This window comes from Verrucosispora sp. CNZ293 (genome assembly GCF_002754655.1).
This window is the reverse complement of sequence record NZ_PEFR01000001.1, coordinates 5,107,501-5,222,843: the sequence shown is the minus strand read 5'-3', so window position 1 is coordinate 5,222,843 and position 115,343 is coordinate 5,107,501. Positions and strand designations below refer to the sequence as shown.

Sequence of the window (115,343 nt, the reverse complement as noted above, 5' to 3'; positions counted from 1 at the left end):
GTCGCGGTGGCCAGATCCCAGTCCACGAACTGCGCCATGCAACCCACCGTACCCGCGCCGCGACACCCCACCCGGCGGGCCGACGCGGTACCGGCCCGTCGGGTGGGTGGCGACGCCCCGTCGATAGGCCAGCTTGACCGGCGTGGCGGTACCCCCGGAGCGGTGCCGTCGACCCGCTCAGCGACAGCCGCAGCCGGCGAGGGCGGCGGCGATCCGGTCCAGCGCAGCGCGGGCCGGCTCCATCCCGTCGGGCGGCACGTCGTCGGTGAGTACGGCGAAGGTGAGCAGACGCCCGTCTGCGGTGGTCACCACTCCGGCGATGGCGTGCACCCGGGTCAACGTGCCGGTCTTGGCGCGGACCACACCGGCACCGGCCGCCGTGCCGGGTGCCGCGCCGTATCTGTCACGCAGGGTCCCGGACCAGCCGCCCACCGGCAGCCCGCCGAAGATGGCGGCGAGTTCGGGCCGGTCGGGGCTGGCTGCGAGCGCCAGCAGCTCGGTCAGCAGCACCGGGCTGATCAGATTGTTCCGGGACAGTCCGCTGCCGTCGGCGAGGGCGAGTCCGGTCGCCGGTAGGGCCAGCTCGGACACCACGTCAGCCATCGCCGCCGCGGCGCCGACGAAGGAGGCGGGCCGGTCTCGGGCCAGGGCGACCTGGCGGGCCAGCGCCTCGGCGACGATGTTGTCGCTCTCACTGATCATGATGTCGACCAGCCGGATCAGCGGCGGCGAGTGCACCGCGCCCAGTTCGGCGCCGGGTGCCCGGCTACCGGCCGGTTCCGTGGCACCGGCCGCCTCGGTCGGCGCTGGCGGAGCGGTGCCCTTGCGTACGTCGTCGGCCGGCACCCCGAGCAGTTTCGCGAAGGCGCGGCCGGCGACCAGGTCCGGTTCGGCAACCCGTTCGGCCCACCCCTGACCGGCCTTCGGATTCTTGCGTGCTCCGTCGAGCATCAGTGCGGTGATCGCCCCGCCGTAGCCGCCGGTGGGAATGTCGTCGTCCCAGCCGGGTCCGTACACCGGCCCGGAGTAGCGCGAGGAGTCGACGACGATGCTCGTGGGCGCGGCCCCGCCCAGCGCCGTCCGGACCTGGTCGGCGAGGTCGGTGAGGCTGGCCGCCCCCGGGTAGAAGCCCTTGGCGTCGGCGGCCAACGTCGGGTCCCCGCCGCCGACGAGAACCACCTCGCCAGGCCGCGCGCCGGCCACCGCCCGGGTCGGGATCCGGTGGCCGGGGCCCCGGGCGGTCAGCACGGTCACGGCGGTCAGCAGCTTGGTCACCGAGGCCGGTACGGTCCCCTCGTCACCACCGCGATCGAAGAGCATCTCCCCGGTGAGCGCGTCGGCCACCGCCAGGTTGACCCGGCCGCCCAGAGCGGTGTCGGCGACAAGTGGTTCGAGCGCGGCGCGGAGCCCGTCCGCGCTGGGCGAGGGTGCGCCGACGTCGGCGGCGGCCAGCACGGCGACCGGCGCGGACTCCACCGCCCCGGTGGCTGCCGGTGTGGTGGGCGCGTCGCCCAGCCAGCGGCCCACCGGCCCGGGTCGGGTCACGACCAGGCCCACCGCGACCAGCACGAGCACCAGTGCGGCGGCGAGCACCAGCGGCAGCCGCCGGCGCGGCGCCGGCCCGACCGGTGGCGGCGCCGCCGCGACCGGCGGATGTCCCGGCGTGTCGGCCGTCGACCCTCCCGCCACCGGCGCCGGGCTCACCGGCACGGATGCCGACCCGGTCGCCGGCGCGGCCGGACTCGTCGGGACGGCAGCAGCGGACGCGGCAGCCGGACTCGTGGGGACGGCAGCACCAAACCCGGCGGCCGGGCTCGTCGGGGCGGCGGCACCCGGCGCGACGGCCCGGCCGGAGGCGGTCCCCCGGGGCGGTGGCGGCGGTGGCGACGCGGCCGGGGACGGGTTCGCCTCGGACCGGTTCACGGCTGTCGGTGTGCTGGGTGGCGTCGGAGGTTGCGGCCGGAGGACCTGCGCGTCCGGCACCGGCACCCGCCCGGCTGCCGGCTTCACGGGCGGCTTCTCGTCACCGCCTTCGGCGGAACCGCCTGGACGGTAGTGTGAATCTTCCCTCCCCACGACCCCCTCCTCCCCCACCGGGAACCGGCCTGGGTGACACTACTTCGGTCCGAAGACTATGCGGCGGCCGGAGTCGCCGGGTCGGCATTCGTCCACCCGGCTCCGCCGCCGGTTCCGTCAAGCCAGCGTGGGCCAACGAGGGAGCGTGCAGATGGATTTCGACGTCACGGTTGAGATCCCCAAGGGTCACCGCAACAAGTACGAGGTGGACCACGTGACCGGGCGGATCCGGCTGGACCGCACCCTCTTCACCTCCACGCAGTACCCGGCCGACTACGGCTTTATCGAGGGCACCCTGGGCGAGGACGGCGATCCACTGGACGCCCTGGTGCTGGTACCCGAGCCGACCTTCCCGGGCTGTCTGATCCGGTGCCGCACGATCGGCATGTTCCGGATGACCGACGAGAAGGGTGGCGACGACAAGGTCCTCTGCGTCCCCTACGAGGACCCGCGGCAGGAGCACCTGCGCGACATCCACCACCTCGGCGAGTTCGACCGGCTGGAGATCCAGCACTTCTTCGAGGTGTACAAGGATCTTGAGCCGGGCAAGTCGGTCGAGGGTGCGACCTGGGTGGGGCGGATCGAGGCCGAGGCCGAGATCCAGGCTTCGTACCGGCGGGCCAGGGAGGCCGAGGCACGCGGCGAGTCCACGCACTGACGTCCGACCGTCCGGGGGTCGCTCAACCGAGCAGCCCCCGGGCCCGCTCGTAGAGGCCGAGCACCGCGCAGGCGATCGGCACCACGGAGACCACCAGCAGGGTGTCGGTGAGGTCGGCGATCCGTCCGACGTACGGGGAGACCGGGCGTCGGGCGTACGTCGTGCCGCCCGCCACGACCAGTAGCGCGACCAGCAGCCCGCCGGTGACCAGGGTCAGCCGGACCGCCGCGTCGGCGGCCCCGGCCACTGCCCCGCCGAGCACCGCGTACCCGGTCAGGCCGGCGAGCACCGGCGCGACCCGGTGCCGGACGGTCATGAAGAGCCGGGCGCGGAGCAGCAGCACCGTCGAGGTCACCCCGACAAGTAGCCAACCGGCCGGGCCACCGGTGCTGGTGAGGATCACAGTCGCACCGACGGCCAGTACGGCCTGGCCGATGAGCATGCCGGTGAGCATCTCCTCGGTACGGGCCACTGCCGCGTACACGCGGGCACGGTCGGGCAGGTCACGGGCCCGGTCCGCGTCCTCCGGCGGGTCGCTGGGCAGGGCCGTCGGCGGCAGCGGCACCTTGCCCAGCCGGATCGCCAGCAGCGGGACGGCTCCGACGGCGAAGATCAGCACACTGAGCACGACCGCGGCCGCGCCGGCCGGGCCGAGCAGCAGGCCACCGAGGGCGGCCGATCCGCCGCCCGTGCCGACCACCGCGCCGGCCACGAAGATCCGTAGTCGGGTGGCCACCCCGACCAGCCCCAGCACCGAGACCAGCAGCAGCGCCACCGAGCCGGCGAGCAACTCCGGGGCACCCACCCAACGCAGCGCAGCGACCGGCCCGACCGGGTCGCCCGAGCTGACGGCGAGAGCACCGGCGAGCGCCGCGTAGGGCAACGCGTGCCCGCCGAGTACGGCACCGGCCGTCCCGTCGCCCTGCGCCCGGGACAGCACCGTGCCGGCCAGCACGAGCAGACCCGCCACCACCGTCGCGGCCGGCCAGCCGGCGGGATCACCGGGCCCACCGGCGGCCAGGGCGAGCAGGCCGACGGCGAGCGGCACACCGCAGGCGGCAAGCGTCGCCGCCCGCGTCGCCCGGGGCGACCAGGCCCCACCCTGCCGGCGGGCGGCGTCGGCGACGGCCTCCACCACGTCGTCGTACTCGAACTCCGGCCATTCGGTGCGCGCCGGCACCAGGTGCAGCACCTCACCGTCGCGGACCCCTTGGGCGATCAGTGCCTGCCCACCCGCCAGCACGGTGCCGTCGGCCCGTCGGAGCAACCAGCCCCCGTGCTGTTCCCCGTCATCGGCGAGCCCGTCACCGGCGTGGCGGAGCACCTCGGGCAGCAGCTCGGCGAGGGGCACCTGCTCCGGTAGCGCGACGTCGACGCGTCGTCGGGGCGTGCTGACGGTGACCCGGGCGAGCCCGACTGTCATCGACCGACCTCCATCCCGAGCGAACCTGCTGCTGCGCGGACCACCGGACTTTACCTACGATGAGCCAGGCTCGGGTTACCGTGCGCAGTCGGGAGGTCGAGTGTCCACTGTCGTCATCCGGCGGCCGGCGCGACGCCCAGGGCCAGAGATACCCGTGGGCGATCTGCCGGTGCAGGCGCCTCCGGAGATTCCGGCCGGCACCGGCACCCGTTGGCACCAGTTGCTGACGGTGCTGCCGCTGCTCGGCGGCACTGTCGCGATGGCGATGATGTTCGGCCGGGGCGGCGGGGCCTACGCGTACGTGGTCGGCGGCATGTTCGGCCTCTCCTCGCTGGCGATGCTGGCGACCTCCTGGGGCAGCGCCTCGGGCAACCCGACGAAGTCGGAGATGATGGCCGCCCGCCGGGAGTACCTGCGGCACCTGGCCACCCTGCGACGGCAGGTCCGGCAGACCGCGGCGCGGCAACGTACCGGCCTCTGCTACCGGCACCCAGATCCGTCGCTGCTCTGGTCGACGGTGCACAGTCACCGGGTCTGGGAGCGGCGTCCCAGGGACCCGGACTTCGCGGTGGTCCGGGTCGCTGTCGGGCCGCAGACCCTGGCCACGCCGCTGGTGCCGCCGGTCACCCGCCCGCTTGAGGAACTGGAACCGATGACGGCGGGGGCGCTACGTCGCTTCCTGGACGCGTACTCGGTCGTGCCCGACCTGCCGGTGGCCCTGTCACTGCGCAGCTTCGCCCGGGTCTTCGTCCGCGCCGCTCCGGGCGGCCCCACCGGCTCGCCGGCCGCGCAGGCACTGGCCCGGGCCATCCTCACCCAGCTCGCGGTCTTCCACGCCCCGGACGACCTGCTGGTCGCCATCTGCGCCGGGCCGGAACGACGCGATCTCTGGGAGTGGGTCAAGTGGTTGCCGCACGCCCAGCATCCCACCCGCACCGACGCCCTCGGTCCGGTACGACTGGTGGCCAGCTCCGCGGTGGAACTGGAACGCCTGCTCGACCGGTTGCTGGCCAGCCGGTCGAGATTCAGCCCGGCCGGTCCGGCCACGGACGGGCCGCACCTGGTGGTCGTGCTCGACGGCGGTGACCTCACCGGCGCCACCGAACTGGTCGGGGACGGCGGCATCGACGCGGTGACAGTTGTCGACCTGGACACTCCGCCGCCGCGCCTGCTCGACCGGTTCGCGCTGCTGCTCGAGTTACGGGACGGCCGACTCCACTCCCACTCCTCGGACGGGCCGGCCGAGGTGGGTACCCCCGACGCGCTGGAGGTCGCCGAGGCCGAGGCGGTGGCCCGCCGGCTGGCACCGCTGCGGCTCGCCGCAGCCCAGGGTGCCGAGCCGGCACCTGGCGCCGAGCCGGGTCTACCGGACCTGCTCGGCATCGGCGAGCCGGCGGGCTTCACCGCCGAGCAGGGCTGGATTCCGAGGTCGGCGCGGGACCGACTGCGGGTGCCGATCGGCGTCGGTGTGGACGGCGGCTCGGTCGAGGTGGACCTGAAGGAGTCGGCGCAGGGCGGCATGGGTCCGCACGGGTTGCTGATCGGAGCCACCGGTTCCGGCAAGTCCGAGCTGCTTCGTACGCTGGTGCTCGGGCTGGCCGCCACCCACTCCGCCGAGCAGCTCAACTTCGTACTCGTCGACTTCAAGGGTGGAGCCACCTTCGCGCCCTTCGACCGGCTGCCACACACCGCCGCAGTGATCACCAACCTGGCCGACGCGCTGCCGCTTGTCGACCGGATGGTGGACGCGATCAACGGCGAGCTGGTCCGCCGGCAGGAGCTGCTGCGCCGCGCCGGCAACTTCGCCAGCCTGCGCGACTACGAGCGGGCCCGGGCGGCCGGCAGCCCGTTGGCCCCGCTGCCGTCGCTGCTGCTGATCTGCGACGAGTTCTCCGAACTGCTGTCGGCCAAGCCCGATTTCATCGACCTGTTCGTCCAGATCGGCCGGCTGGGCCGTTCCCTCGGGGTGCACCTGTTGCTGGCGAGCCAGCGGCTGGAGGAGGGACGTCTGCGCGGGCTGGACACCCACCTGTCGTACCGGATCGGGCTGCGGACCTTCTCCTCGCTGGAGTCCCGTACGGTCCTCGGGGTGCCCGACGCGCACCTGTTGCCCCCCGCGCCGGGGCACGGCTACCTGCGCTTCGGCACCGAGCCACTGCTGCGTTTCAAGACCGCATACGTCTCCGGGCCGGTGCGTCGTCGCGTCCTGGCGGCCGACGCGGCCGGCGCCGAACGTCCCCGGTTGCTCACCTTCTCCACCCATCTCACCCCCGTGCCGCAGCCACCCGCCCCGCCGACGGTCGAGGACGAGGCGGACGCCACCGACACCCTGCTGCGTCTGCTTGTCGACCGGCTGGCCGGGCAGGGTGCGCCGGCGCGCCAGGTGTGGCTGCCGCCGCTGGACGCGCCGCCGGCACTCGACGAACTTGTCGGTCCGCTCATGCTCGACCGCGCACGGGGCCTGACCTCCGGCAATCCCGAACTGCACGGAGCCCTCCAGGTGCCGGTGGCCCTCGTCGACCGACCGTACGAGCAGCGCCATGACCTGCTGTGGTTGGCGCTGGACGGCGCGGCCGGCCACGTCGCGGTGGTCGGCGGCACGCAGAGCGGCAAGTCCACGGCGCTGCGTACGCTGATCTGCGCGCTGGCTCTCACCCACACGCCGACCGAGGCGCAGGTCTACTGCCTCGACTTCGGTGGCGGTGGGCTGGCGTCGGTGCGCGACCTGCCGCACGTCGGCGGAGTCACCGGTCGCGCCGACCCCACAGGCGTACGGCGCACCGTGGGTGAGATGTCCACACTGCTCGCCGAGCGGGAACGCCGCTTCGGCGACCTGGGCGTGGAGTCGGTGGCGGCCTGGCGACGACGACGCGCCGACGGCACCGACGCCTGCGCCTCCGACCTGTTCGGCGACGTGTTCCTCGTCGTCGACGGCTGGACGACCCTGCGAGCCGAGTACGACGACCTGGAGCCACTGATCACCGACCTGGCCACCCGGGGGCTTTCCTACGGCGTGCACGTGGTGGCCACCGCGGTGCGGTGGCTGGATTTCCGGCCGGCCATCCGTGACCTCTTCGGCTCCCGGCTGGAGCTACGCCTCGGCGATCCGGCCGATTCGCTCGTCGCCCGTCGGGCGGCGGCGCACGTGCCGGAGCAGACGCCCGGGCGGGGCATCACCTCGGAGAGCCTGCACTTCCTCACCGCGCTGCCCCGGACGACCGACACGGACACCGCGACGCTTGTGAAACAGGTGAGCGACGCGTGGCCCGGTCCGGTCGCACCCCGGGTCCGGTTGCTCCCGGCCGTGCTGCCGTACGCGGATCTGGACCTCGACGCCACGACGGGCCTGCGGATCCCGGTGGGTGTCGCCGAGGCGGATCTACGTCCGGTGGTCCTCGACTTCGGCACCGAGCCGCACCTCGTCGTGTACGGCGACGCCGAGAGCGGCAAGTCGTCGTTCCTGCGTGCCCTGGCCACCTCGATCGTCGCCCGGTTCACCCCGGAACAGGCGCGGGTGATCATGGTGGACTACCGACGCAGCCTGCTCGGCACCCTCACCACGGAACACCTCATCGGCTACGGCACCGCGGCGGCGCACACCGCCGAACTTGTCGAGTCGGCCGCCGGGTACCTCCAGGAGCGCACTCCGGGCCCGCAGGTCAGCCCGACGCAGTTGCGGGAACGGTCGTGGTGGTCAGGTCCCGAGCTGTTCGTGCTTGTCGACGACTACGACCTGGTGGCGAGCGGGCCGGCGAACCCGCTGCGGGCGCTGGAGGAGCATCTGCCACACGCCCGCGACGTCGGGCTGCACCTGGTGCTGGCACGGCGCTCCGGCGGTGCCGCCCGCGCCCAGTACGAGCCCCTGGTGCAGCGGTTGCGGGAACTGTCCACCTCGGGCCTGGTGATGTCGGGCAGTCCGGACGAGGGTGCGCTTGTCGGTCCGGTCCGTCCGGGCCCGCTGCCGCCCGGACGCGGCCGGCTGTTCACCCGACGTGACGGCGTACGCCTGGTCCAACTGGCGTACCTACCGCCACAGTGACGTCGACTCCACGGAACGTCCCTGTAGACGGGCCGGAACCGGTAATCTCCGATCGTCATGTGTCCCGCGACGAATGGCTGAGGATGTGACCAGGCTGCGGCACAGCGGCCCGCCGACGGCAGGCCGGTTCGCCAACCGGGTGCTGCTCGCGACGGCCGCCACCGCGCTGTCGGCAGTCGTCGCGGTCGTGCCCGCCGCAGCCATGCCGGTCCACGCTCCCGCGTTCGGCAGGCCGGTGGCCCACAACCCCGACTCGACGCAACGGGCCGATCAGGTCCGCGACGAGCAGTGGCAGCTCGACAAGTTGGGCGCGCGGGCGGCGTGGCGTACCTCGACCGGCAGTGGTGTGGTCGTGGCGGTGATCGACTCCGGGGTGGACGGTAGCCACCCGGACCTGACCGGTCAGGTGCTGCCCGGACTGGACCTGGTCGCGCCGAACGGCGCGACCGAACCGGATCCGGTCGGGCACGGCACGACGGTGGCCGGCCTGATCGCCGGGCGCAACGACGACCGCCGGGGTGTGGTGGGCCTGGCGCCGGACGCCCGGATCCTGCCCGTGCGGGTCCTGGACGCGGAGAACCGGTACGACGACGCGCTGATCGTGGCCAAGGGGGTGCGCTGGGCGGTCGACAACGGCGCGAAGGTGATAAACCTTTCGCTCGGCGGTAACGGCGACAGCGCGGCACTGGCCGCGGCGATCGACTACGCGTTCGCCAAGGACGTGGTGGTGATCGCCTGCACCGGAAACCTCGCCACCTCGCCCGAGGCGAAGGTGTGGTATCCGGCCCGTGAACCCGGCGTCATCGCGGTATCCGGCCTGGAGCGCAACAGCGACAACCTGTGGGACGGCGCGATCACCGGTCGCGCCACGGTACTCACCGCCCCGGCCAGCGGGCTGGTGGGCGCACGTCCTCCCGGCGGCTACTGGCGGGTGCAGGGCACCAGCTTCGCGGCACCGCTTGTCGCCGCCACCGCCGCTCTGGTGCGGTCGCGTTACCCGCAGATGTCCGCCGGAGACGTGGTGAACCGGCTGCTGGCCACCGCCAAGGACATCGGACCCACGGGTCGGGACGAGCGGTTCGGGTACGGCCTGGTTGATCCGGTCGCGGCGCTGACCGCGGAGGTACCGCCCACGTACGCGAACCCGCTCGACGACAACGATCCGCCCGGGGTGACCGGCTTCGGCCCCGCGCCGGGCTCCGCGACGACAGGTGATCCCGACGCCGAGCAACTCGGTCTGACCGGGCCCCGGCAGGAGACGCAGTGGCGGGCCCGGGCCGCCGGTTCGCCTGACGACGCCGGCTCGGAGCGGCTGTGGATCGGATCGGCCATCTTCGTCGCGCTGGTCACCGGAGCGGCGCTTATGGTGCGCCGGTTCCGGCAGTCGTACCGCTGACCGACCGCCGCCGAGTATCGCGCGGCAGATTCGACGAATCCGCGCGAGGAAGGCCGGGCCAGCGGGGTACAACCATCGTCGTGGACACCTTCGAACGGGTCGACCCGGCGCCGCCCTCCGGTCCGGACCGTCGCGGACGACGGGACGACCCGCCAGGTGCACGGCCGGCACAGGCCCTTTCCGGCGTGCTCCTTGTCGCGCCGATCGCGCTGCTCGCCACGCTGGTCCTGGGTGACTGGCAACCGCTGCGGCGACTCGACCTGGCGATCACCACCCACCTGCACGGGTACGCCCTGGACCACCCGGTCTGGGTCCGGGTGATGAGCCTCTGGACCGACGTCTTCGCGCCGATGCCCCTGCGGGCTGCCGCGCTGGCCCTGGTGATCTGGCTGGCCCGCGACGGTGCCCGGCGACTCGCCGTCTGGGTGGCCACCACGATGGTGCTCGGTGGCCTGCTCGGGCCGCTGCTCAAACTGCTCGTCGGCCGGCAACGACCGGATCTGCCCGACCCGGTGGCGCAGGCGCCCGGCCTTGCCTTCCCGTCGGGCCACGCGCTGAACGCGGTGCTCGCCGCCGGGGTGCTGCTCGTGGTGTTCCTGCCGCGGACCAGGCCCCGCTCGACGGCCCGCGCTGCGGTCTGGCTCGGTGCGCTCGCCATCGCCCTGGTGACCGGGTTCAGTCGGGTCGCACTCGGCGTGCACTGGAGCAGCGACGTGCTGGCCGGCTGGCTGCTCGGGGCAGCGGTGGTCGTCGCCACCACTACCGCCTTCGCGGGCTGGTCCCGGTCACGGTCGAGCTGACCGTCGGGCCCTTCGTCAGGTGCAGTCGCCGGTGTCGGTGCCCCGGGTGCGTTCGGCACCGGCCAGCGCCACCGGGCGGGCCTCGGCGGCGGTGACCGCGAAGCCGGTGTTCGGGTCGTCGGCCGCCGCCGCGAAGATCACCCCGAGCACCAGGCCGTTCGAGGAGACCAGCGGACCGCCCGAGTTGCCGCTGCGGACCAGCGCCCGAATCGTGTAGATCTCCCGGTTCACGTTCCCCGACGAGTAGATGTCCGGCCCGGTGATCCGGTCGACGTCGCGGATCCGCGCCGACTGGGCGTTGTACGGCCCGTCCAGCGGGAACCCCAGCACGATGGCGTCCGCGCCGGTGGCGGCGTTGCCGGCGGCGAACCGCATCGACGGGCCGGGCAGCCCGGGCACGTAGAGCACGGCCAGGTCCCGGTCGGGGTCGTAGACGACCACCTCGCCCTCGTACCGGTCGCCACGCAGTTCCACCGCGACCGAGCGGGTGCCGGCGACCACGTGTGCGTTCGTCATCACCCGGTCGTCGGCGTACACGAAGCCGGACCCCTCGATCCGGCGCGAACAGCTCGGTGCCGACCCGAGAACCTTCACCACCGAGCGTTGACCGCTGCTGACCACCTCGGAGCCGGCGAGCGCCGGGTCCGGCGGCTCGACCTGCCGAGCCTGGGTACGCCGCAGCCCGTCGAAGACGTCCGGGAAGCCGTTGGTGTCGACTGTGTCGCGCAGCGCGGTGGAGAGCTGCTGAGCCTGATCGGGCAGCACCCGGTCCACCACGTTGAGCAGCGCGCTGCTCTTCACGGAGGCGGCGAGCCAGGGCAGTGAGGAGGAGCCGAGCGGCACGGCGACAAGCCAAGCGACAAGCAGCACCGCGAAGAGCGAGACGAACGCGCCACCGACGTCGTCCGCCCGCCGCCCCACGTCACTGGCGATGGTGCGGCGCAGGTGCGATCCGAGCCAGCCGGCGAGTGCCTGGCCCACCACGGCGAGGCCGAAGATGGCGACGAGTGAGATCAGCACCCGGGTGCCGCTGTCCACGAACTGCTGCGCGAACATCGGACCGACCTGCAGGCCGATCAGGGCGCCCAGGAAGAACCCGGAGAACGAGAGCACCCCGATGACGAACCCCTGTCGGTATCCGCTGATCGCGAACACGAGCATGAGCAACAGCAGAACGAGATCCACGGCCGACACGGCTCAAGCGTACGGGCCCAGGGCTCGCGCGTAGACGATCGCTTGCGGAAGGTGACGGTCAGATCAGCGCAGGGCGCTCTCGTCGATCTCGTCCGTGCCGGCCGACGGGGCGGGCGAGGCACCGACCGGCGGGAGGTCGATCACCCGGCTGCGTGGCCAGGGGCGGGTCCAGCCGCCCATGTCCAGCAATGCGGCAAGCACCCCGGCCGTGAATCCCCAGACCAGCATCCCGCGTACGGAGAAGGCGGGGCCGACCCAGCCACTCGAATGGCGTACCCGGACCCGGTTGTCCGGGTCGACCAGCTCGGCGATCGGCAGGCGGGCGACGTGCGCCACCTCGGCCGGCTCCCGGGAATCCACCGGGTGCGGTGCGTGCCACCAGGCGAGCACCGGGGTCACCACGAAGTCGCTCACCGGTATCCACAGCCTCGGCAGCTGGGCCAGCACTGTGACGCTCGACGGGTCGAGCCCGACCTCTTCGTTCGCCTCGCGCAGCGCCGTCGCGGCGGCGTCGGCGTCCTCCGGGTCGGCCGCGCCGCCGGGGAACGCCGGTTGGCCGGCGTGGTTGCGCAGGGTCGCGGCCCGCTGGAGGACAAGCACGTCCGGGCCGGTGGCGGCGTCCTCACCGAGCAGCACCAGCACGGCGCTCTCCCGGCCGCCGCGGTCCGGCGTACGGAGCTGGGTGAAGTCCTCGGTGCGGGCGGTGCCGAGCCGACCCAGCAGGGGCCCCAGCCAGCCCGGCGGCTGCCGATCCGCCGGTTCGCGCACGTTCACGCCGGCACCGTGAGCCCGAGGTGCTGTCGGACGAGTGCGGCCAGGCGGGCGTCGTCGAGCGCTCCGGAGTTGTCGATGTGCCGGACGCGGTTCTGGGCGTCCAGGAAGACGGTGACCGGCATGGCGTTGCGACGCAGTGCCCGCTGCACCGCTTCCCCCTGGTCGACGAGCATCGGGAACCGTACGCCGAAGTCCTCGCCTATGGACTGGGCGCCCTCGCGGCTGTCCCGGCTGTTCACCCCGATGACCCGCAGTTGGCCCTCGGTACGTTCGTGCAGCCGCTGGAAGGCGGGGAGTTCCTTGCGGCAGGGCGGGCACCAGGAGGCCCAGATGTTGACCACCGCGGGTCCACCGATGTCCCGCAGGGCGACAGGCGTCCCGCCGGTGAAGCAGGTCAGGGTCAGCTCGGGCAGCGGATCCCCCGTCGCCTCGCCGTCGCCCGACCCGGCCGGGTCGCCGGTGAGGGTGGCGCAGTCCTCGAACGGGGACGGGCGGGCAGCCGCAGTGCCAGGTCCGGCCGGTGCGGGCGCCTCGGTGTCGGCGGTGCAGGCGGTGGCGACCACCAGCAACAGCGGCAGGGTCAGCAGCGCGAGTCGGCGGTTCACGGCGCCTCCGCCTGGACGGCCTGCGCCGGCACCAGCTCGGGATCGACACCTGCGGCGGCGGCAAGGTCACGGGCCCGGGGGCCCTTGAGCAGCTTCGCGGCAGCGGCTGGTTCGGTCGGTCCGGTGCCGTACGAGGGGCAGAGCTTGGCCAGCGTGCACGCACCGCAGGCGGGCTTGCGGGCGTGGCAGACCCGGCGGCCGTGGAAGATGATCCGGTGCGACAGCATGGTCCAGTCGCGCTTCGGGAACATCGCCCCGATCTCGTGCTCGATCTTGACCGGGTCGGTCTCGGTGGTCAGCCCCCAGCGCCGTACCAGCCGCTGGAAGTGGGTGTCGACGGTGATGCCCGGCACGTCGAAGGCGTTGCCGAGGATGACGTTCGCGGTCTTGCGACCGATCCCGGGCAGGGTGACCAGGTCGGCCAGCCGGCCGGGGACCTGACCGTCGTGGCGCTCGACCAGGGCCTGGCCCAGCTGGATCAGCGAGTTGGTCTTGTTGCGGTAGAAGCCGGTCGGCCTGATCATCTCCTCCACCTCGCCGCGATCGGCCCCGGCGTAGTCGGCGGCGGTCGGGTAGCGGGCGAAGAGCTTGGGAGTGACCTCGTTCACCTTCTTGTCCGTGCACTGGGCCGACAGGATGGTGGCGACGGCCAGCTCCAGCGGGCTGCCGTGGTCGAGCTCGCAGTGCGCGTCGGGGTGCGTCTCGGTCAGCACGCGGCCGATCCGCCGCGCTCGACGGGTGCGACCCAGGTCGGTCTCGGTGGCGCTTCTGGTCACGACGGCCAGCCTACGTCGCCGCTCCCACCGGCTCGGACGCGTGGGCCGGCGGAGTTCAGTCCGGGTCGGGCGGGCTGATCTTGCCGGCGTCGGTGAACCGGGCGCCGGTCTCCGCGAAGTCCAGCTCGGTGAGGTCCCGGAGCAGCCCGAGACCACGGTCGTCGCGGTCGATCGTCGGCTTGCGGGCCCCGTCCATGTAGGTGGAGGTGAAGGAGCCACCGGCCCAGGTGCCGTCCGCTTCGAGCGACACCTTCAACACGCCGCCCCAGCCGAGCCGGCCGTTGTTGCTCAGCGAGTTGCCGCCGCCGGCGAAGTTGCCCAGGCTGTACGCGATCAGCCTGCCCTTGTAGAACTCCATGCCGCGCAGGACGTGCGGACCGTGCCCGACGATCAGGTCGGCGCCGGCGTCGATCATCGCCCGGGAGAACTTGATCGGGTCGCCCCGGTTCTCGCCGAGGAACATCTCCGTGCCGGGCCGGACCCGCGTCATCTCCGACCCTTCGGCACCCATGTGCACCTGCACCACGACGATGTCGGCCTGGTCGGCAGCCTTCTCGATCACCTTTTTCGCGGCCGGGATGTCGGTGAGGCTGTTCGACCAGCGGTACGACGAGAAACCGGCGACGGCGACCTTGACGCCCTTCACCTCGACGACGGTGATCTGGCCGGGCGCGCCGGTGTGCTCCAGCCCGTGTTCCTCAAGCGCCCGCTGGGTGTTCTCGTAGCCCTTCGGCCCGAAGTCGTACCCGTGGTTGTTGGCCTGGTTGAGCAGGTCGAAACCGGCATCGGCGAGATGGGCGGCGTACTCCGGCGGAGCCCGGAACTGGAAGCAGCGGGTGGAGTTGGCACCGCACTTGCCGGTCCCGGTGTCCACCGTCAACGGCTCTTCCAGGTTGCCCATCACCAGGTCGGCCGCGAGCGCCTTCTGCACCGAGTCGAAGAAGCCCTTGCCGTTGTTCGGGGGCAGCCGGTCGGGTGCCATGGCCATCACGATGTCGCCGGTGGCGGAGAGCGAGATCTTCTTGACCTCGGGGGCTGCCGACTCGACAGGCGCGCCCTCGCCGCCGCCGGTGCCGGGCTGCCAGATCGGGCCCTCGTCGGTGCTGCCGCAGCCGGCGACGAGGAGGGCGGCGAGCAGCGCCCCCAGTGCGGCAATGGTGCGGCGGCGGGGTCGGGACGCGAAGGGGGCGGCAGCGTACATCGTGCGCGACCCTACCGGGCGGGTATCGCGGAATCGACCGCCGATCGGGTGGGGAGATTCAGCCCTGGAGCCGATCCGACCATGGGACGACGGTGTCACGGCCGACCCCGAGCACGGCGGCGTGCACCGCCCGGGCCAGCGGCGCGCCCCAGGTCGAGCGGGGCCCGCCGTAGGCGTTGACCGGCCCGTCCGGTGGGCAGAGCACGGTGACCGCGTCCGTCGGCGTACCGGTGCCGGGCAGCCCCAACTCGGCGATCGCCTGCGCCTTCGCCTCGGTGGCGGTGGCGACCGCGTTGACAAGTGCCGCGTCACCGAGCCGCGCCGGCACGTACGCCACGATGTTGACGGTGCCGACCGGCTGCGCCGGTGCCGCCGCTGCGGGTGCCGCCGCCGGCACCGGCGTACCCAGCCCGACGGTGGCCCAGACCTGCACTCCGGTGTCGGTCCGCCGCACCACCTCGGCCACGTCGACTCCGGTCATCAGGCCAACGCCGGGCCCGTCCAGGCCGAACTCCCGGGCCAGCTCGGCCAGGTGCTCGGCCGGGTCGTCCCGGTCGTACGACATGGGCACCGTCGCGTTCAGCACCCACCGCCGGGCGCCGATCCCACCGCCCAGCGGGGCGGAGCTGACCGCCCGCAGCGGTCGCTCGGCACGCCAGATGAGCACCGGAATGTCACGTTCGTCCTCGCGGCGGGTGGTCAGCAGGGGCTCGTGCAGCACGCGGTGACCCTACGGCCGGGTTTCCGACCCGACGATCCCGGCCTGACCAGGCGCGGGATTCTAAAGGGTGATCACGACGGGCACGTTACGCCCAACGATCAAGATTCCAGGGGTGCACCTCTGATTCCTGCTCACGTGCGCCTAGACTGGTCGGCGCGCGAGGGATCAGCGGACGGCGGACCCGGCCGATGGACGGCATGCGCAACCGGAGGTGCGCGATGGACGAGGTACTGGCTCGCAGCGGGATCTTCCAGGGTGTCGACCCGGAGGCGGCCGAGGCGCTCGCCAAGGAGATGGAGACGATCGAGGTCCGCAAGGGCGAGGTCGTCTTCAACGAGGGCGAGCCCGGCGACAGTCTCTACATCCTGCTGTCCGGCAAGATCAAGGTTGGTCGCCGGGCGGCGGACGGCCGGCAGAACCTGATCGCCGTGATGGGTCCGTCGGACATGGTCGGCGAGCTGTCGCTCTTCGACCCGGGTCCGCGTACGGCGACCGCGACCGCGGTCACCGACAGCCGACTGGCCCGACTGCGTAAGCAGGCGCTGCGGCCGTGGCTGAACAACCGGCCCGAGATCGCCGAGCAGTTGCTGCGGGTGCTCGCCCGCCGGCTGCGCCGGACCAACGACGCCCTCGCGGATCTGATCTTCACCGACGTGCCCGGCCGGGTGGCCAAGAACCTGCTCCAGATGGCGGGACGCTTCGGCACCCGCGACGGCGGCGTGCTGCGGGTGACCCACGATCTGACCCAGGAGGAGATCGCCCAGCTCGTCGGCGCCTCCCGGGAGACGGTCAACAAGGCCCTCGCGGACTTCGCCTCGCGCGGTTGGCTCCGCCTGGACGGCAAGAGCATCATCATCCTCGACCCGGAGCGCCTGGCCCGCCGCGCGCGCGTCTGACCCCCGACGTTCATTTCCTGCGCGGTGCCGACGGACCTCGTCGGCACCGCGCAGGCGTTTACGGCGACGTAAAAAGTCAGTCTTGACTGTTTGTTTCTGGCGCGGCAGGCTGTCCGCATGCCCGCCGCATCGACCCGCGTCCCTCAACAGGAACGCAGCCGTGCCACCCGGGCCCGGCTGCTGGAGGCGACAGTCGACTGCCTGGTCGAGCATGGCTGGTCCGGCACCACCACCACTGTCGTGGCAGCCCGGGCCGGCGTTTCCCGGGGAGCCCAGCTGCACCACTACCCGACCAGGACGGCCCTGGTCACCGCCGCCGTCGGGCACCTCACCGAGCGCCGAGCGGCCGAGTTGCGGGCCGAGGCCGACGCCCTGCCGGCCGGCGCCGACCGGCTGGACCGGGTGGTGGACCTGCTCGCCGCCGCGTTCACCGGGCCGCTCTTCGTCGCCGCCCTCGAACTCTGGGTGGCCGCCCGCACCGACGCCGAGCTGCGGGCCGCCCTGCTGCCGCTCGAAGCCCGGGTCGGCCGGGAGATGCACCGGCTGACGGTCGAGCTGCTCGGGGTGGACGAGCGACGGCCCGGCGTACGGGAGGCGGTGCAGGCCACCCTGGACCTGCTGCGCGGTCTCGGCGTGGCCAACCTGCTCAGCGACGACACCGCCCGCCGGACCGCGTTGCTGCATGCCTGGAAGGCCCAGCTGGCGGCGCTGCTCACCAGCGCGGAAACCGCACCCTGACCGGACCGACCCGCCCGGAGGCACAATGGTCGACCTCACCGCCCTGCTCACCGATCTGGCCACCGAGTCCGAGCAGCTCGACGCGCTCGTCGCACCGCTGCCGCCGCAGGAGTGGGAACGGTCGACCCCCGCAGCGGGGTGGACGATCGCCCACCAGATCGCCCACCTGGCCTGGACGGATCACGTCGCCCGGCTCGCCGCAACCGACGCCGACGCGTTCTACGCCTCGGTCACCGCCGCGCCGGACCCGGCCCGGCTGGTCGACGACGGCGCGGTCGCCTTCCTCGCCCCACCCGACGCGCTGCTGGCCCGCTGGCGGGAGGGCCGCGCGGCGCTCGCGGCGGCGCTCGCCGCCGCCCCTGCCGGCGAGAAGCTGCCCTGGTACGGAACCCGGATGTCGCCGGCCTCGATGGCCACCGCCCGGATCATGGAGACCTGGGCGCACGGCGAGGACGTGGCCGAGGCGCTAGGCGTCACCCGACCCGCCACCGACCGGCTCCGGCACGTCGCGTACCTCGGCTTCCGTACCGTCGGACACAGCTTCGCCGCCCACGGCCGGGCGGTGCCCACGGCACCGGTCCGGGTGGAGCTGGCGGCACCCGCCGGAGGAAGCTGGACCTTCGGTCCGGCGGACGCGGCCGACCGGGTCACCGGCCCGGCGCTCGACTTCTGCCTGCTGGTGACCCGGCGCCGGCACCGCGCCGACCTCGCCCTGGTCGCCACCGGGCCGATCGCCGACGGATGGCTGGACGTGGCCCAGGCCTTCGCCGGGCCACCCGGCACCGGCCGCGCCCCACGCACCGCGGCCCCGGGATCCCACAGGTGAGCGCGCGGCACGCAGCGCGGCCGAGCCGCACGGCGGCGAACCGAAGGTGCTGCCGATGAGCGACGTGCTGCGGGTCGGCAACGCCTCCGGCTTCTACGGCGACCGCCTCTCCGCCTGGCGGGAGATGCTCGACGGCGGCGAACTGGACGTGCTGACCGGGGACTACCTGGCCGAGTTGACCATGCTCATCCTGGGCCGGGACCGGATGCGTGACCCGGACCTGGGCTACGCGAAGACGTTCCTCCGGCAGCTGGAGGGCTGCCTGGGTACCGCGCTCGACCGGCGGGTCACCCTTGTCACGAACGCCGGCGGGCTCAACCCGGCCGGGCTGGCCGCCGCGATCCGCACCCTCGCCGACCGGCTCGGGCTGCCCGTCCGGATCGGGTACGTCGAGGGTGACGCCCTGGCCCGGCCCGACGCGCTGACCGCGAACGCGTACCTCGGGGCGTTCGGCATCGCCGCCTGCCTCGACGCCGGGGCGGACGTGGTGGTGACCGGGCGCGTCACCGACGCCTCGCTGGTGGTGGGCCCGGCCATCGCCCGTTTCGGTTGGCGTCGCGACGATCTCGACGCGCTGGCCGGGGCCACCGTCGCCGGGCACCTGATCGAATGCGGGGCACAGGTCACCGGGGGCAACTTCAGCTTCTTCACCGAGCTGCCCGACGGCGGGCACCGGCCGGGATTTCCGGTGGCCGAGCTGCGCGCGGACGGCTCGACGGTGATCACGAAACAGCCTGGCACCGGCGGCGCGGTCACCGTCGAGACGGTCACCGCCCAGTTGTTGTACGAGGTGGGCGGGCCGGCCTACCTGGGCCCCGACGTGGTGACCCGGCTCGACTCGGTACGGCTGAGCCAGGACGGTCCGGACCGGGTGCTCGTCAGCGGTGCGCGCGGCACCCCGCCACCGGACACACTCAAGGTGGGCGTCAACAACCTCGGCGGCTTCCGTAACTCGATGACGTTCGTGCTCTGCGGGCTGGACATACCGGCCAAGGCGGACCTGGTCCGGGCCCAGTTGACGGAGGCGGTCGGCCGGGACGGGCTGGAATTCACGCTGGCCCGCACCGACCACCCGGACGCCGCCGACACCGAGACGGCAAGCGCCCTGCTGCACGTACACCTGCGCGACGGTGACCGGGCGCGGGCCGGTCGGGCGTTCTCGGCGGCGGCGGTCGAGCTGGCCCTGGCCTCCTACCCGGGCTGCACCCTGACCACCCTGCCCGGCGACGCCACCCCGTACGGCGTCTTCACCGCCGACGCCGTGGCGCAGGACGCGGTCGACCACGTCGCCGTGCTGCCGGACGGCACCCGGCTGCCGATCGTCCCACCGCCGGTGACCGTTCCGGTCGCCGCCGAGCCGCCGGCCGAGCTGGCCGGACCGGCGGCGACCGGTCCGACCCGGCGGGGGCCGCTGGGTGAGGTGGTGGGTGCGCGGTCCGGTGACAAGGGCGGCGACGCGAACCTGGGGGTCTGGGCGCGGACCGACGCGACCTGGGCCTGGCTGCGCGGCTGGCTCACCGTGGCGCGGCTGGCGGAGCTGCTGCCGGAGACCGCCCCGTTGGCAGTGGAGCGGTACGAACTGCCGAACCTGCGGGCCGTCAACTTCGTGATCCGAGGGCTGCTCGGAGCCGGGGTGGCCGCCTCCACCCGGTTCGATCCGCAGGCCAAGGCGCTCGGCGAGCTGCTCCGGTCCCGGATCGTCGACCTGCCGGTCGAGCCGGGGGGCAGCGGCGGACCGGCACCGACCGGCGGGGAGGTGCGGCCGTGACGATCGTGGACACTCCCGAGCGGCGGCAGCTGCGGGAACTGACCCGCGCCTTCGTCACCCGGGAGGTGCTGCCGCACCTGTCCGACTGGGAGCGGGCCGGCGAGATCCCCCGGGAGCTGCACGCGACCGCTGCCAAGATCGGCCTGCTCGGCATCGGCTTTCCCGAGAAGGTCGGCGGCAGCGGCGGCGACCTGCTCGACTCGACAATCGTCACCGAGGAGATCATCCGCTCGGGTGGCTCGTCGGGGCTGGTGGCTGCCCTCTTCACCCACGGCATCGCGCTGCCGCACATGGTCACCGCGGCCGGCGCCCGCTCGGGCGGCACACTCCCCCGACGGCCCGGCGACGCCGCCGACAGCGTCGACCCGACCGGCCGGGAGCACGACCTGATCGACAGGTACGTCCGGCCGACGCTCGCCGGTTCGATGATCGGCGCGCTGGCCATCACCGAACCCGACACCGGCTCGGACGTGGCGGGCATTCGCACCCACGCCCGCCTCGACGGCGACCACTACGTGGTCAACGGGGCGAAGACCTACATCACCAGCGGGGTCCGGGCGGACTTCGTGACCACCGCGGTCTGCACCGGTGTGCCGGGCAGCGGGGCGCTGAGCCTGCTGGTGATCGACCGGGGAACGCCCGGCTTCACCATCGGGCGTCGGTTGGAGAAGCTCGGCTGGCACTGCTCGGACACCGCCGAACTCTCCTTCGTCGACGTGCGCGTGCCGGTGACGAACCGGATCGGCGAGGAGGACACCGGCTTCCTGGCGATCATGCAGCAGTTCGCCGCCGAACGCCTCTCCCTGGCCACCCAGGCGTACGCCATCGCGCAGCGCTGCGTCGAGCTGGCCACCGCCTGGTGCCGCGACCGGTCCACCTTCGGCCGGCCCCTGGCGAGTCGGCAGTTGGTCCGGCACCGGCTGGCCGAGATGCACACCCGGGCCGAGGCCGCCCGGGCGTACGTGCACGAGGTGGCCGCCCGGGTGGCCGCGGGCGAGCCGGTGGTGACCGAGGTGGCGATGGCCAAGAACGTGGCGGTCTCGGCCGCCGACTGGGTCGTCGACCAGGCCCTGCAACTGCACGGCGGCTTCGGCTACCTGCGGGACGCCGAGGTCGAGCGGCACTACCGCGACGCCCGGATCCTCGGCATCGGCGGCGGCACCACCGAGATCATGAACGAGATCATCGCGAAGGGCATGGGCCTGTGACCACACTCGACACTGCGATCGACAGGTCCTCGCCGGCCTTCCAGGCGAACCGCGACGCGCTGCTGGAACGCCTCGCCGAGTTGGACGCCGCGCTCGCCACCGCCCGTGCCGGCGGTGGCGAGAAGTACGTGACCCGGCACCACAAGCGCGGCAAACTGCTTCCCCGCGAGCGCATCGAGCTGCTGCTGGACCAGGACAGCCCGTTCCTCGAGCTGTCACCTGTCGCCGCGTTCGGCACGGATTTCCCCGTGGGAGCCAGCGTGGTGACCGGGATCGGCGTGGTCGAGGGTGTCGAGTGCCTGGTCGTCGCCAACGACCCGACGGTACGCGGCGGTGCGGTGAACCCGTGGTCGCTGGCGAAGACCCGGCGGGCCGGCGAGATCGCCCTGGCCAACCGGCTGCCGATGGTGAACCTGGTCGAGTCGGCCGGCGCGGACCTGCCCACCCAGGCGGAGATCTTCATTCCGGGTGGCCGGGTGTTCCGCGACCTGACCCGGCTCTCGGCCGAGCGGATCCCCACGGTCAGCGTGGTCTTCGGCAACGCCACGGCCGGTGGCGCGTACGTGCCCGGGATGTCCGACTACACGATCATGATCCGCGGCCGTTCGCAGGTCTACCTGGCCGGACCGCCGCTTGTGAAGATGGCCACCGGTGAGGACGCCGACGACGAGTCGTTGGGCGGCGCGGCCATGCACGCCACGAAATCCGGCCTGGCCGACTTCCTCGCCGCCGACGAGCGCGACGGCATCCGGCTGGCGCGGCAGTGCGTACGCCGACTCAACTGGCGCAAGCGGGGGCCGGCACCGCGCAACCCGGTGCCGCGACCGCCGAAGTACGACCCGGAGGAGCTGCTCGGCATCACCAGCGCCGACCTCAAGGTGCCGTTCGATCCGCGCGAGGTGCTCGCCCGGGTGCTCGACGGCAGCGAGTTCGACGAGTTCAAGCCGGCCTACGGCACCGCACTTGTCACCGGCTGGGGTGAGCTGCACGGGTATCCGGTAGGCGTGCTGGCCAACGCACGTGGGGTGCTGTTCAGCGAGGAGGCGCAGAAGGCCACGCAGTTCATCCAGCTCGCCAACGCCGCCGACACCCCGCTGATCTTCCTGCAGAACACCACCGGCTACATGGTCGGCACCGAATACGAGCAGCGCGGCATCATCAAGCACGGTGCTCTGATGATCAACGCGGTGTCGAACTCGACGGTGCCGCACCTGACGGTGAACCTGGGTGCCTCGTACGGCGCCGGCAACTACGGCATGTGTGGCCGGGCGTACGAGCCGAGGTTCCTGTTCACCTGGCCGAACGCCAAGTCGGCGGTGATGGGCCCGACGCAGTTGGCCGGGGTGTTGTCCATCGTGGCCCGGCAGGCCGCCGCGGCCCGGGGTCGCGAGTTCGACGAGGACTCCGACGCGGCGATGCGGATGATGGTCGAGCAGCAGATCGAGTCCCAGTCCGGCGCGCTTTTCCTCTCCGGTCGGCTCTACGACGACGGGGTGATCGACCCCCGGGACACCCGTACCGTCCTCGGCCTGTGTCTTTCGGCCATCCACAACGGACCGGTGAAGGGCGCCGACGGCTTCGGCGTTTTCCGGATGTGAGCGCGAGGAACGCAGCGCAGCGGAGTCCCGCAGTCGCGAACGAAAGGGGTCACCCGTGAGCGCGAGGAACGCAGCGCAGCGGAGTCCCGCAGTCGCGAACGAAAGGAGTCACCCGTGAGCGCGAGGAACGCAGCGCAGCGAAGTCCCGCAGTCGCGAACGAAAGGAGTCACAGCAGGTGATTCGCAAGCTGCTTGTCGCGAACCGGGGGGAGATCGCCCGCCGGGTCTTCGCCACCTGCCGGGCGCTCGGGATCGAGACGGTCGCCGTGCACTCCGACGCGGACGCCGACGCGCCCTTCGTCGCCGAGGCAGACCAGGCCGTCCGGCTGCCCGGCAACGCGCCCGCCGAGACGTACCTCCGGATCGATCTCATCCTGGACGCGGCCCGCAGGTGTGGCGCCGACGCCGTCCATCCCGGCTACGGCTTCCTCGCCGAGAACGCCGAGTTCGCCACGGCGGTGACCGACGCCGGGCTGACCTGGGTCGGCCCGACGGCCAAGGCGATCGCCGCGATGGGCGACAAGCTGGCCGCCAAGGCGCTGCTCGCCGAGGCCGGCGTGCCGATGCTGCCCACCTGGACCGACTCGGCCCAGGTGACGACCTTTCCGGTGCTGGTGAAGGCGTCCGCCGGGGGCGGTGGGCGCGGCATGCGGGTGGTCCGCGACGCCGACGGGCTCGCCGAGGCCGTCGCCGCCGCGCGCCGCGAGGCGGCTTCGGCGTTCGGCGACGGCACGGTTTTCATCGAGCGGTACGTCGAACGGGGCCGGCACGTCGAGGTGCAGATCTTCGGCGACCGGCACGGGACGGTGATGGCGCTCGGCGTACGGGACTGCTCGATCCAGCGGCGCCACCAGAAGATCGTCGAGGAGGCGCCCGGCGTCCTTTCCGACGAGGTGCGGGAGCGACTGCACGAGGCTGCGGTGGCTGCCGGACGGGCTGTCGACTATGTCGGGGCCGGCACCGTCGAGTTCCTGCTCGCCCCCGACGGGGAGATCCACTTCCTGGAGATGAACACCCGCCTCCAGGTGGAGCACCCGGTCACCGAGCTGACCACCGGGCTGGACCTGGTCCGGCTGCAACTGCTTGTCGCCGAGGGCGCGCCGCTTCCGCTGGTCGCCACGCCGCCGGCCACCGGCCACGCGATCGAGGTACGCCTCTGCGCCGAGGACCCCGGACTCGGCTACCGGCCGGCCACCGGCACCCTGCACCGGTTCACCCTGCCCGGCGTGGCCACCGAGTTCGGGTCGCTCACCGCGCCCGGCCTGCGGCTGGACTCCGGTGTGGTCGACGGGTCGGCGGTGAGTGTCCACTACGACTCGATGCTCGCCAAGGTGATCGCCTGGGCACCCACCCGCGCCGAGGCGGCCCGTGCCCTGGCCGGCGCGCTGGCCCGGGCCGAGCTGCACGGCGTCACCACCAACCGGGACCTGCTGGTCCGGGTCCTGCGCAGCGCGGAGTTCGCCGCCGCCGACGTCGACACCGGCTTCCTGGACCGGCACCCGGAGGTCTTCGCTCCGCTGCTGCCGGCCGAGCAGCTTCCCCTGGTCGCGCTGGCCGCCGCGCTGGCGTCGGCGGCCGACCGACGCGCCCAGGCTGGCGTGCTCGGCGGGCTGCCGTCGGGCTGGCGTAACGTACCCGCCTTCCCACAGGTCACCCGGTTCACCGGCGCGGACGGCGGGGAGATCGAGGTCCGCTACCGGCTGGACCGCTCCGGCGGCCTCGCCGAGTGGTCGGTGGACCCGGCCGTCGGCGGCACATCGGCAGCCGGGAGCGACACCGGTCCGGCGACGCCTGACGTGGCGCTTGTCGAGGCGTCCCCGGCGCGGGTCGTGCTCGACGTCGACGGGGTGCGGCGGGCCTACCGGGTACACCGGGTGGGGTCGGAGTTCTTCGTGGACGCCCCGGGCGGGGCGACGGGCCTGGCCGAGCTGCCCCGTTTCCCGCTGCCCACCGCGGCGCTGGCCGCCGGCTCGCTGCTCGCACCGCTGCCCGGCGCGGTGGCCCGGGTGCACGTCGAGGTTGGCCAACGGATCGCCGCCGGTGACCTGCTGCTGACCCTGGAAGCGATGAAGCTGGAACATCCCGTGCTCGCCCCCACCGCTGGTCTGGTCACCGAGCTGCCGGTACCGGCCGGCGGTCAGGTGGACACGGATGCCGTGCTGGCCGTGGTCACCCCCGATGAGGAGTCGCCGTCATGAACTTCGACCTCACCCCCGAGCAGGACCAGCTCCGCGACGCCGTCCGGGCGCTGGGCAGGCGGTACGGCCACGGGTACTTCGTGGCGAAGGCGAAGGCCGGCGAGCACACCACCGAGCTGTGGCAGGAGGCCGGCCAGCTCGGCTATCTGGGCGTCAACATCCCCACCGAGTACGGCGGCGGGGGCGGCGGCATCACCGACCTGGCCATCGTCTGCGAGGAACTGGCCGCCACCGGCTGCCCGCTGCTGCTGCTCGTGGTCTCCCCCGCCATCGCCGCCACGGTCATCCACCGGCACGGCACCGAGGAGCAGCGCAAACGCCACCTGCCGGGGCTGGCCGACGGCTCCCAGAAGATCGTCTTCGCGATCACCGAACCGGACGCCGGCTCGAACTTCCACCGGCTCGCCACGGTGGCCCGCCGCGACGGTGACGACTGGGTGCTGTCGGGTCGCAAGTGCTACATCTCCGGCGTCGACGAGGCCGGGCACGTCCTGGTGGTGGCCCGCACCGAGGATTCCTCGACGGGGAAGTTGAAGCCGGCGCTGTTCATCGTGCCGACCGACGCCGTCGGGTTGACCTTCGCCAAGCTCGACATGGAGATCGTCTCTCCGGAGAACCAGTTCCTGCTCTACCTGGACGATGTGCGGCTGCCCGGTGAGGCGCTTGTCGGCGGGTCGCTCGACGCCGGGCTGCCGGCTCTCTTCGCCGGGCTCAATCCGGAGCGGATCACTGTCGCCGCGATGGGTGCCGGCACCGGCCGGTACGCCATCGAACGCGCCTCCGAGTACACCGCGACCCGCGCGGTGTGGGGCGGTCGCACCATCGGCTCCCACCAGGGTGTCGCCCATCCCCTCGCGCACGCGGCCGTACAGGTGGAACTGGCCCGGCTGATGATCCAGAAGGCGGCGGCGCTCTACGACGCCGGCCGTGACCTGGAAGCAGCCGTCTCCGCGAACATGGCGAAGTACGCGGCCGGTGACGCCGCCGCCCTCGCCGTCGACACGGCCGTGCAGGCACTCGGCGGTGCCGGCATGACCACGGAATACGGGGTGGCCACCCTGCTCGGCGCGGTACGGGCCGGCCGGATCGCGCCGGTCAGCCGGGAGATGATCCTCAACTTCGTCGCCCAACACGTCCTCAGCCAGGACAAGTCGTACTGAGACCGCGGCTCAGCGGCAGGCGGCGTCGACCCGGTGGACCGGGCGTACCCGGCGGCCCAGCCCTTCCAGCAGCGAGTCCTCGAGGTGGAAGTCGTGGATGCGCAGCCGGTACCGGGGCAGTTCCTCCTCGGACGGGCAGAGCACCTGCCCGCGTACCTGGTCGACCGGCACGTAGCGCACCCCGCCGCGTTCCTGAAGGATCACCATGTTGACGTCGTCGGTGGTCACCACGTGTCCACGGATCTCCTCGGTGGCACCGGCGACTGTCGCGCCGGGTTCACCGACTGTGGTCACCGTCAACGGCAGCACCGGCGTGCTGATCACCGGGAGGGCCGCCCAGACCAGCACCACCAGCACGGCGAGCTGGGTCACCGGGGCGAGCGGCCGGATGACCATCCTGGGCAGCGGTCCGGCGACGAAGAGTGCCAGCAGCGGCGGTACCACAAGCAGCACGATCGGTAGCGCCTCCGCCTGCCGCCAGGCGTCCCGCAGCGTCGGCACGAGCAGCCAGAGATAGCCGGCGTACGCCGCGACGCCGATCAGGGCGCGTACGGCGGGGCGTTCGTGCAGACGTTCCGGCCGGAGTTGGAAGGCCGCCGCGAAGGCGGGCAGCAGCAGCGGGAGGTACAGCATCGGCCAGGTCACCAGGGCCATCAGGAAACTCGCCGCGACGAACCAGCTCGGCGTGATCTCGGTCCACCTGGCGAAGATCGGCCGGCGGGCCAACCGCTGCCCGCTGGCGGCGAGCACCCCACCGAGCGCGAAGACCGCGACCAGCACAGTGGAGAGCAGGCGGGCCGCCGTGGTGAGGAAACCGGCGAGCAGGTTTACCGGTCCCACGTTGGCCACCAGCAGCAGGGTGGTCTGCAACTCGCCGCCGGCCTCGATGCCGAGCCGCAGCACCGAGAAGATCGCCGGTACGCCGACCACGGCGGTCCAGAACGACTGGCTCGCTCGGGCCCGACGCTCGGCCGGGTCCCAGCCGCTGTCGCCTCTCGCCGGTGTGCTGACGGAGGCGGGTGCGAGCTGCTCCGCCGGTGCCGGCGACCCGGGCGGCGTTCCGGTGGGTGGCGGGGCCGGTGGCACGGCGGTCCGCGGCACGGGCGGCGGTGGCCGACCGGCGTCCGACCCGCCGGCGGTGGTGGCGGGTACGGTACTCATCGCTGTGGTGCCTTGTCGTCGAAGTCGACGAGTTTCGGCACGTCCAGCGGCTGTGGTTGTCGCTTCTCAGCCCGCAACCACGGCCCCAGGGTCCGGTTGTACGCGGTCTGCCACGGGCTGGCTTCGCCGTTGCGTCCCTGCTGGTAACTCTTGTCCAGGAAGTACGCCACCAGGTCGCGTAGCGCGGGGTCACCGATCGGTACCCCCACGCCGAGCAGCTCGCTGGTGCCGAAGGGCATGTCGACGATCTCGAACTCCGTCGGGTGTCGGGCCACGAAGCCGGCCAGGATCGTCTCGTCCGAGCTGACCGCGTCGTACTTGCCGGCCCGGATGCCCTTGACGCAGTCCCAGACGTCCTTCACCACGAGCGTCGAGACCTGGTGCTTCTCCAACTCCGCCTCGGTGGTGGAGCCACCACTTGTGCAGATCTTGTACTCCGGGTTCCGCAGGTCCTCGATGGTGCGGATAGCGCCCCGATGCCGGCTAGGCACCAGCACCTCCTGGGTGGTGACGAAGTACGGCCCGGCGAAGCTGACCTGCTTCTTACGATCCTCGGTGATGGAGAAGCTGGACACGACGAGATCGACGACGCCGCCCTGGAGCGCGGGGATCCGGTCCTCGGTGGACACGTTCACGAACTCGACGCGGTGCTCCCCCTCGTAGCCGAGGGAGGCGGCGAGGTAGCGGGCGATCTCCACGTCGAAACCGACATGGAGGCCGTTGCGTACCTCGCCCATCAACGGTTCGTCGTCGGCCACCCCGATCCGCAGGACGGGCTGGCCCCAGATGTGCGACTCGCGGAGCTTCTCCTGTACGGACGGCAGTTCCGGCTCCCGCTGGCTGTCGCAGCCAGCCGCCGCCCCGAGCAGCAGCGTCAGGGCGACCGCCGTGGTGGTGGCCACCGAGCGCCACCGGGAGTTGGAGAGGCTTACACCCATCGGCCACCTCGCTACGGATCGAGTTACCTGTGGCACTGAAAGTAGTCGCCCCTGTCGAGGCGACGCCATCGGGGCGGCGGGTTCAGCGACCGCTGATGTTGATCAGTGACAACAGGTGCGCGACCAGGGTGATGGGCACGCCGAAGGCGGGGATGAGACTCATCGGCAGTGTGGACATGAGCCCGCTGTCGACGTCGGTGAGCAGGAGTCCGGCCGGACTTGCCGAGTAGAGGACACCGAGCGTGACAGCGAGGACGAGATCGGCGATGCCCAGGGCCGTCCAGACGACGAAGAGCCGGCGGGCACGACCGACCACGAAGGCCGCCACCAGCGGCGCGGTGAGCCCGATGGCCACGTCGCCGAGACCAGCCGGCAGTGCGAAGCCGGCCGGCAACGCGTCGACGGCGAGGAGCGCCAGGAAGGCCAGCCCCGCGACCCGCCAGGTCTGCAGCAGGGTGAGGAACCGCAGGTCGAGGCGGCGGGCCCAGGCGCGGAACCGCGACGACCGGACGGCGAGGACGAGCACCGTGAGTGGCGGCACACCGGCGGCCAGCGCGAGGGCCACCGGCGGGTCGCCGGGCGAGGTACGGAAGGCACCCAGGGCGCTCGCCGCGAGCACGGCGCAGAACCAACCGACGGCGGCGAGCGCCGGTGGCGTCAACACCCCGGGAGACCTGGTGAGTACGGGCGTGGTCACAACCCCTCCAGTTACTTGTGTTTTGCAAGTGACTCTAAGGAGGTAACTTGTATCTCGCAAGTGACTTGGAGGTGCGAATGTCCTCGGCCCGGAACGCGGCTCCCCGCTCGGACTGTGCGATCGCCGGCACATTGGATCTCATCGGCGACAGGTGGTCCCTGCTCATCGTGCGGGACCTGCTGTTCCGCGGCGAACTCCGGTTCGCGGACCTGGCGGCCTCGGCCGAGGGAATGCCCACGAACACGCTCACCGACCGGCTACGCCGGCTGGAGGAGTGCGGGATTCTGGTGCGCCGCCCCTACAGCGAACGCCCCCCGCGGTACGAGTATCGACTGACCGAACGCGGCAGGGACCTCGCGCCGGTACTCGACAGCATCGCCACCTGGGGAACGACCCACCTGCCCGGCACCCGACGCCTCGGTGCCGACTGACCCGCGCCGGCACCGGCCCGCGGGCAGCAGTTCGGCCGGTGCCCCCGCCACCGGACAGGGGGCCGGGGTACGACGGGCGACCCGAACGCCCGCCGTACCCCGGCGTAGTGGAGCGGAACCTCAGCGGACCGTCAGGCTGCCCACGGCCGGCAGTGGCGCGACGACCGGCGGTAGCTGCTTGGCTTCGCCCCGAGCCGGCGCGCCCTGAGCGGCCAGGTCACTCTTGGAGGTGTCCGCGCGTAGCGCCGCCTGGCGCTCCGGCAGGTCCTTGAACGGCTGGATGTCGCCGTGGCAGACCTTGCCCTGCTTCGGCAACGTCAACCGCAGCAGGTACGCGTCGACGGCACCGTCCACACAGGCCGACGTGCCGTAAGCGGTGTGTCCCCAGTTGTCGCTGGCGAGCAGCCGACTGTTCGGCAGCAGCCGGGCCGCGGCGACCGCGCCCGCGTAGTTGGTGGCCGGGTCCCAGTAGTTGCCGACCACCAGCACCGGGCTGTACGTGCGGCGGTTGAACGGACCGGTGAAGCGGTCCTCGTCGCGCACCGTCCAACTGTCACGGGCGCACGGCGAGCTGGCCCAGGTCCAGAGCCGCCCGAAGTACGGGTCACGCTGGTCCGCCCTGGCCGCCTGCGCCGGCCAGGAGGCGGCGTCGCGGGGGTGGTTCGCGTCGGTGCAGTCGACGCCGAGGAAGGTCTCCAGGCCGTTGTCGTACGGGAAGTCGTAGGCACGGGCCTGCTCGCGGGCCGTGACGGCGCGCTGGAGCACCGAGGCTCGGGCCTGGTCGCGGGTCACCCGGGACGCCGTCGGGTCCGTCAGCATCAGCAGGTCGTAGGTGAGGTAGGCCACGTCCAGGTAGCCGTACGGGCCGTACAGGCCACCGAGGATCGCGCCGATGAAGTCGGCGTAGGTGAAGGTGAACTCACCGAGGTCCGGGTCCTCCAGGACCAGCGGGTTCGCCTTCAACCGTTTGGTCACCGTTTCGAAGAGGGCGACCGGGTCACCGGAGGCCAGCGGGCAGGCGTCCACCCCGGCGGTCTTGCACCGCTTGAGAATCTCGCGCAGCGCCTTGTGCGCGCCCTGCGCGCTGCGCATCCGCTCCTCCTGGCCGACGTCGCCCGCCTTGCCGACGCCGAACCAGGCCGTGGCGTCCAGCACGCCGTCGATCACCAACGCGCGCACCCGGTCCGGGAACATGTTGGCGTAGTACTGGCCGAGGATGCTGCCGTAGCTGAAGCCGAGGTAGGTGAGTCGCTTGTCGCCGACCGCACGGCGCAGCACGTCCATGTCACGGGCGACCTCGGCCGTGGACATCGCGCCGCTGATCGGCTTGCCGGTCGTGGAGCAGGCCTTGCCGACCGCGATGGAGGAGGCGACGTACGCCTTCTCCTCGTCCCGCGTGTACGGGAAGGCCACGAACAGGCCCTCGTACGCCCGGGCCTGATCCTTCACCGACGCGAAGCACTTGACCTGCTCGCTGGCACCGACGCCACGCGGATCCACTCCGACGATGTCGAACCGGTCGAGCACGTCGTCACCGAGGAAGTACGGCGCGGCGAGCGCGATGCTGGTACCCGAGCCGCCCGGACCACCGGGGTTGAGGAAGAGACTGCCGATCTTGCGCTTCTGGTCCCGCGCCTTGACCCGCAGCACGGCGATCTCGGTCGTCGCCCCCTTCGGCTGGTCGTAGTCCAGCGGCAACCGGACGGTGGCGCACTCGGCGTAGTCGTAGCACCGGTACCAGTCCAGTTTGGGCGTCGGCACCCGGTCCACCCGCATCCGTTCGGCGATGCTGGTGCGGTGCGAGACGATGGCGGCACCACCGCCGACAGTGGTGGACGCGGCGGCGGGTGTGACAGCCGCTCCGGCGAGAAGCACGCCGACGAGCCCTGCTGCGGCCAGGGTCCGGATTGGTCGTGGCATGTGGACGCCTTCCGGTGGGGAGACGGGACACGTCGAGCCTCGGGCTCGACAAACGCCACTCTAGAGACGTCCGGCGATGAATGCCGCCCGCACAGACGGCGCATTTCCGACTCGGCAGACACTGTCGCGGCGGCCACTCCCTCCGGCAAGCTGTTGTTTGTCAGGTGTTACGCGTGGTGAAGCCGGCTGCTGTTGACAGATCGGCATTCTCCGACATTCTGGACGGGTGAGACGGTTCCCAGGATCCGACGCACGGACCGTGGCGGTGGTCGCGGCGCTGGCGGCGTTCTGGCTGTTGGCGGCGCTGGTCTTGGGGCGCCGGCAGGACCTGCTGGGCGTGGCGGGGGCGCTGCTCTGCGTCGTGCTCGCCACCGTGGCCGGGGTGGCCGTCACCGCCGCCCGGCAGCACGACACGGAACTTCGGCCGGATCGGGGGCAGACGTCCGCCGCGCCGGGCATCGAGGCGTCCGGCATCGATGCCGACACGCTGGAGAGCCTGGGCGACCGGGACGCGGTTCGGGCGATGCGGGACCGGTATCGCCGCGATCGGCCGGGACGCTGACGTCCGTGATCCGTGCCGGCGCTCAGCCGCTGGTGAGCGTGGGCGAGGCCAGTCCGTTCAGGCCCCTGCCCGCCAGGCAACGGTAGGTGAGGTCGGTTTCCGCGTCGGCCGGTGGTAGCACCTCAAGATTCCATCCAGCAGTCTGGGGTACCCCGCTGACCAGCCGGAACGTCTCCTCGTTGCAGACCTCACGCACCTGCGGATCCGCGACGATCTCGTCGTGGTCGGCATCGACGAGGGCGGCCGGCAGTTGCCCCTGGGCGTAGCTCTCCCAGGTGTGCCGGGTATCGCAGGGCATCCGGCTGGCCTCGGCCCGCTGACCACGCACCTGCACCGGCCCGAAGCACTCCAGCTCCGGCGCGCACTGGGCAGCGGCCGGAAGTGCCTCCGGGTGGGTGGCGCAGCCCGGGCGGAGCAGCCCGGTTGCCGCCGGACGGGCCGGCGTGGTGGGCTGCGGCGACGGCACACCACCCGCCGCCCAGGCACCGACGCCCGCCGAGGCGGCGAGGGCGACCACCCCCGCCGCGCCGAGGAACCAGCGTCGGCGACGGCTGCGCTCGGTGGAGCCGCTCCCGGCCGGCGGGGCGGGGCGGCCGGCGTCGCGGGCACCGGCGGCAGCGCCACCGACAGGTCCCGCCGGAGCTGGCGACGCCGCCGGGCCGTCAAGCGTCAGGTTGGTGAGCATGTCGCGCAACTCCGCGGCGGACGGCCGGTCACCGGGATCGTTGGCCATGCCGGCCCGCAGGACGTCGACCAGTTCCTCCGGGATGCCGGGCAGGCCGGGGATCGGCTGGTGGAACATCTCCAGCACGGTGACCAGGCTCGGGTTCCGCTCGCTCTGCCAACGCGGTGGCCGGCCGTGCATGACCGCGTAGAGCGTGGCGCAGAGCGCGTACACGTCGACGGCCGGCGACGGGGGACTGTGGCTGAACATCTCCGGCGGCGCGTACGCCGGGGTGAGCACCTCCAGCGCGACGGAGGCGTCCCGCATCTCGGCGACCACGGCAAGCCCGAAGTCGGCAAGCACCGCCGAGTTGAAGTGCGAGTGCAGGATGTTGGCCGGCTTGACGTCACGGTGCAGCACACCGGCCGCGTGCGAGTGGGCGATGGCGTCCGCGATCTTGACGCCGAGATCACGGGCCTCGACGGCGCCCAGCGGCGAGTTGCGCATCCGCTCGGCGTACGACCCGTCGCAGAGTTCCATGATCAGGTAGGGGTGCTGGTCGATGGTGACGCCGACGTCGAACAGGTCCACCACGTGCGGGTGGGACGACATCCGACCGGCCGCCCGCGCCTCGCGCAGGAAGCGGGCCTGGTCCCGGTCGCTGGCCAGGGTCCGGTTCTCCACCTTGACCGCCACCTCGCGCCCCACCGATATCTGGGTCGCGCGGTAGACCGTGGCGTAGCCACCTCGGGCAAACACCTGCAAATCAGTCAGACCAGGCACGATGGGCGTCGGCAGGGCGCCGGGCGGGGTGTCGGTCACAACCTCGAAAATACCGAACTGTGCCGGCCGCTCAGTGAACCGCATCGGTGGCCGGCCCCACACCCGATGTTCCAGCACGGCGACTGTCGTCGTCCGGCACCGGCTCAGCAGGCGTCGATCCGCTTTCGCCCACCGGGTCGGTGACGCCCGGGACGCCAGTCGTACCCGGGCTCGCGGACCGCCGCGCGTCCCACCAGAGGCCGGCGGCGGTGGCCAACGCGCCCAGGCCCTCCCAGGCCGCCACCCCGAAGAACCGCCCCGGCGCGATGTCGGCGAGCACCGCGATGGTGAAGACCGTGAACGTGACAAGTCGGAACACCACGGTGAAGCGGTAGAAGGCGCGCCACTCGGTGGCCGTGGCGAGCAGGTAGTAGACCCCCATGTTGAACGAGGCCATCGAGGAAGCCGTCACGAAGACGCCCGTGTAGTCGCCCGGGGCGCGGGTCTGCGGGATCTCGAAGCCGAGCATCCGCAGCAACGCCTCCGGCCAGAGCAGGCCGACCGCCCCCATCACCAGCGCCAGCACGCCGAACACCGCGATCGTCCATCCCGCGGCCGAACGCGGCAGCCTCATCTTCGCCCTCCCCCTCGACGGCACGGCCGACGACATCGACGGCCACGTGCACCCGTCACGCTAGCGGCCCGTTCCGACCGACCACATCCCCGAAACCGTCAGATCCGTACCCGCCGTCGATCTACCGGACGATTCGGGCCGCGCTCCCGGCCCGGCCTGCGGACATCCTGGACAGCGCGACATCCCGCCAACGCCGTCAGGCGGGCAGGCGAAGGCCGTGGGTGGGCACTGTCAGCCGGGGGTACGCAGGCGGGTGAGCAGCGCCTCCGCGGCGGCCCGCTCGCTGCGCTGCTCGGTGGCGTACGCCAACCGGACCGCGTCCTCGGCGCTGGCCTTCGCCTCCGCAGGTCGCCCGCACGCGGCCAGCGCCTCGGCCAGCACGCTCGCCGCGACCACCTGGCTGCGGACGTCCTCGGCCTGGACGCGCACCGCCCGGCGGGCCCAGTCCAGCGCCTGCTCGCGCTGGCCGTGGGCGAGCAGGGCCGAGGCGTAGCGGGCCATCGACTGCCGACGGGAGAAGAGCAGCGACGGGGTGGTGGCCGCCATCGTGGCGACCGGGGCGAGCAGCCCGACAGCGGTGCCGGAGTCACCGGCCGCCAACCTGGCGGTGGCCAGCAGCACCCGGGGAGCGACCTGGGCCGGTGCCTGCGGATTGTGCGGTTCCACTGTGGTGAGCACCGCGCGGGCGTGCCGCTCGGCACCGGCCACGTCACCCATCTCCAGCGCGACGAAGCCGCGCAGCGTGCCGGCCATCCCGGTGAGCAGCGGGTGACCGGTCCGGTGGCCGTACGCGAGCGCGTCGGTGAGCAGGTCCGCGGCGTGCCCCGGCTCGCCCAGCCCCCGGGCGACCACGCCCCGGACCACGAGCGCGAAGCCCTGCCCCCAGTCGTCCGAGGCGGCGGCGAAGTCCCGGTACGCCCGCCGGGCCTCCCGGTCGGCGTCGACAAGCTCACCCAGCTCGGCGTTGGCGTACGCGTCGACAGCCCGCAGGGTGCCCACCGCCCACGCCTCGCCGACCCGTTCACCGAACGGCAGGAAGACCCGAGCCAGCCGGCGCGCCTCCCGCAACCGCCCGGCGAGCAGCCGGGCGAAGGCGGTGGTGCCGCGCAGCCACGCCCGCCCGTACGGATCCTTCAGCTCGGCGAAGAGTCGGGCGGCCCGGCCGAGCACCGCGTCCGTGCCGGCGAAGTCGCCCCGGGTGGTGGTCACCCAGGCAAGGTTCTGCAACGACCACGCCTGGCCCCGGCGGTCCCCGGCGGCCAGGCTGACCTGGTACGCCGCCGCGAGTCGACTGCTGGCCTGGCCCAGCCGCCCGACCAGGAAGTCGGTCATGCCCAGCCGGCGCATCGCCGACGCGCGCAGCGCGGGCAGGTCGGCGTCACCGGCCACCTGCAACGCCTCCCGCCAGCAGGACTCGGCCCGTCGGAGGTCACCCATCACCTGCTGGGCCTGCCCGGCGAGCAGCAGGGCACTGGTCCGGGTCGCCGGATCTCCCGCGTTCGCGGCGATCTTCTCGGCCGAGGCCAGGGCGTCGGCGGCCCGACCGACCTGGAGCAGGGCCCGGGCGTGCGCCACCCGGTCGACCGCGGGTATCCCGTCGCGGGCCAGTTCGGTGGCGCGTTCGGCGTACTCGACGGCCAACGCCGGCTCCCCGGCGTGCAGCGCCCGGCGGGTGGCCCGGCCGAGTGCCGCCACGCCCAGCGGCGCGACCGCCCGGGCCGGCGCGTCCGGACGTAGCGTGACCGCGTCGGCCAGCGCGGTGGCCCGCTCGACGTGCTCGGCCACGAATTCGTCCCGGGCCGTCTCGGAGAAACCACCCGGGCCGGTCCCGGTACCGCTGGCTGCGGTGGCCTCGGTCGCCGGGGCCGCCCAGCGGGCCAGCGCGGCGTGCCGTTCCGCCAGCTCCGCCTTGCTGATCCCGGAGTACGCGGCTTCCCGCATCAGCGGGGTGGCGAAGGCGTACCCGCTGCGGGTGCGGTGCAGCATCCGGCGTTGCAGCAGCTCCTCCACGGCCCGTTCCAGCTCGACCGCGGCGACCGCGGCCGGGCGGCCGTCCCGACCGGTGCGTTGCTCCCGCAGCGCCTCCAGCGCCCCGTCGGGCACCGTGTCGCCGACCACCGCGGCGTCCCGCAACACCGAGCGGGCCTCGGCGGGCAGGGCGTCGATGCGGGCGGCGAGCACCGCCGCTAGGTCCCGGGAGAGCAACCGGCTGCCCAGCGAGCCGGGCGCCAGCCGCCAGGTGTTGCGCGCACCGGCGGTGAGCGCGCCGCGCTCCATCAGCAGGGTGACAAGTTCGGCAAGGTAGAAGGCGTTGCCCTGGGCGGTGGCGAGCAACCGGTCGGCGTCGGGCTGGGGCAACCGTCCACCGCCGAGGTAGCTGGTGAGCAGCCGGGCCGCGTCGGCACCGCGCAGGGGTGGCAGTGGCTGCACCTCGGCGTCGGAGACCCGGGCCAGGGTGCCGGCGGCTCGCACCAGCTCGGGTCGGCCGAGCAGCAGCACCAGTACCGGCCCGGTGAGCCGGGACAGCGTGACCTCCAGCGCGCCGATGGTCTCCGCGGTGGCGTCGTGCAGGTCGTCCACGATGACCACCAGCGGCGCCTCCTCGGCGAGGGCGCTGAGCAGGTCGGCCACCGCGTTGGGCACCGCATCGGCGTCGGCCGGCGGCTGGGCGGTGCTCCACTCGCCCTGCTCCGCCGGGCCACCGGCGGGTAGTTCCGCGTAACCGAGCAGCGCCAGCAGTTGATCGATGGCGACCGGGGCCGGCTCCGTCCGGGTGCGGCTGAGACGTTGCCCGAGCCGGCGCAGCCGCTCCTCCACGGCCGCGCGGGTGACAGCCGTCGCGGTGTCGTTGGGCAACCCCGTCGCGGCGCGGACCAGGTCGGCCAGGGGAGCCAGCCGGCGACGCTCACCGAACGCCGCGCAACGCACCGAGAGGACCCGGGCACCTGTGTGCGCGGCGTACCGGCCGGCGCCGACGTCGTAGCCGGCGGCGAGGCGTTCCACCTCGGCGGCGAACCGGGACTTGCCGATGCCCGCCTCGGCCGTCATCAGCAGCACCCGGGGCTCGGTACGGTCGATCACCTCGGCGAGCCGACCGGCCACCCGGCCGATCTCGGTCTCCCGCCCCACGAATGGCGCCTCGTCGCCCAGACCGGAACGGGTGCCGGGCGCGTCCAGCAGGCCGAGCAGTTCGTACGCCTCGACCGGCTCCCGCTTGCCCTTGAGCCGCAGCGGTCGCAACGCCCGCCAGCTCGACACGTGCCGGGTCGCCGCGGCGGTACGCCCACCGGCGTACACCGCGCCGACGGCGGCGGCGTCGGCCAGCCGGGCGGCGGTGTTCACGGTGTCGCCGATGACCGTGTACTCGATGGCGGCCTGGATGCCGGCGATCACGTCACCCGTGTTGAGCCCGACCCGCAGTCCCAGCGGCGCGCCGCCACCCCGCTCGTCGTCGAGGACCCGGCGGACCGCCCGCTGCATCGACAACGCGGCGCGTACCGCCCGCTCGGCGTCGTCCTCGTGGGCCACCGGAGCACCGAAGACCGCCATGATCCCGTCACCGGTCAGCTTGTCGACGTGCCCGCCGAAGGTCTTGACCGCCCCGGCCAGCGCGGCCAGCACCCGGTCGGTGACCGCGCCGACGCGTTCCGGGTCGAGATCCTCCGACCAGGAGGTGAAGTCGGACAGGTCGCCGAAGAGCACCGTCACCACCCGGCGCTCGGCGGCGGGCAGCGTCGCGGCAGCCGGCAGCGCGGCGCCGCAGTTGTGGCAGAACCGGGCGCCGGGCACGGCGACGGTTCCGCACACCGGGCAGGTCACGCTGGATCCAACCTCGCGTCGCCGCCGTCGGATTCCCGGCCCAGGTATTCGAGCTGGGCGCGTACCGACCATTCCGCAGCCCACCACAGCGACCTGTCGACGTCGGCGTAGACCGCGGCGACCACCTCGGCCGGGGTCCGCGCACCCGCGTCGAGTGCCGTCCGTACCTGGTCGAGGCGGGCGCGACGGTGGGCGAGGTAGAACTCGGCGGCGGCGGCGCAGTCGGCCAGGGCCGGGCCGTGTCCCGGCAGCGCCGGGATTCCCCGGTACGTGGACAGCAGCTCCAGGCTGGCCAGATAGTCGCCGAGGTGCCCGTCCGGATGGGCGACGACAGTGGTACCTCGACCGAGGATCGTGTCACCGGTGAGAACCACCCGCTGCCCGTCGCGCTCGACGAGGAAGCAGACCGAGTCGGCGGTGTGTCCGGGGGTGGTGACCAGGCGGACCGCCAGGCCGAAGCCGCCGAGATCCTCACCCGGCTCGGTGAGTGGCGTGCCGCCGATGGTGTGCGCCGGGTCGGCGGCGCGGACGTGCGCCCCGCCGAGCAGGTCGTGCAGGCGCGCCGAGCCCTCGGTGTGGTCCGGGTGCCCGTGTGTGATCAGTACCAGCCCGACCGGCCCCTGCGCGACGATCGCCGCCAGGTGCGCCTCGTCCGCCGGCCCCGGATCGACCACCAGGGCCGGCTCGCCGGGCGCGGCCCGCAGCAGCCAGGTGTTGGTGCCGTCAAGCGTCATCGCCCCCGGGTTGGGTGCCCGCAACAACGTCACCCAGTCCGGCAGTTCGCTGGCGAGGGCGGTCACCGCCCCCGTCACATGCCCTCCCATGGCTGCGATCGTACGACTCCGCGAACGCACCCCCGCGATCTTGCAGTTTCGGTCCCCGATTCGCCCTCGTTAGGGGTTTTCGTCCCGACCAGAAGTGCAAGATCGCGGGGAGTTCCGGGGCGTGGTCAGGAGACTTCGACGATGAGCTCGACCTCGACGGGGGCGTCCAGGGGGAGTTCGGCGACGCCGACGGCGGAGCGGGCGTGGCGGCCGGCCTCACCGAAGACGGTGCCGAAGAGGTCCGACGCCCCGTTTACGACACCGGGCTGACCGGTGAAGCCGGGTGCGCTGGCGACGAAGCCGGTCAGCTTCACGATCTTGACGACGTTCTCCAGGCCGACAAGCGAATCGATCGCGGCGAGCGCGTTGAGGGCGCAGCGCTGGGCGAGCTGCTTGGCCTGCTCGGCGGAGACGCCAGCGCCGACCTTGCCGGTTGCCAGCAGCTTGCCCTCGGCCATCGGTAGCTGCCCGGAGACGTACACGTGCTGCCCGGACTGCACCGCCGGCAGGTAGCTGGCCACCGGCGGCACCACCTCCGGCAACTCCAGACCGAGTTCCGCCAGCCTGGCGTGGGGTCCGTTGGCCACGACACTCATGCCTTCGGGCGCTTCAGGTAGGCGACCAGTTGCTCCGGATTCGGTCCGGGAACGACGGAGACGAGTTCCCAGCCGTCCTCACCCCAGTTGTCGAGGATCTGCTTGGTCGCGTGGACCAGCAGCGGGACCGTGGCGTATTCCCACTTCTGCATCGGTGGAGGGCTCCCTCGGTGGCTTGGACACTTCGGGGCACAGCCTACGGGCCACCGGCCGGCCGGGAAGCGGGACGCTGGTCAGCGCCGGGCCACTGCTCGGGGGCGCTCCGCTGCTCGGGCGCGGGCGGCAGCTCCCCACAGGGGCCGGCGTGATCGTAGGGCTGGGGGCAGCGCGTGCGGTCCGGCAGCAGCAGGTCGCAGAAGACCCGGTGCCGATTGTTCTGGTCGTCGGCGGTGGACACCTCGGTCTCACCGGCGTCCAGTTCGAGCAGGAAGTTCAGCGAGGTCGCCACCCGACCGGCCAGCGCGGTGGCGGCGGCCAGATCGGTCACCCGGATGGGCAGGTGGATGACGTACCCGGGGCCGTCCTCCTCCCGTCCGCCGGCCGGCTCGACACTCGTGACCGGGTCGACGGAACGCCGGTACGACCGCTCGTTCACCGGCAGCCGGCCGGAGGAGTCTTTGCCAGCCGTCCGGCTGCCCCGCCGTGGCCCGTCGGGAAACTGGGCTCGGGGGTGTTGTCCGTGTCGCGCATGCACTGCCTCCGGGCGTCGTACCTGGTCACGGTGCCGCCCACCAGTCCGGGACCGATCCTCCCGGCCCCGGCCGAGGCGTGCCGGAGCGACCGTAGGACCGGAACACCGGTCCCATCAACAGGACGCGCGCGCCCGACGGCGTTTGGTCACATTTGCGACACCCGACCAGCGGAAAGCTGATCGCGATCTCCGCGCGGGACACACCGGCCTCTCCGCAGCGGGGCCCCGGACCGTTACCCTTCCCGTCTGGACGGGCGCTTGGCCCGGCCACCCGATCCCACGCGCACCGCCCGTAGGCGGTGCTGCGCCGCACCCGGGGGGACCGATGACCCAGCCACCCGTCGGCGGCCCGACCGGCCCCACCGACCTCCCGCCGGCCGGCTCACCGGCCCAGCCCTCGTCGGCCACCGGGCCGGGAGCCCCACCGGCGGAGGCCGGATATCCGCCCTATCAGTCACCGGCCACACCGCCGCGCAAACGGGGCGCACTGCTCGCCTCACTCGCACTTGCCGTGGTGCTGCTGCTCTGCGCCGGCGGTGGCGTGGCCGCGTTCCTCACCCTGCGCAACACCGAGTCGGGCGAGGGCGCGCCGGATCCGTCGGTGGCGGTCGATGATTTTCTGACCGCGGTCTACCAGGACCGGGACGCCGCCAAGGCGGCCGATCTGGTCTGTACCGCCGCTCGCGACCAGGACAAGATCCGGGCCAAGGTGGCCGAGGTCGAGGAGTACGTCTCGACCTACCAGAACCCCCGGTTCCGCTGGGACACCCCGACGGTGGACAACGAGACAGGCGACCGGGCGACAGTCACCACCACGGTGACCGTGACCACCGCCGATGAGAAGATCGCCGACCAGGATCTGCGCTTCACGGTGATTCGTAAGACCGGCTGGTGGGTCTGCGAGGTCGCCTGAGCACGCCGGATGGATAGGCTCGACGGGTGGGAGCAGCGCAGCGACCGACCGACCGGGCCGTCATCGACTGGCCCGCCCGCCTGCACGTGGTGACCGGCAAGGGGGGCACGGGCAAGACAAGCGTGGCCGCCGCGCTGGCCCTGGGGCTGGCCGCCGGTGGCCGGCGCACCCTGCTGGTCGAGGTGGAGGGGCGGCAGGGCATCGCCCAGCTCTTCGGCACCGAACCGCTGCCGTACGCCGAACGGCACCTGGCCGACGCCCCCGGCGGCGGCGAGGTGTCGGCGCTCGCGGTGGACGCCGAGGAGGCGCTGCTCGAATACCTCGACATGTTCTACAAGCTCGGCGCGGCCGGCCGGGCGCTACGCAAGTTCGGCGCGATCGACTTCGCCACCACCATCGCCCCGGGTCTGCGCGACGTGCTGCTCACCGGCAAGGTCAAGGAGGCCACCACCCGCACTGCCGACAAGCGGCGGGTGTACGACGCGGTGGTGCTGGACGCCCCACCCACCGGCCGGATCGGGCGTTTCCTCAACGTGACCGCCGAGACCGCCCGGTTGGCCAAGGTGGGGCCGATCAAGACGCAGAGCGACGGAGTCTCCGCACTGCTGCGCTCACCGATGACGGCCGTGCACGTGGTCACCCTGCTGGAGGAGATGCCGGTACAGGAGACCGTCGACGCCATCGCCGAGCTGACCTCGCTGGGCTTCGGGGTGGGTCGGGTGATCGTCAACGCGACCCGGGCACCGCTGCCGACCGGACGGCTGGTCACCGAGGCGGAGTTGGCACGTGGCCTGCGTGCGGCGGGGCTACCGGCCAGCGGCGGGATCGTCAGCGGCCTGCACGACGAGGCACGCGACCTGATGATCCGCCGGGAGCTGGAGGATTCGCTCCGCACGGATCTGGTGGAACTCGGCGTGCCCCTCGTCGAGCTGCCGCTGCTGCCCGACGGGGTGAACCGGGCCGGGCTGGACGTGCTCGCCGCCGCGCTCGTCCGGGGCGATTGACTCACACCTCACCTCGGCCTGGCGCGCGGAGCCGGTCAGCCCGATACGCTCGATTGGTGCCTTCCGACAACGCCGCGCCACCGCTGGACGTCGACCGGATCCTGGCTGACCCGGGCGTACGGATCGTGGTCTGCTGCGGTGCGGGCGGGGTCGGCAAGACGACCACTGCCGCCGCGCTCGCGCTGCGCGCCGCCGAGCAGCACGGTCGGCGCACCGTGGTGCTTACCATCGACCCGGCACGGCGGCTGGCCCAGTCCCTCGGCCTGACCGAGCTGGACAACACACCTCGGCAGGTCAAGGGCATCGACGTCGAGGACAGCGGCGGCGAGCTGCACGCCATGATGCTCGACATGAAGCGCACCTTCGACGACGTGGTGCTGGCGCACACCGATCCGACGAAGGCGGCCGAGATCTTCGCCAACCCCTTCTACCAGGCCATGAGTTCCACCTTCGCCGGCACCCAGGAGTACATGGCGATGGAGAAGCTGGGCCAGTTGCACGCGCGGGGCGAGTGGGACCTGATCGTGGTGGACACTCCCCCGTCGCGCTCGGCGCTGGATTTCCTCGACGCGCCGGCCCGGCTCTCGCGGTTCCTCGACGGGCGGATGCTTCGGCTGCTGCTCGCTCCGGCGCGGACCGGCGGTCGCAGCATGTTCAGCCTGGTGACCGCCTCCTTCGGGATGTTCTCCCGGGTGGTCCAGAAGGTCATCGGCACCCAGCTGCTGACCGACCTGTCCGGCTTCGTCGCCGCGCTCGACTCGATGTTCGGCGGGTTCCGACAGCGCGCCGAGCAGACGTACCGCATCCTGCAGGCACGGGAGACGGCCTTCCTGCTGGTCGCGACGCCGGAGCCGGACGCGGTCCGGGAGGCCGCCTATTTCGCCGGCCGGCTGGGCGCGGAGAAGATGCCGCTCGCCGGCCTGGTGCTCAACCGGGTGCACCAGCCGACGGCGGCCGAGCTGGGCGCGGCGGAGAGCCGTGCCGCCGCCGACCGGCTGGCCACGACCGGCGGCCACGAGGGCACCGTCGAGGTGCTGCGGGCGCACGCCGCCCTGGTCGAGCAGGCGGCACGTGAGCAGCAGGTGGCAGCGCGGTTCACCGAGGCGTTTCCACAGGTGCCGGCGGTATCGGTGACGGCGCAGCCCGCCGACGTGCATGACGTCGACGGGCTACGGACGATCGCAACGGCCATCAGCCGCTCCTGACCGACGGTCGGTGCGACGGTGCGCCGCACCGACCGCGCCGTTGGTTCAGTTGCCGGCCCCGGCCAGGATCTTGTCCTTGCCGGACTTGTCCTTGGCGTTCTTCTTCATCGCCGCCTCGAACATCTTGCGCCAGCTGGTGACCTGGGGGTGGCGACGCAGCAGCGCGCGACGTTCCCGTTCGGTCATGCCGCCCCACACGCCGAACTCGATCCGGTTGTCCAGCGCGTCGGCCAGGCATTCGTACCGGACTGGGCAGCTTCGGCAGATCCGCTTGGCCACGTTCTGTTCGGCGCCCTGTACGAACAACGCGTCCGGGTCCCCGTTCTGACACGCCGCCAACGACGGCCAGTCAGTGATCATGCCCATCTGTACACGTCCCCCCTTGCAGTACTACCGACGCCGTCGCGGGTCAGCCGGCAAATCCCCCCGGATCGTCCGGCACGCCTTACCCCAAGGCGGCACAGACGACATGTGGCGCTGTCGCCGCCTACATCATGCTCTGTAGTCGCACGATTACGCAACGTTGTCGGCGAAATCCATCATTCCGGACACTCCCGGCTTCTTGGGCTCGGGACCGCCGCTTACCCCACCGAGGTCGGCGAAAACGCTGCGAGCCACCTCCGCGAGGAGGAAACTCGGCTCGGATCCACGCAACCGGACACCCGGTGCCACGCGTCTAGCACAACGAGGACGGCGCGCGCAGGAAATGGGGAAAAGACGCCCCGGCGCCCCTCGTTACCTGTTCGCGTACCCTGTCGAGGTGACCTGGATGCGGAAACGTGACCACAACGTCCTGACCAACGCCGCATCGCTACTCATCTGTGGGCTGTTGGCCGGTGTGGTGGTTGCCGCCGCGGCTTTCCCCGCGGTGGCGATGTCGGGTCTGGCCGCGAAGGCCGGCGCGGAGACCTTCGGCGCGCTGCCGAAGGAACTCACAGTGGCCCGCGCACCCCAGATCAGCTATCTGCTCGCCTCCGACGGCAAGACGCCGCTGGCCACCATGTACGACGAGAACCGGCGGGACGTGAAGTTCGCCGACATCTCGGAGAACATGCGCAACGCGATCATCGCCGCCGAGGACCACGACTTCTACAACCACAACGGGGTCGACCTCAACGGCGTTGCCCGGGCCTTCGTCAACAACAGCCAGACCGGCGCCGACCGGCAGGGCGCCTCGACGCTGACCATGCAGTACGTCCGGATGGGCATCGCGTACTCGGCCACCCACCCGGCCGACGTGATCGCCGCGACCGAGGACACCAGCGCCCGCAAGCTGCGCGAGATGCGGTACGCACTCCAGCTCGACAAGGAGATGTCGAAGGACGAGATCCTGGAGCGCTACCTCAACCTCGCCGCCTTCGGCAACGGCGCGTACGGCATCTACGCCGCCAGCCAGGTCTACTTCAACAAGCCGCCGAAGGACCTGAAGATCGAAGAGGCGGCCATGCTGGCCGGCCTGGTGAAGGCCCCCACCTCGTTCGACCCGACCACCAAGGACGGTTACCCGCACGCGGTGGCCCGGCGCGACTACGTCATCGACAACATGGTCAAGACCGGGGCGATCACCCAGCAGCAGGCCGACGAGGCCAAGGCGGTCAAGCTGGTGGTCAAGGGCAAGCGCGCGCCGAACGGCTGCGTCGCCACCAACAAGAACGCCTGGGGCTTCTTCTGCGACTACTTCTACCGCTGGTGGATGTCGCAGGAGACGTTCGGCTCCACCACGTACGACCGGGAGCGGCGGCTCAAGAGCGGCGGCTACACCATCATCACGACGCTGGACAAGCAGGCGCAGAACGGCGCCGACAAGGCGGTCCGCGACGCCAAGTCGGTGAACTCCAAGGAAGCCGCGATGATCGCGGTGGTCGAGCCCGGCACCGGCCGGGTCCGGGCGCTGTCGGTCAACCGGAACTTCAAGCTCGACAACCCCGACAAGCCCAAGAACAAGCCGCACAGCGACCCGGTCCAGCGCCGCAAGGGCAAGCTCGGCAACTACCCGAACACCGTCAACCCGCTGCTGACCGGCGGCGACGGCATCACCGGCTACCAGGCCGGCTCGGTCTTCAAGATGTACACGATCGTGGCCGCGCTGGAGAAGGGCATCCCGCTCAGCTACACCTTCAACGCGCCGCAGCAGTTCAAATCGGAATACATCATCGATCGGGGCAACCCCGCCGCCTGCGAGGGCACGCACTTCTACTGCCCGACCAACTCCGGCCTGAAGGCCGGTGGCGTGCAGAACATGTGGAGCGCCTTCTCCGCCTCGATCAACACGTTCTTCGTCCCGTTGCAGCAGCAGGTCGGCGCGGAGAACGTGGTGGACGTGGCCAAGCGCCTGGGCATCCAGTTCCGGCAGAGCAAGGACGCGGAGTTCGCAAACAACAAGGAGGCCGCGCACCAGTGGGGCGCGTTCACCCTCGGCGTCTCGCAGGTCACCCCGTTGGAGCTGGCCAACTCCTACGCCACCCTGGCCGCCGACGGCAAGTACTGCGAACCGATCCCGGTGCAGGAGATCCGGGACCTGGACGGCAACAAGCTGGACGTGGCCAACCCGCGCTGCGAGAAGCGGTTCAGCACCGAGGTGGCCCGCGCCGCGGTGGACGCGGCCCGCTGCCCGGTCGGTGACAACTCCTCCACCAGCAAGTGCGGTGGCAGCCGCACCGCCGCCGAGGTGAAGTGGAACGTCGGCAAGCCGGTGGCCGGCAAGTCCGGCACCACCGACTCCGAGAAGACCGCCTCGCTCGTCGCGATGACCAAGCAGTACGCGGTGGCCGGCATCCTGGCCGACCCGGACTGGCCGCAGACGAACGTCAAGATGAAGCACAAGACGTCGGACGGCATCAACCCGCCGGTCTGGCAGACGTTGAAGGCCGCCATGAAGGGCAAGAAGGGGATCGACTTCGAGCCGCCCGGCAAGAAGATCTCCCTGGGCGATCAGCGCACCATCCCGGGCGTCTCCTGCCTGGACCTCGACCGGGCCAAGTCCCGACTCTCCGGCGCCGGCTTCGAACCGATCGTCTCCAGCACCCGGGTCGCCTCCGACTGCCCCGCCGGCACCGCCGCCGGCACCAGCCCCAGCGGGCGCACCATCAAGGGCGGCATCGTGACGATCGTGGTCAGCGCCGGTAAGGCAAGCAACGACAACGGTGGCGGCAACGACCGGCCGGGCAGCGGTCCGTCCTCCGGTCCGCCAAGCAGCCCCGGCCGTCCGCCGGACCGCCCCGGCGGCTGACCGGCCTCAGCGACGCTCGAACGGGCGGGCACCCCGAACCAGGGGGCCCGCCCGTTCAGGTTCCGGCAACCGCCGCCGCAGGGCGTACCCGCGGTGTCCGGCAGGACGACTCAGAGGCCGAGCTGGCGGCGTACCTCGGCGGCCACCCGGCCCCCCTCGGCCTGGCCGGCCACCGCGGCCTGGGCCGCCTTCATCGCCGGGCCCATCTGGGCCTTACCGGTGAACCCGCCGGTGGCGAGCGTCTGCGTGACGAGCGCGGTCAGCTCGGCGTCGGAGAGCTGCTTCGGCAGGTAGCGGTCCAACACCTCGCCCTCGGCGGCCTCCTTGGCGGCCTGCTCGGTGCGGCCCGCGTCGGCGAAGGCGGTGGCGGCCTCGCGGCGCTTCTTGGCCTCCTTGGTCAGCACCGCCACCACCTCGTCGTCGCTGAGCTCCCGCTTGGCCTTGCCGGAGACCTCGGCGGTGCCCACGGCGGCCAGCGCCATCCGCAGGGTGGAGGTGGTCAGCTCGTCGCGGGCCTTGAGGGCGGCGCGCATGTCGGCGGTGAGGCGGTCCTTCAGCGTGCTCATGGACGGTCAAACTACCCTCATCGGCATGCGAAAGCGCACACTATTCCGGCTCGCGACCGCTACCGCCGCGACGGGTGCCGCCGCCCTGGCGTACGCCTCCCTCGTCGAGCGCAACCTGTTCACCCTGCGCCGCTTCGACGTGCCGGTGCTGCCGACCGGCACCGAGCCACTGCGCGTGCTGCACCTGTCGGACCTGCACATGACCCCCAACCAGGTACGCAAGCAGCGGTGGGTCGCCTCACTTGCCGCCCTCGATCCCGACCTGGTGGTGGTGACCGGGGACAACATGGCACACCCGGGCGCGGTGCCGGGCGTCTTGCGGGCGCTGCAACCCCTGCTCGACTACCCGGGCGCGTTCGTCTTCGGCTCGAACGACTACACCGGGCCGGTCTGGAAGAACCCGTTCAGCTACTTCCTGCCCGATCGGGAGTACACCGAGGGGGTCGAGCTGCCCGCCGAGGAACTGCGTGACGTGTTCACCGGGGCCGGTTGGGTCGACCTGAACAACCGCCGGACCACGGTCAAGGCCGGTGGTCGGGCGATCGACATGGCCGGCGTGGACGACCCCCACGTCGAGCGGGACGACTACGCCTCGGTCGCCGGCCCGACCTCCCCGGACGCCGACCTCTCCATCGCGCTCACCCACTCGCCCGAGCCGGCGCTGCTCGACGAGATGGCCGCCGACGGCTTCGGGCTGCTGCTCGCCGGGCACACCCACGGGGGCCAGGTGTGCGTACCGGGGGTCGGGGCGTTGGTGACCAACTGCGGGCTGCCCCGGTCGATGGCGAAGGGTCTGCACCGCTGGCCCGGGTCGGACTCCTGGCTGCACGTCTCCGCCGGGCTCGGCACCCACCCGACAGCCCCCGTCCGGTTCGCCTGCCCGCCGGAGGCCAGCCTGCTCACCCTGATCCCAGGCTGACCGCCCGCACCCGGGTACCGAGTTTGAGCCCCGGGACGGGTGGGCTACTATTTGTCGGCACGCCTCGGGGTGTGGCGCAGCTTGGTAGCGCGCTTCGTTCGGGACGAAGAGGTCGTCGGTTCGAATCCGGCCACCCCGACCAGGTGAGGGGCACATCCATCGATTGGATGTGCCCCTCGTTTGTTGTGTGACGGCCTGGCGATCCCCGTCGGCCAGGCCCCCGGCAGCCGCCGAGACATCAGGCCTGGTGAGTTGCTCGGCAGCCAGGTTTGAGCTCTGGACCCGCCGGGGATGCCCGATCATGCGCATCAACTTGGACGAGCCGAACGCCCGCGAACGGTTCTGGGAAGGCATGCGAGAGGTTGCGAACGCGGCCGCACGCCACCAGGACCAGGCCCTCTACCAAACGATCGTCAAGATTGGCAGAGCGGCTCTGGCGCAGGGCATCGAGGTGGTGTCGTCGGGCGGCCTGTTCCTACAGTGCCCGGTCTGCAACGCTCTGCCAGGTCAACGCTGCATCAACATGGCAGGCCACCCGCTCCACGAGCAGACCTGCCATCCCGAGCGGGTCGAGTTGGCGGAGAAAGTACTGAGCGGAGAACGCCCCCTGCCCCCTCCGCTCACCTGACTGCCCTGGTACGGCCCGCCGACGTTGCGCCTCGCCCGGCTCAGCCGACCCGACGGCGATGTTCCCGGCGCAGCCGAGCTGCCTGTACGGCGGCGACGCCGAGCAGGATCAGGAGCACCGGGCCACCGCCGAGGACGACGAGGCCGGCGCCGATGTTCGCACCTATCGCTCCGGCGGTCACGATCCGCCAGGCAAGGCCGATCAGCACGCCGGCCAGAACCAGCGGTACCAGCACGAACCACCAGCGGGGTTCGAGCTTGCGGGTGGCGGTGGCGCGAATCAACAGGGCAAGTGACAGCACCGTGAGGGCACCGGCCACGATCACCAACACCCGGTCGCCGACCACGCCCAGGCTGACCGGCTCCACCGCGTAGTCGAGTGGCTCTCCCTCGGCGGCGAGCCGCCGGGCCGCCGGGCCGGTCAGGTCGCCGACGAGCCACCCGGTCACCACCGGCGTACTCAGCAGCAGGGCCACCACCAGCAGCGCAAGACCACGTCTCACCACGACACCCCTCTGTTCGGCTGGGCTGTCGAGTCGGCCGACCCGGAGCGGCCACCAGCAACCTCAGCGGACCCACGATAATGATCCGCGTCGTTCCCGGCCGCCCCGGGCCGCCCCCGGGTCAGCAGTTCGTGTAGCCCTTGCCCTTCTTCGTCCAGGCGCACTTGTCGATCTGCTTGCCGCTGGCGTTGCGCAGGTACGCGGTGTCGCCGGTGTTGTTCCAGATGTAGTTGCCCGAGCCCCAGTAGCGGGTAGCGGAGGTGTTCTTGCCCGTGCCGGTACGGATGACGATGCTCTTGCCCTTGGCGAGCTTGACGTCGCCGCTGAACTTGTAGACGTGGTTGGCCTTGTCGCGAAGGGTCCAGTTCTTCAGGTTGATGGTGCGGGCCCGCCTGTTGGTCAGCTTCACGTACTCGGCGTTCAGGCTGGATTTCGACCGGTTGTCAGCGCCCGGCGAGTCGTAGTAGACCTTCGTGATCTCGATGGCCGGGGTGGCGGCCTGCGCCGGGACGGCCCCGGTGAGCGATCCACCCACCACCACGGCGAACGCGGCCACGAGCCCGATGAGCCTTCTCGTCATACGTGTCAAACCCCCACGGACGGCGCCGGAATCTCGGCGCGGATGTGTCACGCCGACGCGTGACGGAGCGAGGCTAACGACGCACGACGCCACAGTGAACACTCAGCCACGCCCTGCCACCGATTAGGGCTGACCGGCGACCGCGAGGCATCCGGCCGGCGACCACGGCACGTCCGGCCGGCGTTTCCGGCGCACCCGCCGGCTCGCCGGAGTCGCCCGGTCCGATCGATCGGACTCGCCCCACGACCATGATCAGCCACCCGAACCGGTGCCCAGGATCACGCCTTCGTCGTCCGCTTCGGACCATTGGGCACGCGCCGTCGCCCGCTCCTGCGGGAATCCGTCTGCCGCCCTCTGGGCAACCGATCAGAAGCCGCAGGTCATGCCGGCGGTGTGGCTCACCTGGACGGTGTGGGTGACGCAGCCTGCCGGGGACACCACGTGCAGCAGCAGTGCGGTCGGCTCGGCGACCCACCCGATCCGCTCGTCGTCGCTCATGGTCAAGGTCGACTGCCGCCAGGTGCTCGGGGCGACCGACAGCACCGTGCCCGCGAAGGTCGCGGTCACCGGGCGGTGCAGGTGGCCGGCTGCGACGCGTACCACGTGCGGGTGTCGGAGCAGCACCTCGGCGAGCTCGGCACCGTCGGCGAGCCGGATCGAGTCGGCGATCGGGATGCCGACATCGACCGGCGGGTGGTGCAGGCAGACCACGGCCGGCACGTCGGGGCGTGCCCCCAGCACCCCGTCCAGCCAGGCGAGCTGCTCCTCGCCGAGCCGCCCTCCGTCCGAGCCGGGAACGAGGGAGTCGAGCACGACAACTGTCGCCCCGGGGTGATCGACCTGGTAGTGCGCGGAGAAGCCGCCGCCCAGCCAGGGTGTGCCGCCGAAGGCGTCGAGCAGCGACTCCCGGTCGTCGTGGTTGCCGGTGACCAGGTGCACCGGCAGCGGGAACCGCCCGAGCACCTCGCGCAGCACGGCGTACTCGTCGGGGCGACCGTGGTCGGCCAGGTCGCCGGTGATGACCACGCAGTCGGGCCGGGGGTTCAGCGCCAGCACCCGGCCGAGCGCCCGGTGCAGGCCGGCAGCCGGTTCGGCACCGAGGACGCCGGTGGTCAGGTGCGGATCGCTGAGGTGGGCGATGAGCATCGGGCCTCCACTCGACCGGAAATCCCAACGCTATCGTCGCCGCGCGCCGCGCGTGGCCCCACAGGCCGTGTCCACACCCTGTGGATAGCACATGTGTACGACCGCAGCCGGCTCCCCGCTCCGCGTGAGTACGCTTGATCCGCGACCCGGCGCCACCGGGACCGGACCCGACCTGGAACGACGTGCGAGTGGATCACCAGAAAGTCATCCGTGACGTCACGGTCCGCCTGCCCATGGCGTCGACCGTCGCCGAGGTCTGCGAAGCGGCAGTCGACGCCCTCGCCCGGTACACCCCCGCCACCATCGCCGTCCTGCTGCACGTGCACGGTCGGCTCCGCTGCGTCGCCGCCACCGGATCCTGGCAGGTCTTCGCCACCGTCGCGCCGGACGCCGGAATCGTCGGGCGGGTCTACTCCGGTGGCCGTTCCGCAGTCGTCCCCGATGTCGCCGCCGACCCCGCGCACATCCCGGTACGCCCCGACGTCACCGCCGAGCTGTGCGTACCGGTCCTGAACCCGGCGGGCCGGACCATCGGGGTACTCGACCTGCAATGGACCGGGCCGGCCGACCTCGTCTCGTGGCGGGCGGTCGCCGAACGCGTCGCCGCCCGCCTCGGCAGCCGGATCTCGGCACTCGGTGGACCGACGGAGAGCCGCAGCGAGAAGCTGCTCCGGCACGCCTCGGCGATGACCGCCGCCACCACCGAGTGGGAGCTCATGACAGCCGCGATCGCCGCGGCCCGGGACGTGTCGACCCTCGCTGCGGCGGTCCTCCTGCTCGGTGGCCGGGGTGGCCCCCGACTCGGTGCCCCGACTGTCGCCCCCGGCGAGTTGGAGACCCGGATGCGTGCCGAGCTGGCCGAGCTGGACGCCCCGGCACTCGCCCGCGTCATCGACCGGGCCCACCGCTACGGGGCCGGCTACACCCTCGGTGAGGCCGACCATCCACCGACCGACGAGCATCAGCCGCTGGTCCGGGCCGGCGTACGCACCCTGGTGGCGGTGCCGTTCGGTCCGCCGGACCGCGGCGGGGTGCTGCTGGTCGCCGACGAGCGGCTGCTGCGGCCGGACCCGACCACTGTCAACCTGTTGGAGCTGCTCGCCGGGCAGGCGTGGAGCTGCCTGGACCGGCTCCGCACCCTGGACCGGCTCCGCGAGCAGGCCAGCTCCGACCCGCTGACCGGGCTGCGGCACACCGGCCCGTTCGGGCAGCGGATCGCCACCGTGACCCCGGACCGCACCGCCCTGCTGGCGATCGACGTGGACGACTTCAAGACGGTAAACGACACGTACGGCCACCAGGCCGGCGATCGGGTGCTGATCGGGCTCGCCCGGGCGTTGGAAGGCGCGTTACGCCAAGGGGACGAGTTGTACCGGATCGGCGGCGACGAGTTCGTCGCGGTGATCGAGGTCAGTCGCCCCGAGGAGGCGGTACGCGTCGCCGAACGGCTCACTGAGGCAGCCCGCCAGGTGGGCCGCACGATAAGCGTGGGGGTGGCCCTGCCCCGCCCCGGCGAGTCACCCGAGCTCGCCCTACGCCGCGCCGACCAGGCCCTCTACGCAGTCAAACGAAAGGGCCGCGACGGCGTCCACCTCTCCCCCGCCTAACCCCACCCCACCCCGCCCCGCCCCACCCTGACGCGCCGATCATGCAGTTGTGGTCGCCGTTACGTCACTTTCGCCCTGATTCGTCACTGCCAAAACTGCATGATCGCGGGGACGGTGGGGGTCAGGGGTGGGTGAGGGTTTTGGCGAGGAGTTCGGCGATCTGGGCGGTGTTGAGGGCGGCGCCCTTGCGGAGGTTGTCGCCGGTGACGAAGAAGTCGAGGGCCCGGGGGTCGTCGACGGCGCGGCGGATCCGACCGACCCAGGAGGGGTCGGTGCCCACCGCGTCGATGGGCATCGGGAACTCGCCGGCCGCCGGATCGTCGACCACGATCACGCCGGGCGCGTTGCGCAGCACGCCACGGGCACCGTCGGCGTCGATCTCGGTGGCGAAGACGGCGTGCACCGCGACCGAGTGGCCGGTCACCACCGGCACCCGTACGCAGGTGGCGGAGACCTTGAGGTCAGGCAACCCGAGGATCTTGCGCGACTCGTTGCGCATCTTCATCTCCTCGGACGACCAGCCATCATCGGCAAGCGAGCCCGCCCAGGGGACCACGTTGAGCGCCAGCGGCGCGGGGAACGGGCCGAGGTCGTCGCCGACCGCCTGCCGCACGTCACCGGTACGCGAACCGAGCAGCCGGTCGCCGGCGACCTTGACCAACTGGTCGTGCAGGGCGTCCGCACCGCCCTGACCGGCGCCGGAGACCGCCTGGTACGACGCGAGCACCAGTTCCCGCAGGGCGTACTCGCGGTGCAGCGGGGCGACCGCGACGATCATCGCGAGGGTGGTGCAGTTCGCGTTGGCCACGATGCCCCGAGGTCGGTTGCGCAACTGCTCCGGATTGATCTCGGGCACCACCAGCGGCACGTCGGGATCCATCCGGAAGGCCCCGGAGTTGTCCACCACTGTGGCGCCGCGACTGACCGCGATGGGGGCCCAGTGGGCGGCGACCTCGTCCGGCACGTCGAACATCGCCACGTCGACGCCGTCGAGCGCCTCCTCGGTGAGGACCTGGACCGTCAGTTCCTCGCCCCGGCAGCGGACCTTGCGTCCGGCGGACCGTTCCGAGGCCAGCAGCCGAATCTCGCCCCAGACGTTGCGCCGCCCGGTGAGCAGCTCACACATCACCGTGCCGACGGCCCCCGTCGCCCCGACCACGGCCAGGGTGGGCAGCCCGGCCACGCGCGCTACCGCCCGGTCCCCGCGTACACCACGGCTTCGGTGTCGCCGCCCAGGTCGAACGCTTCGTGGATGGCCCGCACCGCCGCGTCGAGGTCGGTGTCCCGGCAGACCACCGAGACCCGGATCTCGGAGGTGGAGATCATCTCGATGTTCACCCCGGCCTGACCCAGCGCGGCGAAGAAGCCGGCGGCCACACCGGGGTGCGACCGCATCCCCGCACCGATCAGCGAGACCTTGCCGACGTGGTCGTCGTAGAGCAGGCCCTTGAAGTTGACCGTCTCCTGGATCTTGCTCAGGGCGGCCATCGCGGTCGGACCGTCGGTCTTCGGCAGAGTGAAGGAGATGTCCGTGCGGCCGGTGCCCTCGGTGGACACGTTCTGCACGATCATGTCGATGTTGATCTCGGCGCTCGCGACGGTGTCGAAGATGCTCGCGGCGGCACCCGGTTCGTCGGGCACCCCGACGATGGTGATCTTGGCCTCGCTGCGGTCGTGGGCGACCCCGGTGATCAGTGCCTGCTCCACTGAGAGCTCCTCCATCGATCCGGTGACCATGGTGCCGGTGTTTGTCGAGTATGACGAGCGGACATGGATCGGCAGCCCGGCCCGCCGGGCGTACTCCACGCTACGCAGGTGCAGGACCTTGGCCCCGCAGGCGGCCAGCTCCAGCATCTCCTCGTAGGTGATCTGCCTGATGTGCCGGGCGTTCGGCACGATCCGCGGGTCGGCGGTGAACACGCCGTCCACGTCGGTGTAGATCTCGCAGACGTCCGCGCGTAGCGCCGCGGCCAGCGCCACGGCTGTGGTGTCCGAACCACCCCGACCGAGGGTGGTGACGTCCTTGGTGTCCTGCGACACGCCCTGGAAGCCGGCGACGATGACCACCGCACCCTCGTCCAGGGCGCCCTTGAGGCGACCCGGGGTGACGTCGATGATCCGCGCCCGGCCGTGCACTGACGTGGTGATCACGCCGGCCTGGGAACCGGTGAACGAGCGGGCTTCGTACCCCAGGTTGTGGATCGCCATGGCGAGCAGCGCCATGGAGATCCGTTCGCCGGCGGTGAGGAGCATGTCCAGCTCCCGCCCGGGCGGCAACGGGCTCACCTGGTTGGCCAGGTCGAGCAGTTCATCGGTGGTGTCGCCCATCGCGGAGACCACCACGACGACGTCGTCGCCGGCCTTGCGGGCCGCGACGATGCGCTCCGCCACCCGCTTGATCCGCTCGGCGTTGGCGACGGAGGACCCGCCGTACTTCTGCACCACGAGTGCCACGACGGCGCACTCCCTCCCGGTTGCCCTGAGCGTGCCGACGCCGCCGGCACCGGGGCCGGCGGCGCGGGTCGGACGACCTCAGGGTATCGGGCGGCTCTGACCGCCGGGTCAGGTGATCCCACGATCCGGCCCCCGGGCACGGCCGCAGTGGCCTGCGACACGCCGGAAACGCCAGCCTTTCCGGGGCTGTCCCGAACCCTGCCCAGCACCCAGAATGACCGGGTGCCCGCCGCCCATCATCCGATCCGCCGCCTGACCGTCGCGCTCGCGCTCGCCGTGCCCGCTCTGCTCGCCGCCTGTTCGCCCGACCCGCCCACCGATCCCGCACCGCCCCCGACCGGCGCGCCACGTCCGGCCGGCCCGGACGCCGCCCGGGACGAGTTGGCCGCTGTCGCGGCCGCCGCCCAGGACCGGCACCTGGTCGCCCGGTACACGTTGCGGGTGGACGGGGTCGCCGACCGCCTGATCGTTTTCACCAGCGCGAACGACGGCAGTTGGCGGGTGGATGTGCCGGGCGGTGCGCTCGGCGGCACCGCAGACATCACCCTGGCCGCCACCGCTGACGGGTTGTTCCAGTGCGGGCTGCCGTCGGCCGCCCGACCGGAACCGGCGACCTGCGTACGACTCGGTGAGCGGGACGACACGCTGCCCCGCCGACTGGATCCCCGGGTGCAGCACCCGTTCACCGACTGGCTGGACGTGCTGACCGACCGGCGCGCCCCGCTGTCGGTGTCGCCGGCCATGGCACCTGCCGAGGCGACCGGCAACTGCTACTCGGTGGAGACCACCGCAGCGTCGATCAACCCGCCACTTGACGTCGGAATCTACTGCTTCGACGCTGACGGCACCCCGACAGCGGTACGGGCGGCGTTCGGCACCCTGACGCTTGCCGCCCCGCCCGAGCCGGCCCCCGGCACGGTGCAACTGCCCGGACCGGTGGTCGAGGGTGAGCCGCTGGGCATGGAGGCGCCATCGGTGGACCCGTCCACCTCGGCAGGCACCGATCCGACCGACCCGGGCGGGTACGCGGGAACGCCCTGAAGCTGATCCCGTTACGGGTGTTTTAGCCCACATTTGCCCCACCCGACCCGGCGGTCAAAACGCCCATACGGGACGCTTTACGCATGACCGACCTCACTCCGCTGCTCGCCTTCCGCTGGAGTCCCCGCTCCTTCGACCCGATCGCGGAGCTGACCTCGGCCGAGGTGACGACCCTGCTGGAGGCGGCCCGCTGGGCACCCTCGGTCGACAACCGGCAACCCTGGCGGTTCGCCGTCGGGCACCGCGAGGACGAGACTTTCAAGCGGATCCTGGTCAACCTGCCGGCCGCCGAGCAGCGGTGGGCCGGTCGGGCCAGCGCCCTGCTGCTCGCCGCGTACCACGGCACCGGCAACCCGTTCGCGGCGTACGACCTGGGTCAGGCGGTGGCCCACCTGACCGTGCAGGCCACCGCGCTGGGGCTGCACGTGCGCCAGGTGGCCGATCTCGACCGGGTCGGCCTGGTCGCCGACCTCGATCTACCCGCCGACGTGCGACCGTACGTGGTGACGGCGGTCGGCCAACTGGGTGACCCGTTCAGCCTCCCGGCCGACCTGCTGGTCCACGAGACGTCGCTACGCCACCGTCGGCCACTTGCTGAACTGCTTCTGAGCTGCTCGAACAACTCGGCCTGAGGGTCCATCTGCGAGCCTCGTCCCAAATTCCGGACGAGCCTTCCCAGACCTGACTCCCATCACGTAGTGTCACTCTGTCATGTGGCAGGCGCACCTTCTCCTTGGTCGCCGCGACGGGGCCTGACGGCCGGCACCTCGTCGCGGAGTCGAACCGCGCCGCCAGCATTTCCCGGACAGTCCTCGGCCTCGCTGCCGACCTCCATCGCTGACGTCACATGACCACGGGAGAACTCCGCCATGGCTCACCCAGCCGGCACCACCGACATCGACTCCGATCCGTTCGCGCGGCAGCGCCCGAGCCGGATGCCGTACGCCCGCTACCAGCCGTACCGGCAGCAGTTCCGGATCGACCTGCCCGACCGCACCTGGCCGACCCGACACGTCGAGGCGGCCCCCCGCTGGTGCGCGGTCGACCTGCGGGACGGTAACCAGGCGCTCATCGACCCGATGTCACCCGAGCGCAAGCGCCGGATGTTCCAGCTCCTGGTGCAGATGGGTTACAAGGAGATCGAGGTCGGCTTCCCGTCGGCCAGCCAGACCGACTACGACTTCGTCCGACAGCTGATCGAGCAGGATCTGATCCCCGAGGACGTCACCATCCAGGTGCTTACCCAGTGCCGGGAGCACCTGATCGACCGCACCTTCGAGTCGCTGCGCGGGGCCCGCCGGGCGATCGTGCACTTCTACAACTCGACCTCCACCCTGCAACGTCGGGTGGTGTTCGGGCTGGACCGCGACGGCATCACCGACATCGCCACAAGCGGTGCCCGGCTCTGCCAGAAGTACGCCGAGATCCACACCCCGGACACCGAGATCTTCTACGAGTACTCGCCGGAGTCCTACACCGGCACCGAGCTGGAGTACGCGCTGGAGGTGTGCGCGAAGGTCATCGAGGTGGTCGATCCCACCCCGGACCGCAAGCTGATCATCAACCTGCCGGCCACCGTCGAGATGGCCATGCCCAACGTGTACGCCGACTCGATCGAGTGGATGCACCGGCGCCTGCCCCGCCGCGACAGTCTGGTGCTCAGCCTGCACCCGCACAACGACCGGGGCACCGGGGTCGCCGCCGCCGAGCTGGGCCTGCTGGCCGGTGCCGACCGGATCGAGGGCTGCCTGTTCGGCAACGGCGAGCGCACCGGCAACGTCGACCTGGTCACCCTGGGGCTGAACCTGTTCTCCCAGGGCATCGACCCGATGATCGACTTCTCCGACATCGACGAGATCAAACGGGCCGTCGAGTACTGCAACCAGTTGCCCGTGCACGAGCGCCACCCGTACGCCGGCGACCTGGTCTACACCGCCTTCTCCGGCTCCCACCAGGACGCCATCAACAAGGGGTTCACCGCCCTGGAGGCCGATGCGGCGGCGGCCGGGGTGCCGGTCGACGAGTTCACCTGGGCGGTGCCGTACCTGCCGATCGACCCGAAGGACCTGGGCCGTAGCTACGAGGCGGTGATCCGGGTCAACTCGCAGTCCGGCAAGGGCGGCGTCGCGTACATCATGAAGACCGAGCATCAGCTCGACCTGCCCCGCCGGCTCCAGATCGAGTTCTCCGGCGTGGTCCAGCAGGTCACCGACCACGACGGCGGTGAGGTCGACCCGACCACCATGTGGCAGATCTTCGCCGGTCAGTACCTGCTCGACCACCAGCGCGACCCGTCGGTGGCCCTGTCCGAGTACGCGATCGGCACCGCCGACGGCAAGGTCGAGATCACCGCCCAGATCCACACCGGCGGCGAGTCCCGTTCGGTCACCGCGATCGGCAACGGCCCGATCGACGCGTACGTGAACGCGCTCGGTTCGGCCGGGGTGAGCGTACGCGTGCTCGACTACCACGAGCACGCGCTCTCCTCCGGTGGGGACGCACAGGCCGCCGCGTACGTCGAGTGCGAGGTGCAGGGGCGCACGGTCTGGGGTGTCGGGATGGACGCCAACATCGTCACCGCCTCCATCAAGGCCGTCACCAGCGCCGTCAATCGCGCCCGCGGCTGAGACGACAGGCAGGGCCCCGCACCGGTGCGGGGCCCTGCGTCATTTCGGTGTGGAGACCGGCAGCGAGTGGCACGGCTGGGCCGGCGGCGGCCGACGGGCCGGCCGGCGCACCAGCAGGGCGGCGATGACTGCGCCGGCCAACAGCAGACCGGCGCACCAGAGCAGCGAGCCACGGTAGGCGGCGGTGAGTTCGGCGGGTTGTTCGTACCCGGTGCCGGTGAGCCCGACAAGCAACGGCAGGGCAGCCACCGCGAGAAGCCCACCGACCCGCGAGGCGGCGTTGTTGAAGCCGCTTGCCACGCCCGCGAAACGGTCCTCGACGGCGGCCAGCACCGAGGCGGTCAGCGGCGCCACGACCAGGGTCAATCCGGCCCCGAAGATCGCCACCCCGGGTAGCACCTGCCGCCAGTACGACGCCCCCGGCTCGACCTCGCGCAGCATCAGCAGCCCGACGGCGGCCAGCACCGGTCCGACGGTCAGCGGCAACCGGGGCCCGATCCTCGTCGACAGCGCACCGGTGAGCGGCGAGCCGACCAGCAGCAGCAGCGTCATCGGCAGCAACGCGAGGCCGGTGAGCAGGGCCGACCAGCCGATCACGTTCTGCAGGTACACGGCGATGAAGAAGGTGAAGCCGCCGAGGGCGGCGTAGACCAGCACGGTGAAGAGGTTCAGCACCGAGAACAACCGGCTGCCGAACAGGCCGGTGGGCAGCATCGCGGTGTCCCCACGACGCCGCTCCAGGAATATGAACGCGACCGCGGCGGCCACCCCGGTCACGGCCGCCGCCACCACCGCCGGCGAGTGCAGACCCCGACCGGGCGCGTCGACGAGCGCGTACGTGACGCCGGCCAGGGCGAGTGCGCCGAGCAGCGCGCCGGCCACGTCGAACTGACGAGCACCCCGTTTCCGGGACGCGTTCTCGTCCCGGCTCTCCGGAACCCAGCGGAGCGTCGCCAGCACGACGAGCACCGCCAGCGGCACGTTCAGGAAGAAGATCCACCGCCAGGAGAGCGCATCGATCAGCCAACCGCCGATGAACGGACCGAGCGCGGTGGAGACGCCGGACAGGCCCGACCAGGCTCCGATCGTCTTCGCCCGGTCGTCGGGATGGAAGCTGGCCTGGAGCAACGCCAGCGAGCCCGGGGTGAGCAGGGCACCCCCGGCACCCTGGAGGAACCGCGCCGCCACCAGCCAGTCGGTACGCAGAGCCAACCCGCAGAGTATGGAAGCCGCGGTGAACCAGACGACGCCGAGCAGGAAGATCCGTCGACGTCCGAAGCGGTCACCGAGCGCCCCACCGAGCAGGACGAACGCGGCAAGGGTCAACAGGTAGCCGTTGATGGTCCACTGGAGACCCGACACCGACGCGTCGAGTTCGGCACCGAGGCGGGGCAGCGCCACGTTGACCACGGTGCTGTCCAGGAAGACCATGCCGGAGGCGAGCACGGCGGCGGCCAGGGTGCCCCGGCCGGCGTTGCTGCGCAGACGGAGAGCGGACGAGGGTTCGGCCATGGTTACCAATCTGCCGTGCACCATCCGTCAGACACCACGAAACGCCGAAACCCTGGCCGGGTACTGTGCGGGATCGCCGGAAGCCCGCAAGCTGGAGAGGTGTCGTCTGTGCGTACCAGATCAGGATCGCGCGCCCTGGGGGCGCTGGCGCTCGTCGCGGCGCTGACCCTCGGCGCGGCCGGCTGCGTCCCGCTTGAGGAGGAGCCGGTCACGCGGCCGAGCGGCGGCGGCAACATCAACCAGATGCTCTCCGAGCTGACCGTCGCCGAGGCGGGATCGATGCGCGGCTACAGCCGCAACCGCTTCTCGCACTGGCGCAAGACCGGCCAGAACTGCGATGTCCGGGACACCGTGCTGGAACGCGACGGCAAGGACATCGAGCACTCCGGCTGCAACGTGGTCGGTGGGCGGTGGGAGAGCGTCTACGACGGACGTAGCTTCACCGACCCCTCCGACGTGGACATCGACCACATGGTCCCGCTTGCCAACGCCTGGCGCTCCGGCGCCGACGAATGGGACGACTCGAAGCGCAGCGACTTCGCCAACGACCTCGACCGGCCGCAGCTCTTTGCGGTTTCCGCGTCCTCCAACCGGGCAAAGGGTGACCAGGACCCGTCTCAGTGGAAGCCATCAAACCGGTCATACTGGTGTCAATATGCCGGGGACTGGGTGGCGGTGAAGCACCACTGGCAGCTGACGGTGACAAGTGCCGAGCAGGCCGAGCTGGCCGACATGTTGGAGGGCTGCACATGGGAGAGCAAGCCGTAACCGGCGCCGACGGTGCCCCGGCGCCCGAGCGCGCGCCGGACCCCGGCGGTGAGGACGCGGCGGCCGCCACCGGCAGCCCCGGCCCGGCCACCGCCGGGATGACCGCCGACGGTGCCGCCGCGGGCGCGGTGGAGGTGCCCGGTGCGGGGATGACCGCCGACGCCGGTGGCGCCACCGGCCCGCAGAGCCGGACCAAGGACATCGTGCCCGGCCCGGGCGGGGTGATGACCGACGAGGTCGGCGTGGTCACCGGGGAGCTGACGCTGCGCACCGACTTCGCCGACGGGCGGGTCAGCCTGCGCGTGCAGTACAAGGACGCCGACGAGTGGTACGCGGTCACCGGCGGCAGCGCGCCGTTGGCCGACGCCGCCGACCTGGACGCGGTGCACGGCATCGCCGTCGGCCTGCTGCACCGTCCGGAGGGCTGATCGCACCGTCGCGGACCTGGTCCGGGCCCCGCAGACGGGGCCCGGACTCACACGAAGGAGCCGGGCTCGGTGGGGGCGGAGACGACTGACGGTTCCTCGCCCTCGCCCGCCGGCCGGACGATCTCCACGCTGACCTTGTGCGGACGCAGCTCACCGCTGGCGATCTGCTCGGCCCAGTGGCAGGCGACCCGGCTGCCGCCGATCTCCCGCAGCTCCGGCCGCTCGTCGGCGCAGCGGGTCGGCTGCGCCCACGGGCACCGGGTGTGGAAGCGACAGCCCGACGGCGGGTTGGCCGGCGAAGGCAGGTCACCGGCGAGCAGGATCCGCTCCCGGCGGTCCTCCACGTCGGGGTCCGGCACCGGCACCGCCGACATCAGCGCCCGGGTGTACGGGTGCAGCGGTTCGGTGTAGAGCCTGTCGCTCGGTGCCTCCTCGACGAGTGCGCCCAGGTACATCACGCCGACGGTGTCGGAGATGTGCCGGACCACCGCGAGGTCGTGCGCGATCACCAGGTAGGTCAGGCCGAGGTCGTCCTGGAGTTCGTCGAGCAGGTTGACCACCTGGGCCTGGATCGACACGTCCAGCGCGGAGACCGGCTCGTCGGCGACGATCAGCTCCGGTCCGAGCACCAGCGCTCGGGCGATACCGATGCGCTGGCGCTGGCCGCCGGAGAACTCGTGCGGGTAGCGGGACAGCGCCCAGCGCGGCAGCCCGACCTTGTCCAGCGTCTCGGCGATGATCTTCCGCCGGCCGTCCCGGTCACCGCCGATGCCGTGCGCCTGGAGACCCTCGGTGAGGATCGACTCGACGTTCTGCCGTGGATCGAGGCTGGACATCGGGTCCTGGAAGATCATCTGCATGCGCCGCCGCATCGTGCGCAGCTTGCCGGGTGCCAGCTTGGTCAGCTCGACCCCGTCGAAGCTGACCTCGCCCGAGGTCGGCGGGTTGAGCTGGAGCAGTGCCCGCCCGAGCGTGGACTTCCCGCAGCCCGACTCGCCGACCAGGCCGTACGTCCGGCCGCGCGCGATGCGCAGGTCCACCCCGTCGACCGCCTTGACGTGGCCGACCGTGCGGTCGAACAGCACTCCCCGCCTGATCGGAAAGTGCACCTTCAGGTCCCGTACCTCGACGAGGATGTCCTCTCCGGTCACGGCGTCTCCTCCTCGCTGGGTGCGCCGGCCAGGCCCGGCACGGCCGGCGGGTCGTCCGGCACCGCCTGCGCGGGTACCGAACCCGGCGTGGCCTGCCCCGGTACCACCTCCCGGACCTCCTCGCCCGGCGTCAGACCCGGCACGGGGGCCGGGTTGACGCAACGGTAGCTGCGCGCGTCGTGGGCCAGCACCAGCTCCGGCGGCTCGCCGACGCAGGCGTCCACCCGCCGGGTGCAGCGCGGGGCGAAGGCGCAGCCGTCCGGCCAGGGCAGCAGGTCACGCACCGAGCCCGGGATCGGGTTGAGCCGTTCGCCGCGCCCCGCGTCCAGGCGCGGCACCGAACCGAGCAACCCCACGGTGTACGGGTGCCGGGGGTGACGGAACAGCGGACGCCGCCGGGCGGTCTCCACCACCCGACCGCCGTAGAGCACGTTGACGGTGTCGCACATGCCGGCCACCACGCCCAGGTCGTGCGTGATCATCACCAGCGCGGTGTCGGACTCCCGGACCAGTTCCTTCAGCAGCTCCAGGATCTGTGCCTGGATGGTGACGTCCAGCGCTGTCGTCGGCTCGTCGGCGATGAGCAGCCGGGGCTGGCAGGCCACCGCCATGGCGATCAGGGCACGCTGGCGCATCCCGCCGGAGAGCTGGTGGGGGTACTCCTTCAGCCGCCGCTTCGGGTCGGGGATGCCGACCCGGTCCAACAGCTGCGCCGCCTCCTTCGCCGCCGCCTCCCCTCGCATCCCGCGGTGCCGGGTCAGCACCTCGGTGACCTGGATGCCGATCGGCACCACCGGGTTCAGCGAGGACAGCGGATCCTGGAAGATCATCGCGATGTCCCGACCCCGGATGTCCCGCCGCGACCGATCGTCGAGCTGGAGCAGGTCGGTGCCGTCGAAGACGGCCTTGCCGGCCACCTGAAGGCCGGGCTGCTTGGGCAGCAGGCCCATGATCGCCAGTGAGGTCACCGACTTGCCGCAGCCGGACTCACCGACCAGGCCGACCACCTCACCCGCGTCGACGGAGAAGGAGACCCCGTCGACGGCCCGCACGGTCCGCTGACCGCGCCGGGCGAAGCTGACGGAAAGATCTTCGACATCAAGCAGTGCCATGCCGCACCGCCCTTTCGTTCACGGCCCCGGAAGTCGCGTACGCCCTGTTCATGCTCGGCACACCTACTTCCGCAGCTTCGGGTCGAGGGCCTCACGCATCGCCTCACCGAGCAGGGTGAAGCCCAGCGCGGTGATGATGATGGCGACCGCCGGATAGATGGCCAGCGCCGGCCGGATGCCGAGCCACTGCTGCGCGTCGGCAAGCATCACGCCCCACTCGGGGGTGGCCGAGTCCGGGTTGCCGAGGCCGAGGTACGACAGCGCGGCGGCCTCGATGATCGCGGTGGCCAGCGTCAGGGTGGCCTGCACGATGACCGGAGCGAGCGAGTTCGGCAGCACGTGAGCAAGCGCGATCTTGGACTTGCGGACGCCGAGCGAGGTGGCCGCCAGCACGTAGTCGCTGTTGGACTGGGCGATCATCGAGCCACGCAGCAGCCGGGCGAAGACCGGCACCGAGACCACACCCACCGCGATCATCACGGTGGTCAGACTCGGCCCGAGCAGCGCGGCGATACTCACCGCGAGCAGCAGGCTGGGCATCGCCAGCAGCATGTCGATGAAGCGCATCAGGATGGTGTCCACCCAGCGGCCCAACCGACCGCCGAGGCCGGCGGCGGCACCGGCGACACCACCGATGAACGCGCCGACGGCCAGACCGATAAGGGTGGCGACCACGCCGACCAGCAGGGTCTGCCGGGCTCCCACGATCATCCGGCTGAAGACGTCCCGGCCCTGGTGGTCGTAGCCGAGCCAGTGCTCGGCCGAGTGCCCGGGGATCAGGCCCTGGCCCACCCGGACCACGCCCTCGCGGATGCCGATGGTGTCCTTCGGGCCGTACGGCACGAAGAACGGGCCGACGACCGCGACCAGCACGAAGATGGTCAGGATCACCGCGCCGACGATGGCTGCCGGGTTGCGCCGCAACCGGCGGAAGGCGTCCTGCCAGAGGCTGACTCCTCGCTCCTCCTCGCGGGCGGCGAGTTCGGCGAGCCGGTCGATCTTCTCGCGCTTCTTGCCACTGATGATCGTCATCGGACCCTCACCCTCGGGTCGATCAGGCTGTAGGAGAGGTCCACGAGCAGGTTCACCAGCACGTAGACCACCGCGATGATCATGATGAAACCCATCAGGACCGGATAGTCGCGCTGATCGATCGCCTGTGCGAGAAAGGCACCGATGCCGCTGAACGCGAAGACGGTCTCGGTGAGCACCGCGCCGGAGAGCAGGCCGCCGGTGAGCAGACCGATCGAGGTCGCCACCGGGAGCATCGCGTTGCGCAGCACGTGCCGACGGCGGACCACGTTCTCGGTCAGCCCCTTAGCCTCGGCGGTGCGGACGAAGTCCTCGTTGAGCACCTCCAGCACGCTGGCCCTGGTGATCCGGACGATGATCGCCAACGGGATGCTGGCCAGCGCCAGGCCGGGCAGCACGAGATGCATGAGCGCGTCGGCGGCGGCGTCCCACTCGCGGGTCATCAGCCCGTCGAGCACGAAGAAGTTGGTGATCCGGGTGGCGCCGATTGTCGGATCCTGCCGGCCGCTGGACGGGAACCAGCCCAGGTTCTCCGAGAAGACCGCCTTGAGGATGTACGCCAGGAAGAAGACCGGAGTGCAGATGCCGATCAGCGAGCCGCCGACGGAGGCGTGGTCGAGGAACCGGCCGCGCCGGCGGGCGGCCAGGTAGCCCAGCGGGATGCCGATGCCGATCGCGATCACCATCGCGGTGATGGTCAGCTCGACGGTGCCGGGGAAGCGTTGCAGGAACTCCGTCGTCACCTCGCGCTTGGTCGAGATGGACGTGCCCAGGTCCAGGCGGATCATCCGCCGGACGAACCGGCCGTACTGGATCAGGATCGGCTCGTCGAGACCGAGATTGCGGCGGATCGCGGCACGCATCTCGGGGGTGCCCCGCTCACCCAGAATGGCGGTCTCAGGGCCTCCGGGCAACCGCCGGAGCCAGATGAACAACAGGATGGAGAGCCCGAACAGCGTGGGTACCAGCTGAAGCAGGCGTCTGACGATGAACCGGAACACGGCGGCCTCGGAAGGGGGCAGGGATCACGGGCGGGCGCTGTGAGTCACAGCGCCCGCCCGCGGTCAGTGCGTCAGATCAGGACTTGAACTCGGCGGTCGAGAACCGCTCGTCGGTGAGCGGGCTCGCCTTGACCCCGGTCACGTCCTTGCCGAACACGATTGCCGGCGGCGAGTGCGAGATCGGCACACCGGGCAGGAAGTTCATGATGTCGGCGTTCAGTTCCTTGTAGAGCGCCACCTTCGCCGCCTGGTCCGGGGTGGTGTCCGCCTGCCGGAACTTGTCGAACAGGGCCTTGTTGTTGAAGCCCCACTCGTCCTTCTGCCGGTCGAAGAACGTGCCGATGAAGTTGTAGCCGTCGCCGTAGTCGCCGGTCCACCCGAGGAAGTGCAGGTCGTGCGCGGTACCGGAGGTGGTGGCGTTGAGGTAGTCCGGGCTCCACTTCAGCGGGATCGGCTCGATCTTGATGCCAGCCGCCTGGAGGTCCGCCGAGACCAGCTCGAACAGGTCCTTCGGGTTGGGCATGTAGGGCCGGGTGACCTCGGTCGGGTAGTGGAACCGCAGGGTCAGGTCCGACGCGCCGGCCTCGGCCAGCAGCGACTTGGCCTTCTCGACGTCGTACTCGTACTTGGTGACGTCGCCGTTCCAGCCCTCGACCGTGTCGGGGAAGAAGTTCACCGCGACCTGGGCGCCCGGGGGCAGCTTCGAGTCGACAAGCGCCTGCCGGTTGATCGCGTGGGCGAGCGCCTGCCGGACCTTCAGGTCGGCCAGCTTCGGGTTCCCCTTCTGGTTGATGGCCAGGTAGAGGATGTTGAAGGCGGGCCGGGTCAGGAGGTTGAAGCCCTCGTCCTTGAGCGGCTGGACGTCGGCCGGGCCGACCAGGTCGTAGCCCTGGATGCCGCCGGAACGCAGCTCCTGCTTACGCGCGTTCTCGTCCGAGATGGTCTTGAAGATCAGGCTCTTGAGCTTGGCCTTGTCGCCCCAGTAGTCCTCGTTCCGCTCCAGGGTCAGCGTCTTGTTCGGGACGTCCCAGGCCTTGAACTTGAACGGACCGGTACCGGTCGGGTGCTCGGTCGCGTACACCGGGTACTTGATGTCGTCCGCGCTGCCCGAGACGTTGCTGGCGTCGTACTCCTGGAGCGCCTTCGGGCTGTGCATGGAGAAGGACGGCAGCATCAGGGCGGCCGGGATCTTGCTGGAGACCCGGCTGAAGGTCAGCGCAACAGTCGTGGGGTCGGTCGCGGAGCAGGACTTGAAGAGGCTCTCACCGAGGGTGTCGTCCTCGTTGGCGGCGAAGCCGCCCATGACGTCCTGCCAGTACGCGGTCACGTCCGGGCTCTGCATGAGGCCCTTGGCGTTGTACCAGCGGTCGAAGTTGACGCAGACAGCCTCGGCGTTGAAGTCGGTGCCGTCGTGGAACTTCACACCGGAGCGCAGCTTGAACGTCCACGTGGTGCCCGCGGCGTCCGGCTCCCAGGACTCGGCGAGACCGGGGCTGACCTTGGTGCCACCCTCCTCCGGGCGGACCAGCGTCTCGAACACCTGGCGGGCCACGCGCAGCGACTCACCGTCACTGGCGAAGCTGGGGTCGAGCACCTTCGGGTCGCCGGCGACGCCGAAGACCAGGGTGTCCTTGCTACTACCGCTGGAACCTTCGCGGTCGCTCTCGGCACAGCCTGCAACCGCGAGGGCCGCGGCCGCCACGGCCGCGATAGCGACCTTCGGCCTGGATGCACGCATGGTGCTTCACCTCGTCCTTGGGGGTACGGACAACGTGGTGACAGGGTCACCGATGGGCGTGACCTTAGCTCCCGTTCGGACCGGCGGGAAACGGCGCGGGAAGCTCTTGGTACCGGATCGTGTCCTTACTGCCTGGCCCAGGTGAGACGGGCCAGCAGGCCCACGGACATAACCCCTCAATAGCCCCATACAATCGATATCATTCTGTTACATCAATCGGGCGGTCCCTAACGCCGGTGTCATACCGTCGGCCGGCGCCTCTCACGGTGTTGGCGGCAGCGGGCAGGAGGGCAGACGCACCAGATCAAAGCCGCCATCAGGGCCGCCCAACGCCCGGAAATCGAGTCGGTGGCACAGCTGCAGCAATCCGTCCGGCCATGGACCGTAGGCCTCGGTCGACTCGACGACCAACGACAGCTCCGGCTCCCGGCGGATCTCCCGGACATCCACTCCCTGCTCGGCCGCCAGGGTGCGCAACCGGTCGTCGGACGTCCGGGCCCCGGCGGCGACCACCGCCTCGGCGTAGCGACCGGCCCGCTGGTCCAGTTCCTGCTCGGCGGTCGCCACGCCGTCCCGTCGGGCCTCCCGGAACTCCCGCAGCTCCGCCCTGAGGCACAACCAGCCGGCAAGCACCCCGACGACGAGCAACGCCGCCAGCACCGACGGCGTCCACGGCCGGTCGTCCCGCTCCTGCCGCACGCCGCCCTCCCCTGCGCCGCGACATCACCGTCCGCCCGTGGCGGGTCGTCACACGGCCCGGCGGCCCTCGAAGGCCCGGCCCAGGGTGATCTCGTCGGCGTACTCCAGGTCGCCACCGACCGGCAGCCCACTGGCCAGCCGGGTCACGGCGATCCCCATCGGCTTCACCATCAGGGCGAGATAGGTGGCGGTCGCCTCGCCCTCGGTGTTCGGATCGGTGGCCAGGATCAACTCGCGGATCGCTCCGCCACCGAGACGGGTCATCAGCTCGCGGATGCGCAGATTGTCCGGCCCGATGCCTTCCAGCGGATTGATCGCACCGCCGAGAACGTGGTACCGACCGCGGAACTCACCGGTCCGCTCGATCGCCACCACGTCCTTCGGCTCCTCGACCACGCAGATCACCTCGTCGGTGCGGCGCGGGTCGCGGCAGATCCGGCACGTGTCGGACTCGGCGACGTTGTAGCAGCTGGTGCAGAACCGCACCAGCTCCTTGACCTTGCGCAGCGCGCCGGCCAGCCGGTTGACATCGGCCGGGTCGGCGGACAACACGTGAAAGGCGATCCGCTGGGCGCTCTTGGGGCCCACGCCCGGCAGCCGTCCCAGCTCGTCGATCAGATCCTGGATGGCACCCTCGTACATCTGCGGGCTCAGAACCCGGGCAGGCCGAGGCCGCCCATCCCGCCCGCGACCGGGCCCATCTTCTGCTCGGTCAGCTCGCGGGCCGCCTCGGTGGCGTTGTGCAGCGCGGCGACGACCAGATCCTCAAGGGTCTCCACGTCGTCCGGGTCGACGGCCTTCGGGTCGATCTTGATGCTCTTCACCTCGCCGGAACCGGTGACGACCGCGGTCACCAGACCACCGCCGGCGGTGCCGGTCACCTCGGCCTCGGCCAGCTCGGCCTGCGCCTTGGCGATCTGCTGCTGCATCTTCTGCGCCTGCTTCAGCATCTGCTGCATGTTCGGCTGTCCACCAGGCCGCACGATGACTCCCTCAACTCGCCTACCCTGCCGCCGCCCACCCTAACGCCCCCACCGACCCACCCCCCGCGCCGCACCCACCCCCCGCCCCTCCCTCCCCCTGCCCCTCCCCCTGTCCCGCCGATCTTGCACTTCTGGTCGCCCTTATGCCGCTTTCGATCGCATTTACGGGGACGAAAACTGCAAGATCGCGGCGAACGGGGTGGGGTGGGGGGTGGGGGTGGGGTTAGTCGGTGAGTTTTTCGACGGTGCCGAAGGCGTCGCGGAGGAGGCGTACGGCCTGTTCCTCGCTCGACTCGCGGGCGGTCTTCTCGTCGATGATCTCGTCGAGTGGCTCGTCACCCGGGTCGAAGCCCTCGTAGGCGGGAGTGGCGGGCGGTTGAGCAGCGCCGGGACGTCCCGCGCCACCGCGCAACGGGCCGTCGAAATCCGGGTCGTACGGCGGCTCACCGGCGAACTCCACGTCCGCGGTCTGCCGGCCCCTCTGACCGGTACGCGGACCCCGGCCGGCCGCCGCCGCCCGAGCCGCCGCGATCGCACTGCTCACCGGTGCGCCACCGGGGCGACCGGGTCTGCCGTTACCGTTCGTCGCCGCCGTCTGCCGGGGCGCGACGTTCACCGCCGCACCCGAGGCGGCGTTCACCGCCCCACCCGAGGCGGCGTTGGTCGTCCTACCCGAGGCGTTGCCAGCCGCCCCACCCGAGACGGCGCTCGTCGCGCCACCCGGCGCAAGGTCCGCCCCACCCGAGGTAACGCCCGCCGCCCCACCCGAGGCATTGCCCATCACGCCACCCGGCGCAAGGTCCACCCCACCCGAGGTAGCACGCACTGCCCCGCCCGAGGCGGTGCTCGTCGGGTCACCCGGGTTGGTGCTCGCCGCCCGGCCCGGTGCGGCGGCAGATGAGCCGTGCTGCGGGTTCGCACCGCGGCCCGCCGGGAGGCCAGGCGCGGTTGATCCGTCCGCCGAGGTGTGCGGCGCAGCCGTCCGAGGTGCGCTGGACGGGTCCGCCCCGGCCTCGACGGCCAAGCCGCCCGGGCGGGCCGGCTCCGGCCACTCGTCGTCGGACGTGCCGTCGGCGGCGGACGAGGTCGGGGCACTGCCACCAGGGCGGGCCGGCTCCGGCCACTCGTCGTCATCGGTAACGGTGGCAGCCGCGTCACCCGGCCGGTCGGTGTCGGAGGTGGCAGCCGGCCGATCGGTGTCGGAGGTGCCACCGGAGCGGCCTCGGTCAGCTCCGGGCGTCGGCGCTCCCGGACCGGCGACGGCCGGTGGGAGGGCGGGGCCGGCAGCGGGTACGCCACGGGCCGAGCCGGGCGACACTCCGCCCCGCTCGCCCGCCACCTCGCAGCGGATCTGCCAGCGCCCACCCAACTCCTCGTAGAGCGCGTCGGTGAGCACCTGCGCGTGGTCGGACATCATCCGGGCCAGCACCGCGGACTTCACGGTCAGCACGAGGGTGTCCCCGTCGAGGTCACGGACCACCGCGTCGCGCATCAGCGCGGCGATCCGCTTGTTGCTCCGGTTGACCTTGCCCACCACTTCCGGCCAGACCCGGCGCACCGCCACCGCGTCCAGTACGCCGGGGCTCACCGCGCCGGGGCGAGGCGGCTCCGGGGTCGCCGGATCGGGCATGACGGCCGACTGCGGCACGGGTCGCCGGGGCGTGGCCGCACCGTCTGCCGCACCGTCCTGGGTGCCACCCGACCATCCCGGACGACCGTCACCGGGGCCGGCGGCCGGACCGTCAGCGGTCCCGTTCATGCCGGCGCGGCGACCGGCGTCGGCCCCACCCCCGGCTGCGGTACCGCCCGTCCCCGACCCGGCCGTCGGGGCCACACCGGCACGACCGGCGTTCTGAGTCGTGCCATCGGGACCTTCCGATGACCCGACACGACCGACACCCGACGTCACACCGTCACGACCGGCGCTCTCGGTCACGCCGTCGGGACCGGTCGACGCGTGGTGACCAGAGGAATGGCCGTTGCCGCGTTCGGCTGACGGGGACGCGTTGCCGCGACCGGAAGGCGGGACGGCGCTCGACGAGGTGGCGGTAGCCGGCGCGGCAGCGCCGGTCCCGGCCCGGTTCGCGGCGGCAGCCGCGGGCGCGGCGGGAGGCTGGGTGCGTACCGCCGAGGGGTTGGGGGTGGGCGCGGAGCCGGCGGTGGCCGGCGGCGCGTCGGTGCCGGCCAGGGTGAGCCGTCGCTCCATGCGTTCGAGGCGCTGGAGCAGGCCGCCGGTGGCGTCGTCGACGCCCGGCAGCAGCATCCGGGCGCAGATCAGCTCCAGCAGCAGCCGGGGCGCGGTGGTGCCGCGCATCTCCACCAGGCCGTCGTGCACGATGTCGGCGCAGCGGGACAGGGTGCCCGGACCGAGCTGTTGGGCCTGGGCGGCCATCCGCTCGATCTGGTCGTCCGGCCCGTCGATGAGCCCCTTGGTCACCGCGTCGGGGACCTGCTGGAGCACGATCAGATCGCGGAGCCGTTCCAGCAGGTCGGCGGCGAACCGGCGGGGATCGTGCCCGGCCTCGGCGACCCGGTCGACTGTGGCGAACGCGGCGGCGCCGTCCCCGGCGGCGAGGGCGTCGCACATCTCGTCGATGAGCGCCGCGTCGGTGACGCCGAGCAGTGCGGCGGCCCGGGCGTAGGTCACCCCGTCGGGGCCGGCACCGGCGATGAGCTGGTCGAGTACGGAGAGACTGTCCCGGGCGCTGCCGCCGCCGGCCCGCACGACGAGCGGGAACACCGCCGGTTCGACAGGCACCCCCTCGGCCTGGGTGAGCTGCTCCAGGTACGGCCGGAGCACCTTCGGTGGGATCAGCCGGAACGGGTAGTGGTGGGTCCGCGACTTGATGGTGCCGAGGACCTTCTCCGGCTCGGTGGTGGCGAAGATGAACTTGACGTACTCCGGGGGTTCCTCGACCAGCTTGAGCAGCGCGTTGAAACCGGCCGACGAGACCATGTGCGCCTCGTCGATGACGTAGATCTTGAATCGGCTGTTGGCCGGCGCGAAGAACGCCTTCTCCCGCAGCTCACGGGCGTCGTCCACGCCACCGTGGCTGGCCGCGTCGATCTCGATGACGTCGATCGAGCCTGCCCCGTCCCCGGACAGCGAGCGACACGAGTCGCAGGTGCCGCAGGGCTCCGGGGTGGGGCCGTGTTCGCAGTTGAGCGAGCGGGCCAGGATGCGGGCGCTTGAGGTTTTCCCGCAGCCGCGTGGACCGGAGAAGAGGTACGCGTGGTTGAGCCGCCCGCTGCGCAGCGCCTGCGACAACGGCTCGGTGACGTGCTCCTGCCCGATGACCTCGGCGAAGGTACGCGGCCGGTACTTGCGGTAGAGCGCCAGTGCCACGGCGTCCCGCCTCCTCTCGACCGAGCCATTCTGCGCCGCCCCGCCCCGCCTGACCACCCACCCCGCCGGGCCGCCCCGGGTGGCCCGCCCGGATCGCGGCATGTCGGGCCGGTGGGGTGATCCACTCGGGCCCCGCCGCGCCGCTGGCTGGCCCACTCGGCGTGCGGGCCGCAGGTGATCCACTCCGGTTGCGGCATCTCGCGGTCTCCACCGACCGGGAAACCCCCAGATGCCGTAACTGGAGAACGCCGGGGCGCGCCGGAGACAGAAAGGCCCCCCGTGCACCCGGCAGAGCTCGCTTATCCTTGCTGCCTTCCGGCCCTGGGGAGGTTCACGAGATACCGCCGCACGGGAGGTGCCCCAAGCCTACCCGACCGGCCGTGGATCTTCAGGGGGTGGTGGGGTGGGAAGCCCGGCGCGGACCTGTATCCTGGCTCGCGGAGGATTCGCCTAGAGGCCTAGGGCGCACGCTTGGAAAGCGTGTTGGGTTAACACCCTCACGAGTTCGAATCTCGTATCCTCCGCTCACCTGAGCAGCACGAACGACAGGGCCGGCCCGAACGGGACCGGCCCTGAGTCGTCTCGGCAGGCACGGTCGACGTCACCTGTCGCAACGCGACCTGCTCCTCGGAGCAACGACGAGGCCGACAGGCGGACATCAGTCGATCCGCAGCACCAAGGCGACGACCACTGCGGAGGCGATGACGGCCAGCAGAATCCGTGCCATCCGCAGGCCTCGCCACCACGGCAGCACCCACAGCAGCAGCCAGAGCGCGGCGAATGACAGGACATGCCCGGCCACGATGCCGAGAACGCGTTCCTCGCATCCGTTGACGGCCCGCACCGGGTCGCACACCGATGGGTACGCCTGACCGTCGTCGGCCAGCAGCGCCGTGCAGCAGGCCACCAACGGAGCCCCCGCGAGCGTGTACAGCGGCGTCAGGACGTAACCCGTCAGATCACGGTGGCGGTCCAACCGACCGCGGCGCTGCGGCTCGGTGCTTTCAGCCTCCGACATGGCGGGAACGATAGAGCGACAGACGGTGATGCGTTGCCCCACAGCGCCCGGGACGCACATCAAGAGCACACGGGCCACCATGAACGGTGGACGTTATAGATCGTTCACCGTACTATCATTCCCATGCAGGAACCTACCTTTCTGATCCTCACTGCGTTGGCCGCGCAGCCGTTGCACGGCTACGGCGTCATCCGGTCGGTCGACGAGCTGTCGGCGGGCGAGGTCAAGCTGCGGCCGGGCACCCTCTACGGGGCGTTGGACCGGCTGGCCGAGCAGGGGCTGGTCACCGTCGACCGGGAGGAGGCCGTCGAGGGCCGGCTCCGCCGCTACTACCGGCTCAGCGACACCGGAGCCGCCGCGTTGCAGGCACAGGTCGAGCGACTACGCCGACACGCTGCCGCCGCCGAGGTCCAACTGGGCAAGCGGCTGGGTGGCGCGCTGAGCTTCGGCCTGGCGAGCGCCCCGACCGCAGGCGAGGTGACCGGATGACCGCCGCGTGGCCGGTCGACGACCCCGGCACCCCGAGCCCGAGCACCGCCGCGTGGCCGACCGCCGACAACCGCCTGGAGCGTGGGTACCGATGGCTGCTGCTCGCCTACCCGCGTCGGCACCGGCGGCGGCACGGCACCGAGGTGGTGACCACGCTGCTGGAAATGGCGGAGCCGGGCCAGCGCCGCCCTCGGGTCGGCGAGGCCCTGCACCTGATCGGCAGCGGTCTACGGCTGCGGTTCCGGCTGCCCGCCGGTCGGCCGTTCATGGCCCTCGCGGTGCTGCTCACCGCGTTGACAGTGGGTGGCTTCGGTGCCGCCGCCGGCTCGTGGCTCGGCGCTCAGACCTTCGCCGACCTGCCCGACGAGGCCGGCATGGCCAGACTCACCCAGCAGGCCGGCGGGGACGAGACCCTCCACTCCCTCTACTCGTCGTCGCCGTGGACCGCCGGGACGGCCAATTCGTTCAGTCGGGTCGACGGTGCCTGGGATGCCGAGCAGGTCCGACGACGCTTCGCCGCCGACGGCTGGTCGGTTTCCGGCTTCACCCCGGTCACCGGCATGTCGGGCACCCATGACGAGGCCGGCTCATTCGTCGAGGTTCCGTTGGACGGCAAGCGTTTCACAGCCGAGTCGGACGGTCTGATCGTCAACGTGATGGGCTGGAACCCCGCAGCAAGCAGCTCTTTCGCCCTCCGCAGTGACGTCTCGCTCCTCGCGATGCCGGAGCGTACCGCCGTGTTCGTGCCGCTTGTCGTCCTCGGCACGATCGCCGGGCTGCTCGCCGGCTGGCTGGTCGCGGCGGCCGTCGCGTACCGGATGGCGGCAGCGCCGCCCGGACGCCGTCACGCCGCCGCCGCGCTCTGGGGCGGGGCACTGGTGGCGCTGGCCCTGCCGGCTGTTGCTCTCTACGGCAACGTGATGCGGGTGTTCCCGGACGGCAGCGTCGAAGGCGGGCCGCCGCTGACCGTGCACAGTGCCTTCACGCCCGGCGAGTACTACCCGTTCGGGCCGCACTGGCTGGTGCTCGGGCTCACCGTCGCCGGGCTCGTGGTCGCCGTCGCCGCGATCCTCACCGCCCGTCCGGGCCAGCAACCACCACAACCCAGCGTCGTACCGGGCTGACGCGCGACAACGGGGGCAGGGGCCGCTCCGACCGGGAGCGGCCCCTGGTCATGTGCCGGGCCCGCCCCGGTCCGACACCCTTGGCGGTACGCGGACAGCCTCCTACCCTCGGACACGCGCCCAGGACACGAAGCGGTCGAACAGGCCGACCGTCGACGTCGGGTCACCGAGTTCCGCGCTGGCCTGCGCGTACAGCCCCGCGAGGTGCACAAGCAACGCGGCCCGATCCTCCCGGTACTCGCCGAGCAGCCGGAGCTTCGCCGCGCTGCACGGCCACCTGACGCCGCAGTTCCGACAACGCCACGTCGGGCGGGACGGCACGTGTTCCGGACGACGGCGACTCATCGGCGAGCCACCCCGGCCGGACGGCCTGACCAGGCACGGAACGCCGACGGATCATCTGCGGCCCGGATCAGGCCGGCCGGCATCAGGAACAGCTCGCGGCGCTCGACAGCGTTGCCCCGGGCGTCGAGCTGGTAACACTCGATCCAGGTCCACCCGTCAAACGTGGTCCGGTCGGTGCGGTGCCGGATCACCCGGACGACCATCGGGCGTACGAACTGCGGAGACGCCGCGCGGGTCAACAGGAGCAGTTCCCCCGGCACTATCGGACCGGCGCACCCACCCGGCTCGGGGCGACGGCGCCGATGGGGCCCCACTGCAACCCGCTGGCCCCCGACGGCACCACGCGGCGCAGCGTCGCCACCTCGATCGACGGCCAGCGGCTGATGCACAGTGCGCTCCGGCACGGGTCACCTCCGTCCGTTCTCCGCAGTCACCGTCAGTTGCCGACCCGGGCATCCCACAGGGCTCACCCGACACCGCATCCCGATCAGAACCAGGCGACCGCCACAGGCACCCGCCCCCGGACACCCACCGACCACCACAAGCACCACCACCCCGACCGCCACAGACCCACCGACCGCCATCGGCCTCCCCGCCCCCGCACACCGCCCGACCGCCCAAGCACCACCGCTCGACCGCCACAAGCAGCACCAATCCGACCGCCATCGGCCTCCGCGGCGACGGACCAGCGGCCCCCACCACCGCTGGGTCGCGGGCCTGAACCGTCTGTGCTCTCAGCTCGACAGGCAGCGCAGGAGCATCTATCTCCTCCCTCGCCGGCCCTCGACTGCCGCGACGTCCGAGCCCGCCCACCAACATCGAGCCCGCCCACCAACACCGTGCCCGCTCGGGCTCGGCAGCCCCGAGCCCGGCCGTCATCCCGACCCCCGACAGGAAAGACGCCCCCGACAGGAACGACGCCGGCGGCACGTGGTGGATGGGGGCCGCCGTGGTTGCTCGCCCTGACGGCGGCCCCCCGAAGTCACGACCGCCGGGTCAAGGGGGATGAACCTCCACCGGCCGCGCCATCGATACCCCAACTTCCCGCAAGTGACGGGACAACTACATGGCGTGTGTATATGGTCGGCGGATATTCGAGACGTCCGATGGGAGACGGCCATGAACGACGCGCTGCGGGTGGCGCTGCGGGACACCGGGCACACGATCGAGTCGCTCGCGGAACGCGTCGGTGTCGACCCGAAGACGGTGAGCCGGTGGCTGCTCGAAGATCGGATCCCGCATGCCCGGCACCGGCTCACCGCGGCAGACACGCTCCAGAAGAATGTCTCGGACATCTGGCCAGACATTTCGAGACGTCGCGCGCTTGTCTGGTTCCGCCCCTGGCAGGAGATCGAGCGCGAGGCGACCACGCTGCGGTCCTTCGAATCCATGGTCGTTCCGGGCCTGCTCCAGACCGAGGCGTACGCCCGCGCGGTGCTCACCGGCGGCGGCCTGATCCCCCGCAGCGAGGTGGCACGGCTTGTCGACCACCGGATGTCCCGCCAGTTGATCCTGCACCGGGAGGAGCCACCGCTGCTCACCGCGGTGCTGGACGAGGCGGTGCTGCGTCGGCCGGTCGGCGGCCCGGCCACCATGCGCGAGCAACTGCTGGCGCTCGCCGAAGCGTCCACCCAGCCGCACATCCGGGTACATGTGGTGCCGTCCACAGTGGGCGAATACGCTGGGGTGAACGGCCCGTTCGTGCTGGCGACCGCGCCCGATCACCGCATCGCCGGCTACCTCGACAACCAGTTGCAGGGGCAGGTGGTGAGCGAGCAGGCCGAGATCGCGGCGATACTTGCCGCCTGGGAGAACGTGCGCGGTGAGACACTCTCGCACTGGCAGTCGGTCGACCTGATCAGGGAGGTGGCGGAGTCATGGCAGTGAACGACATCCCGGCGCTGGCCGGCGCCCGGTGGCGCACAAGCAGCCGCAGCAGCGGCAACGGTGGCAACTGCGTCGAGGTCGCCGACAACCTGCCCGACGTGGTGGGCGTACGCGACTCGAAGGACCCGACCGGCCCGGCACTGATCTTCACCCCAGCCGCCTGGCGCGCTTTCGTCGCCACCGTCGACAAGATCTGACCGCCGTCGTACACATGTTCTATCCACAGGCTGTGGACGGCTGGTGAGTTACCAGCTCAGCGCGGTCGTCGCGGACGCCGAACTGCTGCGCGAGGAGACCCGGGAGCTGGATCATGCCGTCCTCGGCCAACTGCGGCAGGACTTCGCGTTGCTGCCGGTCACGCCACAGCTCGCGCTTGAGCTGACCGGCACCCCGCCCGACTACACGGCCGACGCACCCGGCCCGGAGCAGCCGTTCACCCTGATCCTCTCCCCCACGCTCACCGAAATCCTGGCCCGCTGGTCGCGGCGCGGTCCGGTGGCGTACGTCGAGGCGGAGTTCGCCGGCGGGGCCGGTCACCAGGCGGCGGCGGTCTGGCTGGACGGCACCCTCGCCTGGGGTCCGCGCTTCGACGCGGCGCTCGACGGTCCGCGCCTGGACTGGCCGATAAACGGGGCGCTCGTCGAGCTGGGCGTGGAGCCGGGCCGGTGGATCGACCCCTTCGCCGAGCTGGGATTACACGTCGAGCGGAGCACCGAAGGGTGGCTCGCGCATGGACGACGGGGGCTCAGCGCCGACTACTGGGACGAATTGGCCGACGAATGGGAGGCTCGGCAATAACCTCGTCGCCCCCGTCACGTTGGGGACTGGGGGATTCTGATGAAAATGCGACAATTCGGCTTCATCGCCGCACTGCTTCTGGCTGCCTCGGCATCGGGTAGCGGAGTCATGCCACCGGACACCATCGCCGTCCGCGAGCCCGTCGCGTCGGTGAGCGTCGTCGATCTCGACGGAGTGGCCGATGTGGACTTCGGCGACTCGGAGAGCGAGCTGACCCGGCGCGGCATTCTGCGTACCGACGTGGACGCCTGCGGCCCGACGCTGACCGGGCACGACGAGATCAGTCCGATCTTCATCGAGGATCGGCTGGTGCTGCTCTGGGCCGGCGACCCGGTCCGCACCCCGGAGGGCATCGCGGCCGGCTCGCCCATCGCCGAGGTCCAGGCGAGCTATCCGACGGTACGCGACCTGCACGCTCCACAGGGGACGTACCGCTTCGACGGCCTGCTCGCCCGCGACGGCGACCGCGCGTACCTGTTCCTGCACGACGGCCAGACGGTGCGAAAGATCATCGCCGGGTACGCCGACTGGGCACACCGCCTCTTCGTCGAGGGCCACGCTCCCTGTTGAGCCGTGTCACCACTTGACCGGCAGCTCCACCGGGCCCAGGATGGCGTGCCCCTGCTTCCACCGCACCTCGTTCGGCGCCACGGCCAGCCGCAACGCCGGTAGTTCCCGCAGCAGCAGCGCCAACGCGACCCGGACCTCCAACGCGCCCAGGTGCGCGCCGACGCAGTAGTGCGGGCCGTACCCGAAGGAGAGGTGGGGGTTCGGGTCCCGGCCGAAGTCCATCCGCTCCGGGTCCGCGAAGACCCGAGGATCCCGATTCGCGGCGTCGTGCGACGGGATCACGATGTCACCCTCGGCCAGCCGCGCACCGCTGGGCAGCGTCACATCGGCCATCACCCGCCGGGGCATCTCGTCGCCGTTGGAGGTCGAGTGCAGCCGCTCCAACTCGGTGACCGCCCCGTCCACCTGCTCCGGATGCTCCAGCAGGTAGTCCCACGCGTGGTCATGCCCGGCGTACGGGCGGGTGCGCAGCAGGTACACGAATGTCGAGATGGAGCTGGCCGTGGTCTCCCACCCGCCGACGAGCAGCGACAGGGGAAGTTTGACCTGAACGTCCACCGGCTGCTCCGCCGCCGCCGTGGCGATCCGGGTCATCAGGTCGTCGCGTGGACAGCCCCGCCGCCCGTCCAACTGCTGCCACAGGTAGCCGCCCATCTCCTCGGCGGACCGGGCGGCCTCGGCTCGGGTGAGGTCGGCGGTACCCATGAACATGTCGCCCCAGCTGCGGAACTGCGCCCGGTCCGGCTCCGGCAGGCCGAGCAGGTCCGAGATCACGTTAAGCGCGAACGGTACGGCGAAGTCGCCGACCAGATCCGCCGAACCGCCCTGGGCGGCCAGTGCGGCGAGCTGCGCCTCGGCAGCCGCACGCACCGTGTCGCGCAGTCCGGACACGGCAGGCTTGGTGAAGCTGTCCTTCACCGTTCCCCGGACGGCGGCGTGCTCCGCCCCGTCCATGCCGAGCATCGTCCCGGACACATCGACCTGGTCAGCGTGGGCGGCAGCGGCCCGGGAGAACAGCTCCTGCCGCCGGAGCACCTCCCGGACGTCGTCGTAGCGGCAGATCAGCAACGCCGGCAGCCACTCCCCGCCAACCTGCCGGACCACCGGCAGGACACCGGATTCCGAAGCGGCGAGCTGCGCGTAGAAGGGGTGTTTGTCCGGGCCGCGCGTCCGGTCGATGCCATCGGCGTCGACGTTCAACGGGTGCCGTACGGGACCGTCCTCGACCGAGAGCATGCGATTACCATGGCACGACTTCCCAGCGAAGGCAATCGATCACTTTGAGTAACCCATGCTCGGATATCCCACCTTAGGGTCAGAGGCCACCGCTCTGGGAGGTGGCGAGCCGGCGCCCGTACCACTTGGGCCAGACGAAGTCGGTACGCATGCTCAGGCCGCTCCACGAGGTGGACTGCGGGACGAGGCCACCAGAGCCGCCGTGGAACAGGGCCACCGATCCGGACCCGAACCCGGCCGAGTCACCGGAGACCTCCTCGCCGGGCGACGTCACCACCGCGTCCAGCGGGCCGGTGCCGTTGAGGTTGAGGATCGCCACCGCGCCACCGAAGCGGTCGTTGCGCTCGGCACCGCCTGGCACGACCGCGTGGTCCTGGTCGAAGCCCTGCGAACCGGTGCCGGTCAGCCCCGAGGCAGAACCCTTCAACAGCGCGACGGTGCCTGCCTCGGCCTTCGTGCCGATCGCCTCACCTGGCGCACCCACAAGCACGTCCGCCCGACCGTCGCCGGTCACGTCGCCCACCGCGAGCGTCGCACCGAACTGGTCACCGGCCTCCGGCGACCCCGGAACCCCGGCCGTACGCTGCGAGAAGACCTTCACCGAGCCGCCGGACAGCCCCGTCGAGTTACCGGGGAAGACCGCGACCATGCCCTCGTTGCCCTTGGGGCTCTGCGCGTACGGCGCACCGGCGATCACCTCGCCCGACCCGTCGCCGTTGACGTCGCCGATCGCGAGCGCCATGCCCAGGTCCCACACGTAGCTGTCACTGCGGCCGGTCGCCGCGCGTAGCGCCGCCCCGGTGACCGAGGTGGCCCCGCTGAGCTTCACCCCGCTCGCCGAACCCCACATCAGCGTGAGCATGCCACTGCCCGTCGGCGAACTGCTCTTGTTCTCCTGCGGCGCTCCGATGACCAGATCGGCGTACTTGTTGCTGTTGACCTTCCCGATCGCGAGGGTCCACCCGAAATGGTCAACGCGCTCGGCCGCGCCGGGCACCGCCGCCTGGTCCTGGTGCAGTTGCTGCGCACCGGTCCCGCTCAGGCCCCCGACACCGCCGTACAGCACGGTGACCGCGCCGGCCTCCTTGATGCTGCCGATCGCCTCGCCGTACGCCCCGATCGCCAGGTCGTCCCGGCCGTCGCCGTTGAGGTCACCGGCGGCCAGCGCCGAGCCGAACCAGTCTTCCTTCTCCGAGCCACCCGGTACGCCTGGCGAACTCTGGCTGAAGTGCTTAGCCGACCCGATGGCCAGGCCGGTGCTGCTGCCCGGGACCACCCACACTCCGCCAGCGTGCACCTTCGCGGTGGGGTCGTACTCGGCCAGGTCACCCATCGCCAGGTCGTCGAAGCCGTCCCCGTTGAAGTCCCCGGCGGCGAGAACCTCGCCGAAGCGCACCTCGCCGCCGCCCGCCGAGATCAGGCTCGCGTAGTAGTCGACGTGCGGTGCCGACGAGTAACGCACCACGACCAGGCCGGCCGGCGACTGTGGCAGGCTGTGCTCGAACGGGTCGGCGGAGGCCGCGATGTCGTCGACGCCGTCACCGTCGAAGTCGGACCGGGTGGCCCCGGTCCCCTTGACCGGGGTGACCGCCTTCGCCACCCGATGAACCTGAAGGGTGATGCCCTCCCGGGTGACGGACCGGACCTCGTCCGCCGCCCCGGCGGGCGCACCCACCGCCAGGCCGACCAGCACCGTCAGAACACTGAGCCCGGCAAGCTTCCGCCGCATCGAAATCCTCGCATCCCCGTAGTCGCTCCCACATCCTAGGGATACGTAGATCAATAACCATGCCCGGTCGGCAACTGCGACCAGGGCTGAGACCACGACAGGGAAACGCCCGGTGACTCGCGGAGAGTCACCGGGCGTTCCACCTGCTAGCGAGCGGTGGCGGCGGGATTTGAACCCGCGGAGGGCGTAAACCCTCACACGCTTTCGAGGCGTGCTCCTTAGGCCACTCGGACACGCCACCGCCGACGAGGGTACAGGACCACCGGTTCCGACACCGAACCGGTCCCGGCCGGGCTGGCCTGGCAGGATCTCTGCCATGAGTACGCACATCGGCGCGAAGCCGGGCGAGATCGCCGAGCGGGTCCTGATGCCGGGTGACCCCCTGCGGGCCAAGTGGATCGCGGAGACCTACCTCGAGGGCGCGAACTGCTACTCGACGGTCCGGGGCATGTTGGGCTTCACCGGCCGCTGGAACGGCGTGGAGGTTTCCGTACAGGGCTCCGGGATGGGCATGCCCTCGGCTTCGATCTACGCCCACGAGTTGGTGAACGAGTACGGCGTGAAGTCGCTGATCCGGGTCGGCTCGTGCGGCGCGCTCAGCGAGGATCTCCAGCTGCGCGACGTGATCGCGGCGATCGGGTCGTCCACCGACTCGAACATGAACCGGATGCGCTTCGACGGGCTCATCGACTACGCCCCGGTCGCCGACTTCGGGTTGCTGCGTACCTCGGTGGAGGTGGCCGAGCGGCGCGGCATCGCCATGCGGGTCGGGCCGATCCTGGCTGCTGACGCCTTCTACACCGACCGGCCGGACCTGTACGACAGCCTGGCGGAGTACGGCGTGTTGGCGGTGGAGATGGAGTCGGCGGCGCTGTACACGATCGCGGCCCGGTTCAAGGCGCGTGCGCTGACCCTGCTGACGGTGAGCGACCATATCAAGACCGGCGAGAAGACCACCTCCCAGGAGCGGGAGCAGACCTTCAGCCAGATGGTCGAGATCGCCCTGGACACCATCACCGCCTGAGCCGAGCGAGCCGACGTCCCGCCACCCCCCGTGCGGTGGCGGGACGCGCTGTTTCGGCTCTGGTGTGACGGCCTCCACTCGGTAAATGTATACGACCGGTCGTTCTTATTTAGTAGTCTCACCGCATGAATGTCGACGGTCGGCTCGCCCGGGGCCAGCGCACCCGCACCGCCGTGCTGGACGCCGCCGTCGGCCTGGCCTCCGCCAGCGGCCTCGACGGGCTCTCCCTCGGCCATCTCGCCGAGTCGCTCGGGGTCAGCAAGTCGGGACTGTTCGCGCACTGGCGCTCCAAGGAGGAGTTGCAGCTCGCCACCATCGACCGGGCCGTCGCCCAGTGGCAGGAGCTGATCATCGCCCCGGCGCTGCGCACCCCCCGGGGCGTTCGCCGGATCCACGCCCTGCACGAGGCCCGGATCGAGTTCTACGCCGGCCGGGTGCTGCCCGGCGGCTGCTTCTTCGCCACCACGGAGTTCGAGTTCAACGCCCGGCCCGGCGCGGTCCGCGACCGCCTCGCGGAGGTCTTCGCCGTCTGGACGGCGTTCCTCGAACGGCTCGTCGCCGAAGCGGTCGAGCTGGGCGAGTTGCCCACCGCCACGGATGTCGCGCTGCTGGCGTACGAGATCGACGCGTACGGCATCGCCGCCGCCATGCGTTCCCGCCTGCTCGACCCGGAGATCACCTACCGGCACGCCCGCCTCGGCGTGCTGAACCTCCTACGGGCGCTCTGCCCGGATCCCGCCCTGCTACCGGAAGGCCCCTCATGAGTCACGCAGTCGCCGAACAGCCGGCCGTCGAGTACGGCCACGTCGAGCAGGCCATGGTCCACTTCGACGACCTCGACGCCCTCGGCATCCTGCACAACGCCCGGTACGCACTGCTGCTGGAGCGGGCCCTCACCGCGTACTGGTCCGACCGTGGGGTCGCCTACCAGGCCGGACGGGCCAGCACACCCGACGTGTTCCACGCGGTACGCGAGTTCACCATCAGCTACCTCGCGCCGGTCACCGGCACCGGCCCGCTCGCCGTGCACTTCTGGCTGGAGCAGCTCGGCACCAGCAGCGCCCGGTACGCCTTCCGCTTCCACTCACTCGACGGCACCACGACGTACGCGCAGGGACACCGCGCGGTCGTCCGGCTCGACCCGGCGACCCTGCGGCCGGCCCCGTGGACCGACACCGCCCGGGCGGTAGCCACCACGCTGCTCCGCTCCTGACCCCTCGGCGTCAGCGGAAGAAGGCCCGCAGGACTGCGGCGTTCTCGGCCTCCAGGATGCCGCCGTACACCTCGGGTCGGTGGTTGAGCCGCCGGTCGCGCAGCACGTCCCAGAGCGAACCGGCGGCGCCGGTCTTGGGTTCCCAGGCGCCGAAGACCACTGTCGAGACCCGGGCCAGCACCAGCGCCCCGGCGCACATCGTGCAGGGTTCGAGGGTCACCACAAGGGTGCAGCCGTCCAGCCGCCAGCGGCCCAGCCGCTCGGCTGCCCGGCGCAACGCGAGCACCTCGGCGTGCGCGGTCGGGTCGCCGGTCAGCTCGCGTTCGTTGCGACCGGTCGCCAGCTCGCTGCCGTCCGGCCCGTAGAGCACCGCGCCCACCGGCACGTCGCCGGACTGGCCGGGCTCGGCGAAGGTGTCACCGGCCGCCGAGGCGACCGAGCCGGCACCACCAGCCGGCGACGCCACCTCCCCGGCCTCGACCGCCGGGCCGGTCACCGCGACTTCGAGGGCACGGCGCATCCAGAGTTCGTGCCGCTGTCGGCGGCCGGTACCTGTCGGGTCGACCAGGCCCTCGTCCGCCCCCGGCCCGTGGCGGCCCACCGAGCCGGGCGTGATCTGCCCTGGCCGGACCGCCTCCAGCGCCGGATCGGTCACGTCGAAGGGCTCAGACCTCACGCAACTCCTCGACGTCGTCGACGCAGCCCAGCACCTGGCAGATCTCGGCGGTGACGTCGGCCGGCATCATCCCCTCGTGGGCGCAGAGGCCGAGCAGCCGCTGCGCGGGGATGCCCAGGTCGGTCAGGAGGTCCGCCTCGCCGACCGGGTCCGCCTCCGGGTCGACGGCGGGTTGCTCGTTGTCGTCGCCGCCGCTGGTGGCGGCCGGACGCACCTCTTCGGTGTCGTCGAGCCCGGTCACCGACGTCTTCAGGTCACCGACCAGCAGCGAACCCAGCCGGGATTCCTCCGCGTACGCCGAGTCGGAGCCGAACACCCGCAGGTCCTCGCCCTCGTCGAGGCGCAGGATGACCAGGTAGGTGTCGTCCGCCTCGACGAACAGCAGCGACAGGTCCGCGTCCGGGGCGACGTCGCGGAGCCGCTCGGCGACCTCGTCGACGTCGGCGGCACCCCGCAGGTTCAGCTCGGCGGCGGTCCAACCGCCCTTCTCACGTACGACGGCCGCAGCGAAGTACGACACGGTTCCCCCAAGTTGCCTCGGCACAGCACTCGCCGATCCGTTACGCGTGCACGTTAGCCGGTCGGGTCGGCAGGCGACCGGTCAACGCCCCGAAGGGCCGGTCATTCCTGGGGAAAGGGTTCTCCTGACCGCTCAGCCGGCGAGGCGTCGGCGAGTGGCGATCAGCTGGCGGAGCCGGTCGGTGCGAGCACGCTGTGGCCGTTCGCGTTCGCGTACCGCGCGCGCGTCCGCCAACTGCGCCAGGAGCTGAAGGCGGCGGCGGCTGCGATCGGAGTCCAGCCGCGGAGTGGTCCAGGCCATACCGGGAGAGTGCCGAGTTACAGCCATCCAGTCAAGACGGGTTTCGGTGGCCGCCCGACGACGCACCGCAGTCACCGCCGGCGAGGTTCACCAGAGCGGCCAGTCACCGCTGCTCACCCAGCGGGTGGCGACCGCGGCGGCGGCGATGCTCCACCCTCCGGCGGTGACGATCGCGATGCCGGCGGCCACCCCTCGGTCGCCGTACCGGACAAGCGCCAAGGCCGCGAGCCAGGCCAGCGCGCCGGCCAGCAGCGTCCACCAGACGTACCCGACGAGACTCCCGCCGAGCAGGCCGAAGAGGACCAGCCAGAAGAGGGTGCCGACCGCTCCCGCCGCGACCCCGGCACCGCCGACCGGATGCGGCTCACGGTAGGTGGGGCGCGGTGGCCGCCCGGAGGGAAAGAGGCCGGACGGGTTGTACGGCAACACCGGTACCACTCCTCCACACGCACGGACGCTGTGCCCATCACCGTATCGAGTCTGTCAGGATGGCCGGATGGTTCCGCTGACGATCGGACGCCGGCGCGGGTACGCCGTGTTGCTGCTCGTGCCGCTGCTCGCGGCGAGCGGCTGCGGTGCGCCTGACACGCCGACGGGCGCCGGCCCGACGGCCGCGACCAGCCCGACCGCTGCGACCAGCCCGACGGCCGAGACCAGCCCGACTGCGGCGACCACCGGCGGACCCACCGCGACGCCCGACATCGCCGATCAGCCGGCCGCGACGGAGGCACCGACTCCGCGCAAGGGCCTGCCACATGTCTTTCCGGTACGCGCCAGGAAGGCGTCGTACCACCCGACCCACTCGACGTATCCGGGGACGGACATCTTCGCCGACTGCGGTGAGCCGGTCGTCGCGGTCACCGACGGCACGGTCGGCGAGGTCAGCCGCCGTGACCGGTACAGGAAGAGTGGTCCGCAGGGGCCCTACAACGGCGGCCTTTCCGTGTCGGTCCTCGGTGACGACGGGGTGCGCTACTACGGCTCGCACCTGACCGAGATCGCCGAGGACATCGACGCGGGGGTGCGGGTACGCGCCGGTCAGCGGCTCGGCACCGTGGGCCGGACGGGCAACGCCAACAACGTCTGCCATCTTCATTTCGGCATCTCTCCGCCGTGCCTGGGCGAGGACGGCTGGTGGATCCGCCGGGGCGTGGTCTGGCCCGCGCCGTATCTCGACTCGTGGCGCAAGGGCGGCAACCGGGAGCCGGCGGCCGAGGTCGCCGCGTGGCATCGCAAGCACGGCTGCCCGACGAAGCCGCCCGCGCGCTGATACCGCGTCATCCGCGTTTCATCAGTCCGAAACATTGACGCAGGTCTCGACGGTGAACTACCGTCCGGCATAGCCAGAGAGCGCTCTCTCAGGTAACTAAATTCACATTACCGACGAAGCGTGCGCCGACCGGCGCGGCCGGGCCGGCACGCGTTGGAGGAAAGATGAGACCTCCCGCCCCACGCCGCCCCCACCATCGGGTCCTCGCCGCCACCGCCGCCGCGACCCTCGTCCTCGGCGGGCTGGCCGTCATCGCCAGTTCCGCCGCGCAGGCCGCGCCGGTCGGTGCCGGCAGCTACACCACCACACCCGTCGGCCCGCTCCCCGGCGGCTGCGGAAACCTGACCACAAACCCCCGGCAGTTCGCCACGAACGCCGCCCCGCCGGGACCGGTACCCACGAACGACTGGTGGTCGTCGCTGCTGTGGAAGCGCCTGAACTGCGCCTTCAGCGAGCCGTTGCACGCGCATCCGGTGTCCTACCAACCCGTCACCGACGGGCTGGGCTTCTCCGCCACCTCGACCCCCACGATCACCGGCACCGCCACCGGGGTCGGCGAGTTCAAGTACCCCTACGTCGAGGACATCCGGGTCGGCGTGGCCGGGCTGGCCGCCCCCAACGTGCTGGCGGACGACTGGACGGACTGGACGGTCACCCCGTACTGGAGCGACGGGGCACGGACGATGCGCGCCACGATCGGCCACGGGCTGCCGCTGGCGTACTTCCGCACCAGCGGCGGCGACGCGGTGATCAACGCGACAGGTGGTAGCCCCACGGTCTGGTCCAACAACGGAAGCACAATCGGCTTCACCGTCCGGGGCCACGACTACGTGGCGTACGCGCCGACCGGCGCGACCTGGACCGTCAGCGGCAGCCGGATCAGCTCCAGCCTCGCCGGGCGCGGCTACTTCAGCGTCGCGCTGCTGCCGGCCACCGGCGGCGGCACCGCCCGCACCCAGCTCGCCGGCAGCTACGGCCAGTACGCGCACGCCCACGTCACCGACACCCGGGTCAGCTACAGCTACAACGCGGCGACCAGCCGGGTGGAGACCCGCTACGCCTTCACCACCACACCCCGCGAGGGCACCGAGACTCGGACCGTGGTCAGTCTCTACCCGCACCAGTGGCGGGCGCTCTCCGGCGCCACGCCGATCACGCCGACCTACCCGTCCGCCCGGGGGCGGATGAAGGTGGTCACCGGCGTCGGCGAGTTCCGCACCTCGATGCGGTTCAACGGCGTACTGCCGGAGCTGCCGGCCGTCGCCACCGGGGCCGGCGCCGACCTGACCACGCTGCGGCAGCAGTTGGCGGCGGTGCGGAGCAACCCGATGGACCAGCGCGGCGGCGACACCTACTGGACCGGCAAGGGACTCGGCCGGGCGGCCCGCATCGCCGAGATCGCCGACCTGGTCGGGGACACCGAGACCCGTACCTCGGCGCTGAACGCCATCCGCTCCACCCTCAACGACTGGCTCACCGCCTCGTCCGGCGAGACCGAGCGCCTGTTCTACTACGACCAGCGGTGGGGCACGCTCATCGGCTACCCCGCGTCGTACGGCTCCGACCAGGAGCTCAACGACCACCACTTCCACTACGGCTACTACATCGCCGCCGCCGCGACGCTTGCCAAGTTCGACCCGAACTGGGCCCGGCAGGACCAGTACGGCGGCATGATCGACCTGCTCATCCGGGACGCCAACAACTACGACAGGTCGGACACCCGCTTCCCGTACCTGCGCGACTTCGACATCTACGCCGGGCACGACTGGGCCTCCGGGCACGGCGCGTTCGCCAGCGGCAACAACCAGGAGTCGTCGTCGGAGGGGATGAACTTCGCCAACGCCCTGATCCAGTGGGGGCAGGCCACCGGCAACACCGCGGTACGCGACGCCGGCATCTTCCTCTACACCACCCAGGCAGCGGCGATCCACGAGTACTGGTTCGACGTCACCGGGGAGAACTTCCCCGCCGAGTTCGGGCACTCCAACGTGGGCATGGTGTGGGGTGACGGCGGCGCGTACGCCACCTGGTTCAGTGCCGAGCCGGAGATGATCCAGGGCATCAACCTGCTGCCGAACACCGGCGGTCACCTGTACCTGGGCCAGCACCCGAACTACAACTCGGTCAAGTACGCCGAACTGGTCCGCAACAACGGCGGCGAGCCGACCGTGTGGCAGGACATCCACTGGCAGTTCCTCGCCCTCGGCGACGCCGACGCGGCCCTGGCCAAGCTGCGGGCCAACCCCGGCTACACCCCCGAGGAGGGCGAGAGCCGGGCGCACACCTTCCACTGGATCCGTAACCTGGCCGCCCTCGGCCGGGTCGACACCGGGATCACCGCCGACCATCCGCTGGCCGCCGTGTTCAACCGCAACGGCGCCCGGACCTACGTGGCCAGCAACATCTCCGGTTCGCCACTGACCGTACGGTTCTCCGACGGCACGCAACTGACCGTGGCGGCCGGGCGCACCACCACAGGTGGGGCGCACACCTGGAGCGGAGGCAGCGCCGGTGGGGGTACGCCCCCGAGTCCGACGCCGACGCCGACGTCCACCCCGACACCGACGCCCACGCCGACGCCCACGCCGACGCCGACGCCTACCGACCCGCCGTCCAGCTCCCCCGTGCGCTACCTGCTGTCCGGGGGCGGTCTGGGTGCCTCCGGCGCTGCCGGCACGACCACCGTGAGCAGCGCCGGTGGCGCGAACCACGACGGCACGCCGCGCAACCCGGTGGTCTTCACCGCGACCGGGCTCAACCTCAACCACAACGGCGGGCAGACCGCGTTCGACCTCTTCCTGGACGCCGGTACGGCGGTCGGCAACGGGGTGCAGGCCCGCGTCTCGTACGACCTGACGGGTAACGGCAGCTGGGAGCGGGTGGAGACGTACCGCTACTTCGCCACCGACCCGGTGTCGGGCTGGGAGCACTACACCCAGGCCGCTGGGCTGCACTCCAGCAGCGGCTCCCTCGGCAACCTGCGTGGCGGCACCGTCCGGGTGGAGGTGTGGTCGGCCATCGGCAACAACCCCACCACGCTCGGTGTCGGTGACCGCTCCCTGGTGCGGCTGCCGTACGCCTGATCCCGCACCTGATCCGCCCCGCGCCGCCGGTCGTACCCCGACCGGCGGCGCGGCCGCGTAGGTTTGCCGACATGAGCGAGCGCCAGCGAGCGAATCATCAGCGCAGCGCGTCGGTGCCTCATGGCGGCACGCAGCGCAGCGGAGTGCCGGCATGAGCGAGCGGGACCCCATTGCCGACCTGCGCCGGATCGCCTTCCTGCTGGAGCGGGCGAACGAGGCGACCTATCGGGTCCGCGCCTTCCGTTCGGCGGCCAAGGCGCTGGCCGCGCTGCCGGCCGAGGAGGTGGCCGAACGGGCCCGCACCGGCAAGCTCACCGAGCTGGCCGGGGTCGGTGACGTCACCGCCCGCTGCGTGGCCGAGTCGGTGGCCGGTGAGGAACCGGTCTACCTGCGCCGGCTTGTCGCCACCGAGGGCACCGACCTGGACGCCGAGGCCACCGCCCTGCGTACCGCCCTGCGCGGCGACTGCCACACCCACTCGGACTGGTCCGACGGCGGGTCGCCGATCGAGGAGATGGCACTGGCCGCCGTCGAACTGGGGCACGAGTACCTGGTGCTCACCGACCACTCGCCCCGGTTGAAGGTGGCCCGGGGACTGACCGCCGACCGGTTGCGTAGCCAGCTCGACCACGTGGCCCGGCTCAACGAGGCGCTGCCGGAGGGGTTCCGCGTCCTCACCGGCATCGAGGTGGACATCCTCGCCGACGGTTCACTCGATCAGGACGAGGAGTTGCTGGCCCGGCTGGACGTGGTGGTCGGGTCGGTGCACAGCGGCCTGAACGACGACCGGGCGAAGATGACCCGGCGGATGCTGGCCGCCGTCGCCAACCCGCACCTGGACATCCTGGGTCACTGCACGGGTCGGATGGTCTCGTCGCGGCCGGCCGGGGTGACCGGTCCGGGCGACCGGGGGCACCGCGCCCGGACCCGGGCCGAGAGCGACTTCGACGCCGACGCCGTCTTCGCCGCCTGCGTGGCACACGACGTCGCCGTGGAGATCAATTCGCGCCCGGAGCGGCAGGACCCGCCGAAGCGCCTGATCCGGCGGGCGCTGGAGGCCGGTTGCCGGTTCGCCATCAACACCGACGCGCACGCCCCGGGCCAGTTGGACTGGCAGCGCTTCGGCTGCGAGCGGGCGGCCCTGTGCGGAGTCCCCGCCGACCGGGTGGTCAACACGTGGACGGCTGACGAACTGGTCGCCTGGACACGCGGCTGACCGCCCGACCCGCCCACGTCCGGTCAGCGGGTGGCGGGCTCGACGACGGGTGCCGTCGGCGTACCCACGCCCGCTGCCACCCGGCGACGCCGGCCGAGCAGGCCCTGCGACACGGCGACACCAAGCAGCACGATCAGCGCGCCGACGGGCTGGTGCCAGGTCATTCGCTCGCCGAGCACGACCGCGCCGATCAGCACCGCGAACACCGGAATCAGGTACGTCACGGTGGACGCGGTGGTCGCCCCCACGATCCGGATGTTCCCTAGGTGGATCACGAAGGCGAGCCCGGTGCCGAGCGCGCCCAACGCCAGCACGGCCGCGAGCACCCGCGGCGACAACGCGGTCGGCAGCGGCGGCGCACCGGCCACCACAGGTGCCACGATGGCGAGCTGGACCGCGGCGACGATCAGTTGTGCCGCCGACAGGGACAGCCCGGACAGGGTGCTGCCGGCGATGAATTTCTTCTGGTACGGGATGGCCAGGCCGTAACAGGCGGCGGCACCGAAGCACATCAGCTGGCCGACGAAGTGCGCTCCGCCGATGCCCTGCCACACGCCGAGCACCACCATCACCCCGGCGAAGCCGAGCGCCAACCCGACGGCACCACGTGCGGTCAGCCGCTCGGTGCGGAACACCAGCACCGCCAGCGGCAGCACGACAAGCGGGGTGGTCGCGTTCCAGATGCCGGCGAGCATCGACTCGACCCGCTGCTCGCCGTAGCCGAACAGGGTGAACGGCAGCGCCACCCCGAAGGCGGCGATCACCGTCAGGTGACCCCAGACCCGCGGATCGCGGGGCAACCGGTCCCGCAGCACGGCGAGGACCACGAGCAGGGTCAGCGCGCCGGAGCCGACCCGGTAGAGGGTGAGGTGCAGCGGGTGCAGCTCGGCCACCCCGACCTTGATGAAGAGAAAGCTGGAACCCCAGATCGCGGCGAGGGCGATGAAGCCGGGCAGCCAGCTCCGCAGCGCCGGCCGGTCAGGGGTGAAGTCGCCTGTCACCCCTGACACTCTGCCCCGGGGTCCGACATTGTCCTGCGGTTTTCGGCCGTCGTGTCGCGCGCCACAGAAACCACATACATTTTCAGGGCGTTGATCGACCGAGGAGGTGTAAGACCATGGCGATGCCGATCCGCTTCGACCCGGCCGACCTGCTGCCCTGACCGGTCTGGCGGCACCATCCCGGCGTTGGCCTCGCGTAGGGTGCGCAGCGTGGGAAGAATCGACGATCTCGCGAACCGCTACGTCGCCGACTGGGCCGTACTGAGCCCGACCGGTGCCACCTACGTCGGCATCGCCGGCCATGACGACAAGTTCGACGACCTGTCCCCCGACGGATACGCCGCACGCGCCGAACTGACCCGACGCACCCTTGCCGAGCTGGACACCATCGAGCCGGCGACGGAGGCCGAACGCACCGCGCGGGAGGCGATGCAGGAGCGCCTGGGCCTCGAACTGGACCGGTACGACGCCGGCGAGACGGCCAGCGAGGTAAGCGTCATCACCAGCGGGCTGCACGAGATCCGGATGGTCTTCGATCTGATGCCCACCGAAGGGGAGCCGGCCCGGGCCAACCTGGCCGCCCGGCTGAACCTCTTCGCGAGCGCGCTGGAGGACTACAAGACCACGCTGCGGGAGGCGGCAGCCGCCGGACGGATCAGCTCGCGCGCCCAGCTGATCGAGGTGGCCAAGCAGTGCGACACCTGGGTCGATCCGGACGGTGACAACGTCTTCCACGGGCTGGTCGAGCGGCTGGGCGAGGATGGCTCCCTCGGCTCCGAGCTGCGTCGCGGTGCGGCGTCGGCCACCGCGGCGACCGCCGAGTTCGGGCAGTTCCTGCGTACCGAACTCGCCCCGCACGGGCGGGAGAAGCAGGCCGCCGGACGGGAGCGCTACGAGCTGGCCTCCCAGTACTTCCTCGGGGCCCGGATCGACCTCGACGAGACGTACGCCTGGGGCTTCACGGAGCTGGCCCGGCTGGAGGCCGACATGCGGACGGTGGCCGCCCAGATCGCCGGTCCGAGCGCCACCATCGACGAGGCCGTGACGGCGTTGGACGCCGACCCGGCCCGCACCATCCGGGGCCGGGACGCGTTCCGCGACTGGATGCAGGAGCTGGCCGATCAGGCGATAAGCGACCTGAACGGCACCCACTTCGACATCCCCGAGCAGGTCCGCCGCATCGAGTGCATGATCGCGCCGACAAGTGACGGCTCCATCTACTACACCGGCCCGAGCGAGGACTTCGCCCGACCGGGTCGGATGTGGTGGGCGGTGCCGCAGGGCCTCACCGACTTCTCCACCTGGCGGGAGGTGACCACCGTCTACCACGAGGGGGTCCCCGGACATCACCTCCAGATCGGCCAGACGGCCGTCCGGGCCGAGTTGCTCAACCGCTGGCAGCGGCTGCTCTGCTGGGTGTCCGGGCACGGCGAGGGCTGGGCGTTGTACGCCGAGCGGCTGATGGAGGAACTGGGTTATCTGGACGACCCGGGCAACCGACTCGGGATGCTCGACGGCCAGGCGCTGCGGGCGGCCCGCGTGATCGTGGACATCGGCATGCACCTGGAGCTGGAGATTCCCAAGGACAACCCGTTCGACTTCCACCCGGGTGAGCGGTGGACCCCGGAACTGGGCTGGGAGTTCCTGCGGGCGCACTGCCGGGTACCGGACGAGATGCTGCGCTTCGAACTCAACCGCTACCTGGGCTGGCCGGGGCAGGCGCCGTCGTACAAGGTGGGTGAGCGGATCTGGCTGCAGGCGCGGGAGGACGCGAAGGCCCGCAAGGGCGCCGACTTCGACCTGCGGGAGTTCCACCGCCAGGCCCTCGACCTCGGTGCGCTCGGTCTCGACCCGCTCCGCCGGGCGCTGGCCCGACTCTGACACCTGCCCGTCAGATCATCGCCCGGAATCCTCACGGAGTCTCCTCGTAGCGGGCGGCGAACGCGGCGGCGCGGTTGCGCAGGGCGGTGCGCAACGCAGTTGGGGCCAGGGCCTCCGCCCCCATGCCGAGTTGCCACAGCGCCCACTCGGCGTGTCGTAGGTCCTGGAAGGTGACCTCCAGCCGCAGCCACCCGTCTGCGTCAGGCTCCTCGGCGCGCACGGCCACCGCGGCGCTCAGCAGGTCCTCCCGCCGCGTCTGGTGCACCCGCACCAGCACGGCGAGGTGGTCACTGGACAGGAACTGCGCGCAGCGCTCCCGCCAGGCCCGGTCGAGATCGACCCGGCTCGGTCGCCGTGCCGGCTCGGGGAGTTCCTCGGCGGCCAACATCCGCGACAGCCGGTAGGTGCGGTCCGCGCCGGACTTCGTGGCCAGCAGATAGGCCCGATCGCGTACGGTGACCAGGCCGATGGGATCCACCGTGCGCCAACGTGGTGGCTGGCCCGTGGCGGCGTAGTGGATGCGTAGCCTGTGCCCGGCCAGCACCGCGCGCCGGACCACGATCATTGCCGACTCCGGCACGTCCTCGGTGACCGACCGCCGGGAGAGCAGATCGGTCTCCGGCTCCACGAGAAACCGCTGGGCCACGTCACTGGCGGTGACCCGGTGGCTCTCGGGCAGCGCGTCGACCACCTTGCGCATGGCCGAGGCGAGCGCCGGCCCCAAGCCGAACATCTGTTCTCCGCGCGCCGATCCAGCGGTCAGCAGGGCGACGGACTCGTCGTGGTTCAGTCCGGTGAGTTCGGTCCGGAAACCGGGCAGCAACGCGAAGCCGCCGTGCCGCCCGCGTTCGGCGTAGACCGGGATGCCGGAGGCGGACAACGCCTGGATGTCGCGCAGCACGGTACGGGTGGACACCTCAAGCTCACGCGCCAACGCGTCGGCAGTCAACCGGCCGCGCTGGCGCAGCAGCAGGACCATCGCAACCAGTCGCTCGGCGCGCACCGGGAGAACTTTATCCGGATACACGACAAAGGATGTCGTGATTCGTTGGCAGCATCCTCACCGCGTCGTCCGTGACGACGTGCGGACCAGCGACGACCCGAAATGGAGTGGATGTGAAAACAGAACGCGCGGCGGTCAACCCGTGGACGTGGTCGGTGGGGTTGGGGTTCAACCAGGGGGAGATGGTCTCCGGGCACACCCGGACCCTGTACTGCTCCGGCCAGACCGCGATGAACGACGAGGGCAAGCCGCAGCACGACGGCGACATGGCCGCACAGCTGGCACTGAGCCTCGACAACCTGGCGGCCGTACTCGCCGAAGCCGGCATGTCCCTGGCGAACCTCGTCCGGCTCAACGTCTACACCACCGACGTCGACGCGCTGTTCCCGCACTACGGCGTGCTGGCGTCGCGTCTTGGTGCCGCCGGGGTGGCACCGACGACCACGATGCTCGGGGTGACGCGGCTGGCGATCCCCGGCCAGTTGATCGAGCTGGAGGGTACCGCCGTCGCGTGAGGTGACCTCGCTGACGTTGCGGGGCCGGCCGGTGGCCCGCCCCGCAACGTCAACGCAGCTGACCCGGTGCTACTGCTTCTCCGACTCGCCCTGCGCCGACCGCTGGCTCGGCACCGTGGACTCCTCGGACTTCCAGTTGGTCGTGGCGGGCGGGATCTCGTCGGTCAACGGTCCACCCTCCCGCGCGTCGTCCCGCACCGGCGGCTGGTCGACCCGGGTCGGTGCCGGGTCCGCCGCGGCGGCGGCGTGCCGGGCCTCGGGGCGCGGGGTACGGCTACGCGAGACCAGCAGCCCGACGAGGATCAGCACCAGGCCCAGCACGGCGAGCCCGAGCGGCGCGAAGACACCGAGAATGTTGAGCCGACCCCGGCTCTCCTCGGCCCGCTCGACGGAGGACGCCACGGTCTCCTCGTTGTAGGAGAAGTCGGCGTCCAGCAGCGTCACCGGCGCGCCGGTGTTCGGCACGAGCACCTTCTTCTGCTGCTCCCGGACCTTGAGGTACGAGCCGGTGACCGGGTCGACCCAGACCGTACGGGTGTTGCTGTAGACGACGTCACCCGACGTCGAGCCCGGGGCGAGCGCACCGAGCAGCAGCGCGACCCGGTCGGTGGCCAGCGGCAGCTTCTCGTCGGTGATGACCTGCTCGTAGCGGTACGCCTCGATGCCGTTGATGTCCTCGGTGCCCTGGAACTCAGCCATCCGGGTCTGCCGCAGATCCCGGTCGAAGACCTCGTAGTTGCCCTGCGCCGAGTTGAACGGGAACTTGTAGACCTGGCCGGCGAACGAGATCTTCTCCGGCGTACCGCTCTCGTCGAGGAACTGCTCGTTCCACTCGACGGCCGCCGCGGAGACCCGGTCCAGTGCCAGCTCGGCGCCGTACGCGCTGACCAGCGCCTTGGTGTCGGCCCGCTCGACGGTCTGGCCGACCCGCCAGACCACCGCGTCCCCGGCGAGGTCACCGCTGAGCGCCGCGGTCTTGGCGCGCTCCGGGGTGACCTGGATGGTCGACCTCAGGTCCGTCTGCTCGACGATGTCGACCGCGCCGTTGGTGATCTGTAGGAACGTGGCGCCCTTCGCCTCGGCCACCGATGTCGCCGGCTCCAGGTCGTAGGGCAGTTTGGTCATCGCGGGCTTGACGACGAACACCAGCCCGGCGGCCAGCGCCAGGAGCAGTACGCCGCCGCCGAACAGCACGGCACCCACGGCGCGGTGCTTCATGTTTCCTCCCTGAGGAGCTCTATTTCGTCGATGTCAATAAGTGAGATGGCCGCGAGGTTACTACCTAGTCACATAGCCACGCGACCCCCGGTCAGCTCTGATTTCTCCACCGCACCGGGCTGCCGCTCCCCGGTCCGACGCAGTACGAGCACGAAGTTCCACGCCGCCACCTCCCGGATGCCCGGCACCCGGATCACCCAGCGCGCCCACCACGGGTGATAGCGCGGCAACGCGTCCAGCACCTCGACGTCACGGTTGCCACGCGCCCAGCGCAGCGTGTCGGAGATCGAGACCGGGAAGAGCGTCTCGCGGTAGCGGTTCTTCGGCGGCCGTCCCATCCGTCGTTCGTAGCGACGGCGGGCCCGGTTGCCGCCAAGGTAGTGCCAGGGCGCCGTCTCGTGGCCACCCCAGGGCGACAGCCACGGGGTGTACGAGACGAAGATCAGCCCGCCGGGCCGGGTCACCCGCACCATCTCGTCGAGCATCAGGGGTGGTTCGGCGACGTGTTCGACGACGTTCGACGAGAACGCCACGTCCACGCTGTCGCTGCGGACCGGTAGTGCCGTGCCGCTGCCCCGCAGCATGCCCGACACCGACTCACCGGCCGCGGAGAAGTCCCCGACGTCCGGATCCAGCCCGATGTAGCGGGCGCCGGCCGCTCGGAAGGCGGCCGCGAAGTACCCCGGACCGCCGCCCACGTCGAGCACCGTACGGCCGGCCAACCCGGTGTAGCCGGAGACCTGACGGACCGAGTCGGCGGCCAGCAGACCGTAGAAGCGGTCGGGGTCGGTCTGCTCCACGAGAAACGCCCGGAACAGGGCCACCGACCGGGTCAGCGAGGCGAAGCGGCGTCGCTCCGCACGCCGCGTACGGTCGTCCGCTGCCGTCACCGCGTCACCGCCCCGTCCTCGTCCCTGCCCACAGCCGCGTCCGGCGGCTCACCGGACGTGCCCGGCGTCACATCATGCGCGATGATCGGCCCGGGGCGTACACCGGGGACCGGAACAACCGCGGCGACCACCGCGCCGATCGCGACGAGCATCGCCGCCTGCACCCACGACCGGTACGCCCAGTCCTGTCCGTGGCCCTGCAACCGACCGGCCACGGCGGTCACGGTGGCCACTGTCAGCCCGCCGAGCACCACCACCGGCAGGGCACGCACCGCCAGCTGCCGCAGCAGCATCGCCGCCAGCACGATGGCCACCGGGAGCACCCCGCCCAACGCGGCGAGCAGGACCACCAGCAGCGCACCGATCGCCCAGCCGGACGCCTCCGCCGGCGGGGCGTCCGCTTCGTCCCCGCCGGTGGCTGTCCGGCGGCGCACCGGCCAGACGGCCAGGATCACCACGCCGACCACGGCCACCGCGCCGGCCGCCAGCCCGCCCCGGTACGCCCGGTCCGGGGCGAAGACGAGCCGGACCTCACCGCCGGAGCCGGCCGGCAGCACCCACGCCTGCTGCCATCCGTCCACCCGGGAACGGGTGAGCGTCGCTCCGTCGAGAGTGGCCGTCCAGCCGGCGTTTGCGTTCTCCGGCACCACGAGCAACGCCTGCTCACCGGCGGCGACCCGCACCGTCCGGTCGGTTGCCGCCCAGTCGAGCACCGTCACCTCCCGATGCCGGGGCGCCAGGTTCGCGTCGCCGTCCGGCCGCAGGGTCGCGTCCTGTACGACGAAACCCTCCGACGGCGAGGTGGCCAGCCGATGCCCGCCCGCCGGCAGGTCCAGCACCGCACCGTCCTCGCCGCAGACCCGGACCGGCACCGGCCGGCCGGCCAGCACGTCGGCCAGGCTGGCGGTGACCGAGGTGTCGTACCGGAAACCGTCAAGCTCGACTGTCGGCCCGTCACCGCAGCGCTCCACCACCCGGGAGTCGGCGTCGATCGGCTTCAGCAGACTCGCCAGCGCCGGGATCTCCACCTCCGCGATGCCCGCCGTGGCGGGCCAGCCGTTGCCCCGCAGATCGGCCAACCGGTGCTCGGTCTCCCGCACCACGATCTCGATCCGGTCGGTACGCACCGCCGGGAAGCGGACGGTCCCGTCGGCCTCGACCGGCACCCGTACCTCGCGATCCGGTGTGTGAATCTCCACCTCCCGGGGGAGCGAGCCGATCGGCAACTGGCTGCCCCGCAGGCGCAACCTGTCGACGCGACGCTCGCCGGACCAGCGCAGCTTGAGGGTGGGCCGCAGATCCTCGGTACCGGCCAACCAGGCCGTCTCCGGGTCACCGTCGATCGCCGCGTACGCGGCCACGGCCGGGTCGCCGCTGAGCCGTGACGACGACGTCACAGTCACCTCCGTGCCGGAGAACGTCAGCTCACCGCCCGGACGCGCCAGCGCCGACAGCTCCAGCCGATAGGTGCCGGCCGCCGGATTGCGGAACAGCCGGTCCAGGCCCAGCGGTTCCTCACCGACCCGGGCCAGGAAACGGTCGCACCTGATCACCGTGCCCTCCGGCCGACCGGACGCCCCGCCGGAGCCACCACCGGGCAGCGGGTCGGTGGCGGTCCGCTGTGCCGGGTAGCACGCCGGCCGGTCCGCCGGTCCACGGCTGAACGCCCAACTGACAGGCGTTGACAGCCCGTCCGGCAGATCCGTCGGGGCCCGCAGCGCGCGCCGCGGCTCACTGTCGGGAACGGACAGATCCTGGATGCCGACGCCACCGTCGAGGCGACCGCCGGCTACCGCCAGCACTGTCACCCGGATCCGGCTGGTGGGGCCCGGCAACGTGTAGTAGGAGTGCCCGCCGAGCGTGGCGGCCACGTCGTGGTCCACCGAACCCCGATCGGTGGTGAGTCGGAACCGGGCCACCGGCCAGCCCACGGCCAGATCGCTGACGAACGCGAGTCGTACGCTGTCGACCTGGCGTGGGGTGTCCAGATCCAGTTGAAGCCACTGCCCGACCGGTCCGGCCAGGGGTGCCGAGTGCCAGGCGGTGCCGTACTCCCCGTCGACGGCGGCGAACGGCTGGTGCGAGGGGTCGGCCGGGCCGAGACTGTCCACGAAGCTCGCGGCCGAGGACGCCGTCACCGCACGGATGCCCTGGTAGGTCGCGGTCGTCTGGTGTTGTTCGCCGGCGAAGGGCAGCACGTCGAGGGCGACGCGGCCCTGTCGTCCCGCCTCGTTCGCGGTCAACGTCTGGGAGAGGTTGTCCCGCACCCGGCCGATGTCGCGCTCCCGGCGACGCAGACCGTCCGTGACGATCCACCGATCGCCGACGGCGTCGGCCGGGGAGTCGTCCCGGTCCCCGGCGAGCACCACCGGTCGGTCCCGTTCCACCACCCCCTGTTCCAGCAGGGGAAGCAGCGACTCCGGTCCACCGCTTACCGTCGGCACGTCGGCGGTCAGCACCGCCGAGGCGGCCGGCACCGGCCGCTGCACCTCGTACACCTCGATTGCCGGCGGGGAACCCGCGCCGTCGTCCACCGGGCTGCCGAGTGTCCGGGACAGCGCCTCGGTGGTGCCGAAGGTGGCCACCCGCGCGATGCCTGGCGAGTCGGCAAGTGCCCGCCGCAGCACCGTCACCGGCGGCGCGTCGACCTGCGTCCGGTCGATGTCGTTACGCAACAGCAGGTGCCGGAAACCGGAGCGGGCGAGCAGGTCGGCCAGGCCGGCCGAGCCCCGGCCGCTGGCCAGCACCTCCTCGACGGTGTCCATCATCCGGGTGTTGCCCGCCGAACCCAGCGGTACCTGGTGGCGGACCGCCCACGGCGCTCCGGCCAGCGCCTGCAACGGCTCGTCGACGGTGCGTCCCCAGTCGTACTGCCCGAAGCCGGAGCCGGGCACCATCAGAGTGCGGGCCAGCGCGTCACGGTCGGCCAGCCAGGTCGCCGCCGATCGCCAGTGCGGCGGCAGGTCGGACCAGCCCGGGCCGGGACGCAACAGGCCCAGCCAAGCCGGTGCGGCAGCCCCCAGCACGAGCAGCAGCACCGGTACGAAGACCAGCGGACGCAGCCGGATACCGGGCCGGCGGCGGGCCACGGCGTTGTGCATCCGGGTGGCCACCGCGTCAACGCCGTGCGCGAAGCCGAGCATCAATGGCAGCCGCAGCACCGGATCGAGCTTGTGCACGTTGCGGAACGGCGCCAACGGGCCGTCCAGCAGATCGCGGACCAGCCCGGAGACCGGGCTGTCCACAGCTCCGACGTAGCCGATGGTGAGCAGGGTCAGCCCGGTGAGGAAGCCGGCCACCAGGAAACGCCGCTGGGGCAGCAGGTTGCCGGCCAGCCCGGCCAGCCCGATCAACGCCACCAGAGCGGTGAGCGCCATCAACGCCGGGTGGTCGATCAGCAGCCAGCCCGCCGGCCACCACGGCTCGCCCTGCACGATGTACGCGACCCACTGGTTGGTGCCGCGTACCGCCTGGAACAGGGAGGCCACCGCGGTGGTCGTGGTGGACGACTCGATGTAGTCGAGGAAGGGCAGGCTGTACTGGCCGAGCAGCAGCAGCGGCACGATCCACCACAGGCAGACCCCGATGACGCAGACACACCACCAGCCGACCAGGCGCAGGTGCTGCGCGTCCCACCGGCGGGTGAGCAGCCAGACGCCGGGCAGCAGCAGCGCCATCAGCACCACCGCCGCATTGATTCCGCCCATGCCGAGCACGGCCAGGGCGGAGAGCGCGGCGGCCCGGCGTGGGGACCCGATCCGGCGTACGGTCACCAGTGGCAGCAGCACCCAGGGCAGCATCGAGGCGGCAAGCGTCTCCGAGGAGAGCGCACCGACCTCGGTGAGGATGCGCGGGGCCAGCGCGTAGCCGAGTGCCGCCGCGTACCGCGTCGGTTCGGTGCCGATGTCCAGCGCCCGGGCCAGCCGCAGCAGCCCGTAGAAGGCGGCGGCCAGCAGCAGTGCCGTCCAGAGCCGCTGGGTGATCCACGGCGGCACCGCCAGCCACTGCCCGGCGGCGAAGAACGGCCCCATCGGGAACAGGTAGCCGTACGCCTGGTTCTGCAACTCGCCCGAGGTGGCTTCCGGGTTCCACAGGTGCAGCGCCCGGGCCATGAAATGGATCGGGTTCGCGGCCAGGTCGAGTTTGGTGTCGAAGGTGACCTGGCCGGGCCGCTGGCCGAAGGCGATCGCGGTGAGCAGCAACAGCGACAGCACAGTGCCGGGTGAGCGGCGCAGCCGCGCCGGCAGCTTCCTCATCGGCGGCACTCCGGTGGCAGGCAGCTCAGGTCGGCAAGCGCTGAGAAGAAGATGCGCCGCATCCCGCCCGGCTGCTCGGTGACGAAGACCCGCCCGCCGGTGACCTTCGTGATGGCCTTCAGCTCCTCCGGGTCGATGTCCGCGCCGAGACCGATGAAGATGATCGGCAACGGGCGGCGTGGCTCCTGCAACCGCTTGAGTTCGGCCAGGAAGTCGGCCCGCCCGACGGTGTCCTCGTCCTCGTTTCGCCCGTCGGTCATCACGAGCACCAGGTTGATCCGGCCGGGAGTCCAGTTGCGGCGCGCGTCGCGGTACGCGGCAAGCGTGCTGTCGTACAGCCCGGTGCCGCCCTGCGGCTTGACCCGGACCTCAGCCAGGGCCTCGGTCAGCTGTTTGCGCTGGCTGCCCAGCGGGCGCACCGGCAGGATCTCGCGGTGGTCCCGGTCGCCGTCGACCTTGGTGGAGAAGACCCAGATGCCGAGTTCGCTGTTGTCCAGCAGCAGCGCCGCGCCCTCCCGGGCGGCCCGCACCGTGGCGTCGAGGCGGGTGCCACCGGCCGGCACCGGCGCGGCCATCGAGCCGGAGATGTCCAGCAGGGTGAGGATCCGGGCGCTGCGCTGCACGCCGCTCCACCCGGTCAACACGTCGCTGACCCTCTCCTCGGCGGGCAGCGGCACCGGCTGGCGCTCCTCGGCCCGCAGTCGATCGTCCGCCGGCATGGCCGGCGGGAAACCGGCCGAGGTCCGGAACCCGTAGCTGGCGAACACCTCCCGGGCCTCGCCGGTCAGCAGCTTGTCGAGGAAGGCGCCACCGGCGTCACGGGCCCGGTCCTGCGCGCCGGGCAGCACCACGTACGGCAGGTCGAGCCAGGGCACGTCGACCTCCGGGTACGCGGCGACCAGCTTGCCGGTGGCCGCCAACGCGTTGTGTTCCAGCACCGCCTGTTCGCTGGCCGCCACCACGCTGGCCCGGCCGGGCAGGTCCCGGTTCGGGGTCAACGAGCTGGCTTCCCCGGCCGGGCTGAAGGTCCGCTCGGCGAGACGACGCAACGTCGCCGCCACTGTCGCGGCCGAGTCCCGGTTGTCGTCGGCAAGTGCCCGGGCGCCGAGCAGGGCACCGACCCCGGCCGGGTCGGCCGCCGGATCGGGCAGCCCGACCTGGACGGTTCTCGCGCGGGTGCCCAGGAGCGAAGCCCAGTTCAGCGGCTTGTCCGGCCAACCGGATCGACGCGCGACGCGCTCGTTGACGGCCAGCACCACCGGGGTGCTCGCCACCGACGTGCCCTGTCCGGGCACCTCGAACGCGCCGGCGGCACGAGCCCGGCGCAGCCAGAACGTCGACTCCGGCAGCCACGCGTCGCCGACGTCGCCGCCGTCGGCGAGTTCCCGGGCGACCGCCACCGACGGTCGGGCCCGCACCTCGACGGAGACGCACGGCTGGCTTCCGGCGTTGGCCCGGGCCACCCGGTCCAACGCCGGTGCGATCACCGGAGCGGCCACCACTCGGAGTCGGACCTGTTCGACGCAGGTCGGGGTGCCCCGGTCGGCCCGGATGTACGCGACCGCCGCCCAGCCGGCCAGCAGCAGCACCAGGGCGGCACTGAGCAGCACCACCGGTGAGCGGCGGGCGAGGGCGCGCGTCGGCGCGGGACGGTCGGCAACCACCGCCGCCTCACCTCCTCGTCACGCCTGCGGGCGATCTCCCACCGCAGGTCACAACACCTGCCGCGACGAGATCGGTAAGCAGACACCGGGCATCGCACGCGGTTGCGCTGCACACCCTGCCAAGGTTTCCGCTCCTCGGCAAACCCCCCGTCCACGACCCGTTACCGGATCGTCGCCGCCGGATCTGCCCATTGCGCAGCCGGGCCGCACCGCCCTAGGGTGGCGCGATCGTGCTCACTTACTCACCGGTAGGAGCAGCGTGGACAACTCCGGCACCCCCTCCCGCCACGTCCTGTTCCTCAACTGGCGAGACACCACAAACCCCGAGGGCGGCGGCTCCGAGGTCTACATCGAGCGGATCGCCGCCGAACTTGTCACCTTCGGTCACCAGGTGACTCTGCTCTGTGCCGCCCACGGCAACGCCGGGCCGGCCGGCACCACCGAGTCCGGCGTACGCGTGCTGCGTCGCGGCTCCCGGATGACCGTGTACCTCCGGGCGGCGCTGATCTGCCTCGCCGGCCGGTTCGGGTTCGGCGCGCTCAGCCGCCGAGGTCTCGGCCGGCCGGACCTGATCGTCGACGTCTGCAACGGGGTGCCGTTCTTCGCTCCGCTCTACGCCGGGCGGCCGGTGATCGCACTGGTACACCACGTACACCGGGAGCAGTGGCCTGTGGTGTTCGGGCCGTGGATGTGCCGGCTGGGCTGGTGGATCGAATCCTGGCTCGCGGTACGGCTCTACCGGCGGTGCCGCTACGTCACCGTCTCCGAGGCCAGTCGCGCCGAACTGGCGACCCTCGGCGTCGACGCCGAACGGATCGACGTGGTGCCCAACGGCACCCCGCCGGTGACCGGCCCGACACTGCCCCGTACCGACAATCCGTCGCTGCTGGTGCTGGGTCGCCTGGTTCCGCACAAACGGGTCGAGATCGCCCTGCGTACCGTCGCCGAACTGGCCGACGAACTGCCCGATCTGGAGCTGGTGGTCGCCGGACAGGGCTGGTGGGAGGAGCCGCTGCGCGAACGCTGCGCCGCCCTCGGAATCACCGACCGGGTACGGTTCACCGGCTTCGTCAGCGAGGAGGAGAAGCACGCCCTGCTCAGCTCCGCCTGGCTCGCCCTCACCCCGTCGCTCAAGGAGGGCTGGGGTCTGACCATCGTGGAGGCCGCCGCCCGCAGCACCCCGAACGTGGCCTTCAGGTACGCGGGTGGGGTCGCCGAGGCGATGGTCGACACGGAGACCGGCCTGCTCGTCGACGACGAGCAGGAGTTCACGGCGGTCGTCCGGGAACTGCTCGCCGACGACGTCCGACGCAAGGCGATGGGCGAGGCGGCGCTGGCCCACGCGGCCCGCTACACCTGGGCGGCGACAGGTGCCCGGTTCGCCCAACTGGTCACCGAGGCGACCGACCGCTGACCGACGGATCCAGCCGGCTGATCGGCGGCGCTCCCGCCGTCGGTTCTTGACACGACGAAAGGCGCCCGCGTGCTGCGAGCGCCTTTCCGCCGTTCGAGGTCAGCGCGTGCCGTACAGCGGGGCCTCGGTCTGCTCACTCACCTTGGAGTTGGCGGCCTCCTTGGCGGACGGGCTGAGCACGTTCGCCAGACCGACGCTGCCGAGCATGCCGAGCACGACACCGAGTACCCCGACGGCGACGAACGCGGGCAGGTTCCTCATCCACCTTCTCCTTCCGCGGGACTCGCGTGCCGGGACGCTACCACGCGGTAGCACCATCGCGCAGTGCCCGAAAAACCGAGAACCAGCACCACCGTTCCGGCCAACAGGTGCGCCAGACCCACCGGGCCGGGACGGCTCGGCTCGGGGGCAGCCCGCCAGGCCGGATTCTCGTACAACGACAACTCGTCACCGGCGTACACCGGGCGCAGTCCGGCCAGCGTCGCCGGATCCGGCGACGGGCCGGCGGCGCGCTGCACAAGCACCCAGCGGGGCCCGGCCGCCGCCACCGGCTCGCCGGCCGCGAGCAGCTCACGCAGCCGGGCCGCGCGAGGATCCTCCCCGGCGACAGCGGTGCCGTCCACCCGCAGCGTGTCGTCGATCAGAACCGGGACGCCGAGGTAACGGGGCGCCGGGTCGATCACGACCCGGCCACCGTTCCACGCGTAGCTTTGATACTCCTGGAACGGCAGCGACACCACCTCGCCGGGCCGCTCGTCGACAAGCCGCGCGACAATCGCCCAGTCCGCCGGCCACGCCACCGGCCGCAGTCGTCCCACCCCGCCGATGGCGAGGTCGGGCATCACCGCCAACGGCAGCAACGCCGCCCCGGCCAGCAGCACCCGCCCGGTGGCCAGGTCGAACCGGGCCGCCAGGTGTCCGGCCAGTCGCTCCGCTCCAACCGCCCCGGCGATCACCAGCAGCAGCACGTACGGCACCAGCAGCTTCTGCCCGTCGCGGAGCAGCCCGGCACCGGGCACCGCGGCGACCAACCAGCCCAGCAGGCTCGCCCCACCGGGCAGCACCCCCAACGCGGCACCGAACCACGAGGCGACCGCGAGCAGCCCGAGCCGACCGGCCACCGGCCCCGACCAGCGGCGCCACAGCACCGGCACGCCGCACCCGGCGACCGCCAGCACCAGCAGCGTCGCCAGTGGTATCAGCCATCCGCTCCGGGAGGCCGGGGTGGCCTGCCCGTTCCAGATACCGCCGGTGCCGGCGAGCGCCACCAGGGGGCCCGCCCAGTTCTCCGCTCGGGCGGCGAAGACCGCCACTCCGGCCGGGTCGGACCGGCCGGTCCCCACGCTCACGAACCCGGCCACCAACCACGGCGCGTTCAACAGCACAGTCGTACCCACCCCGGTCAGCGCCGTCCGGGCCGCCCCCGGGTACCGGCCGACCAGCAGCACGGTGACCACGACCAGGGCGAGCAACCCGCCGGTCGGGGTGATCGCGGACGCCGCCGCCGCCAGCAACAGCCGGCGCAGCGCACCCCGCTCGGCGCCACGCACCCCGATCGCGGCCCGCACCAGCCAGGGCAACGCGGCGTACGCGACAAGCAGCCCCCACTGCCCGATCAGCAACCGCTCGGCCAGGTACGGCGTCCACGCGTACCCGAGCGCGGCCACCACCCGCACCCCCACCCGCCCGGTCGGCACCAGCCGCGCGGCACCCAACGCGGCCAGGTAGAGGATCGCCACCAGCACCAACCGTTGCAGCAGCCATCCGGGGAACAACTGGTTGGCCAGCGCCACCACGGCGTCCTGCGGAACCGCCCGGGGCAGGGCCGTGGCCGGGGCGATCATCTCCCAGCTCAACGCCGACCTGGGCACGAAGACCATGTCGTAGCGCAGCACGTACCCGGGAAGGGCCAGCGGCGCGAGCACCACCGCCGTCACGGCGGCGGCCACCGCGTGCGGCACCAGCCGTTCCCGCATCCGTCGACCTCACCACTGCCGGTGCGCGGCGACCGACCGCGCTGGTGGCGGCCACTGTACGCGGCCGGCGGCGACCCTCCCCTGTCACCACCGAACCATCCGTTGACCTGATGGGATGGGCGACAGCTGGTGTGGCAGTCTTCCCGCCATGGCATCGAACCCTTCTCAACCTCCCCTTACGGTCGACCGGGCCGCGGGGTCGGACGCGGTGCGCTCGGTTCAGGTTGATCAGGGTTCGTCGACAGGCACGGACCGCACGGCGGCGCCGGATCGCGTCGGCGGCGGGCTGGGCGGTGACCGGATCCGGACGGCCGCGCTCACCATCGTCGCGCTCAGCGTGCTGTGGCGGGCCCAGGTGGCCTCCGGCGGCTTCCTGGCGGCCGACGACTACGTGATGATCACCCAGGCGGCGGAGTCGAACCTGACCGTCGAACACCTGCTCGCCCTCTACAACAACCACCTCATGCCCGGTGGTCGGCTGCTCACCTGGCTGGTCACCGAACACGTCGGCATGGCCTACTGGCCGTACGTGCTGCTGATGGCGATCGGCCAGGCGATCCTCGGCATCACCTTCTTCCGGCTGCTGCGTCGACTGCTGCAACCGTCCTGGCTGCTGCTCCTGCCGCTCGGCGCGCTGATGTTCAGCCCACTGACCCTGGAGGCCACCACCTGGTGGGCGGTCGGGGTCAACATGCTGCCCATGCAGATCGCCATGGTGCTCGCGGTGGGCGCGCAGGTCAGCTATGTGCAGACCCGACGCAGACGGCACCTGGTCACGCTGGCCCTCTCCGTACTGCTCGGTCTCGTCTTCTTCGAGAAGGCGATTCTGGTCGTGGCGCTGGTCTTCCTGCTCACCGCCGCCCTCTACGCCGAAGGCGGCTTCTTCCGCACCATCTGGACCACGATCCGCCGCTGGTGGCCGTCCTGGTTGCTGCTGACCGTCCTGTCGCTCGGCTTCCTCGCCGCCTACCTGGGCAACTCGGAGTCCTCCCTGCGACAGCCGGCGTCGGCCGGTGAGGTGTTCTCCTTCCTCACCCAGATGCTCGGGTCCACCGTGGTGCCGGGCCTGGTGGGCGGGCCATGGCAGTGGCTGGGCGCAGGCGACGGCGCCCCCGTCGCGGCACCACCGGAACTCGGCACCTGGGTGGCCTGGACGATCTTCGTAGCCCTGGTCGTGGCGACCGTACGCCGTCGCCGCCGCGCCGGACGCGCCTGGCTGCTGCTCGGGTCGTACCTGGTGCTGGTGGCCGCGATGCTTGCCGCGACCCGGCTCGGTTCGACCTTCAGTGGGGTCGCTGGCGGCGTTCCCCGTTACGTAAGTGACGTCGTCGTGGTGGCCGCCATCTGCCTCGGTGTCGCCGTGGTCGGGCTGGCCCGGCCGTCCCGGGTCCCCGGCGCGACCGAGCCACCCACCGTCGACACGCCGCGAGCGGCACCCGTGGCCCTCCCGGAACCGAGAGACGGCCAGGCCCCGGTCAGCAGCATCCCGCAGGCGGTGGCCGCGCCGAGCGCCACAGCGCCCCAGGCCGGCCCGACCGCACCATCGGAAGGCCCGACCGCACCGTCGACCGGCGCGACCGCACCGGTGCTGGCCGAGTCGGTCCGGACCGGGCCGACTCGGCCGGTGGTGGCCCGGCTCGGCGTCATCCACGCCGAAGCCCCAGTCGACCCCGAGCCGGACCCGGCTTCGACGACCGCGCCGGATGTGACCCCGCCGACGGCGTCGGTCGCCGACTCCGGGCCGGACGCCGAGGCCGTCCGCACCCCTGACCCGGTCGTCGAGCCGCACCCCGGCAGCCCTCCGGATGCCGGTGACGCCTCGACCGTCGGCCCACCGCCACGCGACGCCGACAATCGGCCGACCGGGCCGGACCGGCGACCGCCGGCCGCCACCCCTTCCGACCCGCTCGGGCCTCCTCCTCCCGGGCTGCTCGGGCCACTGCCCGAGCGCTACCGGGAGGCGGTGAACGTGATGCTCGCCCTGCTGCTCGTCGCCGTCTGCCTGGGCACGGTGTGGACCACGTCCCGGTACAGCGACGAGTGGGCAGTCAAGTCGAGCCGGTCGTACATCGACACCGTTCGGATCGAGATGGCCAGCGCGCCGCCCGACACGGTGTTCTTCGACGCTCCGGTCCCAGGCAACGTGGTGCCGGATCTGTCCTGGCCGTACAACCTGCAGTCCCGCTTCTTCCGCGCCTTCGGCGCCCGCCCCACGTACGTGGACGAGGCCGACCACGTCTCGGTGCTGGACTCCCTCGGCCGGATCCAGGTGGCCACGATCGTCGGCAGCACGATCCAGCCGGGACCGCAGGAAGGCTGCGGCTACCTGGTCGCCAGCGGGCAGACGGTACGGATGCCGCTCAACGAGCCCCGGGACAACTGGCACTGGGTGGCTCGCATCGGCTACCTCAGCTCGGCGGACGGCACGGCCACCCTGCGGTTCGGCACCGGCACCGCCGAGTTCCCCGTCAAGAAGGGCCTCAACCAGCGCTTCTTCCGCATCGTCGGCGGCGGGGACGCGGTCGAACTGACGGTGGCCGGAAGCGACGTGTCGCTCTGCACCAACGAGATCGCGATCGGCAACCCGGCGCCCAAGCCCGAGTAGACCCGAGCCGGTCGGCGGCGGGGCGAGCCGCGTCCCGCCGCCCGCCAATCACCCGGGCCCGAACAGCCCGGTCACCCGGGCCCGAACAGCCCGGTCACCCGGGCCCGAACAGCCCGGTCACCCGGGCCCGAACAGCCCGGTCACTCGGGCCGGAACAGCACCGAGTTGACGTACCGGGGGTGGGGCCACACGACCCGGCGGGCGAAGCCCTGACCCACCCGGGCGATCGCCGCACGTTGATGCCCACCGAGGTCGAAGTCGGCCAACGGCACCCACGTCCGATCCGGCAGCACGTACCCGCGATAGCCCCAGCCGGTCAGCAGGTCCAGCAGCGGCTCCACCGGCTGGATCCGCTCCTCGACCTCGATCAGCAGCACCGGCCGGTCCCGCCGCACGGTCCGCTCCGCACCACGCAGGGCCGGCAGCTCGTGACCCTCGATGTCGAGCTTGATGAAACGCACATCGGTCAGGTCGAGCGAGTCCAGCGTGATCCGGCGGACGGAGACCGCAGGCCCCTGCGCCGCGTCCTCCAGGGAGGAGGTGCCGACGATCGCCCCACCCTCCGGCAGGTAGAGGGTGGCCGTGCCCTCGTGGTCGGAGACGGCCGCCTCGACCACCTCGACCTGCGGGAAGGCCGCTCGGAGCTGCCCGGCCAGCGCCGTGGTCGGCTCCACCGCAACCACCCGGTCGGCCCGGCGGAGCAGTCGCGCCGTCCACGGCCCGTACCAGGCGCCCACGTCGACAGCGGTGCCGCCGGCCGGAACGAAATCGGTGAGCCGGGCCAGTTCCGGCTCCACCCGTGGGTACGCGCGGCGGATCGCTCCCGCCAGCAGTCGGGCGGGCAGCAGCGCCGCCAGTCCGGAGGTCGCGGCGGGGGCCAGCTTCGTCGACGCCATGGGGCAGCACACTAGACGTTTCCGGGCCCGCTGGGCAGGGGCCACCGGTGCGGGGCTGTCGGGACTGTCGAGCTGCCGGTACCGTCTTCCGGTCGGGTCGCTGTCCCGACCGGATCGCGGCCCGAAGACGCCGGGTCGTCCGCACGGACGACCGACACGACGCGGAGTGGCATGGCCCAGACCACGAGCAGGGACGACGCGCGGGTGCGGCTCGGCGCGGCAGGCGCCGCGGTCACCGTCGCCACCGTGGTGACGAACGCACTGGCGTACGTCGTCCCGATGCTCGGTGCACGCCGGCTCAGCGCCGCCGAGCTGGGCGCGCTGGCGACGGTGCTCGCGTTGGCCGCGATCGCGGCGGTACCCGGCTTCGGTCTGCAGATCGCGGTGGCCGCCCACCGGGCCCGGAGTGGCACCTCTGGCACCGCCCGCCTCGGGTTGCGGACCGCAGCCGTCACGGCCGGGGTCACCCTCGCGGCGGCGCCCGCGCTGACTGTCGCCCTGCGGCTGCCACTGGCGCTGACGCTGCTGCTCGCGGCGACCACGTTCGCCACCGTGCTCAGCGGCCGGTGGCTCGGCGAGCTCCAGGGGGACCAGCGGTTCCTGCGCCTCGCCGCGGCGATGATCGTGGTCGCCGTGGGCCGCTACGGCGGGCTGGTCGTCGGGCTGCTGCTCGGCCAGCGACCGGAGCTGTGCCTGCTGCTGGCCACCGTGACCGGCCTGCTCGCCCTACCGCTGCTGGCCCGTCTCGCCAGCCCACCGGCGTACCTCCGACCCACCGACCCGGCCAGGTCCCAGCCGCCCGCCGTCGAACCGGTCGAGGCGTCCGCTGGCCCGATCAGCGGTACCGCACTGGGGGCGAGGCAGGTGATGACAGCGTGCGGGGCGACGCTGGCGATGCTCACCATCTCGTACGCCGACCTGATCCTCGCCCGCCAACTCCTACCGGCCGCCGCTTCCGGGGCCTACGCCGTCGGCGCGGTGCTCACCAAGGGTGCGCTCTGGGCTCCTCAGGTCGTCACGCTGCTGGTGCTGCCCCGGTTGGCCCAGGGCGACAGGCGTGCCCGACTGGTGGCGCTGGCGCTGATCCTGGCCTGCGGGGCGGTCCTGGTGGTCAGCTCGGCGATCGGCGGCGAGCTGGCCTTCCGGCTCGTCGGCGGCGCCGATTATCTGCACCTGGCCGGGACGGCTCCGATGTTCGCGGCTGTCGGCGCGCTCTACGCAGTGGTGTTCATGCTGGTGAACGACCGGGTGGCGACCGGCGCCCGCTGGCCAGCCGCCCCGCTGTGGTTGGCGACGGCCGGGTTGGCGGCCGGAGCCACATTGCTCGCACCACGCACGGTGACCGGAGTGCTTGTCTGCTCGTTGACCGCCGCCGCCCTGGCTGCCGTGGTGATGGCCTGGCTGGTGTTCGGTCGCCACGACGCTGACACGCGGAGCACCCGGCCGTCACCAGGAGTGACAATTCCGGAGGCGTGACACGCCGAACGGACGCAACCGGCGATCCGGACCGGCTCGGGCTCCCCGTCGGGGGTCTGGTTGGCTACCGTTGTTCTCTCCCGGAGTGGGGATCCCCGGTTCCGCATGCGGTATGTCGCTAAGAGGTAGTTGTGACGCTGTACGGCGAAGAACGTCCACCGCCGGCCGATGAACGGCCCACGGTGCAGGTGACGGCGGTCAGTTGGCCGATCGAGGAGCCGGTGCGTCCGGCCCCCGCCCCGCCGGACGGTGGCCGATCCCGGTCCCGCCGGTTCCGACTGCTGCTCGCTTCCGGCGTGGCCACCGCGGTACTCGGTTCGGTAGGTGCGGTAACGGTCTGGGCGTACGCGGGTGATGTGCCCCGCGGCACCAGCGTGCTCGGCACCGAGCTCGGCGGACGCAGCCGGACGGACGCGGCGCGGGAACTGCGGCAGCATCTGGACCGGCGCGCGGCCGAACTTCAGGCCCCCATCCAGGTACGCGTCGGCGAGCGGACAGCAGAGATCAATCCCGCCGAGGTCGGGCTAACCGTCGACGTGGACGCCACCGTGGCAGCCGCTGCGGCAACAAACGCCCACGCCGTGGACCGCCTGGTCGGCTCGCGGGAGGTCGAGCCGGTGGTCTCGGTCGACGTGCCGAAGTTGGAGGCCGCGCTGACGAAGCTCGTGGGCGACCAGGGCCGGAAGATGACCATGCCGGCGATCACCTTCTCCGGCACCAAGCCGAAGGTGCGCTACCCGAAGCCCGCCCTCACCATCGACCCGGAGCACTCCGCCGAGGCCGTCAAGCAGGGTTGGTTGAGCGGGCAACCGGTGACCGTCCCGCTGGTGGAGAACCACCCGGCCACCACGGCCGAGGAAGTCGACAGGTTGGTCGCCGAGCTGGCCGAACCGGCCGTGGCGGCACCCGTCAAACTGACCACCGAGCGCGGTTCGGTCACCATTCCGCCGACCGCCATCGCGAAGGGCCTCCGTTTCAAGGCCGACAAGTCCGGAAAGCTCACGCCCAGCGTGGACGTCAAGAAGCTGCGCTCCGCTCTCGGAGACAAGCTCGCCACGGTTGAGGTGGCGCCGAAGGACGCGACGATGACCATCTCCGGCGGTAAGCCGAAGGTGGTCGACGGGCGGGCCGGCAAGCAGGTCGACACCAGCAACCTCGGTACCGACCTGCTCACCGTCCTGCCACGCGGCGAGGACCGGACGATCTCCGCCGAGCTGAAGCCGGTCGAGCCGAAGCTCACCGCGGCGAAGCTCCGTGACCTGGGTATCAAGGAAAAGGTCTCCTCCTTCACCACCAACTTCACCGGCGGGCTCTCCTCGCCACGCAGCCAGAACATCGTGACCATCGCCAACGACGTGAAGGGGACAGTGGTCCTGCCCGGCGAGACGTTCTCGCTCAACGGTCACACCGGCGAACGCGGCTACGCACAGGGCTACCGTGACGCGCCGGTGATTCTCGACGGCAAGCTGGTGCCGGGGGTCGGCGGTGGCACCTCGCAGTTCACCACGACCCTCTTCAACGCCTCGTACTACGCCGGCCTGGAGGACGTCGAGCACAAGCCGCACTCGTACTACTTCAGCCGGTACCCGGCGGTCATCGAGTCGACCATCTTCTGGCCGAACCTCGACTTCAAGTTCCGCAACAACACCGACTACGGCGTCCTGATCGACACCTCCTACACCGGCAGTTCGGTGACGGTGTCGATGTGGAGCACGAAGATCTGGGACAGCGTGAAGACCGAGTACGGTCCCCGGCGGAACATCACCTCACCGAAGACCGTCTACCTCGAACCCGGGCCGACCTGCATTCCGGCAAACGGCAGTCAGGGCTTCACCCAGGACGCGTTCCGGGTCATCAAGAAGGACGGCAAGGTCGTCAAGCGGGAGAAGTTCAGCTGGACCTACAGCGCGGAGCCACGCTTCATCTGCGCCAAGAAACCCGCCTGACGCCCGCCGGGCACCACCTCCGTCACGGCCCCGCCAGCCTCACGCCGGCGGGGCCGTTTCCTCAGGTACCCCCGCAGCCCGCTGCGCTGTTGCCCGCTTCCCTGGTCCCGGGGTCCTACCTGCCTGCTGCCGCGACATCCACGCCCTGAGACACAACCAGAAGGCCCGCACCGAACCCGTTCCCTCGGCGCCCTCACAGATCCCAGGCATGGCGCAGGCCCCAAGCCGTGGGGCGGGTCCCGGACCGTGGTGCGGGCCGTGGCGGGTCCCGGGATGCCGCATCTCAGGTGATCCCGCGCCCAGGCGACCGCGACAAACCGAAAGTCGGGGCTGTTCACCGTTACAGAGACCAGCGTGCCCCGATTCGGGGGCATCATCGAGTGGACGCTGCCGTGTCTCCAGGGGCCGGGGCGGTCCGGTGCGTGGAAACGATTTCAGGGCCGCCCGGTGGCCCTGAAATGCGTTTAGGGCCACCCCTTTGCGGGGTGGCCCTAAACGGAAGAATGTCCGGCGGTGTCCTACTCTCCCACACCCTCCCGGGTGCAGTACCATCGGCGCTGGAGGGCTTAGCTTCCGGGTTCGGAATGAGACCGGGCGTTTCCCCTCCGCCATGACCGCCGTAACCTTATCAACATGTCAAACAACACCAACACCAAACCACCATGTGTCGGGTGTGTTGTTTGTTTGTTGTGAGTTACACAGTGGACGCGAGCGACAATCTTTGTAGTCAAGTCCTCGGCCTATTAGTACCGGTCAACTGAACCCGTTACCGGGCTTACATTTCCGGCCTATCAACCCAGTCGTCTAGCTGGGGGCCTTACCCACCCGAAAGTGGTGGGATACCTCATCTTGAAGCAGGCTTCCCGCTTAGATGCTTTCAGCGGTTATCCCTTCCGAACGTAGCTAACCAGCCGTGCCCCTGGCGGGACAACTGGCACACCAGAGGTTCGTCCGTCCCGGTCCTCTCGTACTAGGGACAGCCCTTCTCAAGTATCCTACGCGCACGGCGGATAGGGACCGAACTGTCTCACGACGTTCTAAACCCAGCTCGCGTACCGCTTTAATGGGCGAACAGCCCAACCCTTGGGACCTGCTACAGCCCCAGGATGCGACGAGCCGACATCGAGGTGCCAAACCATCCCGTCGATATGGACTCTTGGGGAAGATCAGCCTGTTATCCCCGGGGTACCTTTTATCCGTTGAGCGACACCGCTTCCACACGCAAGTGCCGGATCACTAGTCCCGACTTTCGTCCCTGCTCGACCCGTCAGTCTCACAGTCAAGCTCCCTTGTGTACTTGCACTCAACACCTGATTGCCAACCAGGCTGAGGGAACCTTTGGGCGCCTCCGTTACCCTTTAGGAGGCAACCGCCCCAGTTAAACTACCCACCAGACACTGTCCCTGAACCGGATAACGGTCCGAAGTTAGATACCCGAATCAACCAGAGTGGTATTTCAAGATTGCCTCCACCCATACTGGCGTATGGACTTCACCGGCTCCCACCTATCCTACACAAGCCGAATCAAATACCAATGTCAAGCTATAGTAAAGGTCCCGGGGTCTTTCCGTCCTGCCGCGCGTAACGAGCATCTTTACTCGTACTGCAATTTCGCCGGGCCTGTGGTTGAGACAGTGGGGAAGTCGTTACGCCATTCGTGCAGGTCGGAACTTACCCGACAAGGAATTTCGCTACCTTAGGATGGTTATAGTTACCACCGCCGTTTACTGGCGCTTAAGTTCTCCGCTTCGCCCCGAAGAGCTAACAGGTCCCCTTAACGTTCCAGCACCGGGCAGGCGTCAGTCCATATACATCGAATTACTTCTTCGCATGGACCTGTGTTTTTAGTAAACAGTCGCTTCCCCCTGCTCTCTGCGGCCATACAACGCTCCACCCGCGCGGGGCTTCACGTCTCCGGCCCCCCTTCTCCCTAAGTTACGGGGGCAATTTGCCGAGTTCCTTAACCACAGTTCGCCCGATCGCCTCGGTATTCTCTACCTGACCACCTGTGTCGGTTTGGGGTACGGGCCGCTCAGAACTCGCTAGAGGCTTTTCTCGGCAGCATAGGATCACTGACTTCACCTGAATCGGCTCGGCATCACGTCTCAGCCCTGTGCACCACGGATTTGCCTATGGCGCGGCCTACACGCTTACCCCGG

The 115,343-nt window shown here is 71.4% G+C and carries 99 protein-coding genes, 3 tRNA genes, 2 rRNA genes and 1 other RNA gene (2 of these 105 only partly in view); 46 read left to right on the top strand and 59 right to left on the bottom strand.

Going from position 1 to position 115,343, the window contains the following annotated elements; all coding sequences use genetic code 11:
* Positions 1 to 38 carry the start of a zinc-dependent metalloprotease gene (locus CLT74_RS23800; RefSeq protein WP_099848995.1) on the bottom strand. Its footprint begins 1,030 nt before the window's first position, so only the first 38 of its 1,068 coding nucleotides appear in the window; it begins with the start codon at positions 36 to 38; its stop codon lies beyond the left edge, outside the window.
* A gap of 139 nt (positions 39 to 177) precedes the next feature.
* Positions 178 to 1,689 carry a D-alanyl-D-alanine carboxypeptidase/D-alanyl-D-alanine endopeptidase gene (gene dacB / locus CLT74_RS23795; RefSeq protein WP_486582757.1) on the bottom strand — a complete coding sequence of 504 codons (1,512 nt, stop codon included), beginning with the start codon at positions 1,687 to 1,689 and terminating at the stop codon, positions 178 to 180.
* 538 nt (positions 1,690 to 2,227) lie between these two features.
* On the opposite strand from dacB, the gene CLT74_RS23790 reads away from it, so the two are divergent.
* Positions 2,228 to 2,734, top strand: a complete 507-nt coding sequence (locus CLT74_RS23790; RefSeq protein WP_099848993.1) for an inorganic diphosphatase — start codon at positions 2,228 to 2,230, stop codon at positions 2,732 to 2,734.
* A 22-nt stretch (positions 2,735 to 2,756) separates the two neighbouring features.
* Here CLT74_RS23790 and eccD read toward each other — a convergent pair whose 3' ends face one another.
* Positions 2,757 to 4,157 (bottom strand): type VII secretion integral membrane protein EccD, encoded by a 1,401-nt coding sequence (gene eccD / locus CLT74_RS23785; RefSeq protein ID WP_099848991.1) that lies wholly within the window; start codon positions 4,155 to 4,157, stop codon positions 2,757 to 2,759.
* Positions 4,158 to 4,257: 100 nt separating this feature from the next.
* On the opposite strand from eccD, the gene eccCa reads away from it, so the two are divergent.
* From eccCa to CLT74_RS23770, 3 genes are all read left to right on the top strand, one after another.
* Positions 4,258 to 8,196: a type VII secretion protein EccCa gene (eccCa, locus tag CLT74_RS23780; RefSeq protein ID WP_099848989.1), complete on the top strand. Its 3,939-nt coding sequence runs from the start codon at positions 4,258 to 4,260 to the stop codon at positions 8,194 to 8,196.
* Positions 8,197 to 8,269: 73 nt separating this feature from the next.
* The gene (mycP, locus tag CLT74_RS23775) at positions 8,270 to 9,592 is read left to right on the top strand and encodes a type VII secretion-associated serine protease mycosin (protein WP_099848987.1); all 1,323 of its coding nucleotides are present in this window, start codon (positions 8,270 to 8,272) and stop codon (positions 9,590 to 9,592) included.
* Positions 9,593 to 9,672: 80 nt separating this feature from the next.
* Positions 9,673 to 10,392, top strand: a complete 720-nt coding sequence (locus CLT74_RS23770; RefSeq protein ID WP_099848985.1) for a phosphatase PAP2 family protein — start codon at positions 9,673 to 9,675, stop codon at positions 10,390 to 10,392.
* A 15-nt stretch (positions 10,393 to 10,407) separates the two neighbouring features.
* On the opposite strand, the gene CLT74_RS23765 is transcribed toward CLT74_RS23770, so the two are convergent.
* From CLT74_RS23765 to CLT74_RS23740, 6 genes are all read right to left on the bottom strand, one after another.
* Positions 10,408 to 11,586, bottom strand: a complete 1,179-nt coding sequence (locus tag CLT74_RS23765) for a MarP family serine protease (protein WP_099848982.1) — start codon at positions 11,584 to 11,586, stop codon at positions 10,408 to 10,410.
* Positions 11,587 to 11,649: 63 nt separating this feature from the next.
* Positions 11,650 to 12,354, bottom strand: coding sequence for an NUDIX hydrolase (locus CLT74_RS23760; protein WP_099852739.1), 705 nt, complete (start codon positions 12,352 to 12,354; stop codon positions 11,650 to 11,652).
* Positions 12,355 to 12,356: 2 nt separating this feature from the next.
* Complete coding sequence (locus CLT74_RS23755; protein WP_099848980.1) at positions 12,357 to 12,965, bottom strand: TlpA disulfide reductase family protein; 609 nt, start codon at positions 12,963 to 12,965, stop codon at positions 12,357 to 12,359.
* A complete protein-coding gene (nth, locus tag CLT74_RS23750) occupies positions 12,962 to 13,741 on the bottom strand; it encodes an endonuclease III (RefSeq protein ID WP_099848978.1) in 780 nt (259 codons plus the stop codon). Before nth ends, CLT74_RS23755 begins: the two co-directional genes overlap by 4 nt.
* A gap of 55 nt (positions 13,742 to 13,796) precedes the next feature.
* Positions 13,797 to 14,942, bottom strand: a complete 1,146-nt coding sequence (locus CLT74_RS23745; protein ID WP_099848976.1) for a CapA family protein — start codon at positions 14,940 to 14,942, stop codon at positions 13,797 to 13,799.
* A gap of 58 nt (positions 14,943 to 15,000) precedes the next feature.
* Positions 15,001 to 15,663 (bottom strand): adenosylcobinamide amidohydrolase, encoded by a 663-nt coding sequence (locus CLT74_RS23740; protein ID WP_099848974.1) that lies wholly within the window; start codon positions 15,661 to 15,663, stop codon positions 15,001 to 15,003.
* Between the two features lie 218 nt (positions 15,664 to 15,881).
* Here CLT74_RS23740 and CLT74_RS23735 point away from each other — a divergent pair, with 218 nt between their 5' ends.
* From CLT74_RS23735 to CLT74_RS23700, 8 genes are all read left to right on the top strand, one after another.
* The gene (locus CLT74_RS23735; protein ID WP_013736306.1) at positions 15,882 to 16,559 is read left to right on the top strand and encodes a Crp/Fnr family transcriptional regulator; all 678 of its coding nucleotides are present in this window, start codon (positions 15,882 to 15,884) and stop codon (positions 16,557 to 16,559) included.
* A gap of 117 nt (positions 16,560 to 16,676) precedes the next feature.
* Positions 16,677 to 17,297: a TetR/AcrR family transcriptional regulator gene (locus CLT74_RS23730; protein ID WP_099848972.1), complete on the top strand. Its 621-nt coding sequence runs from the start codon at positions 16,677 to 16,679 to the stop codon at positions 17,295 to 17,297.
* A 25-nt stretch (positions 17,298 to 17,322) separates the two neighbouring features.
* Positions 17,323 to 18,123 (top strand): TIGR03084 family metal-binding protein, encoded by an 801-nt coding sequence (locus tag CLT74_RS23725; RefSeq protein WP_099848970.1) that lies wholly within the window; start codon positions 17,323 to 17,325, stop codon positions 18,121 to 18,123.
* A 55-nt stretch (positions 18,124 to 18,178) separates the two neighbouring features.
* On the top strand, positions 18,179 to 19,891 hold the full coding sequence (locus tag CLT74_RS23720; protein WP_099852737.1) for an acyclic terpene utilization AtuA family protein: 1,713 nt from the start codon (positions 18,179 to 18,181) through the stop codon (positions 19,889 to 19,891).
* Positions 19,888 to 21,099, top strand: a complete 1,212-nt coding sequence (locus CLT74_RS23715) for an acyl-CoA dehydrogenase family protein (protein WP_099848968.1) — start codon at positions 19,888 to 19,890, stop codon at positions 21,097 to 21,099. Before CLT74_RS23720 ends, CLT74_RS23715 begins: the two co-directional genes overlap by 4 nt.
* Positions 21,096 to 22,697 (top strand): carboxyl transferase domain-containing protein, encoded by a 1,602-nt coding sequence (locus tag CLT74_RS23710; protein ID WP_099848966.1) that lies wholly within the window; start codon positions 21,096 to 21,098, stop codon positions 22,695 to 22,697. Before CLT74_RS23715 ends, CLT74_RS23710 begins: the two co-directional genes overlap by 4 nt.
* Positions 22,698 to 22,873: 176 nt before the next feature.
* A complete protein-coding gene (locus tag CLT74_RS23705; protein ID WP_099848964.1) occupies positions 22,874 to 24,895 on the top strand; it encodes an ATP-binding protein in 2,022 nt (673 codons plus the stop codon).
* Entirely contained in the window at positions 24,892 to 26,055 is a 1,164-nt protein-coding gene (locus tag CLT74_RS23700) for an acyl-CoA dehydrogenase family protein (protein ID WP_099848962.1), read from the top strand. The genes CLT74_RS23705 and CLT74_RS23700 overlap by 4 nt, the downstream gene beginning before the upstream one ends.
* A gap of 9 nt (positions 26,056 to 26,064) precedes the next feature.
* Here CLT74_RS23700 and CLT74_RS23695 read toward each other — a convergent pair whose 3' ends face one another.
* The 3 genes from CLT74_RS23695 to CLT74_RS23685 all read right to left on the bottom strand — a co-directional run bounded on the left by CLT74_RS23695 (position 26,065) and on the right by CLT74_RS23685 (position 28,851).
* Complete coding sequence (locus tag CLT74_RS23695) at positions 26,065 to 27,216, bottom strand: hypothetical protein (protein ID WP_099848960.1); 1,152 nt, start codon at positions 27,214 to 27,216, stop codon at positions 26,065 to 26,067.
* Positions 27,213 to 28,154: a transporter substrate-binding domain-containing protein gene (locus CLT74_RS23690; protein ID WP_099848958.1), complete on the bottom strand. Its 942-nt coding sequence runs from the start codon at positions 28,152 to 28,154 to the stop codon at positions 27,213 to 27,215. Before CLT74_RS23690 ends, CLT74_RS23695 begins: the two co-directional genes overlap by 4 nt.
* An 82-nt stretch (positions 28,155 to 28,236) precedes the next feature.
* Positions 28,237 to 28,851: a hypothetical protein gene (locus CLT74_RS23685; protein WP_143697203.1), complete on the bottom strand. Its 615-nt coding sequence runs from the start codon at positions 28,849 to 28,851 to the stop codon at positions 28,237 to 28,239.
* A 77-nt stretch (positions 28,852 to 28,928) separates the two neighbouring features.
* Here CLT74_RS23685 and CLT74_RS23680 point away from each other — a divergent pair, with 77 nt between their 5' ends.
* Entirely contained in the window at positions 28,929 to 29,282 is a 354-nt protein-coding gene (locus CLT74_RS23680) for a winged helix-turn-helix transcriptional regulator (protein WP_099848954.1), read from the top strand.
* A gap of 120 nt (positions 29,283 to 29,402) precedes the next feature.
* Here CLT74_RS23680 and CLT74_RS23675 read toward each other — a convergent pair whose 3' ends face one another.
* Complete coding sequence (locus tag CLT74_RS23675; RefSeq protein ID WP_099848952.1) at positions 29,403 to 31,202, bottom strand: alpha/beta hydrolase; 1,800 nt, start codon at positions 31,200 to 31,202, stop codon at positions 29,403 to 29,405.
* Between the two features lie 226 nt (positions 31,203 to 31,428).
* On the opposite strand from CLT74_RS23675, the gene CLT74_RS23670 reads away from it, so the two are divergent.
* Complete coding sequence (locus CLT74_RS23670) at positions 31,429 to 31,764, top strand: hypothetical protein (protein ID WP_143697202.1); 336 nt, start codon at positions 31,429 to 31,431, stop codon at positions 31,762 to 31,764.
* Positions 31,765 to 31,786: 22 nt separating this feature from the next.
* Here the strand turns inward: CLT74_RS23670 and CLT74_RS23665 are convergent, their stop codons facing one another.
* The 7 genes from CLT74_RS23665 to CLT74_RS23635 all read right to left on the bottom strand — a co-directional run bounded on the left by CLT74_RS23665 (position 31,787) and on the right by CLT74_RS23635 (position 39,757).
* Positions 31,787 to 33,250, bottom strand: a complete 1,464-nt coding sequence (locus CLT74_RS23665) for a serine/threonine-protein kinase (RefSeq protein WP_099852734.1) — start codon at positions 33,248 to 33,250, stop codon at positions 31,787 to 31,789.
* A 31-nt stretch (positions 33,251 to 33,281) separates the two neighbouring features.
* A complete protein-coding gene (locus CLT74_RS23660) occupies positions 33,282 to 33,824 on the bottom strand; it encodes a hypothetical protein (RefSeq protein WP_486582552.1) in 543 nt (180 codons plus the stop codon).
* Positions 33,825 to 34,055: 231 nt separating this feature from the next.
* Positions 34,056 to 37,643 carry an adenylate/guanylate cyclase domain-containing protein gene (locus CLT74_RS23655; RefSeq protein ID WP_099848947.1) on the bottom strand — a complete coding sequence of 1,196 codons (3,588 nt, stop codon included), beginning with the start codon at positions 37,641 to 37,643 and terminating at the stop codon, positions 34,056 to 34,058.
* On the bottom strand, positions 37,640 to 38,467 hold the full coding sequence (locus tag CLT74_RS23650; RefSeq protein ID WP_099848945.1) for an MBL fold metallo-hydrolase: 828 nt from the start codon (positions 38,465 to 38,467) through the stop codon (positions 37,640 to 37,642). The genes CLT74_RS23655 and CLT74_RS23650 overlap by 4 nt, the downstream gene beginning before the upstream one ends.
* A 125-nt stretch (positions 38,468 to 38,592) precedes the next feature.
* The gene (locus tag CLT74_RS23645; protein WP_099848943.1) at positions 38,593 to 39,063 is read right to left on the bottom strand and encodes a RidA family protein; all 471 of its coding nucleotides are present in this window, start codon (positions 39,061 to 39,063) and stop codon (positions 38,593 to 38,595) included.
* Positions 39,060 to 39,215, bottom strand: coding sequence for a Sp36 family protein (gene sp36 / locus CLT74_RS23640; protein WP_013736319.1), 156 nt, complete (start codon positions 39,213 to 39,215; stop codon positions 39,060 to 39,062). Before sp36 ends, CLT74_RS23645 begins: the two co-directional genes overlap by 4 nt.
* Before the next feature lie 44 nt (positions 39,216 to 39,259).
* Positions 39,260 to 39,757 (bottom strand): hypothetical protein, encoded by a 498-nt coding sequence (locus tag CLT74_RS23635; protein WP_486582551.1) that lies wholly within the window; start codon positions 39,755 to 39,757, stop codon positions 39,260 to 39,262.
* Positions 39,758 to 40,079: 322 nt separating this feature from the next.
* Between CLT74_RS23635 and CLT74_RS23630 the strand changes: the two genes are divergently transcribed.
* From CLT74_RS23630 to bagB, 3 genes are read left to right on the top strand one after another with little or no spacing between them, the layout of a single operon-like run.
* Positions 40,080 to 40,667 (top strand): Rv0361 family membrane protein, encoded by a 588-nt coding sequence (locus CLT74_RS23630; RefSeq protein WP_099848941.1) that lies wholly within the window; start codon positions 40,080 to 40,082, stop codon positions 40,665 to 40,667.
* A 26-nt stretch (positions 40,668 to 40,693) separates the two neighbouring features.
* Complete coding sequence (gene bagA, locus CLT74_RS23625) at positions 40,694 to 41,671, top strand: ATPase BagA (protein WP_099848939.1); 978 nt, start codon at positions 40,694 to 40,696, stop codon at positions 41,669 to 41,671.
* A 53-nt stretch (positions 41,672 to 41,724) separates the two neighbouring features.
* On the top strand, positions 41,725 to 42,876 hold the full coding sequence (gene bagB / locus CLT74_RS23620; protein ID WP_199172245.1) for an ArsA-related P-loop ATPase: 1,152 nt from the start codon (positions 41,725 to 41,727) through the stop codon (positions 42,874 to 42,876).
* A 45-nt stretch (positions 42,877 to 42,921) separates the two neighbouring features.
* On the opposite strand, the gene CLT74_RS23615 is transcribed toward bagB, so the two are convergent.
* Positions 42,922 to 43,242 (bottom strand): WhiB family transcriptional regulator, encoded by a 321-nt coding sequence (locus CLT74_RS23615; RefSeq protein WP_099848935.1) that lies wholly within the window; start codon positions 43,240 to 43,242, stop codon positions 42,922 to 42,924.
* A gap of 403 nt (positions 43,243 to 43,645) precedes the next feature.
* Here CLT74_RS23615 and CLT74_RS23610 point away from each other — a divergent pair, with 403 nt between their 5' ends.
* Positions 43,646 to 46,105, top strand: coding sequence for a transglycosylase domain-containing protein (locus CLT74_RS23610; RefSeq protein ID WP_099852731.1), 2,460 nt, complete (start codon positions 43,646 to 43,648; stop codon positions 46,103 to 46,105).
* A 110-nt stretch (positions 46,106 to 46,215) separates the two neighbouring features.
* Here the strand turns inward: CLT74_RS23610 and CLT74_RS23605 are convergent, their stop codons facing one another.
* Positions 46,216 to 46,671: a GatB/YqeY domain-containing protein gene (locus CLT74_RS23605; protein WP_099848933.1), complete on the bottom strand. Its 456-nt coding sequence runs from the start codon at positions 46,669 to 46,671 to the stop codon at positions 46,216 to 46,218.
* Positions 46,672 to 46,696: 25 nt separating this feature from the next.
* Here CLT74_RS23605 and CLT74_RS23600 point away from each other — a divergent pair, with 25 nt between their 5' ends.
* The 3 genes from CLT74_RS23600 (at position 46,697) to CLT74_RS23590 (ending at position 48,218) form a co-directional block, all read left to right on the top strand.
* Entirely contained in the window at positions 46,697 to 47,590 is an 894-nt protein-coding gene (locus CLT74_RS23600; protein ID WP_099852728.1) for a metallophosphoesterase, read from the top strand.
* 65 nt (positions 47,591 to 47,655) lie between these two features.
* A tRNA-Pro gene (locus tag CLT74_RS23595) sits at positions 47,656 to 47,732 on the top strand.
* A 159-nt stretch (positions 47,733 to 47,891) separates the two neighbouring features.
* Complete coding sequence (locus tag CLT74_RS23590) at positions 47,892 to 48,218, top strand: zinc finger domain-containing protein (protein ID WP_099848931.1); 327 nt, start codon at positions 47,892 to 47,894, stop codon at positions 48,216 to 48,218.
* A 40-nt stretch (positions 48,219 to 48,258) separates the two neighbouring features.
* Here CLT74_RS23590 and CLT74_RS23585 read toward each other — a convergent pair whose 3' ends face one another.
* From CLT74_RS23585 to CLT74_RS23575, 3 genes are all read right to left on the bottom strand, one after another.
* The gene (locus CLT74_RS23585; protein WP_143697201.1) at positions 48,259 to 48,720 is read right to left on the bottom strand and encodes a hypothetical protein; all 462 of its coding nucleotides are present in this window, start codon (positions 48,718 to 48,720) and stop codon (positions 48,259 to 48,261) included.
* 121 nt (positions 48,721 to 48,841) lie between these two features.
* Complete coding sequence (locus CLT74_RS23580) at positions 48,842 to 49,300, bottom strand: lamin tail domain-containing protein (RefSeq protein WP_486582550.1); 459 nt, start codon at positions 49,298 to 49,300, stop codon at positions 48,842 to 48,844.
* A 366-nt stretch (positions 49,301 to 49,666) separates the two neighbouring features.
* Complete coding sequence (locus tag CLT74_RS23575) at positions 49,667 to 50,446, bottom strand: phosphodiesterase (protein ID WP_099848927.1); 780 nt, start codon at positions 50,444 to 50,446, stop codon at positions 49,667 to 49,669.
* A 188-nt stretch (positions 50,447 to 50,634) separates the two neighbouring features.
* Here CLT74_RS23575 and CLT74_RS23570 point away from each other — a divergent pair, with 188 nt between their 5' ends.
* Positions 50,635 to 52,053, top strand: coding sequence for a sensor domain-containing diguanylate cyclase (locus tag CLT74_RS23570; protein ID WP_099852722.1), 1,419 nt, complete (start codon positions 50,635 to 50,637; stop codon positions 52,051 to 52,053).
* A gap of 121 nt (positions 52,054 to 52,174) precedes the next feature.
* On the opposite strand, the gene CLT74_RS23565 is transcribed toward CLT74_RS23570, so the two are convergent.
* Positions 52,175 to 53,236 (bottom strand): aspartate-semialdehyde dehydrogenase, encoded by a 1,062-nt coding sequence (locus CLT74_RS23565; protein WP_099848925.1) that lies wholly within the window; start codon positions 53,234 to 53,236, stop codon positions 52,175 to 52,177.
* 5 nt (positions 53,237 to 53,241) lie between these two features.
* Positions 53,242 to 54,507 (bottom strand): aspartate kinase, encoded by a 1,266-nt coding sequence (locus CLT74_RS23560; protein ID WP_099848923.1) that lies wholly within the window; start codon positions 54,505 to 54,507, stop codon positions 53,242 to 53,244.
* Positions 54,508 to 54,729: 222 nt separating this feature from the next.
* Between CLT74_RS23560 and CLT74_RS23555 the strand changes: the two genes are divergently transcribed.
* The 3 genes from CLT74_RS23555 to leuA all read left to right on the top strand — a co-directional run bounded on the left by CLT74_RS23555 (position 54,730) and on the right by leuA (position 58,175).
* Entirely contained in the window at positions 54,730 to 55,548 is an 819-nt protein-coding gene (locus tag CLT74_RS23555) for a hypothetical protein (RefSeq protein WP_486582549.1), read from the top strand.
* Between the two features lie 83 nt (positions 55,549 to 55,631).
* Positions 55,632 to 56,180, top strand: coding sequence for a nitroreductase family protein (locus tag CLT74_RS23550; RefSeq protein ID WP_099848921.1), 549 nt, complete (start codon positions 55,632 to 55,634; stop codon positions 56,178 to 56,180).
* 237 nt (positions 56,181 to 56,417) lie between these two features.
* Positions 56,418 to 58,175: a 2-isopropylmalate synthase gene (leuA, locus tag CLT74_RS23545; RefSeq protein ID WP_099848919.1), complete on the top strand. Its 1,758-nt coding sequence runs from the start codon at positions 56,418 to 56,420 to the stop codon at positions 58,173 to 58,175.
* A gap of 39 nt (positions 58,176 to 58,214) precedes the next feature.
* On the opposite strand, the gene CLT74_RS23540 is transcribed toward leuA, so the two are convergent.
* Positions 58,215 to 59,687, bottom strand: a complete 1,473-nt coding sequence (locus CLT74_RS23540; RefSeq protein ID WP_099848917.1) for an MFS transporter — start codon at positions 59,685 to 59,687, stop codon at positions 58,215 to 58,217.
* A 108-nt stretch (positions 59,688 to 59,795) separates the two neighbouring features.
* Here CLT74_RS23540 and CLT74_RS23535 point away from each other — a divergent pair, with 108 nt between their 5' ends.
* A complete protein-coding gene (locus tag CLT74_RS23535) occupies positions 59,796 to 60,455 on the top strand; it encodes an HNH endonuclease family protein (RefSeq protein WP_099848915.1) in 660 nt (219 codons plus the stop codon).
* On the top strand, positions 60,437 to 60,883 hold the full coding sequence (locus tag CLT74_RS23530; RefSeq protein WP_099848913.1) for a hypothetical protein: 447 nt from the start codon (positions 60,437 to 60,439) through the stop codon (positions 60,881 to 60,883). The genes CLT74_RS23535 and CLT74_RS23530 overlap by 19 nt, the downstream gene beginning before the upstream one ends.
* A gap of 47 nt (positions 60,884 to 60,930) precedes the next feature.
* Here the strand turns inward: CLT74_RS23530 and CLT74_RS23525 are convergent, their stop codons facing one another.
* From CLT74_RS23525 to ffs, 10 genes are all read right to left on the bottom strand, one after another.
* A complete protein-coding gene (locus CLT74_RS23525; RefSeq protein ID WP_099848911.1) occupies positions 60,931 to 62,034 on the bottom strand; it encodes an oligopeptide/dipeptide ABC transporter ATP-binding protein in 1,104 nt (367 codons plus the stop codon).
* On the bottom strand, positions 62,031 to 63,146 hold the full coding sequence (locus CLT74_RS23520) for an ABC transporter ATP-binding protein (RefSeq protein ID WP_099848909.1): 1,116 nt from the start codon (positions 63,144 to 63,146) through the stop codon (positions 62,031 to 62,033). The genes CLT74_RS23525 and CLT74_RS23520 overlap by 4 nt, the downstream gene beginning before the upstream one ends.
* Positions 63,147 to 63,209: 63 nt before the next feature.
* Entirely contained in the window at positions 63,210 to 64,178 is a 969-nt protein-coding gene (locus CLT74_RS23515) for an ABC transporter permease (RefSeq protein ID WP_099848907.1), read from the bottom strand.
* Positions 64,175 to 65,179, bottom strand: coding sequence for an ABC transporter permease (locus tag CLT74_RS23510; RefSeq protein WP_099848905.1), 1,005 nt, complete (start codon positions 65,177 to 65,179; stop codon positions 64,175 to 64,177). Before CLT74_RS23510 ends, CLT74_RS23515 begins: the two co-directional genes overlap by 4 nt.
* Before the next feature lie 76 nt (positions 65,180 to 65,255).
* Positions 65,256 to 66,917, bottom strand: a complete 1,662-nt coding sequence (locus CLT74_RS23505; protein ID WP_099848903.1) for an ABC transporter substrate-binding protein — start codon at positions 66,915 to 66,917, stop codon at positions 65,256 to 65,258.
* 261 nt (positions 66,918 to 67,178) lie between these two features.
* On the bottom strand, positions 67,179 to 67,616 hold the full coding sequence (locus CLT74_RS23500; RefSeq protein WP_099848901.1) for a hypothetical protein: 438 nt from the start codon (positions 67,614 to 67,616) through the stop codon (positions 67,179 to 67,181).
* A 48-nt stretch (positions 67,617 to 67,664) separates the two neighbouring features.
* A complete protein-coding gene (gene recR / locus CLT74_RS23495; protein ID WP_099848899.1) occupies positions 67,665 to 68,258 on the bottom strand; it encodes a recombination mediator RecR in 594 nt (197 codons plus the stop codon).
* 8 nt (positions 68,259 to 68,266) lie between these two features.
* Positions 68,267 to 68,575, bottom strand: coding sequence for a YbaB/EbfC family nucleoid-associated protein (locus CLT74_RS23490; RefSeq protein WP_247674451.1), 309 nt, complete (start codon positions 68,573 to 68,575; stop codon positions 68,267 to 68,269).
* A 247-nt stretch (positions 68,576 to 68,822) separates the two neighbouring features.
* Positions 68,823 to 71,945 carry a DNA polymerase III subunit gamma and tau gene (locus CLT74_RS23485; RefSeq protein ID WP_099848895.1) on the bottom strand — a complete coding sequence of 1,041 codons (3,123 nt, stop codon included), beginning with the start codon at positions 71,943 to 71,945 and terminating at the stop codon, positions 68,823 to 68,825.
* A gap of 268 nt (positions 71,946 to 72,213) precedes the next feature.
* Positions 72,214 to 72,303, bottom strand: an RNA gene (gene ffs / locus CLT74_RS23480) — signal recognition particle sRNA small type.
* A gap of 81 nt (positions 72,304 to 72,384) precedes the next feature.
* Here ffs and CLT74_RS23475 point away from each other — a divergent pair.
* Positions 72,385 to 72,469: transfer RNA gene (locus CLT74_RS23475), tRNA-Ser, on the top strand.
* Positions 72,470 to 72,603: 134 nt separating this feature from the next.
* Here the strand turns inward: CLT74_RS23475 and CLT74_RS23470 are convergent.
* Positions 72,604 to 72,963, bottom strand: a complete 360-nt coding sequence (locus CLT74_RS23470; RefSeq protein WP_099848893.1) for a hypothetical protein — start codon at positions 72,961 to 72,963, stop codon at positions 72,604 to 72,606.
* A gap of 123 nt (positions 72,964 to 73,086) precedes the next feature.
* Here CLT74_RS23470 and CLT74_RS23465 point away from each other — a divergent pair, with 123 nt between their 5' ends.
* Both CLT74_RS23465 and CLT74_RS23460 read left to right on the top strand, forming a co-directional pair.
* The gene (locus CLT74_RS23465; protein WP_099848891.1) at positions 73,087 to 73,452 is read left to right on the top strand and encodes a PadR family transcriptional regulator; all 366 of its coding nucleotides are present in this window, start codon (positions 73,087 to 73,089) and stop codon (positions 73,450 to 73,452) included.
* Positions 73,449 to 74,576 (top strand): hypothetical protein, encoded by a 1,128-nt coding sequence (locus tag CLT74_RS23460; protein ID WP_099848889.1) that lies wholly within the window; start codon positions 73,449 to 73,451, stop codon positions 74,574 to 74,576. The genes CLT74_RS23465 and CLT74_RS23460 overlap by 4 nt, the downstream gene beginning before the upstream one ends.
* Positions 74,577 to 74,678: 102 nt before the next feature.
* Here the strand turns inward: CLT74_RS23460 and CLT74_RS23455 are convergent, their stop codons facing one another.
* Together CLT74_RS23455 and CLT74_RS23450 are read right to left on the bottom strand one after the other, a co-directional pair.
* The gene (locus CLT74_RS23455) at positions 74,679 to 74,921 is read right to left on the bottom strand and encodes a flavin reductase (RefSeq protein WP_099848886.1); all 243 of its coding nucleotides are present in this window, start codon (positions 74,919 to 74,921) and stop codon (positions 74,679 to 74,681) included.
* On the bottom strand, positions 74,918 to 75,181 hold the full coding sequence (locus CLT74_RS23450; RefSeq protein ID WP_486582548.1) for a hypothetical protein: 264 nt from the start codon (positions 75,179 to 75,181) through the stop codon (positions 74,918 to 74,920). The genes CLT74_RS23455 and CLT74_RS23450 overlap by 4 nt, the downstream gene beginning before the upstream one ends.
* 859 nt (positions 75,182 to 76,040) lie before the next feature.
* Between CLT74_RS23450 and CLT74_RS23445 the strand changes: the two genes are divergently transcribed.
* From CLT74_RS23445 to CLT74_RS23430, 4 genes are read left to right on the top strand one after another with little or no spacing between them, the layout of a single operon-like run.
* The gene (locus CLT74_RS23445; RefSeq protein ID WP_099848884.1) at positions 76,041 to 76,808 is read left to right on the top strand and encodes a Scr1 family TA system antitoxin-like transcriptional regulator; all 768 of its coding nucleotides are present in this window, start codon (positions 76,041 to 76,043) and stop codon (positions 76,806 to 76,808) included.
* Entirely contained in the window at positions 76,799 to 77,005 is a 207-nt protein-coding gene (locus CLT74_RS23440) for a DUF397 domain-containing protein (RefSeq protein ID WP_099848882.1), read from the top strand. The genes CLT74_RS23445 and CLT74_RS23440 overlap by 10 nt, the downstream gene beginning before the upstream one ends.
* Positions 77,006 to 77,048: 43 nt before the next feature.
* On the top strand, positions 77,049 to 77,606 hold the full coding sequence (locus CLT74_RS23435; RefSeq protein ID WP_099848880.1) for a hypothetical protein: 558 nt from the start codon (positions 77,049 to 77,051) through the stop codon (positions 77,604 to 77,606).
* A 39-nt stretch (positions 77,607 to 77,645) separates the two neighbouring features.
* Positions 77,646 to 78,176: a hypothetical protein gene (locus CLT74_RS23430; protein ID WP_099848878.1), complete on the top strand. Its 531-nt coding sequence runs from the start codon at positions 77,646 to 77,648 to the stop codon at positions 78,174 to 78,176.
* Positions 78,177 to 78,182: 6 nt separating this feature from the next.
* Here CLT74_RS23430 and CLT74_RS23425 read toward each other — a convergent pair whose 3' ends face one another.
* From CLT74_RS23425 to CLT74_RS23415, 3 genes are all read right to left on the bottom strand, one after another.
* On the bottom strand, positions 78,183 to 79,412 hold the full coding sequence (locus tag CLT74_RS23425) for a cytochrome P450 (RefSeq protein WP_099848876.1): 1,230 nt from the start codon (positions 79,410 to 79,412) through the stop codon (positions 78,183 to 78,185).
* A 79-nt stretch (positions 79,413 to 79,491) separates the two neighbouring features.
* Entirely contained in the window at positions 79,492 to 81,141 is a 1,650-nt protein-coding gene (locus CLT74_RS23420) for an FG-GAP-like repeat-containing protein (RefSeq protein WP_099848874.1), read from the bottom strand.
* A gap of 154 nt (positions 81,142 to 81,295) precedes the next feature.
* Positions 81,296 to 81,382, bottom strand: a tRNA-Ser gene (locus CLT74_RS23415).
* Positions 81,383 to 81,457: 75 nt separating this feature from the next.
* On the opposite strand from CLT74_RS23415, the gene deoD reads away from it, so the two are divergent.
* From deoD to CLT74_RS23400, 3 genes are all read left to right on the top strand, one after another.
* Positions 81,458 to 82,165: a purine-nucleoside phosphorylase gene (gene deoD / locus CLT74_RS23410; RefSeq protein ID WP_099848872.1), complete on the top strand. Its 708-nt coding sequence runs from the start codon at positions 81,458 to 81,460 to the stop codon at positions 82,163 to 82,165.
* Between the two features lie 125 nt (positions 82,166 to 82,290).
* Positions 82,291 to 82,929 carry a TetR/AcrR family transcriptional regulator gene (locus tag CLT74_RS23405; RefSeq protein ID WP_099848870.1) on the top strand — a complete coding sequence of 213 codons (639 nt, stop codon included), beginning with the start codon at positions 82,291 to 82,293 and terminating at the stop codon, positions 82,927 to 82,929.
* Positions 82,926 to 83,378, top strand: coding sequence for a hotdog domain-containing protein (locus CLT74_RS23400; protein ID WP_099848868.1), 453 nt, complete (start codon positions 82,926 to 82,928; stop codon positions 83,376 to 83,378). Before CLT74_RS23405 ends, CLT74_RS23400 begins: the two co-directional genes overlap by 4 nt.
* Before the next feature lie 10 nt (positions 83,379 to 83,388).
* Here the strand turns inward: CLT74_RS23400 and CLT74_RS23395 are convergent, their stop codons facing one another.
* From CLT74_RS23395 to CLT74_RS23385, 4 genes are all read right to left on the bottom strand, one after another.
* Entirely contained in the window at positions 83,389 to 83,898 is a 510-nt protein-coding gene (locus CLT74_RS23395; protein ID WP_486582756.1) for a nucleoside deaminase, read from the bottom strand.
* 145 nt (positions 83,899 to 84,043) lie between these two features.
* Positions 84,044 to 84,574 carry a tRNA adenosine deaminase-associated protein gene (locus CLT74_RS23390; protein ID WP_099848864.1) on the bottom strand — a complete coding sequence of 177 codons (531 nt, stop codon included), beginning with the start codon at positions 84,572 to 84,574 and terminating at the stop codon, positions 84,044 to 84,046.
* A 132-nt stretch (positions 84,575 to 84,706) separates the two neighbouring features.
* Positions 84,707 to 84,874, bottom strand: coding sequence for a hypothetical protein (locus CLT74_RS30900; RefSeq protein WP_199172244.1), 168 nt, complete (start codon positions 84,872 to 84,874; stop codon positions 84,707 to 84,709).
* An 87-nt stretch (positions 84,875 to 84,961) separates the two neighbouring features.
* Positions 84,962 to 85,303, bottom strand: a complete 342-nt coding sequence (locus tag CLT74_RS23385; RefSeq protein WP_099852715.1) for a hypothetical protein — start codon at positions 85,301 to 85,303, stop codon at positions 84,962 to 84,964.
* A 67-nt stretch (positions 85,304 to 85,370) separates the two neighbouring features.
* On the opposite strand from CLT74_RS23385, the gene CLT74_RS23380 reads away from it, so the two are divergent.
* From CLT74_RS23380 to CLT74_RS23370, 3 genes are all read left to right on the top strand, one after another.
* Positions 85,371 to 86,144 (top strand): M23 family metallopeptidase, encoded by a 774-nt coding sequence (locus CLT74_RS23380; RefSeq protein ID WP_099848862.1) that lies wholly within the window; start codon positions 85,371 to 85,373, stop codon positions 86,142 to 86,144.
* A gap of 164 nt (positions 86,145 to 86,308) precedes the next feature.
* Positions 86,309 to 89,227 carry a glycosyl hydrolase gene (locus tag CLT74_RS23375; RefSeq protein ID WP_099848860.1) on the top strand — a complete coding sequence of 973 codons (2,919 nt, stop codon included), beginning with the start codon at positions 86,309 to 86,311 and terminating at the stop codon, positions 89,225 to 89,227.
* Between the two features lie 151 nt (positions 89,228 to 89,378).
* Positions 89,379 to 90,443, top strand: a complete 1,065-nt coding sequence (locus CLT74_RS23370) for a PHP domain-containing protein (RefSeq protein ID WP_099848858.1) — start codon at positions 89,379 to 89,381, stop codon at positions 90,441 to 90,443.
* A 23-nt stretch (positions 90,444 to 90,466) separates the two neighbouring features.
* Here CLT74_RS23370 and CLT74_RS23365 read toward each other — a convergent pair whose 3' ends face one another.
* Complete coding sequence (locus CLT74_RS23365) at positions 90,467 to 91,444, bottom strand: DMT family transporter (RefSeq protein WP_099848856.1); 978 nt, start codon at positions 91,442 to 91,444, stop codon at positions 90,467 to 90,469.
* Between the two features lie 210 nt (positions 91,445 to 91,654).
* On the opposite strand from CLT74_RS23365, the gene CLT74_RS23360 reads away from it, so the two are divergent.
* Positions 91,655 to 93,325: a DUF885 domain-containing protein gene (locus tag CLT74_RS23360; protein WP_099848854.1), complete on the top strand. Its 1,671-nt coding sequence runs from the start codon at positions 91,655 to 91,657 to the stop codon at positions 93,323 to 93,325.
* 31 nt (positions 93,326 to 93,356) lie between these two features.
* Here CLT74_RS23360 and CLT74_RS23355 read toward each other — a convergent pair whose 3' ends face one another.
* Positions 93,357 to 94,328, bottom strand: a complete 972-nt coding sequence (locus tag CLT74_RS23355) for an HTH domain-containing protein (RefSeq protein WP_099848852.1) — start codon at positions 94,326 to 94,328, stop codon at positions 93,357 to 93,359.
* A 113-nt stretch (positions 94,329 to 94,441) separates the two neighbouring features.
* Between CLT74_RS23355 and CLT74_RS23350 the strand changes: the two genes are divergently transcribed.
* Complete coding sequence (locus CLT74_RS23350; RefSeq protein ID WP_486582547.1) at positions 94,442 to 94,843, top strand: RidA family protein; 402 nt, start codon at positions 94,442 to 94,444, stop codon at positions 94,841 to 94,843.
* A gap of 69 nt (positions 94,844 to 94,912) precedes the next feature.
* Here CLT74_RS23350 and pgfA read toward each other — a convergent pair whose 3' ends face one another.
* The 4 genes from pgfA to CLT74_RS23330 all read right to left on the bottom strand — a co-directional run bounded on the left by pgfA (position 94,913) and on the right by CLT74_RS23330 (position 102,871).
* Positions 94,913 to 96,061, bottom strand: a complete 1,149-nt coding sequence (pgfA, locus tag CLT74_RS23345) for a cell envelope lipid trafficking protein PgfA (RefSeq protein ID WP_099848848.1) — start codon at positions 96,059 to 96,061, stop codon at positions 94,913 to 94,915.
* Between the two features lie 68 nt (positions 96,062 to 96,129).
* Complete coding sequence (locus CLT74_RS23340; protein WP_099848846.1) at positions 96,130 to 96,951, bottom strand: class I SAM-dependent methyltransferase; 822 nt, start codon at positions 96,949 to 96,951, stop codon at positions 96,130 to 96,132.
* Positions 96,948 to 101,207: an alpha-(1->3)-arabinofuranosyltransferase gene (locus tag CLT74_RS23335; protein ID WP_099852712.1), complete on the bottom strand. Its 4,260-nt coding sequence runs from the start codon at positions 101,205 to 101,207 to the stop codon at positions 96,948 to 96,950. The genes CLT74_RS23340 and CLT74_RS23335 overlap by 4 nt, the downstream gene beginning before the upstream one ends.
* Positions 101,204 to 102,871: a substrate-binding domain-containing protein gene (locus CLT74_RS23330; RefSeq protein WP_099848844.1), complete on the bottom strand. Its 1,668-nt coding sequence runs from the start codon at positions 102,869 to 102,871 to the stop codon at positions 101,204 to 101,206. Before CLT74_RS23330 ends, CLT74_RS23335 begins: the two co-directional genes overlap by 4 nt.
* Before the next feature lie 259 nt (positions 102,872 to 103,130).
* Between CLT74_RS23330 and CLT74_RS23325 the strand changes: the two genes are divergently transcribed.
* On the top strand, positions 103,131 to 104,285 hold the full coding sequence (locus tag CLT74_RS23325; protein WP_099848842.1) for a glycosyltransferase family 4 protein: 1,155 nt from the start codon (positions 103,131 to 103,133) through the stop codon (positions 104,283 to 104,285).
* A 99-nt stretch (positions 104,286 to 104,384) separates the two neighbouring features.
* On the opposite strand, the gene CLT74_RS30535 is transcribed toward CLT74_RS23325, so the two are convergent.
* Together CLT74_RS30535 and CLT74_RS23320 are read right to left on the bottom strand one after the other, a co-directional pair.
* Positions 104,385 to 104,546, bottom strand: coding sequence for a hypothetical protein (locus tag CLT74_RS30535; RefSeq protein WP_013736401.1), 162 nt, complete (start codon positions 104,544 to 104,546; stop codon positions 104,385 to 104,387).
* A complete protein-coding gene (locus CLT74_RS23320) occupies positions 104,543 to 106,261 on the bottom strand; it encodes an MmpA family trehalose lipid delivery protein (RefSeq protein WP_099848840.1) in 1,719 nt (572 codons plus the stop codon). The genes CLT74_RS30535 and CLT74_RS23320 overlap by 4 nt, the downstream gene beginning before the upstream one ends.
* A 208-nt stretch (positions 106,262 to 106,469) precedes the next feature.
* Between CLT74_RS23320 and CLT74_RS23315 the strand changes: the two genes are divergently transcribed.
* Positions 106,470 to 108,866 (top strand): hypothetical protein, encoded by a 2,397-nt coding sequence (locus CLT74_RS23315; protein WP_099848838.1) that lies wholly within the window; start codon positions 106,470 to 106,472, stop codon positions 108,864 to 108,866.
* 140 nt (positions 108,867 to 109,006) lie between these two features.
* Here CLT74_RS23315 and CLT74_RS23310 read toward each other — a convergent pair whose 3' ends face one another.
* Entirely contained in the window at positions 109,007 to 109,762 is a 756-nt protein-coding gene (locus CLT74_RS23310; protein WP_099848836.1) for an FkbM family methyltransferase, read from the bottom strand.
* Between the two features lie 171 nt (positions 109,763 to 109,933).
* On the opposite strand from CLT74_RS23310, the gene CLT74_RS23305 reads away from it, so the two are divergent.
* A complete protein-coding gene (locus CLT74_RS23305) occupies positions 109,934 to 111,238 on the top strand; it encodes a polysaccharide biosynthesis protein (protein WP_099848835.1) in 1,305 nt (434 codons plus the stop codon).
* A 131-nt stretch (positions 111,239 to 111,369) separates the two neighbouring features.
* A complete protein-coding gene (locus CLT74_RS23300; RefSeq protein WP_099848833.1) occupies positions 111,370 to 113,184 on the top strand; it encodes a VanW family protein in 1,815 nt (604 codons plus the stop codon).
* Positions 113,185 to 113,689: 505 nt separating this feature from the next.
* Here the strand turns inward: CLT74_RS23300 and rrf are convergent.
* Positions 113,690 to 113,806, bottom strand: a 5S ribosomal RNA gene (rrf, locus tag CLT74_RS23295).
* 101 nt (positions 113,807 to 113,907) lie between these two features.
* Positions 113,908 to 115,343 (bottom strand): 23S ribosomal RNA (locus CLT74_RS23290) (it continues 1,673 nt past the right edge of the window).

Excerpts from the sequence above, each read along its gene's own strand:
- CLT74_RS23790 (WP_099848993.1), top strand. The coding sequence starts at position 2,228 with ATGGATTTCGACGTCACGGTTGAGATCCCCAAGGGTCACCGCAACAAG.
- eccD (WP_099848991.1), bottom strand. The coding sequence starts at position 4,157 with ATGACAGTCGGGCTCGCCCGGGTCACCGTCAGCACGCCCCGACGACGC.
- mycP (WP_099848987.1), top strand. The coding sequence starts at position 8,270 with ATGGCTGAGGATGTGACCAGGCTGCGGCACAGCGGCCCGCCGACGGCA.
- CLT74_RS23745 (WP_099848976.1), bottom strand. The coding sequence starts at position 14,942 with ATGTACGCTGCCGCCCCCTTCGCGTCCCGACCCCGCCGCCGCACCATT.
- CLT74_RS23735 (WP_013736306.1), top strand. The coding sequence starts at position 15,882 with ATGGACGAGGTACTGGCTCGCAGCGGGATCTTCCAGGGTGTCGACCCG.
- CLT74_RS23730 (WP_099848972.1), top strand. The coding sequence starts at position 16,677 with ATGCCCGCCGCATCGACCCGCGTCCCTCAACAGGAACGCAGCCGTGCC.
- CLT74_RS23725 (WP_099848970.1), top strand. The coding sequence starts at position 17,323 with ATGGTCGACCTCACCGCCCTGCTCACCGATCTGGCCACCGAGTCCGAG.
- CLT74_RS23720 (WP_099852737.1), top strand. The coding sequence starts at position 18,179 with ATGAGCGACGTGCTGCGGGTCGGCAACGCCTCCGGCTTCTACGGCGAC.
- CLT74_RS23700 (WP_099848962.1), top strand. The coding sequence starts at position 24,892 with ATGAACTTCGACCTCACCCCCGAGCAGGACCAGCTCCGCGACGCCGTC.
- CLT74_RS23695 (WP_099848960.1), bottom strand. The coding sequence starts at position 27,216 with ATGAGTACCGTACCCGCCACCACCGCCGGCGGGTCGGACGCCGGTCGG.
- CLT74_RS23690 (WP_099848958.1), bottom strand. The coding sequence starts at position 28,154 with ATGGGTGTAAGCCTCTCCAACTCCCGGTGGCGCTCGGTGGCCACCACC.
- CLT74_RS23680 (WP_099848954.1), top strand. The coding sequence starts at position 28,929 with ATGTCCTCGGCCCGGAACGCGGCTCCCCGCTCGGACTGTGCGATCGCC.
- CLT74_RS23675 (WP_099848952.1), bottom strand. The coding sequence starts at position 31,202 with ATGCCACGACCAATCCGGACCCTGGCCGCAGCAGGGCTCGTCGGCGTG.
- CLT74_RS23660 (WP_486582552.1), bottom strand. The coding sequence starts at position 33,824 with ATGAGGCTGCCGCGTTCGGCCGCGGGATGGACGATCGCGGTGTTCGGC.
- CLT74_RS23650 (WP_099848945.1), bottom strand. The coding sequence starts at position 38,467 with ATGGGAGGGCATGTGACGGGGGCGGTGACCGCCCTCGCCAGCGAACTG.
- CLT74_RS23645 (WP_099848943.1), bottom strand. The coding sequence starts at position 39,063 with ATGAGTGTCGTGGCCAACGGACCCCACGCCAGGCTGGCGGAACTCGGT.
- sp36 (WP_013736319.1), bottom strand. The coding sequence starts at position 39,215 with ATGCAGAAGTGGGAATACGCCACGGTCCCGCTGCTGGTCCACGCGACC.
- CLT74_RS23630 (WP_099848941.1), top strand. The coding sequence starts at position 40,080 with ATGACCCAGCCACCCGTCGGCGGCCCGACCGGCCCCACCGACCTCCCG.
- CLT74_RS23615 (WP_099848935.1), bottom strand. The coding sequence starts at position 43,242 with ATGGGCATGATCACTGACTGGCCGTCGTTGGCGGCGTGTCAGAACGGG.
- CLT74_RS23610 (WP_099852731.1), top strand. The coding sequence starts at position 43,646 with ATGCGGAAACGTGACCACAACGTCCTGACCAACGCCGCATCGCTACTC.
- CLT74_RS23605 (WP_099848933.1), bottom strand. The coding sequence starts at position 46,671 with ATGAGCACGCTGAAGGACCGCCTCACCGCCGACATGCGCGCCGCCCTC.
- CLT74_RS23600 (WP_099852728.1), top strand. The coding sequence starts at position 46,697 with ATGCGAAAGCGCACACTATTCCGGCTCGCGACCGCTACCGCCGCGACG.
- CLT74_RS23590 (WP_099848931.1), top strand. The coding sequence starts at position 47,892 with ATGCGCATCAACTTGGACGAGCCGAACGCCCGCGAACGGTTCTGGGAA.
- CLT74_RS23580 (WP_486582550.1), bottom strand. The coding sequence starts at position 49,300 with ATGACGAGAAGGCTCATCGGGCTCGTGGCCGCGTTCGCCGTGGTGGTG.
- CLT74_RS23575 (WP_099848927.1), bottom strand. The coding sequence starts at position 50,446 with ATGCTCATCGCCCACCTCAGCGATCCGCACCTGACCACCGGCGTCCTC.
- CLT74_RS23550 (WP_099848921.1), top strand. The coding sequence starts at position 55,632 with ATGACCGACCTCACTCCGCTGCTCGCCTTCCGCTGGAGTCCCCGCTCC.
- leuA (WP_099848919.1), top strand. The coding sequence starts at position 56,418 with ATGGCTCACCCAGCCGGCACCACCGACATCGACTCCGATCCGTTCGCG.
- CLT74_RS23540 (WP_099848917.1), bottom strand. The coding sequence starts at position 59,687 with ATGGCCGAACCCTCGTCCGCTCTCCGTCTGCGCAGCAACGCCGGCCGG.
- CLT74_RS23530 (WP_099848913.1), top strand. The coding sequence starts at position 60,437 with ATGGGAGAGCAAGCCGTAACCGGCGCCGACGGTGCCCCGGCGCCCGAG.
- CLT74_RS23520 (WP_099848909.1), bottom strand. The coding sequence starts at position 63,146 with ATGGCACTGCTTGATGTCGAAGATCTTTCCGTCAGCTTCGCCCGGCGC.
- CLT74_RS23515 (WP_099848907.1), bottom strand. The coding sequence starts at position 64,178 with ATGACGATCATCAGTGGCAAGAAGCGCGAGAAGATCGACCGGCTCGCC.
- CLT74_RS23505 (WP_099848903.1), bottom strand. The coding sequence starts at position 66,917 with ATGCGTGCATCCAGGCCGAAGGTCGCTATCGCGGCCGTGGCGGCCGCG.
- recR (WP_099848899.1), bottom strand. The coding sequence starts at position 68,258 with ATGTACGAGGGTGCCATCCAGGATCTGATCGACGAGCTGGGACGGCTG.
- CLT74_RS23490 (WP_247674451.1), bottom strand. The coding sequence starts at position 68,575 with ATGCAGCAGATGCTGAAGCAGGCGCAGAAGATGCAGCAGCAGATCGCC.
- CLT74_RS23470 (WP_099848893.1), bottom strand. The coding sequence starts at position 72,963 with ATGTCGGAGGCTGAAAGCACCGAGCCGCAGCGCCGCGGTCGGTTGGAC.
- CLT74_RS23465 (WP_099848891.1), top strand. The coding sequence starts at position 73,087 with ATGCAGGAACCTACCTTTCTGATCCTCACTGCGTTGGCCGCGCAGCCG.
- CLT74_RS23460 (WP_099848889.1), top strand. The coding sequence starts at position 73,449 with ATGACCGCCGCGTGGCCGGTCGACGACCCCGGCACCCCGAGCCCGAGC.
- CLT74_RS23455 (WP_099848886.1), bottom strand. The coding sequence starts at position 74,921 with ATGAGTCGCCGTCGTCCGGAACACGTGCCGTCCCGCCCGACGTGGCGT.
- CLT74_RS23445 (WP_099848884.1), top strand. The coding sequence starts at position 76,041 with ATGAACGACGCGCTGCGGGTGGCGCTGCGGGACACCGGGCACACGATC.
- CLT74_RS23440 (WP_099848882.1), top strand. The coding sequence starts at position 76,799 with ATGGCAGTGAACGACATCCCGGCGCTGGCCGGCGCCCGGTGGCGCACA.
- CLT74_RS23430 (WP_099848878.1), top strand. The coding sequence starts at position 77,646 with ATGAAAATGCGACAATTCGGCTTCATCGCCGCACTGCTTCTGGCTGCC.
- CLT74_RS23425 (WP_099848876.1), bottom strand. The coding sequence starts at position 79,412 with ATGCTCTCGGTCGAGGACGGTCCCGTACGGCACCCGTTGAACGTCGAC.
- CLT74_RS23420 (WP_099848874.1), bottom strand. The coding sequence starts at position 81,141 with ATGCGGCGGAAGCTTGCCGGGCTCAGTGTTCTGACGGTGCTGGTCGGC.
- deoD (WP_099848872.1), top strand. The coding sequence starts at position 81,458 with ATGAGTACGCACATCGGCGCGAAGCCGGGCGAGATCGCCGAGCGGGTC.
- CLT74_RS23405 (WP_099848870.1), top strand. The coding sequence starts at position 82,291 with ATGAATGTCGACGGTCGGCTCGCCCGGGGCCAGCGCACCCGCACCGCC.
- CLT74_RS23400 (WP_099848868.1), top strand. The coding sequence starts at position 82,926 with ATGAGTCACGCAGTCGCCGAACAGCCGGCCGTCGAGTACGGCCACGTC.
- CLT74_RS23395 (WP_486582756.1), bottom strand. The coding sequence starts at position 83,898 with ATGCGCCGTGCCCTCGAAGTCGCGGTGACCGGCCCGGCGGTCGAGGCC.
- CLT74_RS30900 (WP_199172244.1), bottom strand. The coding sequence starts at position 84,874 with ATGGCCTGGACCACTCCGCGGCTGGACTCCGATCGCAGCCGCCGCCGC.
- CLT74_RS23380 (WP_099848862.1), top strand. The coding sequence starts at position 85,371 with ATGGTTCCGCTGACGATCGGACGCCGGCGCGGGTACGCCGTGTTGCTG.
- CLT74_RS23375 (WP_099848860.1), top strand. The coding sequence starts at position 86,309 with ATGAGACCTCCCGCCCCACGCCGCCCCCACCATCGGGTCCTCGCCGCC.
- CLT74_RS23370 (WP_099848858.1), top strand. The coding sequence starts at position 89,379 with ATGAGCGAGCGGGACCCCATTGCCGACCTGCGCCGGATCGCCTTCCTG.
- pgfA (WP_099848848.1), bottom strand. The coding sequence starts at position 96,061 with ATGAAGCACCGCGCCGTGGGTGCCGTGCTGTTCGGCGGCGGCGTACTG.
- CLT74_RS23335 (WP_099852712.1), bottom strand. The coding sequence starts at position 101,207 with ATGAGGAAGCTGCCGGCGCGGCTGCGCCGCTCACCCGGCACTGTGCTG.
- CLT74_RS30535 (WP_013736401.1), bottom strand. The coding sequence starts at position 104,546 with ATGAGGAACCTGCCCGCGTTCGTCGCCGTCGGGGTACTCGGTGTCGTG.
- CLT74_RS23320 (WP_099848840.1), bottom strand. The coding sequence starts at position 106,261 with ATGCGGGAACGGCTGGTGCCGCACGCGGTGGCCGCCGCCGTGACGGCG.
- CLT74_RS23310 (WP_099848836.1), bottom strand. The coding sequence starts at position 109,762 with ATGGCGTCGACGAAGCTGGCCCCCGCCGCGACCTCCGGACTGGCGGCG.
- CLT74_RS23305 (WP_099848835.1), top strand. The coding sequence starts at position 109,934 with ATGGCCCAGACCACGAGCAGGGACGACGCGCGGGTGCGGCTCGGCGCG.